The 113387-nt window shown below is 62.2% G+C and carries 98 protein-coding genes, 2 pseudogenes and 1 riboswitch (2 of these 101 cut by a window edge); of the genes and pseudogenes, 41 read left to right on the top strand and 59 right to left on the bottom strand.

Annotated elements, in window-relative coordinates:
• The 3 genes from ACZ2HM_RS02980 to ACZ2HM_RS02990 all read right to left on the bottom strand — a co-directional run.
• Positions 1–322, bottom strand: the start of a protein-coding gene (locus ACZ2HM_RS02980) for a Y-family DNA polymerase (protein WP_470426193.1). Its footprint begins 1232 nt before the window's first position; only the first 322 of its 1554 coding nucleotides appear in the window; the start codon lies at positions 320–322; the stop codon falls past the left edge of the window.
• Positions 243–974, bottom strand: coding sequence for an ImuA family protein (locus ACZ2HM_RS02985; protein ID WP_470426194.1), 732 nt, complete (start codon positions 972–974; stop codon positions 243–245). The genes ACZ2HM_RS02980 and ACZ2HM_RS02985 overlap by 80 nt, the downstream gene beginning before the upstream one ends.
• Positions 975–1673: 699 nt before the next feature.
• A complete protein-coding gene (locus ACZ2HM_RS02990) occupies positions 1674–2063 on the bottom strand; it encodes a hypothetical protein (RefSeq protein WP_470426195.1) in 390 nt (129 codons plus the stop codon).
• Positions 2064–2246: 183 nt separating this feature from the next.
• Here ACZ2HM_RS02990 and ACZ2HM_RS02995 point away from each other — a divergent pair, with 183 nt between their 5' ends.
• Both ACZ2HM_RS02995 and xth read left to right on the top strand, forming a co-directional pair.
• Entirely contained in the window at positions 2247–2543 is a 297-nt protein-coding gene (locus ACZ2HM_RS02995; protein WP_470426196.1) for a GNAT family N-acetyltransferase, read from the top strand.
• A gap of 76 nt (positions 2544–2619) precedes the next feature.
• Positions 2620–3441, top strand: coding sequence for an exodeoxyribonuclease III (xth, locus tag ACZ2HM_RS03000; protein ID WP_470426197.1), 822 nt, complete (start codon positions 2620–2622; stop codon positions 3439–3441).
• Here the strand turns inward: xth and ACZ2HM_RS03005 are convergent.
• Both ACZ2HM_RS03005 and trxC read right to left on the bottom strand, forming a co-directional pair.
• Positions 3411–3740: a hypothetical protein gene (locus ACZ2HM_RS03005; protein WP_239019028.1), complete on the bottom strand. Its 330-nt coding sequence runs from the start codon at positions 3738–3740 to the stop codon at positions 3411–3413. The genes xth and ACZ2HM_RS03005 overlap by 31 nt on opposite strands.
• Positions 3737–4192: a thioredoxin TrxC gene (trxC, locus tag ACZ2HM_RS03010; protein WP_470426198.1), complete on the bottom strand. Its 456-nt coding sequence runs from the start codon at positions 4190–4192 to the stop codon at positions 3737–3739. Before trxC ends, ACZ2HM_RS03005 begins: the two co-directional genes overlap by 4 nt.
• Positions 4193–4620: 428 nt before the next feature.
• Between trxC and ACZ2HM_RS03015 the strand changes: the two genes are divergently transcribed.
• From ACZ2HM_RS03015 to ACZ2HM_RS03025, 3 genes are all read left to right on the top strand, one after another.
• Positions 4621–4791, top strand: coding sequence for a hypothetical protein (locus ACZ2HM_RS03015; protein WP_470426199.1), 171 nt, complete (start codon positions 4621–4623; stop codon positions 4789–4791).
• 99 nt (positions 4792–4890) lie between these two features.
• Positions 4891–5541, top strand: coding sequence for an SOS response-associated peptidase (locus tag ACZ2HM_RS03020; protein WP_470426200.1), 651 nt, complete (start codon positions 4891–4893; stop codon positions 5539–5541).
• Positions 5538–5729 carry a DUF6961 family protein gene (locus tag ACZ2HM_RS03025; protein ID WP_470426201.1) on the top strand — a complete coding sequence of 64 codons (192 nt, stop codon included), beginning with the start codon at positions 5538–5540 and terminating at the stop codon, positions 5727–5729. Before ACZ2HM_RS03020 ends, ACZ2HM_RS03025 begins: the two co-directional genes overlap by 4 nt.
• A 10-nt stretch (positions 5730–5739) precedes the next feature.
• Here the strand turns inward: ACZ2HM_RS03025 and ACZ2HM_RS03030 are convergent, their stop codons facing one another.
• The 3 genes from ACZ2HM_RS03030 to ACZ2HM_RS03040 form a co-directional block, all read right to left on the bottom strand.
• Positions 5740–6246, bottom strand: coding sequence for an alpha-ketoglutarate-dependent dioxygenase AlkB (locus tag ACZ2HM_RS03030; protein ID WP_470426202.1), 507 nt, complete (start codon positions 6244–6246; stop codon positions 5740–5742).
• Between the two features lie 271 nt (positions 6247–6517).
• Positions 6518–6967, bottom strand: a complete 450-nt coding sequence (locus ACZ2HM_RS03035) for a DUF488 domain-containing protein (protein ID WP_470426203.1) — start codon at positions 6965–6967, stop codon at positions 6518–6520.
• A 199-nt stretch (positions 6968–7166) separates the two neighbouring features.
• Positions 7167–7373, bottom strand: coding sequence for a hypothetical protein (locus tag ACZ2HM_RS03040; RefSeq protein ID WP_096063764.1), 207 nt, complete (start codon positions 7371–7373; stop codon positions 7167–7169).
• Positions 7374–7572: 199 nt separating this feature from the next.
• Here ACZ2HM_RS03040 and ACZ2HM_RS03045 point away from each other — a divergent pair.
• The 3 genes and pseudogenes from ACZ2HM_RS03045 to ACZ2HM_RS03055 all read left to right on the top strand — a co-directional run bounded on the left by ACZ2HM_RS03045 (position 7573) and on the right by ACZ2HM_RS03055 (position 9074).
• Positions 7573–7820: pseudogene (locus ACZ2HM_RS03045) on the top strand (HU family DNA-binding protein).
• 192 nt (positions 7821–8012) lie between these two features.
• Positions 8013–8396 carry a hypothetical protein gene (locus ACZ2HM_RS03050; protein WP_470426204.1) on the top strand — a complete coding sequence of 128 codons (384 nt, stop codon included), beginning with the start codon at positions 8013–8015 and terminating at the stop codon, positions 8394–8396.
• A gap of 237 nt (positions 8397–8633) precedes the next feature.
• Positions 8634–9074, top strand: coding sequence for a hypothetical protein (locus ACZ2HM_RS03055; protein WP_470426205.1), 441 nt, complete (start codon positions 8634–8636; stop codon positions 9072–9074).
• Here ACZ2HM_RS03055 and ACZ2HM_RS03060 read toward each other — a convergent pair.
• The 20 genes from ACZ2HM_RS03060 to ACZ2HM_RS03155 form a co-directional block, all read right to left on the bottom strand.
• Complete coding sequence (locus tag ACZ2HM_RS03060) at positions 9058–12714, bottom strand: conjugal transfer protein TraG N-terminal domain-containing protein (RefSeq protein ID WP_470426206.1); 3657 nt, start codon at positions 12712–12714, stop codon at positions 9058–9060. The genes ACZ2HM_RS03055 and ACZ2HM_RS03060 overlap by 17 nt on opposite strands.
• Before the next feature lie 106 nt (positions 12715–12820).
• Positions 12821–14290 (bottom strand): conjugal transfer protein TraH, encoded by a 1470-nt coding sequence (locus tag ACZ2HM_RS03065; protein WP_470426207.1) that lies wholly within the window; start codon positions 14288–14290, stop codon positions 12821–12823.
• Between the two features lie 2 nt (positions 14291–14292).
• Entirely contained in the window at positions 14293–14877 is a 585-nt protein-coding gene (locus tag ACZ2HM_RS03070) for a hypothetical protein (RefSeq protein WP_470426208.1), read from the bottom strand.
• 47 nt (positions 14878–14924) lie between these two features.
• Positions 14925–15785: a conjugal transfer protein TraF gene (locus tag ACZ2HM_RS03075; RefSeq protein ID WP_470426209.1), complete on the bottom strand. Its 861-nt coding sequence runs from the start codon at positions 15783–15785 to the stop codon at positions 14925–14927.
• Positions 15785–16384: a S26 family signal peptidase gene (locus ACZ2HM_RS03080; protein WP_470426210.1), complete on the bottom strand. Its 600-nt coding sequence runs from the start codon at positions 16382–16384 to the stop codon at positions 15785–15787. The genes ACZ2HM_RS03075 and ACZ2HM_RS03080 overlap by 1 nt, the downstream gene beginning before the upstream one ends.
• Positions 16356–17273 (bottom strand): type-F conjugative transfer system pilin assembly protein TrbC, encoded by a 918-nt coding sequence (locus ACZ2HM_RS03085; protein ID WP_470426211.1) that lies wholly within the window; start codon positions 17271–17273, stop codon positions 16356–16358. Before ACZ2HM_RS03085 ends, ACZ2HM_RS03080 begins: the two co-directional genes overlap by 29 nt.
• Positions 17239–18348, bottom strand: a complete 1110-nt coding sequence (gene traN, locus ACZ2HM_RS03090) for a conjugal transfer protein TraN (RefSeq protein WP_470426212.1) — start codon at positions 18346–18348, stop codon at positions 17239–17241. Before traN ends, ACZ2HM_RS03085 begins: the two co-directional genes overlap by 35 nt.
• The gene (locus ACZ2HM_RS03095) at positions 18345–20300 is read right to left on the bottom strand and encodes a hypothetical protein (protein ID WP_470426213.1); all 1956 of its coding nucleotides are present in this window, start codon (positions 20298–20300) and stop codon (positions 18345–18347) included. Before ACZ2HM_RS03095 ends, traN begins: the two co-directional genes overlap by 4 nt.
• Positions 20301–20628: 328 nt before the next feature.
• Positions 20629–21615, bottom strand: coding sequence for a TraU family protein (locus ACZ2HM_RS03100; protein WP_470426784.1), 987 nt, complete (start codon positions 21613–21615; stop codon positions 20629–20631).
• Between the two features lie 23 nt (positions 21616–21638).
• Positions 21639–22340, bottom strand: coding sequence for a conjugal transfer protein TraW (locus ACZ2HM_RS03105; protein ID WP_470426214.1), 702 nt, complete (start codon positions 22338–22340; stop codon positions 21639–21641).
• Positions 22337–22666 carry a hypothetical protein gene (locus ACZ2HM_RS03110; protein WP_470426215.1) on the bottom strand — a complete coding sequence of 110 codons (330 nt, stop codon included), beginning with the start codon at positions 22664–22666 and terminating at the stop codon, positions 22337–22339. Before ACZ2HM_RS03110 ends, ACZ2HM_RS03105 begins: the two co-directional genes overlap by 4 nt.
• A complete protein-coding gene (locus tag ACZ2HM_RS03115; RefSeq protein ID WP_470426216.1) occupies positions 22663–25188 on the bottom strand; it encodes a TraC family protein in 2526 nt (841 codons plus the stop codon). The genes ACZ2HM_RS03110 and ACZ2HM_RS03115 overlap by 4 nt, the downstream gene beginning before the upstream one ends.
• Entirely contained in the window at positions 25185–25814 is a 630-nt protein-coding gene (locus ACZ2HM_RS03120; protein WP_470426217.1) for a TraV family lipoprotein, read from the bottom strand. The genes ACZ2HM_RS03115 and ACZ2HM_RS03120 overlap by 4 nt, the downstream gene beginning before the upstream one ends.
• Positions 25815–25840: 26 nt before the next feature.
• Positions 25841–26701 (bottom strand): TraB/VirB10 family protein, encoded by an 861-nt coding sequence (locus ACZ2HM_RS03125; protein ID WP_470426218.1) that lies wholly within the window; start codon positions 26699–26701, stop codon positions 25841–25843.
• Between the two features lie 473 nt (positions 26702–27174).
• The gene (locus ACZ2HM_RS03130; protein ID WP_470426219.1) at positions 27175–27942 is read right to left on the bottom strand and encodes a type-F conjugative transfer system secretin TraK; all 768 of its coding nucleotides are present in this window, start codon (positions 27940–27942) and stop codon (positions 27175–27177) included.
• Complete coding sequence (locus ACZ2HM_RS03135) at positions 27926–28561, bottom strand: TraE/TraK family type IV conjugative transfer system protein (RefSeq protein WP_470426220.1); 636 nt, start codon at positions 28559–28561, stop codon at positions 27926–27928. Before ACZ2HM_RS03135 ends, ACZ2HM_RS03130 begins: the two co-directional genes overlap by 17 nt.
• A 9-nt stretch (positions 28562–28570) precedes the next feature.
• The gene (locus tag ACZ2HM_RS03140; protein WP_470426221.1) at positions 28571–28837 is read right to left on the bottom strand and encodes a hypothetical protein; all 267 of its coding nucleotides are present in this window, start codon (positions 28835–28837) and stop codon (positions 28571–28573) included.
• 114 nt (positions 28838–28951) lie between these two features.
• Positions 28952–29281, bottom strand: a complete 330-nt coding sequence (locus ACZ2HM_RS03145; protein ID WP_470426222.1) for a hypothetical protein — start codon at positions 29279–29281, stop codon at positions 28952–28954.
• A gap of 187 nt (positions 29282–29468) precedes the next feature.
• Entirely contained in the window at positions 29469–30206 is a 738-nt protein-coding gene (locus tag ACZ2HM_RS03150) for a DsbC family protein (protein ID WP_470426785.1), read from the bottom strand.
• Positions 30207–30244: 38 nt separating this feature from the next.
• The gene (locus ACZ2HM_RS03155) at positions 30245–30514 is read right to left on the bottom strand and encodes a hypothetical protein (protein WP_470426223.1); all 270 of its coding nucleotides are present in this window, start codon (positions 30512–30514) and stop codon (positions 30245–30247) included.
• A 605-nt stretch (positions 30515–31119) separates the two neighbouring features.
• Between ACZ2HM_RS03155 and ACZ2HM_RS03160 the strand changes: the two genes are divergently transcribed.
• Positions 31120–31542 (top strand): helix-turn-helix domain-containing protein, encoded by a 423-nt coding sequence (locus tag ACZ2HM_RS03160; protein WP_470426224.1) that lies wholly within the window; start codon positions 31120–31122, stop codon positions 31540–31542.
• A gap of 559 nt (positions 31543–32101) precedes the next feature.
• Here ACZ2HM_RS03160 and ACZ2HM_RS03165 read toward each other — a convergent pair.
• The 4 genes from ACZ2HM_RS03165 to ACZ2HM_RS03180 form a co-directional block, all read right to left on the bottom strand.
• On the bottom strand, positions 32102–32404 hold the full coding sequence (locus ACZ2HM_RS03165; RefSeq protein ID WP_470426225.1) for a MarR family transcriptional regulator: 303 nt from the start codon (positions 32402–32404) through the stop codon (positions 32102–32104).
• A 185-nt stretch (positions 32405–32589) separates the two neighbouring features.
• Positions 32590–32895 carry a hypothetical protein gene (locus ACZ2HM_RS03170; RefSeq protein WP_470426226.1) on the bottom strand — a complete coding sequence of 102 codons (306 nt, stop codon included), beginning with the start codon at positions 32893–32895 and terminating at the stop codon, positions 32590–32592.
• 172 nt (positions 32896–33067) lie between these two features.
• Entirely contained in the window at positions 33068–33415 is a 348-nt protein-coding gene (locus ACZ2HM_RS03175) for a hypothetical protein (RefSeq protein WP_470426227.1), read from the bottom strand.
• A 64-nt stretch (positions 33416–33479) separates the two neighbouring features.
• Positions 33480–34166: a helix-turn-helix transcriptional regulator gene (locus tag ACZ2HM_RS03180; RefSeq protein WP_470426228.1), complete on the bottom strand. Its 687-nt coding sequence runs from the start codon at positions 34164–34166 to the stop codon at positions 33480–33482.
• A gap of 366 nt (positions 34167–34532) precedes the next feature.
• On the opposite strand from ACZ2HM_RS03180, the gene ACZ2HM_RS03185 reads away from it, so the two are divergent.
• Together ACZ2HM_RS03185 and ACZ2HM_RS03190 are read left to right on the top strand one after the other, a co-directional pair.
• Entirely contained in the window at positions 34533–34910 is a 378-nt protein-coding gene (locus ACZ2HM_RS03185) for an RNA polymerase sigma factor (RefSeq protein WP_470426229.1), read from the top strand.
• A 66-nt stretch (positions 34911–34976) separates the two neighbouring features.
• Positions 34977–35900 carry a HEPN domain-containing protein gene (locus ACZ2HM_RS03190; protein WP_470426230.1) on the top strand — a complete coding sequence of 308 codons (924 nt, stop codon included), beginning with the start codon at positions 34977–34979 and terminating at the stop codon, positions 35898–35900.
• Between the two features lie 222 nt (positions 35901–36122).
• Here the strand turns inward: ACZ2HM_RS03190 and ACZ2HM_RS03195 are convergent, their stop codons facing one another.
• From ACZ2HM_RS03195 to ACZ2HM_RS03205, 3 genes are read right to left on the bottom strand one after another with little or no spacing between them, the layout of a single operon-like run.
• Entirely contained in the window at positions 36123–38348 is a 2226-nt protein-coding gene (locus ACZ2HM_RS03195) for a DEAD/DEAH box helicase (protein ID WP_470426231.1), read from the bottom strand.
• Positions 38329–39612, bottom strand: a complete 1284-nt coding sequence (locus ACZ2HM_RS03200) for an ATP-binding protein (protein WP_470426232.1) — start codon at positions 39610–39612, stop codon at positions 38329–38331. The genes ACZ2HM_RS03195 and ACZ2HM_RS03200 overlap by 20 nt, the downstream gene beginning before the upstream one ends.
• Entirely contained in the window at positions 39609–41618 is a 2010-nt protein-coding gene (locus tag ACZ2HM_RS03205) for a tellurite resistance TerB family protein (RefSeq protein WP_470426233.1), read from the bottom strand. Before ACZ2HM_RS03205 ends, ACZ2HM_RS03200 begins: the two co-directional genes overlap by 4 nt.
• A 573-nt stretch (positions 41619–42191) precedes the next feature.
• Between ACZ2HM_RS03205 and zorA the strand changes: the two genes are divergently transcribed.
• From zorA to ACZ2HM_RS03235, 6 genes are all read left to right on the top strand, one after another.
• Positions 42192–44174 carry an anti-phage ZorAB system protein ZorA gene (zorA, locus tag ACZ2HM_RS03210; protein WP_470426234.1) on the top strand — a complete coding sequence of 661 codons (1983 nt, stop codon included), beginning with the start codon at positions 42192–42194 and terminating at the stop codon, positions 44172–44174.
• A gap of 5 nt (positions 44175–44179) precedes the next feature.
• Positions 44180–44890 (top strand): OmpA/MotB family protein, encoded by a 711-nt coding sequence (locus ACZ2HM_RS03215; RefSeq protein WP_470426235.1) that lies wholly within the window; start codon positions 44180–44182, stop codon positions 44888–44890.
• A gap of 8 nt (positions 44891–44898) precedes the next feature.
• Positions 44899–46560, top strand: a complete 1662-nt coding sequence (locus ACZ2HM_RS03220; protein ID WP_470426236.1) for an EH signature domain-containing protein — start codon at positions 44899–44901, stop codon at positions 46558–46560.
• Positions 46521–49778: a DEAD/DEAH box helicase gene (locus ACZ2HM_RS03225; RefSeq protein ID WP_470426237.1), complete on the top strand. Its 3258-nt coding sequence runs from the start codon at positions 46521–46523 to the stop codon at positions 49776–49778. Before ACZ2HM_RS03220 ends, ACZ2HM_RS03225 begins: the two co-directional genes overlap by 40 nt.
• Positions 49779–49857: 79 nt before the next feature.
• On the top strand, positions 49858–51111 hold the full coding sequence (locus ACZ2HM_RS03230) for a metallophosphoesterase family protein (RefSeq protein WP_470426238.1): 1254 nt from the start codon (positions 49858–49860) through the stop codon (positions 51109–51111).
• Positions 51111–54554, top strand: a complete 3444-nt coding sequence (locus ACZ2HM_RS03235; RefSeq protein ID WP_470426239.1) for an ATP-binding protein — start codon at positions 51111–51113, stop codon at positions 54552–54554. Before ACZ2HM_RS03230 ends, ACZ2HM_RS03235 begins: the two co-directional genes overlap by 1 nt.
• Here ACZ2HM_RS03235 and ACZ2HM_RS03240 read toward each other — a convergent pair.
• The 4 genes from ACZ2HM_RS03240 to treF all read right to left on the bottom strand — a co-directional run bounded on the left by ACZ2HM_RS03240 (position 54551) and on the right by treF (position 61552).
• Positions 54551–57211 (bottom strand): AAA family ATPase, encoded by a 2661-nt coding sequence (locus ACZ2HM_RS03240; protein ID WP_470426240.1) that lies wholly within the window; start codon positions 57209–57211, stop codon positions 54551–54553. The genes ACZ2HM_RS03235 and ACZ2HM_RS03240 overlap by 4 nt on opposite strands.
• 386 nt (positions 57212–57597) lie before the next feature.
• Positions 57598–57873: a hypothetical protein gene (locus tag ACZ2HM_RS03245; RefSeq protein ID WP_470426241.1), complete on the bottom strand. Its 276-nt coding sequence runs from the start codon at positions 57871–57873 to the stop codon at positions 57598–57600.
• Between the two features lie 127 nt (positions 57874–58000).
• On the bottom strand, positions 58001–59608 hold the full coding sequence (locus tag ACZ2HM_RS03250) for a ComEC/Rec2 family competence protein (protein ID WP_470426242.1): 1608 nt from the start codon (positions 59606–59608) through the stop codon (positions 58001–58003).
• A gap of 351 nt (positions 59609–59959) precedes the next feature.
• Positions 59960–61552: an alpha,alpha-trehalase TreF gene (gene treF, locus ACZ2HM_RS03255; protein WP_254908124.1), complete on the bottom strand. Its 1593-nt coding sequence runs from the start codon at positions 61550–61552 to the stop codon at positions 59960–59962.
• A 536-nt stretch (positions 61553–62088) separates the two neighbouring features.
• On the opposite strand from treF, the gene ACZ2HM_RS03260 reads away from it, so the two are divergent.
• From ACZ2HM_RS03260 to ACZ2HM_RS03270, 3 genes are all read left to right on the top strand, one after another.
• Positions 62089–63111: a fatty acid desaturase family protein gene (locus tag ACZ2HM_RS03260; protein WP_086486110.1), complete on the top strand. Its 1023-nt coding sequence runs from the start codon at positions 62089–62091 to the stop codon at positions 63109–63111.
• Positions 63112–63150: 39 nt separating this feature from the next.
• On the top strand, positions 63151–63390 hold the full coding sequence (locus ACZ2HM_RS03265) for a hypothetical protein (RefSeq protein ID WP_470426243.1): 240 nt from the start codon (positions 63151–63153) through the stop codon (positions 63388–63390).
• Positions 63391–63653: 263 nt separating this feature from the next.
• Positions 63654–64160: an adenosylcobinamide amidohydrolase gene (locus tag ACZ2HM_RS03270; protein WP_286864254.1), complete on the top strand. Its 507-nt coding sequence runs from the start codon at positions 63654–63656 to the stop codon at positions 64158–64160.
• A 448-nt stretch (positions 64161–64608) separates the two neighbouring features.
• Here ACZ2HM_RS03270 and ACZ2HM_RS03275 read toward each other — a convergent pair whose 3' ends face one another.
• Positions 64609–66159: a hypothetical protein gene (locus ACZ2HM_RS03275; protein WP_336969607.1), complete on the bottom strand. Its 1551-nt coding sequence runs from the start codon at positions 66157–66159 to the stop codon at positions 64609–64611.
• A gap of 453 nt (positions 66160–66612) precedes the next feature.
• On the opposite strand from ACZ2HM_RS03275, the pseudogene ACZ2HM_RS03280 reads away from it, so the two are divergent.
• Positions 66613–66717, top strand: a pseudogene (locus ACZ2HM_RS03280) (ATP-binding protein); the annotation flags it as partial.
• 101 nt (positions 66718–66818) lie between these two features.
• Entirely contained in the window at positions 66819–67430 is a 612-nt protein-coding gene (locus ACZ2HM_RS03285; protein ID WP_313923974.1) for a plasmid pRiA4b ORF-3 family protein, read from the top strand.
• Positions 67431–67453: 23 nt separating this feature from the next.
• Here the strand turns inward: ACZ2HM_RS03285 and ACZ2HM_RS03290 are convergent, their stop codons facing one another.
• From ACZ2HM_RS03290 to ACZ2HM_RS03340, 11 genes are read right to left on the bottom strand one after another with little or no spacing between them, the layout of a single operon-like run.
• On the bottom strand, positions 67454–67960 hold the full coding sequence (locus ACZ2HM_RS03290) for a nicotinate-nucleotide--dimethylbenzimidazole phosphoribosyltransferase (protein WP_470426244.1): 507 nt from the start codon (positions 67958–67960) through the stop codon (positions 67454–67456).
• 29 nt (positions 67961–67989) lie between these two features.
• The gene (locus ACZ2HM_RS03295) at positions 67990–68172 is read right to left on the bottom strand and encodes a nicotinate-nucleotide--dimethylbenzimidazole phosphoribosyltransferase (RefSeq protein WP_470426245.1); all 183 of its coding nucleotides are present in this window, start codon (positions 68170–68172) and stop codon (positions 67990–67992) included.
• Complete coding sequence (gene bluB / locus ACZ2HM_RS03300; RefSeq protein ID WP_470426246.1) at positions 68172–68810, bottom strand: 5,6-dimethylbenzimidazole synthase; 639 nt, start codon at positions 68808–68810, stop codon at positions 68172–68174. The genes ACZ2HM_RS03295 and bluB overlap by 1 nt, the downstream gene beginning before the upstream one ends.
• Positions 68803–70263, bottom strand: coding sequence for a cobyric acid synthase (locus tag ACZ2HM_RS03305; protein ID WP_470426247.1), 1461 nt, complete (start codon positions 70261–70263; stop codon positions 68803–68805). Before ACZ2HM_RS03305 ends, bluB begins: the two co-directional genes overlap by 8 nt.
• Complete coding sequence (gene cbiB, locus ACZ2HM_RS03310) at positions 70251–71177, bottom strand: adenosylcobinamide-phosphate synthase CbiB (RefSeq protein WP_313923979.1); 927 nt, start codon at positions 71175–71177, stop codon at positions 70251–70253. The genes ACZ2HM_RS03305 and cbiB overlap by 13 nt, the downstream gene beginning before the upstream one ends.
• Before the next feature lie 3 nt (positions 71178–71180).
• The gene (locus ACZ2HM_RS03315; RefSeq protein ID WP_313923980.1) at positions 71181–71957 is read right to left on the bottom strand and encodes an ABC transporter ATP-binding protein; all 777 of its coding nucleotides are present in this window, start codon (positions 71955–71957) and stop codon (positions 71181–71183) included.
• Positions 71954–72925, bottom strand: coding sequence for a FecCD family ABC transporter permease (locus ACZ2HM_RS03320; protein ID WP_313923981.1), 972 nt, complete (start codon positions 72923–72925; stop codon positions 71954–71956). Before ACZ2HM_RS03320 ends, ACZ2HM_RS03315 begins: the two co-directional genes overlap by 4 nt.
• Positions 72922–73782 carry an ABC transporter substrate-binding protein gene (locus ACZ2HM_RS03325; protein ID WP_313923983.1) on the bottom strand — a complete coding sequence of 287 codons (861 nt, stop codon included), beginning with the start codon at positions 73780–73782 and terminating at the stop codon, positions 72922–72924. Before ACZ2HM_RS03325 ends, ACZ2HM_RS03320 begins: the two co-directional genes overlap by 4 nt.
• Complete coding sequence (cobO, locus tag ACZ2HM_RS03330; RefSeq protein ID WP_313924846.1) at positions 73779–74390, bottom strand: cob(I)yrinic acid a,c-diamide adenosyltransferase; 612 nt, start codon at positions 74388–74390, stop codon at positions 73779–73781. Before cobO ends, ACZ2HM_RS03325 begins: the two co-directional genes overlap by 4 nt.
• On the bottom strand, positions 74387–75442 hold the full coding sequence (locus tag ACZ2HM_RS03335) for a threonine-phosphate decarboxylase (protein WP_313923984.1): 1056 nt from the start codon (positions 75440–75442) through the stop codon (positions 74387–74389). The genes cobO and ACZ2HM_RS03335 overlap by 4 nt, the downstream gene beginning before the upstream one ends.
• Positions 75442–77382: a TonB-dependent receptor plug domain-containing protein gene (locus ACZ2HM_RS03340; protein ID WP_313923985.1), complete on the bottom strand. Its 1941-nt coding sequence runs from the start codon at positions 77380–77382 to the stop codon at positions 75442–75444. The genes ACZ2HM_RS03335 and ACZ2HM_RS03340 overlap by 1 nt, the downstream gene beginning before the upstream one ends.
• A gap of 144 nt (positions 77383–77526) precedes the next feature.
• Positions 77527–77732, bottom strand: a riboswitch (cobalamin riboswitch).
• On the opposite strand from ACZ2HM_RS03340, the gene ACZ2HM_RS03345 reads away from it, so the two are divergent.
• Entirely contained in the window at positions 77732–78616 is an 885-nt protein-coding gene (locus ACZ2HM_RS03345; RefSeq protein ID WP_470426248.1) for a fatty acid desaturase, read from the top strand. Its footprint overlaps the riboswitch before it by 1 nt.
• 212 nt (positions 78617–78828) lie before the next feature.
• Positions 78829–79521 (top strand): adenosylcobinamide amidohydrolase, encoded by a 693-nt coding sequence (locus tag ACZ2HM_RS03350; protein ID WP_313923987.1) that lies wholly within the window; start codon positions 78829–78831, stop codon positions 79519–79521.
• 320 nt (positions 79522–79841) lie between these two features.
• Here ACZ2HM_RS03350 and ACZ2HM_RS03355 read toward each other — a convergent pair whose 3' ends face one another.
• From ACZ2HM_RS03355 to ACZ2HM_RS03365, 3 genes are all read right to left on the bottom strand, one after another.
• Entirely contained in the window at positions 79842–82985 is a 3144-nt protein-coding gene (locus tag ACZ2HM_RS03355) for an efflux RND transporter permease subunit (protein ID WP_470426249.1), read from the bottom strand.
• A complete protein-coding gene (locus tag ACZ2HM_RS03360; protein ID WP_313923989.1) occupies positions 82982–84073 on the bottom strand; it encodes an efflux RND transporter periplasmic adaptor subunit in 1092 nt (363 codons plus the stop codon). Before ACZ2HM_RS03360 ends, ACZ2HM_RS03355 begins: the two co-directional genes overlap by 4 nt.
• 85 nt (positions 84074–84158) lie before the next feature.
• On the bottom strand, positions 84159–84776 hold the full coding sequence (locus tag ACZ2HM_RS03365; RefSeq protein WP_313923990.1) for a TetR/AcrR family transcriptional regulator: 618 nt from the start codon (positions 84774–84776) through the stop codon (positions 84159–84161).
• A gap of 92 nt (positions 84777–84868) precedes the next feature.
• Between ACZ2HM_RS03365 and ACZ2HM_RS03370 the strand changes: the two genes are divergently transcribed.
• Positions 84869–86320 carry an efflux transporter outer membrane subunit gene (locus ACZ2HM_RS03370; RefSeq protein ID WP_313923991.1) on the top strand — a complete coding sequence of 484 codons (1452 nt, stop codon included), beginning with the start codon at positions 84869–84871 and terminating at the stop codon, positions 86318–86320.
• A 190-nt stretch (positions 86321–86510) separates the two neighbouring features.
• On the opposite strand, the gene ACZ2HM_RS03375 is transcribed toward ACZ2HM_RS03370, so the two are convergent.
• Entirely contained in the window at positions 86511–86786 is a 276-nt protein-coding gene (locus ACZ2HM_RS03375) for an HU family DNA-binding protein (protein WP_169574595.1), read from the bottom strand.
• Between the two features lie 1051 nt (positions 86787–87837).
• Here ACZ2HM_RS03375 and ACZ2HM_RS03380 point away from each other — a divergent pair.
• The 5 genes from ACZ2HM_RS03380 to ACZ2HM_RS03400 all read left to right on the top strand — a co-directional run bounded on the left by ACZ2HM_RS03380 (position 87838) and on the right by ACZ2HM_RS03400 (position 95319).
• Entirely contained in the window at positions 87838–88821 is a 984-nt protein-coding gene (locus tag ACZ2HM_RS03380) for an ATP-binding cassette domain-containing protein (RefSeq protein WP_470426786.1), read from the top strand.
• A 238-nt stretch (positions 88822–89059) separates the two neighbouring features.
• The gene (locus tag ACZ2HM_RS03385; RefSeq protein ID WP_470426250.1) at positions 89060–89608 is read left to right on the top strand and encodes an RNA polymerase sigma factor; all 549 of its coding nucleotides are present in this window, start codon (positions 89060–89062) and stop codon (positions 89606–89608) included.
• Complete coding sequence (locus ACZ2HM_RS03390; RefSeq protein WP_470426251.1) at positions 89605–90645, top strand: FecR family protein; 1041 nt, start codon at positions 89605–89607, stop codon at positions 90643–90645. Before ACZ2HM_RS03385 ends, ACZ2HM_RS03390 begins: the two co-directional genes overlap by 4 nt.
• 379 nt (positions 90646–91024) lie before the next feature.
• Positions 91025–93292, top strand: coding sequence for a TonB-dependent receptor plug domain-containing protein (locus ACZ2HM_RS03395; protein WP_470426787.1), 2268 nt, complete (start codon positions 91025–91027; stop codon positions 93290–93292).
• A 2-nt stretch (positions 93293–93294) separates the two neighbouring features.
• Positions 93295–95319: an Atxe2 family lasso peptide isopeptidase gene (locus ACZ2HM_RS03400; RefSeq protein WP_470426252.1), complete on the top strand. Its 2025-nt coding sequence runs from the start codon at positions 93295–93297 to the stop codon at positions 95317–95319.
• Between the two features lie 8 nt (positions 95320–95327).
• On the opposite strand, the gene ACZ2HM_RS03405 is transcribed toward ACZ2HM_RS03400, so the two are convergent.
• From ACZ2HM_RS03405 to ACZ2HM_RS03415, 3 genes are read right to left on the bottom strand one after another with little or no spacing between them, the layout of a single operon-like run.
• Positions 95328–97166 (bottom strand): asparagine synthase-related protein, encoded by a 1839-nt coding sequence (locus ACZ2HM_RS03405; RefSeq protein ID WP_470426253.1) that lies wholly within the window; start codon positions 97164–97166, stop codon positions 95328–95330.
• A complete protein-coding gene (locus ACZ2HM_RS03410) occupies positions 97054–97713 on the bottom strand; it encodes a lasso peptide biosynthesis B2 protein (RefSeq protein ID WP_470426254.1) in 660 nt (219 codons plus the stop codon). The genes ACZ2HM_RS03405 and ACZ2HM_RS03410 overlap by 113 nt, the downstream gene beginning before the upstream one ends.
• A gap of 49 nt (positions 97714–97762) precedes the next feature.
• Positions 97763–97903, bottom strand: a complete 141-nt coding sequence (locus ACZ2HM_RS03415) for a hypothetical protein (RefSeq protein WP_470426255.1) — start codon at positions 97901–97903, stop codon at positions 97763–97765.
• A 222-nt stretch (positions 97904–98125) separates the two neighbouring features.
• Between ACZ2HM_RS03415 and ACZ2HM_RS03420 the strand changes: the two genes are divergently transcribed.
• The 11 genes from ACZ2HM_RS03420 (at position 98126) to ACZ2HM_RS03470 (ending at position 110040) form a co-directional block, all read left to right on the top strand.
• Positions 98126–99025, top strand: coding sequence for a DUF7146 domain-containing protein (locus tag ACZ2HM_RS03420; protein ID WP_313924002.1), 900 nt, complete (start codon positions 98126–98128; stop codon positions 99023–99025).
• Positions 99026–99059: 34 nt separating this feature from the next.
• Positions 99060–101138, top strand: a complete 2079-nt coding sequence (locus ACZ2HM_RS03425; RefSeq protein WP_470426256.1) for a ParB/RepB/Spo0J family partition protein — start codon at positions 99060–99062, stop codon at positions 101136–101138.
• A gap of 155 nt (positions 101139–101293) precedes the next feature.
• Positions 101294–103393 carry a strawberry notch-like NTP hydrolase domain-containing protein gene (locus ACZ2HM_RS03430; RefSeq protein WP_470426257.1) on the top strand — a complete coding sequence of 700 codons (2100 nt, stop codon included), beginning with the start codon at positions 101294–101296 and terminating at the stop codon, positions 103391–103393.
• Between the two features lie 143 nt (positions 103394–103536).
• The gene (locus ACZ2HM_RS03435; protein ID WP_470426258.1) at positions 103537–105603 is read left to right on the top strand and encodes a strawberry notch C-terminal domain-containing protein; all 2067 of its coding nucleotides are present in this window, start codon (positions 103537–103539) and stop codon (positions 105601–105603) included.
• 84 nt (positions 105604–105687) lie between these two features.
• Complete coding sequence (locus ACZ2HM_RS03440; RefSeq protein ID WP_470426259.1) at positions 105688–106158, top strand: hypothetical protein; 471 nt, start codon at positions 105688–105690, stop codon at positions 106156–106158.
• A gap of 104 nt (positions 106159–106262) precedes the next feature.
• Complete coding sequence (locus ACZ2HM_RS03445) at positions 106263–106844, top strand: hypothetical protein (RefSeq protein WP_313924006.1); 582 nt, start codon at positions 106263–106265, stop codon at positions 106842–106844.
• A gap of 2 nt (positions 106845–106846) precedes the next feature.
• Positions 106847–107434, top strand: coding sequence for an RES family NAD+ phosphorylase (locus tag ACZ2HM_RS03450; RefSeq protein WP_470426260.1), 588 nt, complete (start codon positions 106847–106849; stop codon positions 107432–107434).
• Between the two features lie 86 nt (positions 107435–107520).
• The gene (locus ACZ2HM_RS03455; RefSeq protein WP_470426261.1) at positions 107521–108711 is read left to right on the top strand and encodes a DUF932 domain-containing protein; all 1191 of its coding nucleotides are present in this window, start codon (positions 107521–107523) and stop codon (positions 108709–108711) included.
• A gap of 71 nt (positions 108712–108782) precedes the next feature.
• Positions 108783–109112: a hypothetical protein gene (locus ACZ2HM_RS03460; RefSeq protein ID WP_470426262.1), complete on the top strand. Its 330-nt coding sequence runs from the start codon at positions 108783–108785 to the stop codon at positions 109110–109112.
• Positions 109113–109444: 332 nt separating this feature from the next.
• Positions 109445–109792: a DUF2958 domain-containing protein gene (locus ACZ2HM_RS03465; RefSeq protein ID WP_408021794.1), complete on the top strand. Its 348-nt coding sequence runs from the start codon at positions 109445–109447 to the stop codon at positions 109790–109792.
• On the top strand, positions 109789–110040 hold the full coding sequence (locus ACZ2HM_RS03470; protein ID WP_470426263.1) for a hypothetical protein: 252 nt from the start codon (positions 109789–109791) through the stop codon (positions 110038–110040). Before ACZ2HM_RS03465 ends, ACZ2HM_RS03470 begins: the two co-directional genes overlap by 4 nt.
• 14 nt (positions 110041–110054) lie before the next feature.
• On the opposite strand, the gene ACZ2HM_RS03475 is transcribed toward ACZ2HM_RS03470, so the two are convergent.
• A protein-coding gene (locus ACZ2HM_RS03475) for a PIN domain-containing protein (RefSeq protein ID WP_470426264.1) crosses the window boundary here: on the bottom strand, positions 110055–113387 show its 3' portion. The gene runs 615 nt beyond the window's last position; only the last 3333 of its 3948 coding nucleotides appear in the window; the start codon falls outside the window, past its right edge; it ends in the stop codon at positions 110055–110057.

The following is a 113387-nucleotide window of genomic DNA, read 5'->3' on the forward strand; positions in this document are numbered from 1 at the left end:
CCGCGACGAAGGGGGCGTAGCGCTGCCCTGCCCATAGAGCTAGCCGCTCAAGCCCTTGCGCGTCGGCCGCTTCGTCTGCATCGAGCACGTCAAGATCGGGCACGATGGTCCTTGCCTTGGTGACGCTCATGCCGGGCATGATGCCAAGGCTGCGGCCAAGCACGTCCACCGCCGCGATCAGCTTGCGACCGTGCGATTCTATGGCCGTGACAAGCGGCGGCCGGGATGGCGCTGCGTTCGCCTCAGACGGCGATACGCCACGCTTCCTGCTGATCCGGTCTGTCGACCAGTATGGCAGGTAGAGCGAGACGACCCTGCGCATCGCAGGCCTCCACTATCCAGCTTTTAGGTTCTGCGCCGCGGACGCGCTCGAGCGCGACCGACCAGCGCGGGCGGGCAAGGGCAGGAATGCCCAGATCTGTGCTCGGTGACGCCGTAACGCGCCATCGTGTCTGCGCTGCTGAGCCCTCGATCAGTGCGTCCGCCTTGGCGGCGCGACGCAGGATGAACGCAGTCACCCCGGACCCTTCGGCAGCAAGCTGAAGCCGTTTCGACGCGGTCGTCGAGAGCTTTGAAACCTCGCCCACAACGCCGGCGATGCCAGCCACGCGCAGGCAATCTTCCATCGCAATGAGCGCGCCCTTGTCATCGCCAGGCTCGACGATGGTCAGGCGGTCAGGATGAAGGCCTGCAAGGTCGAGGGCAGGGGTGAACAAATCGCGCCAGCGCAGACACCAGAAAACCGGGCCTTCCATGCGCGCCAATATGCCTGCGATGAATATCGTTGCGGCTGCGTCGTCGCAAATGTCGGGAGAGCCCAGAACCTCATGCAGTGCGCCGGTTGCAAGACCATTTCCGGGCAGATGATCGTCGATGTCGTCAAGGCCGAAAGGATGGACGCCATGACGGTGCCCATCGCCCGTCACATGGGCGATCGACGAACGCAAATCCTCGAGGATGGCATTGCGGGGCATTCCTTGGTCTCATCGGTCTAATAGAGTGTTCTCTTTCTGTTCTCCATGACTCCCCCGACTGTCAAGTTAGTCGAGCGCCTGTGTCGGGGTGAACGAGGTCCTGCTTGGGGCATCCGACGGATCCAACGTCATGGATTCCCTGGATCGTTTCGCGACGCGATCGTGCGTTCACAAAATATTGAGCGCGAGAGAGCATCGAGGGGCGATGCCCGGATCGATATCGCCAAATCATTCGGTCGCTGTTCGCCGTGTCCGCATTCCGAATCGGGGACGATCAAAGAGATGCAGATGTCTGTTTCCCAGCACTTGAAACAGGAGAGATCAGGCTGGTGACGAGTTCATCCGGCGTTCAAAAGCTAGGAACCAGGCGGGTTCACCCGGCAGTTTCGAAAATCGATATCGTTATCGAGTACCAAAGCGACCATCTCGCCATCTATGATCAGGGCAGCGCCTGTTGCTTCAAACCGTCGCCCAAGCGATGAGTCCCTTGGCCTGAGCGCGACCGTCCGTCTCCCGATCGTTACGAGCGCGCCATCCGGGCTGATCTTGGCAAGGAAGGTTCGACCGCCGTCGCAATATATGGTCAGCTGTTCGCTGTCCGATGCGCAGGCTGCGGTCGGAACAGCGGCGACAAGCAGGGCGGGAAGGAGAAGGCGTCCCATCGAAACAGATGCTCCATGGGAGGGTCCCACGCGAAGCTTAACCTTCCGGCTCCAGCGGCGTTCCGTGCGACAGCGCATCGACGATCATGGCGGCGAGTGTTTCTTCGGCCCGTCCACGGGCGTTGAGGTCCTTTGACGACAGGTCGTGGCGAAGCCATTGCGGCGCGCGCGCGATGACACGCATGATGAGCTCGGAAGTCTCTTGGTCCATTTGGACCCTCTGGGTGGTCGCGTGCAGACAAGCAATCATCAAGGTGACACCCAAAAGGCGATCGTGATGAAAGCAGGGGACGCATAAAAAAAGCCCCGCCAGAGCAAGGCTCGCGGCGGGACCGAAGTTCAGGGAGGTGCCGCTCCAAAGGGGGGAAGAAGCGACAGAAAATGAAATAGCATGTTGCGATGAATGACGGGTGAAGCTGCTGTTCATGAGCGCTGCAGCTCGGCTTTTCCAGCAAGGCTTGTGGCTGCCACGGCATCGGAACGCAAAGGCCAGGCCGCATTCGTCAGCAGACAGCTCTAGCGGAACCTCACCATTGTCCAGCTGTTCGATCTATCGACCGGCTCTGCGAAAATCGCCGATGCATAGACCTGAAAGAAAGAGGAACCGAGCATGGCTGAGACGCAGGACGTCCGCGATAATGAAGGCGAGAGCCGCTATGAACTCAAGGTCGATGGTGGCACGGCTATTGCGGCCTATGAACGGCGCGATGGCGCATTGGTCTTCACGCATACGCAGGTTCCTGAGGCGCTTGAAGGGCAAGGCATTGCCAGCAAGCTGATCGCCGGCGCGTTGGCGGACGTGCGGGAGAAGGGATTGAAGGTCGTGCCGCTATGCGAATTCGTCGCCGGCTATTTTGAACGCCATCCAGAGGAGCAGGATTTGTTGGCGCTCGACGCGCCAGGCTGATCGCAGGGATGTGTGGATCATCCATGACTTATAACCATTCCCATGCCTCTCCCGCGCCAGCTAGGTCAACGCAACGATGAAGATCGCGACCTATAATGTGAACGGGATTAACGGGCGCCTGCCTGTCCTGCTAAGATGGCTGGGCGAAGCCGAGCCCGACATCGTCTGTCTGCAGGAATTGAAGGCGCCACAGGATAAATTTCCTGAAACCGCGATCCGCGACGCAGGATATGACGCGGTCTGGCACGGGCAAAGCCAGTGGAACGGCGTTGCGATCCTGAGCCGTGTCGGTGAAATTCACGAGACGCGCCGCGGGCTGCCCGGCGATCCGGACGATACGCAAAGCCGCTACATCGAAGCGGCGGTTGCCGGGGTTCTGGTGGCTGGTCTTTATCTGCCCAACGGCAATCCACGCCCTGGACCCAAGTTCGACTTCAAATTGCGCTGGTTCGAGCGACTTCACGACCATCTCGCCTCGCTCGTCGCTATAGATGCGCCGGTGGTCATCGCCGGTGATTTCAACGTCATGCCAACCGATCTGGATGTTTATGCGCCCGAGCGGTGGCGTGATGATGCGCTCTTCGCGCCGGAGGTGAGGGAAGCTTACCGCCATGTGCTGGAGCAGGGATGGAGCGATGCTCTGCGCGAATTGCATCCTGATGAGACCATCTACACCTTCTGGAAATATTGGCGCGGGGCGTTCGAGCGCAACGCGGGCCTTCGGATCGACCATATTCTGCTCAACGCAAAGGCACGCAGCAGGCTTGAATGGGCGCAGGTCGATACAGCGCCGCGCGGATGGGAAAAGACCAGTGATCATGCCCCGGTCTGGATCAAGCTCAACGACAAGCCGGTACGCAAAGCCCGTCAGTCAAGAGCGGCAAACCAGTCAGCATAGGGCGTATTGCGCGCCATATGGCGGTTATAGTCAGGTGTGCCGTCGGCCCACCAGACAGGGCCACGCTCGCCAAGTCCGCGTTTGGCAATGTCCACCGCCGCATGGGCTTCACGCTCGGCCGATACATCGCCGTTTTTACGGGCGTCGCGCACGGCTCTACGCGCCTGCATCAGATCCGATACCAGGGCAGCGCGAACGTCTTCATCCAACGCGGGATTGGCCAGCCGCCACAGGCGGCCGCGCACGACAAAATAACGGCCATCGGGCGTTGCCGGGTGGGTGGCGGGCTCCCGGCTCACGCCGGTCGTGCCGCCTCGCGCGCCCATGCAACGATGGCCTGTTGCGGCATAGCGCCCGATTGCCGCGCAATCTCGCGGCCACCCCGAAACAGGATCATCGTGGGAATGGACCGGATGGCATAGCGACCCGCGATCGCCTGATGCGCCTCGGTATCGAGTTTCCCAAGGCGCATATAGGGTTCGAGTTGTCCGGCTGCAGCGCTGAAGGCGGGGGCCATCTGACGACAGGGACCACACCAGCTCGCCCAGAAATCGACGAGCAGGGGAATATCGGACCGCGCGGCATGCGCGTCGAAATTATCTGCTGTCAGTATGACCGGCTCCCCGGAGAATAGGGGGCGCTTGCATCGGCCGCAGGTTCCGCCCTTGGCCAGCCTATCGCGGGGCAACCGGTTCGCCGTTGCGCAAGCCGGACATAGGACAATCAGGGCATCATTGGGCGCCGTAGCCATTCTGGTCTCCATCATACATCGTCTTGGATGGCATAGATGACATAGATGGGATCAGGCAGCCCGAATGTCAGGCCCCTCGAAGGCGAGCACGTCCTGGCTGGACGTTGGCTTGCGCGTTCGAAAGTCGAGGACGTCGATTGTTGCGGTGGATGGGGTGGCGCTTCCCACGCCTGACCCGCGACATACGCGGCCATGGCTATCATCTTCAGCGACAGGGGTTGGTCGCCGATCTCACCAATCCCATGTGAGAGATATGGTCGTGGACCCACGCTATCGCTGCCTCATTGTCCTTACCGACTTCGCCAATCCTGACGGCATGCCCGGCCACAAGACGAGAACCTGGTTCTCGGTCAAACATGCGCCCGTCATGGCCTGGGCCGGCTTTTGCCGGAACTGCCCGACTACGGACCGGTCTATGCCGGATGACCATGGCCGCCAACGCCGCGGTCATGCCGACCAACGCCAGGATGCCGGTCCTTCTCGATTCCCATGAATATGACGCCTGGCTGCACGGCGGCATCAGGGACCTCACCGGATTCCAGCATCGCGCGCCCTTTGCTGCTGAGCGCATGGTCGTCGAGCAGACAGAAGATCTCTGACGCAGCGGAAAATTGCGGGCAAAGGCGCAGCCGCAGCTTGCCTTGCTCTGAGCGTTGCGCAATAATCGCAGTCGGGCGGCGCAACAGGCAGATGCGACGATGTGCAACCTCTATACTGAGCGACTAAGCGCAGCCGAGGTGGCGGCGCATTTCGGCGTCGAGCCGCCTGATATCGCTGCCATGAACGTGCCGGACGAAGTCTATCCCGGCTATCCTGGCATGGTGGTGCGCGAGGCAGAAGGAAAGCGGATCCTTCAATCCATGGTCTGGGGGTTTCCGCTGGTCCTGCGCGGCATGAAGCCTGTATCCAAGCCCAAGCCTGTCAATAACATCGCTGACCTGCGCAAACCCATGTGGGTCGGCCTCGCGCAAAAGCCGCACTGGCGTTGCCTCATTCCGCTGACCTCCTTCGCAGAAGCGGAGGGCGAGAAGGGGAGCAAGACCCGCACCTGGTTCAATCTGAAGGATCGCCCCGTCTTCGCCTGGGCCGGGCTTTGGCGGGAAAGTCAGGAATGGGGCGCGGTCTATTCAGGCGTCATGACCGACTGTAATGAAGCGATCCGTCCCGTGCGTGATCGCATGCCTGTGCTTGTCCATGAGGATGAATATGACCAATGGCTCGGCGGATCGTTCGACGAGGCGATCGCTTTCCAGGATCGCTGCTTCCCCGACGATCTGATCGAGATGACGCGCACCAGCGATCCCTGGAACAAGCCGCGGGCAGCAGCATCTGCGCCGTCGCTGCTGTGAGGGCCGATCTTGAACGTTGGGCTGAAGCGCTGGCGGTCGAGCAGGAACATGGCGCGAATGCAGGCGACTATATTGCAGAAAGGGTAGGAACGCTGGCGCTGGCGGGCGATCAGGCCGGTGTTGCGCGTTGGCTCGCCATTGCGACGCGCCTGGACCAGCTTCTCGATGCGGGCGCCATGGCGCATTGACGGTGGGCAGCTATCTGATCATGTTCCGGCCCGCGAGTTTCTCAGCGAGCGTACGGAAGGTGATCGACCAGCGGGTCTCTTCCATTTCGCCTATGCTATGTTCCCATTGGTACCGCGCTTCGCCATGAAGATGATAGATCGAACGCGGTGCCAGCGGGACGGTGACGCGATCGAACCCGCCGGCCTTGCGTCGCCGAAAACGTAACGGGGCAGATACGCCCAGTGAAATGCCAACGACATGGTCGAAGACCGGGCGATCGCGGTGCCAGCCAATGCCTGCGCCGGGATCATATCGGATCAAAAGTGCCTGGGCGAGGCTGGCGGGCTCGAGGCCAGCAAAGGCGGCGGCTTTGTCGCGTATAGGCAGCAGCCAATCAGGCATGGGATCCGTCGGCCCGAAGCGGGCATCGTCGAAATCATAGCGCCAGCCAAAGGAACTGGTCAGGCGTTTGCCAAGCCAGCCTTGAAAGCGGAATGGCTCGAGTGCGGTAGCATTGATCCCGGCTATCAGGGTCAATTCCTCCTCTCGCGAGAGGAGGTCTTCACGATAGGAAAGGCCCGGGATTGCCGGGGTCGCAAACAGATCGGGAAACAGGCTAACCATCCACACCTAGATGGGAGACTTCGGGCTCAAGGCAACCCGACGAAAAGATGCGTCCCGTGATGGGCATCAATGCGATCTGCTAGACCGAAATGTGCGGGCGTGTATCGCGCAGTTAACAGCGTCATCACTCTGAGTCGTGGCGGTCGTTCTTTGGACAATCGTCCAGACACAATCGACTTCGCGTTTAAACGGATGGCGTAGTTGCGGGGAAAAGATCGATCCGTTCGGCACCTGGCATTATGGCGTCGATCAGAAGAGAGCGGTGGCAGCCGCCCGGCTCGCGCTCAAAACAAAGGAGGGCGGTAGGCTTATCTTGCGCCATTTCGATCAATTGGGCACCCTGGACGATAGCTTCGGGCAGGTAGAGCTGCCCGGCGTAGATCGCAGCGAGGCGGGCATGATTGCCTTTGCGCGCTGCCTCGCGACCCTCGGGCGGCGTGCCCAGCGCCTTGAGACCGACATAGTCGATACCTGCCTCCTTGAGACCTGCGGCAAGGATATTCTTGGAGAAGCCGGGCCTGCGCGAGAGCGGAACGGCACGCACGTCTGCCAGCAGGGTCACGCCGACCGCTTTCAACGCCGTGATGAGTTCGGCCTGGGTCGCGCCTTCATATCCGATGGTGAATATTTGCATGGCATCGCAGATAGGGTCACCACCGGCGAATTGCACGATCCGGCGCGGCCGATTTAGGTAATTAGGGAATTAGGGGGCGGTACAGCCCTTCTTGGGAACCGTGCGTTGTCCAATCATTGCGATAGAATATCTAAACTGATGCGTCGGTTGCGCGTGGCCGTCCTTGCCGCCGAAAGGCTGTGGATCATCTGCGCTCATCCTAGCCGCCGTTTTTAGGCGTCACCCAAACTTCGACCGGCGCTACAAACTTGCCAGGTGCGGGCTTTCCCACATGGACGCGATCGGCGGTCACCAGTTCGCCGCTCTCCAGGTTGAAGCTGGCCCAGGGTTTGGGCATCCGCCCGAAGGTCATTTTCTGGATGGGCTGGCCGGTGGCCGAATTCATGATGGTTGCGACGATAGTCATGGCGGCGCGATAGCTGCCGTAGACAGCGCCTGTCCAGAGCCATGAAAATTGGTCATCGTGGCTGTGACGATGCCGCCGCTTGCGCAAGATCGCAGGCAGTGGCTAGAGGTGCAGCGCTCATTTCTAGAAAGGTGGCTGGCGCGGCCAACCCGGTGGTGGTCTAGGCATGCCATGAAATAATGGCGATCTCGCCGATGCGATTGCGAGCGAACTGGGTTTTAGAAGGCCGACGCCCGCAAAGCTGTCGACACGCTGTTTTTGGCCATTGCCGATGCCGGCGCCAAGGGCGATGAAATCTCCCTAAACGGCTTTGGCAAGCTCAAAGTGAAGGGAAGTGACGCGCGCGAAGGCCGCAATCCCTCAACTGGCCCCACAATCCAGATCGCTGCGGCGAAAAAGCTTGGGTTCACGTCGGCAAAAGCGCTGAAGGACAAGCTGAATGGCTGACCTTCACAATGCGCCGCCAGTTCGGGGCGTAGAATTGGCAAGCCAGACGGTGGGTCTTAAAGAGCCCAGGCTGCTGGTGCCTGTATTTGAGTATAAGAGGGTGGCGACCGTTTCGGGAGGCCCTCCCGGCGCGATGATGGAACGCCCGCACTTTGCGACCGCAAAGCCTGGCTTAGCAATTGGAGGACATCGATGTCTGACGAGATGACCGACGAAGAGAAGATCTTCTTCACCCTCGCGCTAGTAGAACAATGTTTCCGCAACACGCAGCTAGAGGATCTCCATGCTGGCGCGGCCGTGCACAGCGAAGCGGGGGACTATAGCGACGTCAAGGTCGTGACACCTTATGGTGACATCTCCTGGACCCGGGTGTCGCGCATTTCCCAAGAGGAAATGAAAGCCTTGATGATCGAGGTGACGAACAAGGTCTTTACGTTTTTGACCCACGCCGATGATTTGATGGTGGTCGGCGCTGCTCAGCGCTGGAACAAGCCGGAGCTTGATCCTGGGATGGTACGATATGCACGGCGCCGGGCCGCCGCGCGGTCAGGCAATCCTCTCGAAGACCTCGACTAGAATTTCGAGGACGGAGTTGGATAAGCGAAGGAGCTTGACAGTGGGGAGGGCGGCAGTGGCGAAAAGATGCGCTGTTCATCCAGATTTATTTTCAGGTGTGCGTTTGTTCGCTGTGGAAAATTCTCATCTTTCCCACGCCATGTACTTTGAAAGTGGAGGGAGAGAGGGTAGATTTGGCCGGGAAATCGCGTTGGAAAGCCTAGATCGAAGGGCTGATTGACGTTCGGAGAAGCCGTCATGATGATCGATCTCAAGGAAGGCGCTGCCTCAGGCGCTCCCGAATTTAGGCAGAGCCGAATACGCGATTGGGCCTGGTCGCCGCGCTATGCCAAAATATGGTGGGCGCTAGCCGTGGTCTTTTGGGCTGCAAAGGTGGCATCTTACAGTGTGGCCGACCTCGACTGGCTGAACGAGCCAGGCGTCGCTGGCTATCTTACGGTAGCGTTCTTTCCCCCGATGATGCTTCTGATTCTCGGGTTTGGGCGGGTGAAAGGAGGGCTATGCAATCCCTCTCTGCACGCAGCCTGCGTGGATACGAACGGCGATCATCAGTCTCGAAGGAAGGGGCCTTCCGGTCTGCCTAGCGAGATTGATCCCCTTGATGCGCGCTCAGGCTTTTATTGGGTCTCGGGTTCTATGAACCCTTATAACGTGACGCGCCTCAATCGCGAGCCTTGAAAGCCTCATCGCCGTCGGAAATTCCTTTTGCAGGATCCGTAGATAAGCGCCCTTTGGATAACACGGAAGATTGTTCGAGCGAGGTCACTGGGGCGTTGATGTCGAAAGTGCCACGACCACTGTCTGCCTCGCGCAGATAGCGGTTGCGCAGCCCCCCTTTGCCAAGAATCTGCTTAGAAAGTTCAACGGAAAATGCGCTGCCGGGTGAGATCGAACTTGCCGCGGCCTGTTCGGCATTTGCTATGGCTTGTCGAACGTCATAGTTGACGATGTTGAGTTCGGATGTCGCAATTTCGCTAGTTGCCCCGCTCTCGAGACTTGAAATACCAAGAGAACCTGTCGTTTTTCCACTTGCATTACTTGTTCTGCGGCCCCTTCCTCCGTTGATGCTCTCCACTGAGCCCGACACGTCGCCTTGTGCAGTAATGGTGAAGCTATTCTGATCCTGTGCATTTCTTGCGATGCCGCGTTGCCACCCCGTCTGAACCATGATTGCTTGAACATCACGCTGTAGCGTATCGGCGACCTGGGGTTTGAGACGCCACTGGCCCTTTCGGTCCATCTCGAAGCCGCCACGCAGCCAGTTCGCCATTGAGGCTTGGCCCTCGGCACCGCCGCCCATGAAATGCTCGATTGTGTCTGGCCCAGCCTGCTTTCCAGCTTCAAAGCGTGTGCTCGTGTCATTGCGCGCAGACTTCTCAAAGCCTGTGCTGCTCGAGACCAACAGGTCGTTGTGCGCGAGGCTGAAGCGCGCATGGCCGCCATTGGCCACGGCGCCGAGCTGACTTTCGTTGAGAAGACCTGCCTTCCACATCTGAGCCGCCGTCTGTGGGGTCAGATTGAGTCCAAAGTCGCCATTCTGGTCCATCGCGATCTGCCGCTTTGTAAGGTCGATGCCGTTAGCGCGCAGCAGTCCCTGCATCCGGGAAAGACGCTCCTTCTCAACGATCGAGGTCATCCGCGCATTGCCCGCGCGATCAGCGACGCCCTTTGCTCCACCCTCAGCCATTTCGACCTGGTTCCCCGACGTGTCGGCGAGCGTCCGGATGAAACTATCGAGGCGGGCTGCCTCGCGCGTCGAGACCCCCGCAGCTGCGGCGCCTTGCGCAAAGCCGAAATTCTCCGACTGCCGTCGTTGCTCGCCGATCCGCGCAGCGCTGCGCGTTCCGTCAAGACCGACCTCGCGCTGGGCGTCGAGCTTCCCAGCCCGTTCGGCAAAATCATAGCCAGCACTCTCGCGCGCCCTGCCATAGACGCTTATTCCTTCCCTGGCCGCTTCAGAGGTTGCGCCGTCGGCCGTACCCAGCTGGGTTGCGGCCGAATAGGTGGCCAAAGCCCTTTCGACCTGCGCTTCATTCCTCCCGGTGGCCCGGGCGAGCTGCGTGATGGACGACGAGCGCGCCTCTCCTGAAAGAGTATTGATGAAGGCGATCCGGCGACTGGTTTCCTGCAGCGGCAGGCCGAGCATGGCAGAGGCATCGCGCTGCCCCTGGTTCGAGCCGGTGCGGTGCGCCTGTTCGGTCGAGACGTTGACCCGCTCGATCCCGGCGACGCTATCGCCGGCGAAGTCGCGGCGTCCTTCCATCGCGCCCACCTGGACCTGGGCACCGGTGAGGTCGTTTCTGAGCATTTGTTCCTGATCCCAGGCATTTGCGATGAGTTTGGCAAAGGTCGGATCGGCCGACGCCTCCCCAATAACGCTCGCCGCCTTGAGGTCAGCATCCCTGGCATTGTAGCCCCCGCGCTCGAAATGGCGCGTCGCCGCCTGTTTCATCATCGCATAGGCATTCTGGTCGCCGAAAGCCTTCCACTGCGCCATTGTCTGGGCGAATGCCGCAAGGGCCTGCTCGCCTTGCTGGCCCTCGCCGAAATAGCGGGTCCCCAGCGATCTGAGAGCGTCTTTTTCTGCAAACTGGTGAATGGCCGCAGTGGCCGCATTCGCCCGGACGGCCTGAGCTGCGGCAGGACTTGTCAGGTCGCCTTTTGCAAGGGCCGGCGCAAGGCTGCCCAGTTCGCGCTGCGCATCGATGCCGCCAAGGGCAAGGGCGGTCTTTCCCGGCGCCCCGCCAGCGCCTTCGCCGATGATCGAGCCTGCCTCTCCAAATGAACGGGAGGAGGAGAAGGAGGCACGCTCGCCAAAATCGCCAAAACTGGAAGAGGCCGCCCTGCGATGACCTGTCCCGATCGCCGCGCCTTGTGCCTCAAGGGCGGACGCATAGCCCTCGCTGGTGGCCATCGGCGCGCCTGCGCCAGCGGCGCTGGCCTGGATACTGGCCGAACCGCCGGTCAGGGAGCTGAAAATATTCCCGGAGAAGCGAAAGACGGTGAACACGAATGCGCCGGCAAGACCCGCTGCCGCCGTCCGAAAGGTCCCAAAGATCGCCAGTGCCTTCATGGCCGACGAAGGGGCAAGCATCCAGGCATTGGCCGCCACATGATTGGCGCGCATCTCGGCGAGTACGTCCATCGCCCGGCCGAGCGTCAACTGGTAGATGCCCGCGTCGATCACGCCCCACAGTGCGACGAAAATGAACAGACCAAAGGCATAGGAGAGCACGCGCAGGTTGATCGGCGTCAACAGGAAGAGCAGGGCAACCGGCACCATGAAGAGCATGATCGCAAATATGGTGGAGCGGATCGTGGGCATCCATTCATTGACGGCCGACATGGTCGAAAGCCCATTTGATATGACTGCGCGATTGGCCATCACTCTTGCCGCGGTCGCGGGCGAATCCTCGAAAAGGACATCGCCTACCGCGTTGCCAAGCATGACGTCGGTCATGAAGGCCTGAAGGGAAAGGGGTGTGCCCATCATCATCTGGCCCATTTCCCCCAGCTGGCTTTTGCAGCGGGCAAGCTGGTTGGCATCTGCGACATTGAATCCGGTCCGCGTGCAGGTCTGGCGCGCATAGGCTTCGAAAAGCGCAGGATCAGCAACCTGCCCGGAGATATGCGCCCACGCATCCGCGCAGCTTACCGTCTCGCCTCCCTTGTTTTGGGAGCTATAGACCGTCGAGAAGGTGGCGGGGCCAGCCATGGCTGCAAAGGCGGCGGGAAGATCGGTCGATGTCCGAAAGAGCATGTCGTCGTCCACGCCGTAAGCGGGTGACACTCTTGCCACCGGATAACATTGGCGCACATAATCCTTGAGGGTAGCATCAAGGAAGGTGTCGGTCATGGGGCCCCGAGGCGAGGCGGCGTTGAAGAACAGGTCGAAGGCGTGGCCGCCCGCGCCGAATTCAAGCTTGGCGCCAGGATCGAGGCTATTGTCGTCTATGGTCTCGGCAAGAGCGCGCTCGATGAGGTTGGTCGTGCCTGCCACCAGAACAAGAAGATTGGGCACATCTCCTACGGCCTGATAGGCGTTTCGGACCCGGTCGTAGACATGGATCGTGCCGGTGGTCGCCACGAAGCCGACGAAGAGCCCGACGCCCATCAGCATCTGAAAGCCGAAGGCGACGAGCCCCATGCCCTGGCCCCTGATGCTGGCGAGAACCGCGCCCAAGGCCACACCCGCGACCGCCATGATCAGCACGAGCGTCTCGTAACGCGGGTCGGCAAATATCATAGAGACTAGGCGGAAGGCATCGACCGTTTCCTCAAAACCGTCATAGCTGTGATAGCTTGCTTCCAGCGCCATTGCGGTGTCCGGGACCGCTACTGCAGCTGCAGCTGCAGCTGCTACGCAGAAAAGGTGGCGGATCGAAAAAGGTCCAGGGGATATCCTCATCGAAGGTCTTTCCCCCCTAGCGATTGGCCGAAGCCGCAACACCTGCGGCATTGCGTGCATCGAGGTCGCGCTGGCGAAGGAGGCCCGCATAATTGGCCGAGAGGTTGGCCTGGTTCAGCGCCGCCATGTAGGATTGTCGCATCTGCGCGCGCTGGCGCAGCACCTCTTCACGCAGATCGCGCAATTGTTCGAGGCCTTTGGTGAGAATCCGCGTTTGGCAGATATTGGCGCTCGCGCCATCGGCGGCACCCGCAGCGTTTGTGCCGCGCTCGGCGTTGGTCAGGGCGAAATCGATGGTACGGGTGAGATCGTTGAGCATCTGATAGGCGAGCGTGAGCGCGACCAGTTCGTCGGTGTCGCCGATCACGGAGTCGACCACGCCCTGGCGCACACCCCATTCCAGCATGCGATAGACGGGAAGCGTTCGAACATTGGCAACGAATTGCCTCTCCTCAGAGGAAAGGGCAGATTTCGTGCGGATCTTACCAGCAATCGCGCCCAAGCGCTCACGCGCCAGTACGAGCGCGCCTTTTTCTCCGTCGCGCGAGCAATCCTGTGCGGTCGCCGGTATGTTGAGCGCTCGTTTCTGGACCTTGCCGGTCAGAAAGTCGTCAGGTCCTTCGCTATCCTGCGCCGGGCAGGCCGGTATCGCGGAGAATAGCGGAACCTTGTCGGCTTCATTCCACCGCATGTAGACGTCGCCGACCCGTGCGCGCATCACGCCCGCCCAATTGCCCGCGCCCACGCGTTGGGCGGCATGGGCGAGCAGCGAGCCGGTCCTGAAGATGTCGGTAACCTCGGTCGGGCAGTTGGCGAGCGCGCCCTTGAGATCCTCGGTCGGACTGTTGCCGTTGGACTGAATTTTCTCGCGGCTTTGCTGGTAGCTTTTGGCAAATCCCTCTTTCACCGATTTGTAGCCGGTCATCTCCTCGATGATGCCCGACATAGTATCGTCTCCTCGAGCAATCTGGACCGTGCGGTTGGCCAGGCGACAGTCGTTGACCTGGATCGAATTGAGGAAATTGGTGGCGGCCTCCATCTTCGAGATGATGTTCCCCATTTTCTCGTCGAGCGTCTCAAGCAGATATTGGAACGCCACTGCCGGGGCCGCCTGGAGGATGCTCTCGAGCTTCTGGACCAGATAGTCCGGGTCAAGGAAGGACATGCCCCCAAGGAACATGTCGATACCACCGCAACCAGCTTTCACCTTGGGAAGCGTGAGCGACATCAGATAGTCGTTATGAACATCGACCCGGCCCGACATTCCGCCCGCCGTGACATAGCCGCGCGTCTGGTCCTCGAAACTCCCGGGGCTGGTGTAAGTGACATTGTCGAACCAGCTTTCCGCCCAGCTCTGGGCATTCGCTGGATTGCCATAGAGAGCCAGACCGCCCGCGCAGCAAAAGGTCAGAAGATGACGACGGGTCAAGGCAGGCATGGCGGGTTCCTTGTGCTTGAAAGAGGGGAAGAGGCTGAGATCCGCCATGGTCAGTCCTTCCTGATCGATTGTGTGCGGATGGCCGTGGGCGCGACGATGCCGGTAAACTTCGCCATGGCGCGCAAGCCAATGCCTGGGCGCACGCCGCTGAGCATCTTGGTCGCGAGATAGATGTTGCGTGCGAGATTGACCTCATGGTCGGTGCCGATCGCGACCGGGATCGTCCTGTTTGGATCTGCAGTTGGTCGTACCCAGAGGACCGGATGCCCGATCCAGGGAAGGCCCAGGCGGCCGGATCGCTCAAGCGCCTGGCGCGCGTCGATCGTTTGTATCGTCCAGCCGTAGCGCGTGCGCAGTCGGTGAAGGCTCTTCCACATATCCCCGCAGGGCAGGCAGCCAGGCGCTGTACTCATTTCGACCGAGATGAGCGGCGCATGTCCGCGCAGCGTTTCGGCAAAATCAGGCGGGAAGTTCCGGGTAAGCGGAACGCGGGCGAGCCAAGCGTGCATCTGGGTGGCTGAACCGACCGGATGGACAGCGGCGCGTTCAGCCTCCCTGACCGCAGCGCTTCGCGCACCTTCGCTCATGCCGCTCGCCAGGCCAATCGCCACAGCGGCCAAGATAAGAGGCTTCATCACCCTCGTAGCGCCTGCAGCGGCGATGGGATTGTGGATTCCAGCGCTCATGGCAATGGCGCCTTGCCCGGAAGCTCGACCGCAACCGACGCTGGAGAAACAGGGCCGTTGGCAAGCGCGTCGAAAAAGCCATCCTCCTCGCCAGCGCCGGTCAGAAACTGTTCTGGGCGGATGTCGCCACGCAGCAGGCGGATGGCCTGATAGGCTGTCTGGGCAAGATTGGGGAAGCTTTCCACACCGGTGGCGATGACCATCCGCTGGGCGCTGCCTCGACGGATGACCATGGTTGTCGGCGTTGCCTCGATACCGAAGCGCTCGCCCATGCCGGGATGGCCGTCGAGGTCCTGTCGCGTCACCTGCCAGCCATATTCGTCCTGGAAGCGTTGGAGGATCGGCCACTGGACACGGCAATAGCCGCAGCTTTCCCGCGAGAACATGACGAGCGCGAACTGCTGCGCGTGCGCGCGCAGATAATTGCGGCGCACAGACTCTTTTTGCGCACCCAATATGGCGCGCGCATCGCCCACCATCGGATTGGCGGACTTGGCGTTGAGTTCGGGATGCGCGAGCATGGCCAGTTGGGTGACGCCGGCGAAAGCACGGGCTTTGCGGCGCGCAAAATCCTGCAGCCGCCAGAAGTCCGATACGGCCTCGATGCTGAGCACGGTCGCGGCATAATCGCGCTGCGCCTCAATGAGCTTGGCGATGCGTGGCGGCGTCCAGCGCGCAAGCTCCTTCATGGGTGGAATGACGGGCTTATCGAGGACGGGCTCGTCTGCCTCGGACTTGGTCTTGGGAGGTGCCTGATACCACCAATAGCCCCGGGCCTGGTCAACGGATGTCTGGGCGTGACCGGATATGGGCGCGAGCGCGTACACTATCGAGACGGCGAGGCGAAGGCGGGCCATCACAGCACCCGCTCCATACGTGTGAGACGCTCGATCGCGATCAGACCATAATAGCGGCTGTCGAATCCGTCGTCATGATCAGACCCAAGATAGACCTGTCCCGGCGGGATAGGGTGATCGCCCCAAGGATAGGGCGCGAGGGCTTGTCCGTTGCGCCCGAATGCCCGTGATACGCCAACCAACCTGCCGTCGCACAAATAGGCAGAACGCGCATTGCGATGTCTGGCGTCGATCGAAAGCGCGATCTGGCGCAGCTTCTCTCCGCCCACGCACATGACCCGCTTCGTCACGCGCACCGGCACCGGGCCTGCAAGCGAATGAACGAGGTCGAACGAGACAAGGTCGCCCTTTGCGATCAAGCCCGGCGCGGGTCGCACAACCCACGCGTTGACCGATGGGCTCATCACCAGAACATAGTGATGAAGGGCGAACCAGACCAGCCAGGCGAGCGGAAGGATGACGGCATTGGCGATCCACAGACGGCGAGGGCTTGGCGGTTGATCGGCAACCGCCCCGCCAAGGGCGATCGCCGCTTCGCGCGGAAGCGCTGCAAGACGGATCGACCCAGCCTTACCGAGATGAAAGGCGAGCTTGAGCATCGCGAACCTCCCTTCCGCCGCCAATCCGGCCATATTCTTCAAGAAGCCCCGACAGCGCCGCGTCGCCAAGGACAAGATGGTTGGCGCGCGCGGGCAGATCATCCTCGCGCTCGCAATAGGGTCTGGTCGGGTCGCCTGCGATCATGGCGAGAGCGGGCACGCGCGCAATGCCTTGCTGTCGGAAGAGGAGCGGGTCGACGATGAGCTCGACGTCGCGCATCGCACAGGCCGGACCTTCGCAGCCTGGATCGCGCCGCAAAATCCGCGCGGATAGCCTCGCCATAGGTTCGATCCGGGCAAGGCCACCTGGCACGCCGCGAAAGGCAAGCACGCCGCGAGCGCGCTCGAGCTGACCGGCATAGGTCCGCAACGTTTCAATTGGCATGGACGAGGATACAAACAGAACCGGCACCCATGTGGCGGATGTCGAGCGCGCACCTGCTCTGCCATCCTGCGCAGATCTCGTTGCTGGCGAAGGCTCGGGCGGCGCAAGGCCAAGCGCCTGATGGAGGCGCGCGGTCATGGCCTCGCGCTGCGTTTCGAGCTGCGTGGCGGCCCTGTCCCTTGCCGAACGGGCCCGGCTCTCGAGATCGGGCGATGCGCTGCGTGCTTTGAGGCGCTCAAATGTTCGGGAGCGTTCCTCATGCGGGATGTCGGGGATGGAAGCGGGCCCTTTCGTGGAGGCGGGCCTTCGCGCATCCATGGCAGCCTTCAGCCGATCGGATGCATTGGGCTCGTTGGTCAAAGTCCGATGCGCGCCCGTTTCCTGCGGTCCGGGGTGACTGATTTCCAGCGCACAGACAGGCGCGGCTGGCGCAGCCAGGATAAGGCAAGCCAACAGACGCTTGAGGGCGTCAGGGATTGATGACGCGCATATAGGCATCGACATTATCCTTCATGTAGTTCTGGATGAGTTCGGCCGGGCGGGCCTCGATCTCGCTATAATATTCGGAGAGATCCATGCGGCTGAAGTCGAGCGCCTGAAACTCCTGGGGCGTAAAGCCCCGGCAGTTTGGCGATTTGACCTCGCCCCAACCGCTGGCGAACGACTTTAACTGAGGACGTCCCTGCTCCTGGATGATGCGGCCGAGCTTGGAATTGAAGCAGCACTGGCTTCTGGCCTTCTGAACGCATGTCCCCAGGATCTTCGATGAACAGTAGGTGCCGACCTCATGGCACATGCCAGAACCGCGCAGCATGCCTGCTTCCATATCCTGTTGGTCGCAGCCCTGCAGCAGCACCTCCATCATGAAGTTGATGGCAAGGCTGATCGCAATCGATGTAGGATCAATGCCGACGATCAGCGCGTTGGCGCCCGCACTTGCGGCCTGCCCCGCCGTCGCCCCAGCGCGAAATGCCGTGTAGGCCGCCTTGACGCCCGTGAAGACGCCCTTGGCGACGGCGATCTTGGTACCGATAGAACTGATGGACGAGCCCATGCCGTCCTTGACTATTTTGCCCTTGTCCTTGCAGCAGTTCTGGAAGGTGACGCTCAGACCCGGCGGACGGCATCTGAGTTTGCGGCCACCGAATATCTCGATCGTGCCGAGACAATTGCCATCAGCATCAACCGCGCCATCGGCCAGCGTGCCTGGATCGTCGACGGGAACATCTGTTTCCACAGGATTAATGCGCGTATCGATGCAGGCATGAGGCGAACAGCTGGGCGGTGACACGCCGTCTGGCGACAGGCACGCGAACTGGCTTCCCAAGGGGCAGCTATATCGATGGTCGATCCCAAGCAGGCAGGCGGTCCGGCCGATGGGACAGGCATGCCCGCCGCCAGCAACAGTGGCACAGCTGGCGACCTCGCCTTCATCCGCGGCATCGTCATTGCCGTTGCGATCTACGGCGCAGAGCCACTTGTAGCTATCGTGCGTTTGCGCGAACGAAACCTGCGTATGACCGCAGGTAGCAAGCAGCAGTAGCCCTGCGCCGGCGAAGAGTGTTGCAAGCTGCTTCATCGGCGGCTGGCCGTGCAGACAAGGTCGGCGCCAGCGAGGCGGACCGTCTGCATCATGGCGACGGCTTCGGGGAAATCGTCGAGGCAGCCGCAGGCCGACACCAGTTCCTCGCCGTCACCTGCCGGACAAAGGGAATCCGCCGTGCAACTATGGTAGAAGACGTCCCACCCTTGCGGGTCGTTCTGAAGCGACCCCACCACGCCTTCTGGCGCTACATCACTGTTCACCCGGGGTTTGCGCGTCTTGCAGATGGGCTCGCAGGCCGCAACCGCGCCCCGGTCGGGCATCATGAAGGGGCGGCGGCTCTCCTGGTAACTGCCCTTGGCGCTGCGCGCCCGGTCGGCCAGAAGGGTCTCGGTCGAGCGATCGATAATGTAGGCGCCGCGCGTCAGGTCAGGCGGGGGCAGGCTTGCGGTATCTACTGCGCACGCATAGCGGCGATCGCGCCGGAAGAAGTCGCGGGTGATCTGGACCTGGCAAGCGGGCGTCCCGAGCGTGCGGGTCTGGGGCAGCGGGGCAAGGCCGGTCCCTGCGCCAATCCGGAACGTGACGACGTCATCGACTGTTTCATCGCGCAGGCGGCATTGCTGCTGGCCTGCGATGCCCGCACACAGATCGACGATCCGTTCGGTCGCCCGGCAGCCAAGATCAAGGTCAGCCACGATCCTTGCTTGTGCTTCACCTTCGTTCGCCACGGCAACGCGCATCCATATCTCATGGGTGCCCTTCGTCATGGCGGAGCTGATGTCCAGCTCAGGCGCTGCATGAAAGCTACTGCGCTTTTCGCATTTGCCTGGAGGTGGCCCCATGCCGGTCCAGGCTGTGGGGCCCGATGCGACGAGCGTCCCGTCCACCCGTATTTGCGCCCAGTCATCGGCAAAATAGCTCGCAATCCTGACCGCTCGCAGGCGATCGGCTTCGCCGACATCGAGCGTCATGCGAAAATCGAAGATACTGCATGCCCCGCCCTTGAGAGAATCGTCGGTAGGCGAGCCGATAAGGAAGGCCAGTTGCGCAGGTCCCGACTGGACGGTCGCATAGCCGCCAGCCGAGCGCTTGATGATCGCCTCGGTGTCTGGCTGGCTGATGGTGATGTCCCGCATGACCGTGCAGGCCGATATTTGTTCGGCTTTGCCTGTCCCGGCCGGGGAGGCTTTGACCGCCTGGAAGATGGAACTGGAGGCAGCAACGCTCTGTGCATCGCTTGCCAGTGCAGTCGGGGACGCCCTATATCGGGTCTGATCGATCGTCGGGTTTGCCGAGCAGGCCGTGGTCTGAGCGCCGGTATAGCGGATGACCGGTCCCCCCACCTGCGCCTGGGCAACGCCGATCCGCGGATCTGCGCTCGTCAGGGCACCGATGACACCGCCGCCCAAATCCTTGAGCAGGCCGGTCATATTTCCCCAGGCAAGGTTCGACCCGCAGCTATTGTTGAGGCAGTAGCAACCCGACAACTGCGTCATGTCAGTCTGCGCAAGGCCGATGTTCAGGCTGGCATCAACGTTCCACCTGTAGGATCGGCACCCTTCCCAGGTGCCTGGCATACAGGCGATTACGCCATTGGCGCAGACGCCTGATACTAGGATCGGCAGCAACGTCTGGCTGTCGAAGGCGCCATCGAAGTCGCGATCATGCGAAATGCGGACCTGGGTTAAGTCTCCGGTCGAGCCAGGCTGAACCATGAGTTCCAGCAGGGTCGCCGTTTTCTGGCAACTGAGCGACGGCGTGAAGCGCGTCTTATTGTCCACGGTCGTGAGCGATTGCCCGGCAAGACCCGGCGTCACATAGTTGGACTGCAGCGCGTCGCTGTCGCTTGACCTGGCGCGCGAGGCTGCTGCTGCGGCACGGGCACGATCCTCGGGACTGCGCGCGCCCTCCTGCGCCAGGGCACAGGGCCCTAGCAACAGGGCCCCGACGGCGAGGAAAGGCAGCAGATGGTCGGCACCGCACATCACCGTGTCTCCTCAATATGCTGCGCGGCCACGGCGAGAGTCTGGGCGCATGGCGCGTGCTCCTCGCTCCTATGGTTCTCCAGCGGACGGCGCGGTGTCCGCCGCATTGAAAGGATCAGCGCGGCCGTCGGACAAGCACGGCCAGAAGGGGCTGGCCGTTGCTGCCCAGAGGATGGGACGGCCGCGCTGATCAAGGTTGGAGCGACGCCGTCTGGGGGCGTCGGCGCCGCTCCTGCATCATGCGCATCCGCTTTGCCGTTCGGCCTGCGGCGGGCAGACCTTGGGATGTGCTCTTGGTCGCGCACGATGCATCTGGTGGACGATCTGCTCATGGCGTCGAGATTCCGGCGCAGCAGATCACCTTTTCGAAGAGCATGAACTGGGCATTGTCTTTGCCCGGCGCATGCTTGGCCGACGACCAGAGCGCGCCGGGCCGACCGATATTGACGCATTTTCCGCCTTTGACCGGCTCCATGATCTGGAGCTTGTATCGGCTCTTGGTCCAGATGGGCTGCGGCTTAAACGAACAGCCATCGGCTGATGAAATGGTAAGGGCACCCAGACGACCCATCATGAAGGTCCCGCGCGCAGCGAGCCCGGCCCAGGCTTCCACGCTGTCACCAAAATGAATGTCGCCCGCGATCGGGTAGGTCGCGCCCCAGCTGCCCATGCACCAGAAGAGCGGATCGATGACCTTGCCTGCAGCAGCGGCAGCGCTGTCGGCCATGCAGGCAAGCCCGGCGGCGGGATTGCCGAACAATATGCCTTCCGGCTGGATGATGGCGCCAAGCGTGCCTGACTGCCAGGTTGGCAGGACCTCGGTGATCATCGCGACGTCGAACCCGTCATCCTCGATGCAGGGCAGGTCGGTGAACATGTCGAGCATCTTCCAGACCGGGGCGATATAATAGTGCATCTGGGCGAACATCTTCTGGCTGTTCGTGCCGTCGGCGATAGAGCTTTGACTGCCCTGAAGGCGTCCGCCCGTCGGCAGCAGATCAGCGCCCAGCGCCATCATACAGCCAGGCTCCGTCACAACATCGATCATGCGATTGGGCGACCAGAAGCTGACCTTGACGCCGAACCAGAAGGTCGCGCCCTTGCGGCAGGCGCAAAGTGGCTTCGACGCAGACTGCGCGTCCAGTTCCTTGTCGAGCTTGTCGAAGCTCCCGACCTTCACCCCGCCGATCGTTATCGGGAATATGCAGTTCCAGCGGACCTTCGTGATCGGGTTGAAGATGGTGCCAGCCTCGCATTTGGAGGCATAGGCCGGCGTCGCCAAGCAGAATGCAGCGGCAGCCAGGAAGGGCGTCAGGCACGCAAGGGTGAAGCGCTTGGTCACAGCCCTTTGCCCAACCGACGGTCGTTGCTCAGATCATATTCGCGCAGGACAAGCGCCTTGCCCTCCTGAGCGACGATGACCGGTGCGACTGTAAGGCCGAGCCTTGCTTTGACCCGTTCCTCGAGGATGAAAAGCGGTCGTCCGGTCCGCTCGGAAAGTTCGAGCGCATCGCCCGCCGTCAGCAGGATGAAATCGGTGAGACGCGCCGTCTTCAAAGCCCAACGCAGATTGCGGGGATGGACGATGACGAGCCGTTGGGGCAGCGCGACATAATCGAGCGGATTGAAGGTGAAGCCCCTGGGATAGAGTATCTTCCCATCTGGAAGCGCAATATCCTGCTCCAGCGTATAGAAGGGCACCACCTTGCGCATGCGGGTTTCCGCAGCGTTGCCAAGCGTTGCCGCGCGCATCGCCGACCAAGAGGCGCGCGGCCCCAGCTGTGAGGCAAGGCCGGGGGCGCGCGCCGCGCGCCCTTCGATCTCCATCATCGCGTCAGGCTCGGCAATCGGCCAGGTTCGGCCGATGGTCGATGTCGCCGCGCTGGCGGTTCCCGCACTCAGTGCGGCCACAAGCGCGCCAACCAGGGCATGGCGCGCCAGGGCATGCAGCCGTCTTGGATCGGCGTCATCGCCATCGCCAGTCAGGCGAGCAACAGGACGACGCGGCCGATCCGCTGGCATCGTTGCGAGACACGTCATGGCCGCCGCCCCAGGAGCTTGAGGCGTTTCCATGCGGAGTTGGTCGCATTGCTCAGGCCAATCAGCAGCATGCCGCTGGCAAGGCACCCTGCAGCGATAATGATCGCGGCACGCAGCACCAGTTTGACCGGCTCGCCGATAATCAGCCCAGCGATAAGAACGAGCGTTCCCAAAAGCAGCGTCTCGATGCAGACGAGACGGATACGCCAGTAAAGCGCGTCGGCATGCGCTTTCTCCGCCGAGCGCGCCTCAACCAGCTCTTCGATCTGCTTTGACGTATAAGCAAATGTCTGCCGCTGTCGGTCCGAAGGAGGCGCGCCGTTCATAGCTTCCCTCCCTGCTGCTGGACGGGCAGGCCCAATATCTCCTGCGCCTCGACGCCCGAGAGGTCGCAAATCGCTTCGAGCGGTGAGCGCCCCATCTTGAGGCGAGCCTCGAATGCCGCGACTTCCTGAGGTGCCGAGGTGTTGATCCAATAGGAAAAGGGATCGACCACGAGGCGGGCGATGCCGAGACCAAGCGGAGAATCGATGAAAACTTCCGAGTAGAAAGGCTTGTTATTCCTAACAGATTTCAGCAAATCCAGAACGAAGCCGGAATAGTCGAGGATCTTGTTCTCGACGGCTCGATCGTAAGTGGATCCCTGAAGGAGAAAGCGGGTCGCGGCATTTTCGAGGATCACCTGCCCCGTGCCTCCAAATAGCAGCAGGTCGTTCATCGACTGGAGCACGACGCCGAAGCTTCCCTGATATTTGCGCGCGCGCCGATAGCCCTGGCCGAACACTTCGGCGAGGCGCGAGAGGTCCTGACCCTCGGTTCGCGTCATGAACTGCGCTGCCTCGTCGCACAGGACGAAGCGTGGCCTGTCGCGCGCGGACAGATAGAGTTCCTGCGTCACCGCATTCACCACGACCATGACGATGACGTTGAAAAGGTCGGGGATGGATTTGAGGCGTTCGAGCTCGAGCACGACGAATTCATCTGCCGAGATGTCGAAGGTGGAAGGCCCGTTGAAATACTGGCCATAGACCCCGTCACTTGCAAAATCGCGCAGGTTGAAGGCGATCTCACGTGCCATCGGCACAAGATGATCGACCTTATCGAGGTCGCTTGCGGCGTCGGCGGGATAGTTGCCGAGCCAGTCCCGTACTGCGTCGATGCCGCGGATCGAACGGCCGCTGTCGATCGTCCATTGGACGGCGGACTTGATGAGATTCCACTGCGAAGTGGAGACGCCGCTCCTGGTGGCAGCGTTCGCCATCTCGGCGACGATCGCGACTGCGACGCCGATGGCGGACTGCCTGTCGTCACCGTCGAGCGCGAGGCCCATATCGAAGGGATTGAGGACGAGTTGCTCCTCGCCGATATCAATATAGCGCCCAGAGCAGAGGGTGCAAAGCTTGCGGTAGCTGCCGCCGATATCGATGATCCGCACCAGCGCGCCCTGGGCATAATATTGCTGGCACAGGTTATTGAGGAGGAAGCTCTTGCCAGCACCGGACTCTGCAGAGACGATGAAATTATAATTGTTGATGCGCGGATCGAACAGATCGAGCGTCACCAGCTGTCCCTTGCGGCCGGCATAGAGAAGGGCGGGGCGGCCGCCGCCTCGAAAGTCGGTCTGGACAGGTGCAAGCAGGGCGGCCGCCTTCACCGGCATCGGCAGGTGACGCTCGAGCATGCGCATGGTCGGCCGGTCGGGATAGAGTCCAAAGGGCAGGCTCATCGGCAGGAGAATGGGATTGAGATAGCTCTCCTCCTGCATCATCCAGGGCAGGGGTTCGCTTTCCCATAGGCGCTTGGCGCGCGCCGCCATGTCGCGCGCATGGGCGCTATCGCGACCAAAGACCCAGACCGTGGGAATGACCGAGACGAAGCGAGCATTGCCGGCCTCATCGAGGATCCAGCTGATCTCCTCGATTTGCTTGCCCACCTCGATCGCGAAGCTTCCCGCCGCCTTTTGCGCGGAGAGGATCTGGGCGCGCTTGTGCATCTCGAAGATGCTGTGATCAAAGAGGATGGCAAGGCTGTAGAGGAACGGGCCGCCGATCTGATCGCTGTCCTCTGCGCTTCCCCGCATGCCGCCCATCAACCGGTTGCAGCGCTCGGCCGTGACGCGGCGCGCAGGGGATTTGGGCGTGAGGCAGCGCGCCACCTGATTGCCCAGATGCAATTCTGGTCCATCGAAGAAAAGATCAGGCCCTGCGTCGATGATCTGCTTGCGAACGGGACGGGCCGCGATCTCACCTTCCTGCATGGCGAATATGCCCGGCGCGTCGGCGAAGACGCCATTGAATATCCGGCGATAGAAGGTGACCAGGGCCTCAGGTGCCAACCGTTCGATACCTAGCCTGGCCAATTGCTCTTCGATCTGGCGGCGCAGGTCCGCCCCAAGAGGCCGACGGGTTTTGACCGACAGCAGCAGCCGGAAATTCCGCATCGGAATACCGTGCAGGGCCGCAAGGCCCGCGGTACCCTCGCGCAGATAATCGCGCGTCCTGCGCGCCGAGGCCTGGATCAGGGGATCTGGCCTCGTTTTCAGATCCAGAAAGGCGTCGAGTGCCCCATCGATCAGCGGATCGGCAAAGCAATGAATCTGCACCACGGTACCCGGTTCGAAATGGATGTTGAGGAGACCGATCAGCGCCTGATGGACGTGCGCGAAGAGATAGGGCGAGGGCACCAGCTCCCAGGCCTGCCCCCAGCCATCGTCGATGCACAGAAAAGCTTCCTCCTCTGGCACCCAGGAAACCATCGGCAGAAAGTCGGAATAGGCATCGCGCGAGACGGCACGCCGCAACCTGCCAAGCGTCATCCCGCCGCCATGTCTGGTGCCCGCCACGCTCATGGCTCCACCGCCCGGGCTAGTCCGGCAGGCTCGCCATAGGCTCCGCCCGGCTTTTCCTTGCTCTGTTCAAGAACAGGAACGCGCGCGGCGGATTCGATGGGATTGACGAGATAGTCGGCAATGACCCAGCGGGGCGTCTCGACCATCGAGTAGATGTAGCGTGGCATGTAGAGCCGGTCGGGCCGTTCCCGGTCGGCATAGGGAAGGATGAGCGTGCGGACGCTGCGTCCCTCACGCAGCATTGGTGTCACCGGCGCGTCGAGTAGTCCCTGAAGCTCGCGATAGACGCTGTCGCGATATCCAAGAAACGGCAGCTGGGCGGGCGAAGCCGTCTGCCCGCCGCGCGATGGGACGGGCAAGGGGCCCTTGCTGCCGGGCTCGCGCAACATGGCCTTGTCGAGCGTGACTGCGGGGTCGGACCGGGAAGGGCGACCGGCCTTGGCATCGGCATACGCCTTGTCGGGATGGATGCACTGCCCATGGTCGCTGTTCTTGCAGCTGAACTTTTCGGGATAAGGTGAGAGGGCAGAGCCGATCGCCGTGCAGGCGGGCAGGGCAGCTAGCAGCGCGAGCAGCGGCGCGACCCTGGCCTGACGCGTATATCGAGACGAAATTTGGGATGACATGGTTTTGATCTCCAAAAAAGGGGACATCAGAATTGGGTCGTCGCGGCAGGCTTGATCTCGAGCGTCACGCCCTCCTGGATCACCACGACGACATCCTTTGCGGCGCCGACCTCGACGACGGGGCCGGCCTGGCGCGCGAGGTCGAGATAGAAGTCGGTCAGCTTCTCCGAGGATTTCGAAAGCCCGCCCGCAATCCCGGATCTGGCGGCATCGGCGGGATCGAAGGACCGTACAGAACCCAGAGCCGACGTCGAGGTCTCGCCAAACGTCGTCTCCACGCTTTGCGACATGCCGCTGATGGTTCCGGCGATGAAGCTGCGTGCCAGCGCCGCGCCGGCTCTTGTCACGACCTTACCTGAAAGACCCTTCTTGCCGTCTGTGTCGACGAAGAAGCCCTTGATCGGCTGATCCACGACTGAACGTTCATTGAAGTCGACGCAGGATAGGGAGACCAGCTGGACTTCGACCCGTTCCTTGGCGAGGCTGCCGGTCGCGTTTCCGATGACGAAGCATCCAGAAAGGTTCGCCTTGACGTCATTGGGAAGGACGGCAGGAGCCTGGACCCTGGCGATCAGCGGCTCGGGATTACTGGTTGCGTCCCTGCTTGCCAGCGCGTCGATGCCGGTCAGCAGCCGCGCCTTCATGAAACCAGGCGGCAAATAGATCGTCCTCGACTTTTTTTTAGAGCCATTTGCTCCATCGGGGGCACCGTTCTCCGCTGGCGCAATCGACGCCGTCGCGGTGCCGATGGCGCCGACCTGTCGCTCAACGGGAGGAGCGGGCGGCGCTGCGGGCGCTGTAGGCGGCGGGGGCGGGAGGCTCCCGTCGGCGTTGGCAATATCCTGCGGTAATGGCGGCTCGGGAAAGGCAGGCATCGCGCCGGTCATGGCGGGCGGGAGAGCGCCCTCTTCGAGCGTTTCGTCCTGATTTGCTCCTGCGCCTGGCGAGAGGCGTCCCTCTTCGATGGCGGTGATGCGATCGCCAAGCAGGCTCTGCCCATCAAGGACTTTTTGAAGGTCGCCCCGCACCTTGATCTCGAGATTGTCGCCGCGAAGCCCGGCGCCCATATCCATTTGGGACACGTTCGGGGCAGGAGCCTCCTCCTCGTCGGAACTATGGGATGCGGCATAGATGGCATAACCAAGAACCGCTATCACAAGCGCGATCGCCGCCTGCTTCGCGCGAAGCTGCCGCCTGGGATCAAGCGCGAGCCAATGCGACCTGAGATCGAGAAGGGCGGGCCCTCGAGGGCGAATATCGCTCGAGGCGATGGGCCGGCGGCTTGTCCGACTGCGCCTCCCCTGCGGCCTTTCCTCGCCTTGCGGTCCTTCGCCCTTTGTGGGCTCATGTGGCGCGATGCTCACAGCATGTCCTCCCGGCGGATCACGATAACGCGCGCGGTCTCGCCCTCGCGCAGATCGAGCCTGTCGATGGTGACGCTAAAGATGCGCTCGCCAAGCGCACGATCGAGGAACAACCGTTCATCGAGCGTCACCGGCCTCTCTGTCCTGACAAGATATTCCGAGGCGGATAGCGAGGCACCCTCAATGATGATCGCACGACGTTCGACGATGCTGAGGGCAGGATCTGCCTTGAACGCGATCGGCCCTGCTCGCGGCGCGCGCTCGGCGAAGCTTGCAGGCACCTGGTCCTGCAGCAGCGCGAGCGTCACGGATACGGCGCGCTCTTCCTCCACCAGCGGAGCAAGAAGTTCCTCGTTAGCGCGCGCGCGCTGGCTCGCGCCTGCCGCAAGTCGAACCGTCTGGGCCGGCATTTCGGTGGGCTCGGCGTAGAGCGGATAGACTGCGCCATTGCACGTCACGAAGAATTCCGAGGGGGTGGTCGCATAGCTGCGCGTCACAGCCCCGCCATCGTCTGTTTCCCGCACAGTAAACTTGATCCAGGCGTCAGCGCCGGCGCGCTCCACGGCGATGCCTTTCTCGGTGGAGAAGCGCACATCCTCAATCTCGCCATGCTCGCACACGAGATGATTGATGTCCCTGTTGGAGAGGCGGATCATGTTGGTATGTTCGGGCAGCGCGATGATCATCTGCGCAGCGGCACCTTGATGCCATGCAAGGCAGGCTGCCAGGATAAGGGCACCATGAGGCCTATTGAGCTTCGCCATCGAAATTCTCCTCGGTGAGCTGGGTGAGCCAGAAGCGGCCGGCATCGACGGCGTAGCCGATGCGCAGATTGCCCCTGAATTTGCGGATGACGCCGCCTATGACGCGGACTTTCTCCACCGGCACGATGATCTGCCGATCAGTCCAGCTGACAGGCTGGTCCTGGCGAATATAGGTCGCAATCGAGAGCGTCGGGCTTTGCTCGAGCTCGTCGAGGATGCGGTTGAGGCTGTCGCGCACCCCATTATAGGCGGACGGGTGGACGATGCTGAGCAGTTCCTGGAACTGGCGATCGGCAGAGAAAGGCGAATAGGTTCCAGAGAGCGCGACGACATGACGCGTCATGGTGCGAAGATAGGTCTCCGAGGGCTTGCTTCCGGTCACATAGAGGTCGCCGCCCGATCCGAACGGAATTACCACCGTTCGCTGGTTCTGCGCCGTCGAATAAATGACCACGCCAAGCACGCAGGTGATGCCGAAAAGGCCGGTAATCGCGAACTTGAGCAGCCGGTTTTCTTCGAACAGATTGGAAGATCCCTGCAGATAGCGGTGGATGCCAAAGCTGGCGGGCTTATCCAGCAGAGGGTCGATCGGGGCTGAGGAGGCGCTTTTGCGGAACATGGTGCAATCTCACTCGTAAAAGCGGATCTGGGTGGGCCCCGGGTAATGGGGCAGGCGCAGCAGGCCCCAGCGCCACGCAAGATGCGGCATGAAGCCGCGCGGTTTGGTGCGCTTCCAGGGGATGAAGAGGAGAAGGGCGCCGACCAGGCACCAGCCCGCATAGCCACCCAGGATGACGGCGACGAAAACGGTCGATACCACGACGATGAACTCCTGCGCGTCGAACCAGAGGATCTGGACCGGCTTGTGCAGGAATTGCGGAAGTCTCTCGTCCACGTCCTTCTCCCTTGCTTCATCACGCGATCAAGCGTGATTTCCAAAGGGCGCCATTGCCCTCCGGCCGACCCGGCCCGACGATGAAAAGGGCTCGGGTTTTCGTGTTCGGATCGCTCAGATGAGCATCCCGAAGGTGCGCAGGATCGAGTCCGCCTTGATGAGACAGACCGCCGCCACGATGGTGGGAATGCCGATCATGATGTTGGAAAAGAGGCGCGACACGCCAAAGAGAAAGGCTGCGACCCCGCCGACAAAGCCGAGGGGACCCTTGACGCCCTTGTTCACGACGATGTCGTAAATGTCGTAGCCAAGGTCGGTCGTGGTGGGTGCCTTGAAGGCATGGGCTGCGCTGGCAAGCAGCGTGCCCAGAAGCAAGGCGAGAAGCGCGTCGCCGATCGCGAAGCGATAGGCAAAGAGGCGGTCGATCAGATAATATTTGCGCATGGGGTTACTCCGGTGAAATGGGACCCGTCCGAACGAGAGGGTGCCGGCATCGACTTTGAGGATCGCTGTCGGCTAACGACCTGACCGGACGGCTCCAGGCGAGCCAGGACGTCGGCATTTGGAACCCGGCCCGGCGCACGGGGCGCTTGCTGCCAGGAGGCCCGCCAAAGGAAGGGCGGCAGATCGGTCAGGGGGAAGCCTGGGATCTGCGTTTCTCGTCGAGAAAGGCCTCGATTTCGGCCTGTTGGAAGCCCGAGAGCATCTTGCCCTCGAGGAACAGGGTGGGCGTGCCTGATATGCCCAGGGCCTTGACAGCTTCGGCGTCGGCGGCGACCTTGTCGGCGCCCGCCTTGCATTGCAGCAGCACGTCTGGTGTTTGCCCGGCATAGAGGGCGCGTTGCGCTGCCTCCGGGTCCGGCGAGCAGAGGATATGTTCGGCTTTGGCGGCTGCCTGCGGGTGGATGCCGCTCACGAAATAGAGGAGCCGCCGAACCCGCTTTCCTTCCGTCGCCTTTGTCTGCCAGAACCGATCGAGGGCCCGGCAATAGGGGCAATCGGGGTCGGTGAATTCTATAACCACTGGCGCATCGGTTGGTCCGATCGCGAGCGCCTTGGCCGGATCGATGGCGGCAAGGCGGCGGCGTGCCAGCTCCTCTTGCGCAAGCGCGGTCATATTGACGCCGGCACGATCGTAGACCGTTGCGAACAGGATATGTTCGCTTTCCGGCGCATAATAGAGGATCCGGCCTCCAGCGTTGGCCTGATAGATTGGCCCCTTGATGGGGGACGGCCTGAAGTCCTCGAAGCTCAGATTAGTGAAATTCTGCCTCAGGCTTTCTTCGGCCTGGCGCGCGGCCTGGGTGAGCAGCGCAGTGTCGTTCTGTTCTGCGGCAAGCGCGGCTGCCCCTGTGAGATTGATGGCCATGCCGATGGCAAACGCGCGCAGGGATAGCGATACATGTCTCACGGGCGGCCTCCAATGGTGGGCAGGGGATGCAGGGTGCCGGGCAAGCGGTCGAGGAAGACGCCGATGCCGAGCGGGACGAGATTACCCCGCAGGCTCTGAGGTTCTGGCGCGCGCGTCACGATGATGAAGCCGGCGGCTTGGGTCTGGCGCACGACCGCTAGGGGGGCAGGCGATGTCACGATGCTGGGGACCATTATTTGGGCAGAAGGCGTCGCGCTCAGCCCGGCCGCGTTTAACAGGGCCACCGGCCCCAGGATCATGCTCATGGTCTAGCTCCCTATGGTTCATGCGGCACATGTGCGTGCCTGGATCGGCGGCGGTGGAGGCGCTGGGACCGGTCATCATGCCGGTTCCATTTCGTTGCCTTCCGCCTGGCGTCTGAGCCTTGGGTGCTGCCTGACGCGTGCCTTCGCAACGGGTGGGGAAGTGAAGTGCCGGAAGGAGGAAGCGGAGTTCCGGAAACCGGCATTCCAGTTCCTCAAACCGGCAGTGAAGTGCCGGTTTGGCAGGGACGCTGGCGCGCGGCGCGCGCTGGATCACGAACCATAGTATCGAGAATCGGTGAAGGAGCGGATCGAGAGCCTATCCTTATGGGCGCTGGCAGCCGCAAGATGGACATCTTGAGGATGATTGGGACGGCTGTGTCCGTCCTCGCACCAGGCCGTATATCATGTCTCGATCCGGCAGTCCTGGGATGGCGGTGCGGAAGGATATCAGCCTGTCATGATAAGCAACTGGACCTCAGTTTTGCGTCAAATAGTCTCGATTTCGAGAGTGAATGGGTTTGACCTGCAGCTGCAATGACAGCAAATTTTCCTGATCGGGGTTATGCATTTGAATTTCTTTGAGCCAGTGTCAGGGAGACCTGCACATGCCGCCTCAAAGCTCATCGGCGCTCGACGACGCCGAGACCTTCGCGTTGATCAAGATGCTGTCGGGCAGGCGCATCGAGCAGCGCCGTCGGCGCGAAGGGATTTCGCAGCCGCAGCTGGCTTCCGCTATCGGCCGCAGCGAACGCTGGATCCGCGAAATGGAGGCTGGGATACCCACCGCCACGATTGAAGATCACATCCGATGCGCGCATTGGCTTGGTCTGTCGACCACGCATATTTTCATACCGCTACTGTGCCTCGAACATGGGATCGCCGTCCCGCGCGAATTGCTGGCCAATGACGACCTGTGGGGCATAGAGGAGCCCTGCCTCGACATCATAGTGCGTGAACAAGCAAGTGCGCAACGGCGCCGGGCCGCGCGATCGATCCGGGGCAGGGGGAAGGGCGCGTCCGACCAGTAAAGATATGCAGGAGATGCTTTGAGATGCGCCAGGGCCATTGCAGGCCGTCGTTCGGTGTGCAGAAGGATATGCGCTTCCCCACCCGATGCACCCCAACTTCTAAAGACTGGTCATCTCGTCCATGAGTCCGTCGAGTGCCTGTCGCGCTTTCATGGTGAGACTGACCGTCTTGCGGCGGTGATCGCGAGGGTCGACGATACAGACCGCAACGCCGTGCCGAACCAGAAGCGCTGCATGTCTATGAGCGCTGGCCCGAGAGGCATCGCTCTCGATGCTGGACTGGCATAGCGCACGGCCTTCGAGCTCAGCGGCATACAAAACCAACAACATATCGAGGAGCGGGGGGCCGCGAAGCGCCTCACCCAGGATCCTGATAGCCCCGCGCCGAAGCCGGATCAGCGCGCGACAACGATTAAGACGCGTCAGCCTCTCTGATGACGCGGGGCCGGCCGCAATCATAGAGCCCGTAGCTGTGCAAGTCGGCCGGCTGGTACCGGGAATCGCGCACCGATGCGGGCCTGTGAGCGCGCTGTCCACAAGATGACGCTCAGACCGCCGCTCAGCTGTCGAGATCCGTCGCATCGCTACCGCGAAGGTAAAGCATGATACTAAGCAAGAGAGCGTTGATCCGCCGATGGAGATTGTCTTCAATCGAAAGGAAGAAACGCCGACCATCGGCCGGGTCTGCTGTGCGCATGATGATGCCCTTCCTTGTCAATTCGGCCGCGATGCCCAGCGCCGTGCTGCGGGGGATCCCTTCGATCAATCCGATGTCGGTGACGGCGGTTTTGCGCCCCTCCTCGATCGCAACGAAGAGCTCGAGCAGTATCTGCCATTCTCCCGGTGAGAAATGTTCCTCCAACAGACGGTGCCGCAACTGTTCTGCCCGGATCAGTTGTCGAGCAAAGGCAACCGTCGCTGGCGCTGCGATGGGCCCAGCGTCCACTCAGCTTCTCCATGGCGCTGGGAGGCGAGGCGCCTGGCGCACATCGGGGCGCATTGCCGGCGAAGTTTCATCGTGCGTCCTTGCGCATCTCGCCGGCCGGCTCAGCCCGCTGTCGTCGAAGCCTTTGCAATTGGATAGCGCTGCCACGTAACATAGGCGAGCTGGGCGAGGATGAACCACGACCAGAGCTGCTCGCTCACGGCGAAGGGGACCGCGATATGGGCATTGCGCAATAGTGGTCCGATATGCGCGAGGACGGACAGGAGCTGCGCTGCGGTTGTCCAGATCGGCCAGAAGCGATCGCTTTTGATCATGACCGCCACAAAGATCGCCAGCATGATGACATCGATCACAAAGACGCCCGGTTCGCTGCCCTGCCAGAGTTCGGATGTCTGATCGATCAGCATAGCAGACAATAGTGATCCAAAGATCACGGTTGTCGCAACGACCTTGGCCGATGGATCGCCGCGAAGAAGCGCGTAGCCACAGGCCCCGGCCATGAGCAATGCAAACAATAGCGCCATGACGTGACTTGTTTACCGGCAGGGGCCTGTGGTCAAGCAAGGGATGAGGCCTTTCTTAGGCTGCGTGATTGGTCACCACATGCAACTCGGCATGGGTCGGGCAGCCGGTCAGGCTGCCAAAGCCCTTTTCCGTGATCCGAAGGTCATCCCGGGTCGCTGCGAAAGCGGCATGAGCCGCGAGAATTTCACCGCGGGCCTGGGCGATCGAGTTCAAGGAGGCGAGCACCCGCATCATTGCGTCATGTCCAGTGGAGACGGGCAGTCGAGCGGCGGTCCTAGCTTCGGGCAGGAACGCAAGCAGCCTTGCGGTCTTGGCAAAGCTGTCGTCGATCGCCGCTTCGATCGGCGCGATACGGTCCGCCACTCCATGGGCGGCGGCGTGCAGGGCATGTGCGTTGAGCATAAGGGTCTCCGTGCGCAAAATCGGGGCGCATTATTTGTGAGCCAGAAATGTTGGTGAGGTGCGGTCAGGAACCGCTGATGAAGAGATGCTGGAGGCTGACCAGGACGTCCTGGAAGCCGATGCAAAGCAGCGCCAGCATCATCGCAGCTGCGAGCAGACAGGCGGCCACCGGCAAGACCAGCGCAATCCTCGCCCAGGTCGAGAGACGATTGTCGGGCGCCGCGCGCGTCTTGAACGGCCATGGGGTGAGCCGATCAGACGGTTCGACCGTGACCGGCAATGCCGGTTCGGGGCTGTCCACCCTGTTGTCGTCCCCTGCGCCATCGTCCGTTCCCGTCACGGTTGCGGCTCCAGTTGAGGGGGTAGCGGGCTGGAAGGGAATAGTAGAAAGTTGATATGAAGAAAGACTATATAGGCCAATCTGCTCTTCATAGCGCACGAGCCACTTGGCGGCTGCGCGGCTGTTGAGCGTGCCCAGGATCCTGCGGCACTGCGTGAGGCGCTGATTGACAGTCGACTCGGCTATGCCAAGTTCCTGCGCGATCTCCTTGATCTGGAGATGCAGATACAGACGCAAAGTGTCGCGCTGGGCCTCGGTCAGCCGCCCATATTTTTCCAAGCTCATGGGCAGTGAGTATGCCGACGCTGCATATGCGAAGAAATAAGAAATATGACAAATTTGCGACAACGTGCTGCGTGGGACGATATTTTCGCAATGGTCGAAAGGGTTTGGACGGCTTGCAGCCGACATGCGCGCGTCGCCAATAGCGCCCGGAATGCGCTTTGCGCCATATGCTTGGTTGCGCGATCGTTCGCCGTCGCAGCACCTTTGTCTCCCGACTTCGTGATCTGATCCGGCTTCAACGTAGCAAAGTGCGTTCACCCTAAATCCTGCACGAGAAAGATATGCCGAGCTGGCACCAGGGCTCGATCGGCAAGGGGAGGGGGAAAGGAAAAATGGGGGTTGCAGGCAAACGCCCCCCTCAATCTTTCCCTCTGGAGTCTTGTTCCAATGTCGCAGTCATCAGCACTGGCGCTTCTGTGCGCCGCGCGAAATCTCATCGCACGCTTTCCCCTCTGGCGTCTGACAGCATCGGATCGGGCAGGGGTTAGGGACATGGTTGCCCGAATCGACGAGTTGCTCAAAGCAGCGGAAATCGTGGATGTTTCGGTTGAACGCGCGGTTGGGCTGCCATCCCACTGGCAGGAGACGCCCGACGTTCGGCTAGACGATGGACCGATGGTCCGCGCCAATTCCCAAGGATTTTGGATAAGCGCGTGGCTTCTGGTAGGTCCTGCTCGCGAAAGCCCGACGACGGAGCAGGTCGAGGATGCCTTGGCCTTACTGCCGGTCATGGCTCGCGAGGTCTACATGTTGCATCGCGTCGAAGGCTTGGCGCTCAAAAACGTGGCACGGCGGCTAGGCTTGCGCTTGGAGGAGGTCGAACTGCAGCTGAGCGAGGCGCTGCGATGCCTCCACCGCTTGCTGTACTAAGAATGCGAGGCCGCTCGATCCGTTCTTGAACGGCCGCGCGCGCGGCGTCATAGATGACGGGGACTTATGAAGACAGATCTCTCCCATCTCCCGCAGGCAAAGCAGCGCGAACTTGCGCGAATCGTCCGGTTTATCTTCGAGGAATTTGCGGATACGATCGTCATGGCGGAGGGAAAGCGCAAAGCGGGTCGGATCCTCAAGGTCATCCTTTTTGGGTCGCATGCGCGGGGCGACTGGGTCGATGAGCCGCATACGGCCAAAGGCTATGTATCGGATTATGATCTGCTTATCATCGTGAACCAGCAGGGCCTGACCGATCTTGATCTATGGCACAATGCCGAGGAGCGATTGATCCGGGAGACCCAGATCACCAAGGTATTGCGGACGCCGGCCAATTTCATAGTGCACAGCCTCAAAGAGGTGAACGATGCGTTGGCTCAGGGGCGTTTTTTCTTCATGGATATCGCCCGCGACGGGATTGCGCTCTATCAGTCGAGTGAAACGGAACTACATCGGCCCAAACCGAAGGAGCCGGGCGATGCGCTGGATATGGCGCAGGAATATTTTGATGAGTGGTTTCCGACGGCGGCTCAGTTCTTTCGCCAATATCAGCATGCCCACGCCGATGGCGCGCCTAAAATCGCGGTTTTCGATCTGCACCAAGCAGCGGAGCGGATGTATCACTGCGTTCTTTTAGTGCTGACCTATTACACCCCCCACCGCCATAACATCGCTTTTCTAAGGTCGATTGCTGATACGCTGGATGCAAGGCTTGTTGATGTGTGGCCTCGGAATGATCGTCGGTCACGGGCACTGTTCACGAAACTGCGCGATGCTTATGTGAAAGCGCGGTACTCCAAGCATTATGCGGTCACCACGGAGGAACTGGAATGGCTCGCTGAGCGCGTCCAAGAGCTCAGCAAAGTCGTGAATCAGATATGCTCTGAACGGATTTCAGAGCTTCAGCGCACGGCAGGTGTGGTTAGGTAAGCGATTTTCTCAAACTGACGTGACGTGACGGATGTGTGGCAAGGCCGCAGCGTCCAAAAGTGGGACATTCGCGACAGTCCGGTTTCGGATAGCGATCCGAGGAATGCGGACGTTCATGATGGAGGTGATGATGACCTCTGCCGCCGATATTGCGGGCGCCAAACATCTTTTCGGTATTCCCTATGCCGGCTAAAAGCCGCTTGTTGCAGGCAGGGTCAGCATTCAGTGTTCGAGACGAGTTGTCGCTGATCTGAGATTCTTCAGAACATGGGTGACGTCATCACGATATCTTGCGTTCCGGGTCGCCCATAGCCGCCGCAGGAGCGCTTCATCGACGAAGTCGTCGAGCTTCGCTGTTCGGAGGCCCGCGACGAAGTCCGATAGATCCTCCATAGGTGGGCAATCGCCCGCTTGACGTAGAACTGAAGCCAGTTGCTCAGGTGTGACGTCCACTGCGGTCACGCCGACGTCGTGGACAGCGACCTCGATGCCTGCGCTCATGAGAACGATCGACAGCACCGAATTTACAGCCGTACCGCGCCAGGTGATGACATGGGTGTCGCGCGCCGCTGGAAGGAGTGCGCGCCGATCAAGGCCGAGTTCGCGGAATGCAACCCGCCCCTGCAGAAGGAACTCCTTTCCGGTCGCGTCGAGGTATGCCGGGACCTCGTGCTCGGACAGCACCTCCAACATCGTCGCAGTGACGCGGTCATGCAGCTGCTCGTTCGCGGGTCGGTCGAAACGGGGCAGCTTGCCGGATCGATGGGGAACGACGTCGAGCACCTTGGCGCGGTCGTCGACCACTTCCACCCGCCACCTCCGCCCTGCGAAGCCGACCAGCGATCCTATTCCGAGGACATTGGTGAGCGGAACGGTTCCGAGTGTCCGACCGCTTGAAATTAGGCGCCATTCCTCGTCAGTTTTGAAGACCGCATAGAAGTCTCGCGCTTGGACCAATTCCTCTCCGGTCTTCCCAAGCATAAGGATCCCGTCTGGCGATTGCTCGAGAAGGTCGGAGCCCTGGGGGCCGGCTCCTCGCAGGAGGTCGGCGTAATCCGCAGGCGCGAAAGCTAGGTAGCTGTCCTGGCCGAACAGGAGCTTGTGCGCAGCGGCTGCTCGGACCCCGCCCTGCGATGCAATGAGTGACAGGGTCTGATGCAGCGCCACCGTAGCGAGCGAGGAGTCCTCAGTTGATGGCTCGACCCAGTTTGCCTGCAGGAGCCGGACGCAGGCGACAGCCCTCACCGTTTCCAGCCGCAACTTGTCCAGAGGATCAGAATCCGGATCGAGATGATCCTCGCGGACATAGATCCGAAGCACTGCCGGGGTTCCGCGGCGACCGCTCCGGCCAAGACGCTGCTTCAGACTTGAAAGCGATCTGGGCGCCCCCACCTGTGCGACCGACTGGACACTGCCAAGATCTATGCCGAGCTCGAGCGTCGTCGTCGCTACGGCGGTGGTTGGCTGGTCGCCGGCCTTGAGGCGCGTCTCAAGCGTCTCGCGCAGCTCTTTTGAAAGACTGCCGTGATGGGGAAAAAACTCCTTCGGCACGTTGTCGCGCTCCGACCGCTCGCGCAGACGGTCGGCAAGGGCCTCGACCGTGCGGCGTGATGCAGCGAACGCGAGATTGTTCGATCCGCGCAGGTTTGAGAAGATATGGTCGGCAATCTGGCTGAGCGCATCGCTCGCACCATTATCTGCGATCTCATCGATCGCTGTTCCCTCGGGCGGCTCCTCATAGCCGCGAATCTGCAGCCTGACACCCGGACCGGTTTGCGGCGCGCGAAGCACATCGACGCTCAGTGGGTTTGCCGCGTTCATCCATCGACAGGCGGCGTCGGCATCGCCAAGCGTGGCGGAGAGCCCTACTCGTCGCGGGCGGCCGGACGCTATCCTGTCGAGGCGACGGAGAAGGGACGCCAGGTGCAGCCCGCGCGGTCCTTGCAGAAATGCATGGAGCTCATCGACGACGATCCCATGCACGCCACGAAACAGCTTCCCGGCATCAGCGGGGCGACGGAGGAGAAGCGCCTCGATAGATTCAGGCGTAATCAGGGCTACGCCGGCTGGCGTTTTGAGCAGCCGCGTCTTCGGTCCCTGCGGCGCGTCCCCATGCCAACGGGTAATCGGCAGGCCCAGACGATCGCACAGCGGTTCCAAGCGCCGAAACTGGTCGTTGATGAGAGCCTTGAGGGGACTGATGTAAAGGAGGCGAAGGCCATCCCCCGTCATCTCGGCTGCTTCGGTTAGCAGCGGCAGGAACGCGGCCTCGGTTTTGCCCGACGCCGTGCCCGCCATGATGATCACGTCGCTATCTGACCCCAGGATCGAGCGGATCGCGGTGTCCTGTATCTCACGCAGGCCGGTCCATCCCTCGTCGCGAACCCAGCGGCGGATTTGAGGATGGAGCCGATCATAAGAAGGGAGGTCAGATGCGGAGATCGACAAGTTCGTCGTCCGCCTCTGGCTCCTCGGGCTCCTCCCTGTCAGGCGATACCGCGCCGATCAGTTCGTGCCAGTGCGTGTCGGGGTTCTGCTCAAGGACCGATAGGAACTGGACGAACGCCTTGATCGTGTTTCGGGGTGTGCGGAAGTAGGCTTCGCCGATCCGCTTGTTGCAATGCTCCATGAACGCGGTCTTAGCCTCGTCGGGCACGATAAAGGCCGACGCGTCTCCGAGTGCGAAAACCGACCTGATGTTCCCTAGAAGCACGAGGAGATCTTCGGGCGAGAGGCTCTGCAGCCGTATCACTGGGCCGCTGAGGTCGATCCGCCCCTCGGTTGCGAAGCTGTTCTCCTCCAGACGCGACTGGAGCGCCTTGTAGCTGTAGAGGCCGCGTCGGCTGTCGAGCAGAAATTCTGGCGTTCCCCCGAACACGAAGCCGAGCCCTTCGACATTGCCCTGCAGGACGTCGTTGAGCATCCTGAGAAGCTGCTCGTAGTTCTGGTTTCGCGCCTGGGAGCTCTGGAGCTTGTAGAGGTTGACCATCTCGTCGAACACCACGAGCAGTCCAGAATACCCGGCTACACGGACGAATGCGGAGAGCAGTTTGAAGGTGTCGTAGACGTCAGCGTCGTCGATGATGCTGCGGACGGGAAGGGCCTGCCGCGCTTCTGTCTTGGTCGGGTATTCCGCTCTGAGCCAGCGAATCGAGGCCGCCTTCAGGCTGTCGTCCCCATCCTCGTGAGCGCGCCAGTAGGTCTTGAGCACTGTCGAAAAGTCGTGCCCGCCGAGCATTTCCAGCAGAGGTGTGAGGCGCCGGTCGATGACGCGCTCGACAGGCGATCCGCCGTCCTCGGCTTCGCGGACGCATTCCGTCACAAAGCGTTCAACGATGCTGGGAAGCGCGCCGCCCTCCGGCTTGGTGCGCGTGGCCATGTTTCGGACGGCCTCGGCGTAGAGGCCGCGAGCCTGCCCTCCGGTAGCGTGCAGCCTGCGATCCGGAGCCAAGTCAGCATGGATCGTCACGCATTTTCGTTCGAGCGCGATGAGGCGCACGAGGTTAAGGAAGAAGGTCTTGCCAGCCCCGTAATCGCCGATGACGAAGCGCACCGCCGATCCGGCGTCCGCGATACGGTCGATGTCGCGCACGAGCGCGCCGACCTCCTGTGAGCGTCCCACTTGGATGTGCTGGAGGCCTATCCGCGGCACAACGCCGGCGGAGAGAGCCTGAATGATGAGGTCCCGATCCTTGCGTCGGATTGTGCTCAAGCGGCAACTCCCATTGGTTCAATTTGATCAATGACTTCGGAGGAGACGCGCACGTCGTCGTCGTCCTCGACTATGGGCTCGCCGAGGGTGTCGAAGCCCCATTCGTTGAGAGTCTCGATGGCTCCGTCCGGCATCAGGCGCAGCTCAGTCGCGAGCGCGTCGAAGTCGATTCTAGCCATGGGTCCGGAAAGGAGACGAACGAGAAGGTCGGAATGCGGGCCATCCAAGCCATCGAAGGTGGATGCGGTGGCCTTTTCCTTGGGCGGCGGAGCGGGGGCCGGTTCGGGTTCGTCCTCGACGAAGATGGACGCGAGCATGGCGGACACCTGCGTCGTCTCGCCCCTGATCCTCTCGAGCCGCGCGATGTCGATGGACAGGCCAGATCGCTTCGGTTCATCTGGCAGTGGCACTGTTCGCTCGTCGATGGCCGATACCACTTCGACCGGTCCGACATCCTCGCCGCTACGATGCAGCGCCGAATAGAGCGCGCTTGCGGGAAGTCCGAGGGCGGCGTGGAGGGCCTCGAGAAATCTTACCTCGTCCGGCAGGACACGACCGTCCGCCAGCACCGCCTCGACCGCCGAGGCTGCAAGCGCCGCCCGGCTCTCCGGCGCGACGTCCGCCAGCTTCTTCAGCGCTGCGCGGACCTTTGGCGGATCCGCCGCAAGCGCGCGCCCGCAAGCGAGGAGCCGGGTGATCTCATCGTCCGTGAGTTCGGGTGTCGAGCGGAGCCGGCGCTCGATTGCGTCCATCTCCGATGAGGTGACTGTCCCGTCGGATATTGCGGCCAGCATGGCGACCTCGACCATTCCGCGGGCAGCTGCATACGGTCCACGGTCGGGATCGACCGCCCCGCCAAGACTTGCTGGGAACAGAGCGATGCGCCCGTCTGTCCTCAGAGCGGCAGCCGGACCGTAGCGACGATCCGGCTCGAACCCGAGATCGAGTGCATCGAGGGCGACGCCGATTTGTCGGACGGTTGCCGCCGGGAGCTTCTCGGCGCCGGTTTCCAGCTCTAGACCAAGCACGCGAGCCACATCGACAACTGCCGCGAGACCACTGACTGTGGAAAGGTCGAGAGCGCTCCGACATTCGGCGAAGGACAACCGCCCCCGCCGCAGTTCAAGCGGTAGCAGGAGGTCGCCGCGCAGCGTTCCACGCGACGTCGGATCGCGACCCAGGAGTCGGCTGTAGGTCGAGAGATCCTCGATGCAGCCGTCAAGTATCGTGCGGAGGCCTGCAAGCGGTGCCTGCGTCCCAGAAATGTCAGGAAGGTCCATTGCGACCGGGGTGGAGAAGGTGCTGCTGGCCGAATTATACTGGGACCGGATCTTGGCCTTGGGCCGCCGGACCCGAAGGCCTTCCGTGTTGCGGACGGCGAACCGCACGCGCCAGAGTTCGAGGAGCTCGGCGAAGCACCGTTGTCCCGGCGTGCGGAGATATACGTCAGGGAGCGAGAGCACCCAAAGCAGGCAGTCGTCCGCGTCGAAGGGCTCATTGCGTTCGATGCGGGTGCCCAGCCGCACGCGCACGTTGAGTGGCAGCTCCATTTCGTAGTTGTGTGGCGGAGCGGAAGTGATCGGATCGTCGCTTACCTCGCCGTAAAGGCAGGAGAGTGCCAACAGCTTCGAGGCATAGGCGGCGAACGAGTAGTCCTCTCCATGTATCGCGAGGAGACGCCGGACTTCCTCGAAGATCGCATGGGCCTCCTCCTTGGCTTCATCTACCAGCAGGCGCTGCTCCAGGCCGTAGAAGAATACGAAGACGTAGCCGATTGGAACGGTGGGATCCGTTCGGCCAGCTTCCAGCCAGTCGAGGTAGGTCCAGCGCGCACGCGGGTCGAGCCGGTCGTAGCTCTGCCAGTATGTGAGGGTGTCGCCCGAGCGATCTCCTCGGGGATCGATCGGAAGCGTGGGATCGATCCGGCTCTTGTCACGGGCGGGGTCATGCCGGCCAGGAGTGCCATAGTAGACCATGTCGACGGCGACGTTCCGCGTCCCCACCATGACTGATGTCGCCTTGTCGACCCAGCAGGCGGGAGCGCGTTGTCCCTTAGATGTCAAAGGGGCTGGCTGTGAAGGTCGAGCGGGAGCAATGGCAACCGTCGGCGCTGCCGGCTTGGTCATCCGTTTGGCGTAGTCGGATGCCTGCTCGAGCGTCGAGAACGAATATCCACCGAATAGGTATCGGCCGTTGGCGCTCAGGCTGATGCCTGGTGGCGCCCTATCGAAATTCGTCGGCGGGGTGGGCGCAGCCGCTAGGGTGAGGGCGGTCGCTCGTGGATGCGGAGTCGAAGTCGGCGCATCGGTGTCAGAGGCCGGGACGCCAGACATCATCTCGCCGAATCGGCGCCCGACTCTAGAGAGCCAACCTTCTGACTGGGCCATCACTCTTCCCCCCAATCCAGGTATACTGTCGCAAAGTCGTGCGGATTGCCAGAGGCTTACGCTTCCCAAAAAGTGGCAAGCTGATCTGAATCAGTCGATGTTAGCCGTAGAATAATAAATGCAGATATAGCAGCATGACGCGTCGAGCCGCCCGTGCGTGGGAATCATGGGAGTTTCTCGGCGGTTGGGGGAATGAGCGAAATGACGTTGTTCGGAATTCCGGTGATACCGGTGCTTGTGTCTGTGATTCTCGTTGCTCTGGCGATCGCATTTTTCCGGTATTTCTTCATTCCCGCGAATCGGCTCGACGCCAACCTCAAGCTGATCATCGCGAACGTGGAGGCTGCGCGAGCAAAGGGCCTGAACGACCTTTCCAAGTGCTTCGAGCCAGACCGTGCGATCGCGGCCATCTTCAACGAGTATCGCGAGACGCTCCATGTCCAGAAGGATCTGGACGTCCAGACTGGCGAGATGGTTGTGCGCGCCATCCGCTCGACGGTGCCCGCGGAGATGTTCCTCTCGCCACACGCCGTCGTGGACAACCGCGTCCACGCTGAGTTCTTCAAGCATCTTCCCGGCATTTTCACCGGCATCGGCATCATCGGGACCTTCACCGGTCTACTAACCGGCTTGAGCTCCTTTCAGATCTCGGATGACTCCGGTGTGGTCCGGAACAGCCTGACCGCCCTGCTGCATGGAGTCAGCGAGGCCTTCATCGTCTCGGCCTTCGCGATCATCCTCGCGATGTTCACTACCGGCCTCGAGAAGTTCCGGCTGAATAGCCTCTACCGCAAGGTGACGCAGCTCGCCCACGAGATTGATGCGACCTACGAGGCAGGCGCGGGCGAGGAGTATCTTGCCCGGCTGGTCAACTCCTCGGAGGACGCGGCCAGTCAGACCAAGATCCTGAAAGACGCACTTGTTGCCGACCTAAGAGAAATCCTCACCGAACTCGCGGACCGACAGATCAACGCGACCGTCCAGCGTTCCAACGAGCTCGGGACCACCATCGCGGGTGCCCTGACCGAGGCACTCAAGGGGCCATTGGACCAGATCGCCGGCGCGGTCGGCCAAGTCAGCCAGGATCAGTCCTCCGCAGTGACGAAGCTCCTGACCGACGTGCTCGCCAGCTTTAGCGACCGCCTCGAGAACATGTTCGGCACCCAGCTGTCCGGCATCGGCGACATGCAGCAGCGCACTATCGAAGCGATGCAGACGGCGGTCTCTAAGCTGCAGGACCTGACCGACAACGTGGAAGCGGCCGGAACGCGGGCTTCCGACGCGATGTCGACAAAGCTCCTTGAGGTCGTCCAGGCGGTGGAGGCAAAGCAGGCAGCGATGTCGGAGGAGCTCCGCACCGTGATCGAAGAGATCCGATCGTCGACGGGCGAGATGCAGGAAGCTACCCAGACCCGCGTTCAGGGCATGCTGACTGCCCTTGGCGAAGGCATGGCACAGGCGATCTCGGCGATCGAGAGGCAGGCTGCGGACCGCTCGAGGCTGCAGGCGGAAGAGGACGGCAGGCGTGCCGAGGCGGCGGCTGGCCATGTCGGGCAGATGCGTGAATCCGTCGGCACGATCTCGTCCAATGTGGATAGCCTTGTGGAGGCGATCCGGGAGATGACGGTGGGCGTCCAGACCGCGACGCGAGATGCATTCGTCCGGCTCAACGGCGGGGCCGACACGCTTCTTGCCGCCGCGAACAAGCTCGAGAACTCGGGTCGCGAAGTCGTTGGGGGCTTCGACCGGATTGCGAACGTCACAACGGGCCTTTCCGAAGCGGCTGGCAGCGTTGCCGGAGCAGCGAGGGGGCTCGATTCTGTTGTGGCAGATTACCGCTCGGCGCGGGACGCCGTTGCCACCATGGTTCAGGATCTGCGCGCAACTGTCGAGAATGCGTCCCGTGAGGCAAGCCTCACGGCGGATGTCCTCGGTCGAATCGAGGGCGCCACGCAGAAGCTCGTCGCAGCGCAAACCGAGGCGGACGGCTTCCTCGACGAGGTTGCCGATGTCATCGGCCAGTCGCACGAGAAATTCTCGGAGGGCATGCGCGGTGTCGTCGTCGAGGCGAACCGCGAGTTTCACACCCAGCTTTCGCGTGCCACTGGCATGCTCAAGGAGGCGATCCAGGAGCTGGAGGCGTCTCTTCCATCCTCCGGCCGGCAGGCGGCGTGATCTGAATGTTCCAGCGTGTGACCATGGGGCATCGGGGTCGCGAGGAGGGCGAGAAGCCCTTCTGGATCTCGTTTGCCGATCTCATGACCGCCCTGATGGTGCTCTTTCTGCTCGTGATGAGCGTAGCGCTCCTAGCGGTCACCCGCACCATCTCGGAGCGCGAGCAGCTTGAAGCCGAGAGGCAGGCGGAGATCGTCAAGCTGCTGGACCGCATCGACCAGGCTGCGAAGAAGCAGGGTATCCGTGTCGATCGGAACCGCGCCGTCATCGACTTCGGCGACCGCGCCCGCTTTGACTCGGCAAGCAACGCGCTCAGTCCGGAACAGGAGCAGCTCCTTCGGTCCTTCGTTCCCGAGGTGCTTGCTATCGCCCGGGACAAGGGTGGGCAACGATGGCTGAAGCGGATCGTTGTCGAAGGGTTCACGGATCGCAGGGGTAGCTATCTCTACAACCTGAACCTCAGCCTCCAGCGCAGCCAGCGGGTTCTTTGCGCCCTAATGTCCCGGCCGCAGGCAGGGGAGCGGCCCATGGATCGGCGTGAGCTGGAGGAGATACGCAGGCTCTTTCTCGTCGGCGGCTATTCCTCGAACTCTGCGAAGGCATCGCTGGATGCTAGTCGGCGCATCGAGCTCCGCCTCGAATTCTTCGGAGTTGATGAGCCTGTGGCCGCGCCAGCTAATGCGTTTGAAGGCGAGTTTGGCACATGCGCCCTCTGAGCCCGAGGATGACGAAGCTGCAGCAGCGGCTGACCGACGTCGGCGCTGCGGTGTTACGAGATATGCCGGAACCGGATCTCCGGGTTCTGAGGGGGCATGTGCAGTCGCTCCAGGCGATGCTCAGCGGAACGGGGGCGGGTGCCGGTGCTTCGAACGATCGCATCCAGACGGAGCTTGTGAGGTTCCGCGAGACGGGGAAGCTCCATGATGTTCGGTCTGCACGTCTTGTGAGCTGGGGCACCCGTCTACGATCGGTGGGCCAGCCTGCCCTAATCGAGGACGGTGAACGGTTCGATCCGCTCCTCAGCGAGATCGACTCCTTCCGAACGATGCCTCGGCCCTACAGGCGATGCTGGCGCGGACTCTTGGATGGCTACGTGAATTACGACCCCGGTAGCGCTCGTGGCGCTGGTGACCGAAATTGGCGGGTCCTTAGGGAGTATCTGAACGACAACCTGCCGCAGCTCGAGCGCTCCGGGCAGGCACCGGATTGGCTCGCCGCGATCGACGACCACGCCAATCTGCTGACCGAAGACCCCTGCACCCGATATGGCGCCGAACTGCTGACCGGGGAGGGTGATCCTCTCGAGGTCCTTCGCCGCGATCTTTCCGCCGGCGATACGTCATGGATCGGACAGCGAATATTCGAGGCGCAGATCGAAGCCGCGGTGAGGTTCGATGACCGGAAGTTTCGTGATGTTCTCCCGCGCGTCATCGGATTGATTGAGGAGCATGATGTGCTTGCTGATCAGGGGCTCTCCCGGGTGCTTGACCGCTATTCCGAATGCGCGTCGATCAACGTTGATCTGGCGCTCTGCGAGACGTCTGTCAGCCGGTGGGGCAATCCGTGGCTTGAGCGGAGCGATACGCTCTGGACGTTGGTCCGTCCGAATACGAGGAGAATGGTGTCCTCCTGGCACAAGCTCCGGCTGATCGAGGACTTTTTCAACCTGCTCTCTGCCGACGGGATCAACGACCAGCGGCGCATCAACTTCTGGAAGCGCTACGTCGATCAGATCAGCGACATGCACTTCGCGCTTGGCGACGCCGCCGATCGCGATCCGCGCCCGAGCTTCAAGGCACTCCGGCAGATGATGAAGGGGCGCAAGCTGACCCTTGCGAGCGGGGGCGCATCAAGCAACAACGCCTTTATCATGCGCATCGCGGGCCACGTCTATGTGGAGTTTGGAGAGGAGGGCAATGCGATGTTCGCCTTCGACGCGGCGAAGCTGCCATTCGACCTGTCGAAGTTGCAGGTGGCCGGCAACAAGACGGCGCTGAAGCACCCGAGCAATGTCGCGCGCATCATCCACAAGGATGGAGCCGGTGAGCGGTGGGAGCGTAAGGCCGACCGTCTCATCGCTTCCCTCTCATCCGCAAGAGGTGGCCCACAGGCTGGTCACGTTTCGCCGTCTTACGGCGCACGTCCTTCCGCCCCTCCACAGCCCAGTGCAATGTCTTCTAGATTATCATCGACAGCTTCAAGCGTCGGCAGCGATGCTGAGCTCTTCGCCTTCCTCGTCAAGCACGGCATCAGGACTGCCGATTCACGCGAAAAGGGAGGTTCGCTCTGGGCCTACGCACCGCGTTCGGGTCCCGCGGCAAGCGAACTCACCCGTAGGAACTTCGCGTGGGCAGAGCGCCGTGGCGCCTGGTATCTTCGCTCATGATCTGGGGCAGGAAGAAGGCCAAGCCGAAAGTCGCTCAGGTGGCCGCGCCATCGCCCGTCGTCGAGGACGGGGGCATACTCCTGCCCATTGGCGGTGAGCTGACGCCGGAGTCGAAGGCCGCAGCTGCACTCCTCGACCAGTTGGCCGACGAGGGGCTCGCAGAGCGGGTCGATGGTGGTCATCGCTTACAGTGGGCGCAGCTATTCGTGCTCCTTGAAGACGAGGAAGCCGCAGGCGAGCTTGAGATACTGCATCTTCCACCGCCCACCAGAGCGGTTCCGAAGATCGTGAGCCAAAACTCGCTGACGGACCGCGACTTCTCGGTCGCAGTGGATGGCTGGTTCGATGTTGACCGCCGACCGATATCCGGCGCCAAGCTGAAGGGCGGTGCGCTCGAAGCAGACGGCGGCCTTCAGCTTGTTTCTCCTAGAGTGTGGAGTTTGCTGAAACACATTCGGTGGTTCGCCCGTCGGCCAGACGAAGAGCGCAACGAAGCCGATCAGCGTCGCGCCTGGGGAGGGATCCGTCAGTTGGCGGTTGCGGCCGGGGCATCGCTTGATGACTTCCTCTACCGGACGGTGGTGCTAACCCCGGACCGATTGCAGATGGCGCTTCGTCGTTCGGAAGGACTGGGGCTGGTAGAGGTCGAGCCGTGGTTCGAGGGCGCGCCTGCCGACTGGCTCGAAGCGTTCGACAGGTCGGGGCAGGTGCGTGATCGATACGACCTGCCTACGCCGGACGGAATAATTCAGGTGATGATCTCGCCCGAGGTCGGGACTGTTCTGCGCGAGGTCAAGCGCATGCCTGGTCGTCGCGTTGCTGGCGAGCGTGCCGAGGCTTTTCTCCTTAACCCGATCGCGGCGCTCGGACCAGACGCGGCCGCAGTCATCGACGAGCATCAGTTCGAGGAGGCCAAGCAGAAGGCGGGCATCATGTTCGAGCGGTTTGCCGCCGTGACGCCGGAGACCCATGGTGAGGGTGCCTTGGGTCTGCTCGTCACGAGTGGGGCAGACAAGGCGATCGAGACGCGCGAGGTTATGCTCGAGGAAGGCGACGTGATCGAGTTCGTCGAAGGCGTCGAGCGAAACCTTGATCGCGGCCTTCAGCTATTCGCCTGGGACGAATATGAGTTCGAGCTCGACGGCGACAGCAGGCTGCATTGCGAAGCCCTTCGTCGGGCGCTCGGCCGTCGTGAAGACGGCGTCATCACGCATGGGCAGGTCTACGACCTCTCAGGCTACTCGGAGCGTGTCGAGGGCATCGGCCAGGAGAAGTCCTTCTACTCCCCACACATCGCCAAGCGCGACGACGGGGAGGGCTGGTTCCCCGAGAACCTGGTTCCGATGATCGGATGGACCGATCCGGAAACCGACCAACCCTGCATCCTACCGCTGACAGACGAACTGTCGGCAGAGATGCGTGAGGGGCTGGAGAGCGCAAAGGCAACCGGAGCATCGTCGGTTCCTTTGACAGGGTGCCCGACGCCCATCCCGGTCCGTGAGGCCGAGGCCATTGTATCCACCTTCGGACAGGTGAAGAACCAGGCTGCGAAGGGGACATTCAAGCCGGAAGCTCCTACGCGCCGCAGCAAGAGACCTACGCTGATCCTCAAGAGCAACATAGGACAGGTTGATTACAGGGAGGAGCGGATTGCCGCGCTCGCAGAGAAGCCCGCTCCAGCCAGGCTTCCATCCAGTCTCCGTCCCGGCGTCGCGCTGAAGAACCACCAGCTTGAAGGGCTGGCTTGGATGCAGCACCTTCTGGCGCTGGCACCCGACAAGTGTAGGGGCGCCCTGCTGGCCGATGACATGGGTCTTGGGAAGACGCTTCAGATACTCAGCCTGGTAGCCCGGGCTAGAGAAGAAGACCCCGAAACCCCACCGGCACTTGTGGTGGCGCCTCTCTCTCTTCTCGAGAATTGGAAGGAGGAGGCGGAGAAATTCCTGGAGCGCGGGACACTGAAGATCCTGACGGCCTATGGCGAGGGCCTCGATGGTCTGCGCGTCGATCGGGCCTCGGTCGATGAGCAGCTCCGCCGAGAGGGCCTGGTGCGGTTCCTTCGCCCGGACTGGCGCGGCGATGCCGACCTCGTCCTCACGACCTATGAGACGCTCCGCGATCTCGAGTTCTCGTTCGCGCGCGAGAAGTGGTCGGTGATGGTCTGCGACGAGGCGCAGAAGATGAAGAACCCGAACGCGGCGATGACCCGGGCTGCCAAGAAGCAGCAGGCAAAGTTCCGTATCGCCTGCACCGGGACGCCGGTCGAGAACAGTCTGGTCGATCTGTGGTGCCTGTTCGACTTCGTGCAACCTGGCCTGCTCGGCGCGCTGAGCGAGTTCGGTGCGACATACCGTCGGCCGATTGAAGCGAAGAGCGAGGACGACAGGGCCAAGGTCGAGGAGCTTCGGGGCGTCATCACGCCCCAGCTGCTCCGACGCATGAAGGCAGATATTGCGACCGACCTGAAGGCGAAGGTCGTGGACGAGTCCAGCCGAAATCTCGATATGAGCCCGTTTCAGCGCGGCCTCTACGTTGGCGCCATTGAGGTGTTCAGGCGGGCGGGGGCGGCGCCGGGGAGCCATCTGGCACTCCTCCACAAGCTAAGGCTATTGTGTTCGGACCCGGATGAGAGCGCCGGCAGCACCTATGATCCGGTCGACAAGTATCGGGCACGATCGCCGAAGCTCGATTGGCTGATCGAGATTCTTGAGGGGATCCGCGATCGAGAAGAGAAGGCGATCATCTTCTGCGAATTCAAGGCGATCCAGCGCCTGATCAAACATTACGTACAGGAGACGTTCGGCGTCCCCGTCAAGATCATCAACGGCGACACGACAGCTCTGGCGAGCGCCGTCGACAACCGGCAGAAGATGATACGGTCCTTCCAGGAGCAGCCGGGTTTCAGTGTCATCGTGCTGTCACCTGTAGCCGTGGGCTTCGGCGTTAACATGCAGGCGGCCAACCACGTTATCCATTTTACCCGGACCTGGAATCCCGCGAAGGAGGATCAGGCGACCGACCGGGCATACCGCATGGGCCAGACAAAGGATGTGTTCGTCTACTATCCCACCGTGTCTGCAGGAGACTTCAAGACGTTCGACGTGAAGCTGGACGAGCTTCTCGAACGGAAACGCTCGTTGGCGAGCGACATGCTTAATGGTAGCGGTGAGATCGGCCTCCGCGAATTCGACGTCGACGAGATACGCCCAGTTGAATAGGCGGCAGGCTTGGCTGGTAGATTGGTCGAAAAAGACCGTGGCGTTCGTTCGTCAGAGAAATGACGAACTTGGGGGATAAATGGGCAGCTTCCGATTTCTGCATGCGGCGGACGTGCACTTGGATAGTCCGCTTCACGGCCTCGCGCGCTACGAGGGCATTCCGCTTGAAGACGTCCGCGGCGCAACCCGTGCGGCCTTCGACAACCTGATCGACCTGGCGGTCCGGGAGCATGTCGACTTCCTGTTGATCGCCGGAGACCTATACGATGGCGACTGGAAGCACATGGGGACGGGGCTCTACTTCGCCCACGCCATGGGCCGACTGGACCGAGAAGGTATCCCAGTCTTTCTGCTCGCGGGCAATCACGACGCGGCCTCGGTGATAACCCGCCAGATACCGTGGCCCGCCAACGTGCGGCTTTTCAGCAGCCGCCAGCCTCAGACCCACCTGCTGGAAGATCTCGGCGTGGCGGTGCATGGCCAGAGTTTCGCCACGCCTGCGGTCACGGACAACCTCGTGGCGAAATACCCCGATGCCATCCCGCACGCCTTCAACGTCGGCGTGCTCCACACCGCTCTTTCCGGAGCTCCTGGGCACGCGCCCTACGCACCCTGCGACGTTCCCGACCTGAGGGCGAAGGGCTACGACTATTGGGCCCTGGGACACGTCCACGCCCAGCAGATCGTCGCCACCGAACCGCACGTCGTCTACCCTGGCAACCTTCAGGGGCGAAACATCCGCGAGACTGGTCCGAAGGGCGCGGTGCTCGTGGAGGTGGCCGACAGGCAGGTGACCTCCGTTGTGCCCGTTGAGCTGGACGTGCTTCGCTGGAGCAAGATCGAGGTGGACTGCACGGATGCCCGGATTAACTCTGTTACCGACCTGATCCGTTCCGCTCTGGGGTCCGCCTTGCCAACCGAAGGCGCAGGCCGACCGCTGATCGTCCGTGTGGCGCTTCACGGTTCTTCGGAGATCGCGGGCACGCTGAAGGACCGCGCGGCAGAACTCCGCGACGAGGTTTGCGCGATCGCGACATCCATCTCGCCCGATCTCTGGATCGAGAAGGTTGTCAGCGAGGTAACCTCGCCGCATGCCGCCCAAGAGCCGGAAGCTGGTCTCGACTTCGCCGAGATCATCGAAGAGGCGCATTCGGATCCCGAACTCATGGCGGAGCTGAGGATGGAGCTCGAGCCGTTCCTCGTCTCGGCCAGGTCCTCTCTTGGAGCGCCCGAGGAGGACGAACTGCGTGCGCTTGCCGAAGCTGGCAGCTGGGACCGCATTCTCGAAGCGAGCGCGACCGCACTGCGGACTCGTTTGGTGGGGGACGCCTGATGCGGTTCGCCAAGCTCAGTTTGGAGAAGTATGGCCACTTCGAGGATCGCGTCCTCGAGTTTCGATCGGGCGCCTCCGACCTCCATCTCATCTACGGCGCGAACGAGGCCGGCAAGAGCACGTCGATGGCCGCAGTCACGGATCTTCTGTTCGGCATTCCCATGCGGTCGCCCTACAACTTCCGCTTCGACTATCCCCTGCTTCGAATTGGCGCCCTGTTGGAGGAGGATGATCGACAGATCGCCGCCCGCAGACGGAAGGGCGGCAGCGGGACGCTGGTCGATGCCGACGACAAGCCGATGGACGAGGCGCCACTCCTTGGCATGCTGCGCGGTCAGACAAGGGAGACGTTCGGCCGGTCCTTCAGCCTTGATCAGGCCGCACTGCGCGAAGGGGGCGAAGCGATGGTGAGGGCGAAGGACGACGCCGGGCAGGCGCTCTTCGCCGCGGGATCGAACCTGACGGCGGTCGCCTCGGTGCTGGACAAGCTCGAGGACGATGCTGACGGCATCTGGGGCAAGCGTGCCAAGGCCAGCCGCACCTACACCGCCGCCGAGCGCAACCTAGAGGCCAGCCTCCGCACGGTTCGAGACGCCAGCCTAAAGCCGAAGGCGTGGTCGGATGCGCGCGCAGCCTCAGATGAAGCAAACGCGGCACTGAAGAAGCTTGAGGGTGAGCGGCTGGCACTGAAGAAGGAGCTGCGCTCCCTCGATCGCCTCCGAGGCGTTGCCAGTCTGGTCGAAGCCCGCGCCCGGACGCTGCAGGAGCTTGGCGAACTCGCGGACGTCATCGTTGTCGGCGAGCAGATCGAGGCCCAAGCACGGGAGTGCCTTGACGCACTCGAACGGGCGGAACGCGATCGCACAACGGCGAAGCGGCTCCTGTCGGAGGCCGAAGAGAGAATAGGCAGCGTCGATCTTGACGATGCGGTGCTCGACGCCTCGGAACAGATCGAACGGCTTCTGGAACGGCGCGGAGCCGAGACCAAGGCTGCCGAAGATCTGCCGAGGCTCGCCGCGAAGCGTGAGCAGCTCGAAATTCAGGTGAGAAACCTTCACAAAGAATTCGGATCCGCGATTGCGGTCGTGCCAACACGCACTCAGGTAACCGAGCTCCGGCAGGTCTTCAATGGCATCGCGTCCGCGCGCGCAGCTGCCGATCAGGCGGAATCGGAGCTTGGGGACGTCCGCTCCAGGCTCGCGCGCCTGGAGCAAAAGCTCATCGAACTGCCCGCGGACGCGACCCTGACCACGCTCGTCTCCGCGGTCGATGCGGCCCGGCAGCTTGGCGCCGATTTTGACGAGCGCTGCGACGCGGCAACCGAAACCTTGAACCGGACCGCTGCCCGGCGGAATGCGTTGCTCGCCCAACTGAAGCCTTGGAGCGGTTTGGCCGTCGAGCTGCTCGGGCTACCTTCGCTGTCGGAAGCGGAACTGCAGCAGGCGCGGGATCGCCTCGCAGAACTGGAGGCCGACCTTAAAAAGGCATCCACCACTGCCACACGGCTTCGGAACGACGCCGAGACCCTATCGCATCAGATCGAGCGCGGAAGCGCTTCGGATGGAGCGGTGACGATGGAGGCGCTCGCAGCTGCCAGGCAGGTCCGGGACGCGGATTGGGATTTCATCCGGGAGGGACTGACGGCCGGAACGGTCATTGAGGACGGTCAACGGCGAGCAGCCGCATACGACGATCTCGTCGAGAAAGCGGACACGCTCGCCGATAGGCGCTACTCGTCGGCCGAGGCATCCGGCCGCCTCGCGGAGATGGGCGACCTGCGCGATCGGCTTCTCTTAGAGTCAGAACAAGCCGGCCGCGCCGTGACAGTGGCTGAGGCAGCTCTGAGCGACTTCAGGCGCGGGTGGGACGACCGTCTCGCGCGCGCGGGACTTCCGCTTCTCGCGCCGCTCGCGATGGCTGCGTGGCAAGCGGCTCGTACCGAAGCGATCGAGGCATTCGAAGCCGTAGCCGGTGCCGAAGGCGAACTTGCACGTGCTCAATCTCGCCGGCGGGACGCGTTGGCGGCTCTGTGTCGGGCTCTGGACATCGAAGCTCCGACGAATTCGATGATCTTGCCGATCCTCACAGCAGCGGAAGCCGCGCGGACGACACGCGAGGAACAGGCGCTCGCGAGGAGGGAACTCGAACAGGAGATCGCGAGGCTCGTCGACGAGGCAGACGCCCTGACCAAATCGATGACCTCCCGCAAGGGGGAGGAGCAGAGGGGCCGTAGGGCCTGGAAGGCCGTGTCGGAGCGCGCCGGGGTCGATCTGCCTGTTGAAGGCGCCGACCTGCGCTTCGAGATCATCGACGAGCTTCGCAGCGCCTCCGAGGAACTGGCCACCCTTCGAACCCGCGTCGCCGGGATCGAGCGCGACGCGAACGGCTTCAAGTCCGCCGTGGCGGAACTTTCGGCCAAGCTCGACTGCGCCCCAGGCGGCAGCGACCCGCTCGGCGTCCTAAAAAGTCGTCTTGCGAAGGCCCGGGCATCCGAGGCTCAGGCCCGGGAACTCGAGGGCGAGGTGTCGCGTCGATCGGCCGAAGAGGGCGAGGCCGACGCAAAGTCACAAGCGGCCAGAAGCGGCCTCGGGGAAGTCGTGAAACAACTCGCGATCGAGGACACCGACCTCCTCCCGGATCGCCTCGACGCATCATCGCAGGTGCGCGCTTTGCGTGCCAAGGTTCGAGAACTCGAGACGGAGATCGTCGCCAAGGGTGACGGATACGGGCTTGAACAGCTGATCGAAGCGCTCGCCGAGACCACGCCCGACGAGATCGCGTCGCGCAGGGAACAGGCCAGCAGCGAGGCCGACGCGCTCGACGACACGATCTCCGATGCAGCCAGAACCTACGGCGACACGCGCCGCAGGTTCGAGGACCTCGACGTCGACGGCCACTCAGCCGCAGACGCGCAGGCGGACGCCGAGGCGGCGCGTGCCGAGATGGCGGTGCAGGCCGAGGCCTATCTGATGAAGCGCACCCAGGCCGTCATGCTGCGGTGGGCGATCGAAAAGTATCGCAAGAGGCACCAGGACCCGCTGCTCGCCCGTGCGAGCACGATCTTCGAGACGCTGACGCTGGGCCGCTACAAGGGTCTGGATGCCGACATGCAGGACTCGACACCCAGACTGATCGGCCTCTGCGAAGACGGCAAGACGGTCGTGGAAGTTGGACAGATGAGCGAAGGAACGACTGATCAGCTGTTCCTGGCGCTGCGCATCGCGGCGCTTGAACAGTCTGTGGACGCCGGCGTGCGGCTCCCCTTCCTCGCCGACGACCTCTTCGTCAACTTCGACGACGATCGCTCTCGCGCCGGATTTCGCGTGCTAGCGGACTTGTCGCGATCAACGCAGGTCCTGTTCTTCACGCACCACGAGCACTTGGCGGCAATCGCCAAGGAGGTGCTTGGCAAGGAGGGATATTCGGAAATCAGGCTCGCCTAGAGGAGCGTCGCGCCGACCGGATTCTCGAGGGCGGAACGCGCCGCGGACGTCGCCTTCCGCCGTTTGCCGAGCTCTATCCTAAAGTCGTCGAGCACCTTCAGGTCGGCTTCCATCTCGTCAGGGGACGGCTGCGGGATGTCCCGGCCGGCCGACATGTCGTGGCCTGAGCGTTCAGAGGCTCGCTTCATTGCGAAGAAGATTGTCCGATAATCGTCATCGGTGACGCTGACCTCCTTGAGCCTGCCCGTCATGACATCCGGCACGAACCTTACGACCGTCTTCGCGAAGACGACCTCCTCGACCGCACGTTCCCAGGATTCGCGCAGGTCCGAGTAGAAGTCCTTCGCCTGTCGCCGATATTGGTCCGTGTCAAAGTCGGTTACGCCCTTAAGCTCCTTCGCGCGCGTCCGCAGCGTCTCGATCCGCGCGTTGAGGTCGGCGACCCAGGGCTCGCAATTCTCGCGGATCACGCCGAAGCCCTCAGACTGCGTCTTGGCGACGAGTGACTTGATCAGCGGCGCGGCGTCTCCTGCCCTGGCGGCCTCCGATACAACTTCGTTGAAGAATACAAGGTTGTGCGTGAAGATGATCACCTGCCGCCCTTTCTTCGCCTCGGCGACAAGACGGTGCGCGACCTTGCGGATGCGCAGGTGGTCAAGCGAGGATACGGGGTCGTCGACGATGATTCCGTAGCGTGCGTCATCGCCTCCGATCTCGGCGAGGAAGCATGCAAGCGCGAGCGCCCGCTGCTCGCCCTCCGAGAGCACCTGGTTGTTCTTCACAGCGCCAGCGCCGTGCAGGCCGACCGAGAACAGGCTCTTGCCGCCTGAGCTGGAGTCGCTGACCTTGAACGGAAGATGGGTGAGGTCGAGCGCGCCGATCTCCTCCGTGATCCTCCGTTCAAGCTCCTCGGTGACGAGCTGCTTGCGCAGAGCGGTGATCTGCGTCGAGATCGACCGTGTGGCCACCTGGGCCTGGCATCCCGTCAGCGACCGTTGCTCCGTAACGTCCCGCAGGCGCTGCACGACCGTCTCCAGGTCATTGGCGAGCTTGGCCCGGTCCTTGAGTTCGGCAAGCCGCGTCCTCTTGGCGTCCAGCGCCTCGGTGTGCGAGGCGCTTAGCTGAAGCGAAGCCGCCTCGTCCTCGAGGCGCGTGAGTTCAGCCGCGACCGTCTCCGCGAGCGCAATCACGTCCGGCGTCGGTGCAGGCGTCGCTGTTTCGTCCAGCAGTGCGGCGCGCATCGCCTCGAACCCGGCCAGCGCCTTGAGGATGTCGGCCACGGTCATGGCCCGGGTCACATCGAGCTGTCCGTATCCGGCCAAGGTCTCCTCGACCAAGGATGCTTCCGGCACCTTGAACTGCTCGACCTGCGTCAGGAGCGCCTTGAGGGCGTCGCGCGCGCCGTCGGCGCGCTTCGTGGCCTCGCCACTGACGAAGTCGTTGAACCGCGCCAGCCGGGCGGAGCCCGTCGGGGTGAGCGGCTCGAGGCAAAGGACGCACAGGTCGCCGGTTGCCTCAGGCAGACGCGCGGGCGGGGGTTCCACTCCGGCGGCGACGAAGCGACGCGCCGCCTCGAACAGGATCCGCCAGGCCTCGCCGCCGATGTTCGCGACGGGCTCGCCGGCGAAACTGGCGGTGGCCGCGATCCTCTCCGCCTCCACCGCCTGGGCCAGCTCGCGCCGCGCCGACGCGATCGTCTCACCGACCCTGTCCGAGAGTCCGTCTCGGAGGGTGGCCAGCACCTCGCCCACGCGCTTCAACACGGTGATGGCGCGGCGGCGGGTAGCCGCAAGCGCGACCGGATCCGCGGCGAGCTCGGCTTCGAGCCGGGCGAGTTCGGCGAGTTCCGGTTCGCTCAGCTCGGACAGCCTGCGGATTTCGTCCTCGGTAGGTAGCAAGGGGGCCTTGGGATCCAGCTTAGCAAGGGTCAGCGCGACCGTGCAACCTGGGGTGTATCCGGCCGGCAGCGCCACCCGCAGCCGCGGCGCGAGCGTCTTCTCGTCCGCCGAGAACCTCGTAGCCATCCGTTGGCACAACTCGCCGTGGTGCTCGAGGATCGCGAGCTCGCGAGGCAGGTAGGCGATCCGGTTACCGCTATCGACGTAGAGCCGGGCGTTGTGGCTGTCGAACACCGAGATCTGACGGAGCTGCGAGGGAGGTGGCGTTGCGGGATCCCAATCGATCTCGGTCACCGCGTCGTCGCCGACCTGGTAGCGCACCTGCACCCGCATCGGCCCGCCGCCGGCGTCGAACACGTTCCCCCGCAGCTGGTCCGAGGTCAGGCTTCGGCAAAGTCGCTTGGCGATGCGGGTGTATCCGCTCTTCCCGCTCCCGTTTTCTCCGTAAACCAACGTGATGCCCACACCGGCCAGGCGCAGCTTCTGGCCACCGGCGAGGCGGTCGATGTTCTGCACGGGACCGAGCTGAGCGAGCACGGTTCGCCGCGCATCGCCTGAGCCGCCACCAAGATACGAAGCGTCGATCGCGGTTATGGGGTGAGGTGAAGAGCCGGCACCGGCCGCGGCACGCACGTTGTCGAGGATGCAGTCGGCGTCCTCCGGCTTGAGGGAGTGATCCGGTGCGACGGCGATCCGCCGCAGGCTGTCCTTCACCCAGTTAGGCTGCTCGGAAGCCCAATCCATTAGATTCTTGGCCATTTCCCATCCCCCGTCGGTCCAGAATGATTAACTCTCGTGACGGACGCAAGCGGGTTTTCGCCCGTTGCGCCGGAAAGCGCTCTCGCGTTCAGCGAAGCGCGGCCGGTCTATTGAACGGCAGCTCGCGGAAGCGCTTCGCGTCCTCTGGAGCGGCCGCTTTGGGTCGTTCACGGCGAGCTACCGATTTGCGCCGCTTGGATGACTTACGCCAATCATCTCAACACGGAGCGCGCGCTATAGGTGTGACGTCAGCTGTGTCCGATGTGTTGGAGTTTCGCGGCTAGATTTTGGGCCCGGGGCCTTGCTCATTGAACTCGGAGCGTTCTCGCTGCGAGGATTCCTTTCGATGACATAGTGGACATCGCCGGAATTTGCGACAAAACCCCTTAAAAGACAATCGCACCTGAGCGGTACAATTCGAGCACCCGCCGCTGATCGATAAATCTCGGGTTTTCCAAAACAACCTGCTCCGGAAACGTTTCGAAGAATGAGTGCTGTTCCACACCGAGGATCGGCCGGCGACCAGAGAATTGATGTGCGGTCAGATCATAAAGAAGGCCGTAGCATCTAACCCAGAAGTGATGCTCATTCTTGCGCGGCTTCGTGCCCTTGATGACCTCCGCAGTAAGGCCGTACTTCTCAGCTATGAGGTAACTGAACATCCGAGAGGCTCCTTCGCAGCAGTTGTGCGGGTAGGAGTATGCAAACGGAAACCGGATCCGCCGCGTCGACCGATTGACTTCGAGAAAGCCAATCAGCGCCGCGGCCGACGCTGCGAGCTCTTCTGGCCTATGCATTTGAACGAAACCTATAGGCGCCGCGGATCGACCAGCCATGGAAGGCATCGACCTGTTTGGGATTGTGAGGGGCAAAATCCATCAGCACAGGCTCATCAGGATGCCCAAGTTTGCCCGCTGGATCGGAACAGAAAATGCTCGCCCACGGCAAAAGCTTGGCCGCGATGCCGCTATGCCAGTTGGCACGCGATCCATGATGCATCACCTGGAAAAACCCGGCGCGCTGCAGACGGCCATGAGGTCTGTAAAAGCCCTCGAAGCCTTGCCACTGTTTAGCTGTCTTGAGGTAGCCGTCGCCGGTGAAGATCTGCCCGAACCGATCTGACGTGAGCCATTCTGCAGGAACGGAGCTGCGCACGGGATCGAGCCGGTGACGCAGGGTATACTGCGCCGCCCATTCCAGTTCGACGTCGCCAATCGGCCCGCTGTAAAGGAAAAGCGATATCTTGTTGCGCCGTTCAGCGGAGATCTTCTTCGATCTTGGCGTCTTGAATTGGGCATCGTAGATTGTCGTCAGCCCATCCAGCGCCGCCTTGCGGCCGGCATCGGTTTTTGCAGCGAGAAGCTGCCCCGCCAGGTCCTGCGCGTCGGACTTGAATTTGATCGTAGCGAGACCTGCAAGGCTGGCATCGTTATAGGGCACAAACTCCCAGGCACGATCAACCGTGATCACCTGGCCAGGGCGCAGAACCTCGACATTACCGTAGGATGGCTGCAACTCTCCTGCGAGACTATCATCGATCGCATTGGGATCTTCGTATTCTTTGAGCGGGTCGGCTTTCCACACGACCTCTGAGAAACCAGATGACGAGCCGTCCGGATCAGTGTCTTCGGAAGGTGGGAGCGGTTCCGCTGCAGGCCCCTCTCCTGTGGGTGGAACCATGAGTATCCGCTCGATCTCCACGCCCTCAATGCCCCTGAGGAAACCAGAAGGATCAAGCAGGAACCCGAGCAGATCACTCCCCGCGCCCGCGCCCTCTTCCAGCGCGACGACGATGCTGTCCCAGCGGGACAGATAGGGAAGCAGGAATGTGTCGACGGAAAATGTTCTCAACAAGTCGACCATCCCGCTGAGATGATCCTCGTCGAAGTGGGACAGCGCAACAAGATCCAGACGTGGTCGGGTTCCAGAGGACCCGGGACTGGCTTGCTCTGATGCCAGGGCCATGATTTCACGGCGTACCCTGTCCCCGTTTTTCGTACTCGACTTGCCGCGTTCGGTACCGCAGTCGAAGACCCAGCGGTATGGATCCTTCCCCTTGCGCGTAATGAACCCTGAACAGAAGATGCCCTGCCCAACCGGATGGTAGGAATAGCGGAAGCGTAGGTAGGGATCATCAAGCCAGGACCAGATGGATTTGTCGATCCAATCCAGGCGCTTTTCCCAACCACCACAGAACATGAATTCAAGCAACTCTGGTACCTTGGTCACAGGATACTTGGCCTCGTCACCATATCGCACACCACGGGCGATGTCGGAGATCAAGTTGTGATGGATGGTGCGCGACGGATGCGAAAATGCCGCGATGACTTCCTGCTGGCTACAACCAAGGCTCAATAGACCCTTTATCAGCCCGATCTCACTACGGCTTAGCGACAACCTGTCCCCCTATCGACGCCTCAACCATCGCGAGTTGAATGATCCGTGCAGAGATGTCACTGACCATCTGCCTGTAATAGTGAAAAAATCCTCCTTTATTTTAGTAGTTACGCCTTGCGACCGAGAACAAATCGTCACGCGCCGGACCGGCAATTCCGGTCCGTCGCCAGTCATCCGTCCTGCTTTGCAGTACCTTGAAGTCGAAGCCATGGCGCAGACCAGAGGTGCCAGAAAAGCGGAAGGTCTGCATCTGGCGAGCAGAAGTTGGCGGCTGAATGACTGACTAGGGTCGATTAAACGAGTTGCGTGCTTCGCCTCAGCAAAGGGTTGCGTGAGGAGGCAGCTTGCAGCCTAGTTTGCGGTTGCCTCCTTCGAAGGTTCGGCCTGAAAACCGGCCAGGATGTCGGGATAGCGGTCCAGAATCGCGCTGGCGACCCCGTTGGTCCAACCGAATCCATCCTGCAGCGGATATTCGCCGCCGCCGCCCGGCCGCCGCTCCTCTACATCATATTTTTCCAGCATCTTGCCGGTTTGGGCATAGGCTGCCGCAACCGTGCCCATCCAGCGGCCAGCGATATCGCGTGCGAGCGCTGTTTCGCCATTGCGGGCCAGGCCATCGATCGCCACCCATTGCAGCGGCGCCCAGCCATTGGGGCTGTCCCACTGCTGACCGGTACGGATGGGCGTGGTGCGAAGACCTCCGCTGGCGAGCAGCGTCGTGCGGACGGTGGCCGAAATGGCCTTCACCTGGTCCGGCGAGGCCGCCCCTACGAACAGCGGATAGAGGGTGGCGGCCGAAACGATGGCGGTCGGCTTTCTGGCTATGCGGTCCCAGTCCGCATAGCGACCCTCATGCCCGACCCAGAGATAGCGGTTGATCGCTGCCTTTCGGCGCTTGGCCATCGCGGCATAATTCCCCGCGCAAACGGTGTCATTCGCTGCGCGGCAACGCGCCTCGATCCGCTGTTCCATTGCCAGCATCAGGCTGTTGAGGTCGACTGGCACGATGCTGGTGGTGTGGATGGTCGAAATCTTCTGCGGGTTGGCGAACCAGCGTGCGCTGAAGTCCCAGCCGCTCTCGGCGCCGGCACGCAGATGGCGATAGGTGACGGCCTTGGGCGCATGCGCCTGCGCAGCGGTGGCGACATCTTCTGCCCAACTTTCATCGCGCGGCGTATCGAGATCGTCCCAATAACGATTGAGCAGGCTGCCGTCGGGCATCTTCACCACGCGGGCGCAGGCGCGATCCGCATCAAGGCAGGATGCGCCCTTCATCCAGAAATCATGTTCCTTGCGCAGCGCGGCCAAGCGACGGGCGGCCAGCGCGGGACTGTCGTCTTTCGACAGATCGAGCATCAGCGCATAGAAAGGCGGTTGAGAGCGACTGAGATAATAGGTCCGCATACCGTTTGGGATATGGCCCTGCGTTTCGATGGTCGCGGTGAAATCCACCAGCATCGATTCGATCAGCGGCTGCTGACCGTCCACCGCCAGGCCCAGCATGGTGAAATAGCTGTCCCAGTAATACATCTCGCGGAAGCGGCCGCCTGGAACGACGAAGGGCGCGGGCATCGGCAGCGCCGAACTGCCGACCTTGGGCTCGACCGGCTGGCGGACAAGCGTGGGCCAGAGATTGCGGACATGGTCGCGCAGACCCGCCGCATCATGATCATTGATGCCTGGAACGACGAAATGCGCGAGTATGAAGGCGCGGAGCGCTTCCTTATCGCGTGGCTGCTGCTGGCGATAGGCGGCCATGATCGTATCCGGATCGGAACGGGGCGTCGCATCCACGAAGGTCTTGCCGTCGGAGAACAGCTTTTCCATCTGTACCCGCTCGAACAGCGGTCCATAGACCTCAGCCGGGGAAGGTTGCGCCTGCGCTACGCACACCAGCATCAGACATGCGGCGGAGGCCGAAACGAACGAATGGATTTTCATCATCTACCACCTCTCTTGCCCTGTATCGGACGCCCTGCCGTGATGGGGGCATCGTATTATAGGGTTGCAAGCTCAACCTCATCTACGACACCGTACACGCTTTGTAAGCAGCGCCGCTTCAGCGCCAGCCAACGGTTTTATGGAAAGGGGTGACGGACGTTGCTGCATATATTCGCGTCGTTGCGAGGCTGCTTCCCGGCATTTGGTAACGAATTGTCTCATTGTCAGCGCGGCGTGACAGCTAATTTTGCGGGTCATCCGGTTACGGCGAGACGGAGCGCTGAATGCTAAGATGAACAAGCGGCAGATGCCGGTAACGCGAATTTTGCTCCGGAACGACCGCCACGAGCCGAAACCCACCCACTGCTTATCGGTTCACCGTGCGAAATGAGCTGGCCATGCCCCTGAGGAGGCGAGACCGCGCCACTTTTAGGCCGTTCTGCCACACATTCCACGCGCGCCCGGGCTTATGCTTGACGCCGGTTTACGCGGTTTCTAGCATCCGCCACAGGCTGGTGGTACATTTGGAGGCTGCGCCGATGGACGACATTGCCAAGGAGCGCCCGCCTGGTTATCGCTATTCGCGCCGGGGCACCTTGCCGCTTATCAGGCAATTGTCCGTCATCAACAACCGCCGCAATGCGCTGCTGCTTGCATTCCAATGGGTGATCATTGTCGCGGCCATGGCCGTCGCGATCCAGATCGACAGCGTACCGGTCTATCTGGTGGCAGGTTTCATCATAGGAACCCGCATTCAGTGTCTGGCGGTGATGATGCATGATGCCTGTCACAGCCTGCTGTTCAGCAATCGCCGCATGAACGATCTGGTGGGGGATATTTTTGTCGCCTATCCACTGATGCTCAGCCTCGACCTGTATCGTGCCAACCATTTGCAGCATCACCGCCACACCAACACCCACCATGATTATGACCATCGCATCCAGCGACGCGACCCGGACCAGCATTTTCCCAAATCCCCGCGCGCAATGTTCTGGCTGCTGGTGCGTAGCATGACCGGTCTCAACTATTATCGGGTGGCGCGCGCTGGACGCATCTGGGCACCCATCGCCAATTTCCACAATCCCAAACGCTTCGGGTTCGATTACCGCCTGCCCCTGCGACTACGCTATGTCGCGTGGGCCTTGCTGGTCTATGGCGCGATATTGTGGTCGCCTTTCCGCTGGCAGATATTGGGCCTCATTCTCATCCCGCAATTTTTCTGGGTCAATGTCTTCAATCGCATCCGCGCCATGGCCGAACATAACGGCCTTCCCGACGACCACGAACTCAACGGCACCCGCACCGTTATCCCGACCCTGCTCGACCGGCTCCTCATCGGGCCTTTCAACGTCAGCTATCATCTGGAGCATCACCTATTCCCGTCAGTCCCCTGGCACAATCTGCGCCGCCTGCACGTCCATCTGATGACCGACCCGACCTATGCGGCGGACGCGCATGTTACGCGCGGATATTGGGGCATGATCAGGGAACTCATGCCGACGCGTGGCGTGAGCGGGAGTGACGGGGGCGTGTGTGACGCGGCTGCCCAAACATCTCGCTGACGCGACTGCGCCATCCTTTTGCCGGTGGATAGAGCAAACATGATTGCCACACGCAGACGTTTCCACGATCGCGAAGGCGGCATCAATGGTATGTTTGTAAACATCAAAAAACTCTCAAACATTCTTTGCCGCATATTCCAACAAAGCGCCGATATTTGTTGCCTATTTTCCAGAGTCTATGGATATGATTGGGCAGGCGAAGTCTGGTACAACAAGCCCAGATTAAGGGATTTTTGGTTTTGGAAAAGCAATTTTACCTGGAGCAGTTGGTGGCCTTGAGGCGCGCATACCTACCTACTCACAGAGGGGGCATAGTTAGTGTTGCAAGCGCAGTACGGCCGTGTGAGAGCCCAGCTTGATGGGTCCGTTTTCCGTTCACTGTACCAGCCTTTCCTTGTTGCCTCGTTCCCTCAACCACATGCCGTTTTGAGTTGGTCGCTGACGCGGCCAGGTTTCGCCGTAGTCAGCAGTGTCGCATGGCTATATGTCCGGGATGATGATCTGAGCATGGATGTCGATCCAGCCTTGCTGCTTGAAAAAGCATGCAGTCGGCGGGATTGACGGATGCGGTCCACCTCATGACATCTCGAGATATCACCAAGCATCACAAGTCTCAGGCGTCCTTCGGGCGGGCTACGGCCACCTGCCTTGCGACCGTCGGCCTTGGTAATGCGGTGCGCATCGGTTCTGCACCCCTCGCTCATCAAGGTGTCGGGACGATCAACCTCCTCGTTCATGTCGATCGCCCTTTGTCACAAGCGGCGCTCGTGGAGACCATTTCAATTGTTGCCCAGGCGCGCACGGTTGCAATGATCGACCTTCCCTGGAAACCATCTGGAGTGGCCGTGACGGGCACTGGGACCGACTGCATCGTCGTCGCAACTCCTGTGCATACAGACATGGAAGGGTTTGCTGGCCTGCACACCGACATAGGCGCAGCTGTCGGTCGGGCCGTCTATGACGCAGTCTGGTCGGGTGGAAATGTCTGGATCGCCGAACAGCAGCGGCCCGAATTGCGATCTACATGCGCATTGGCGCCCGCTGATTGACTTTGACAAGAAAGACTTGGCCAAACGAAAAAACTGCCCCGCGCGGCATCAGTTTTCCCGGCGTGCCGTTACGGCATTTTCGATTGAACTGCTTAGGGACAGCGCTGCGACGCCATTGCAAAGCGCCGAACTGCAAGTGGCGCAGGCACGCAGGGGGCGAAGCTTACATATAGGGTGTATTGCGCGGCGTGCGCCGGGCGCCATCAAAACCGACAACGTATCATTCTGGTCGGCGCGCTCATAAGCGCCCCTTCGCAACCGGCCGGTCTTGCGCCGTCGATGAGGGAAAGCCGACAGGCCGCAGCTGAGGATGAGAAGTCAAAGGCTGAACGTCGCATAAGGGTCGACGGCGGGACGTCAGCTACGCGCCCTATCCGGTTGTCGAGCTGGTTGTAAGTGATTCCCAATCGCCGACCGGCAGGTTCCGCATGGCGCATCTAGCGCCGAGTTAATTCGCTGATGATGCCCGGGCAGCTTCCGCCGTTTGCACGGCGATGAAGCGCGCTAGTGGAATCTGGCTCAGAGGTCGTTCCGAAGCCATCTCCCGAGCGACGAGCGCCATGCAGATCCAGTCCGAATCATTTCCATCACTGCGCTGTGCAAATGCACTCCAAGCGACGACGCTGGCCCAATAGGTCCGCTTCGGTTCCAGCACCGTCTCGATAATCGCGACAATTCGGTCTTCGATCTTGCGCTTGCCTTTGATCGCTACGGCGACGTCATCGCCATTCTCAAACCAGGAATTGAGCTGAGGGTTGGTCGCCAGCCACCGGCCCGAGGCGCGCACTGCCCTTTCTACCGCCTTGGCATCGGTTACCGCAGCTTCGGCTTCCGAGAGCATCAAGGCAACGAGATCATCCACCGATACAAACTTGGACGCGACATCCGAGAGCCCGATAAGCGTGATAGCCTGAATGAGGCCGAACGGGGGTGGCGAGCTAGCCGGGCCGTCCGCCAGGGCGCTGCTCAGGATCAAGGCCGCGTCCTCGGCTGTCGTTTCATGGACCGACATCTCGGACGCAATATGGTCAAGCATGTCTTCGATCTCGGGCCTGCTTAGTGAGCCCGCTACCCAGGCGTCCCGCACACCATGGCCCTGCTTGATCAGAATCGATACCAACGCGTTCTTTCTGCCCTGCTTGATCGATGCGAATATGCTTTGCGCTCCCGCCCCATCGCGCTCGGATATAAGAAGTTCCCTGACCTGAATTACGGGACGCTTCTCTTGCACCGACCCGACAGCGCGCGCGGCTCTGATGATCGCGTCGATCGCACGGCGACGATCTTCCGATACCCAGTTACGGATCAGCATGAGGTTCGTGACCGACATTGCGGATACAAGCCCTTGTCTGGCCGTCTCTTCGATCATGGAGGCTAACGGCGTAGCGATCGCAGATTCTGCAAGAAGCCAACCGATAGCGGCCTCGCGCAGACTGGAATCGTCGGCGAGGACGAGTCCTTCCAGCAGACTGAGTTGCAGCGCGGCAGGAAGGGCTGCCGTCATTTCGGCGAACTGGCTCTGGATCAGGAACGGGTCACCCTCACAGGCTTTCACCAAGTCCTGCAACATCTCGTCGACATCGGGCGTCGGGAGAGTCTGCTGGCCAGCTCCGGTCTGGATCATCGCCTGATCCATTGCGCTGCGTATCTCCTCCCCCACCTCGATCCCGGCCCGTGAAAATGCCGAGACAAGGGCCATCGCTGCGGTCGGCACGAGCTTGCCAATACGCATCTGCTGAGCGATCGCGGTTCTGACATTCTTTATGGCCATGGTCGCATGGCCGTTGCCGGCTTCGCTTCGCTGACGTAGCTGCTCGAGAGTCTGGTCAAGCATGAACGAATATGCGTGATGCATCATTGCGTCAGGGCGCTTCTTGCGACCTTCGGCTCCGGTGAGATCGACGATCAGCAGTAAGGCTTCGGGTTGCGCCGCTAACATATCTCCGACGCTGTGGGCTCCAGGCGACAGTTCACCCGAGCGGATATCGTCCCGAACCATGCGTGCAATCTGCTGGATGGCGGCACGTGGCGTCACGATTGATGTTCCTTTCTCGCACGGCGTTTGCGTGACCGGTACAACTAGCGGCGGCGCGACGACAACCCCACAGTATCCGATGGGATATCATACTACTCGATCCACAGGCCACCTCGTCAACAGCCGATTGCCAGTCAGCAGCCCGGATGAACCTTCCCCAAGATCCGCAGGTGATGACTGCTTCCTTCGTTGGAGCGCCCGGATGCTCCCGTCCGCTAGCTGCCATCTTGCGCCAGCGGGATGGAAAAGCGGCCTGTCTGAACTTGATGAGAGGAAATCGGCGGCTGAACGTCTTGGAAGAGTCGGCTGCCGCCGGAATGCCAAGAGGTCCACACCTCGACGGCGAAAATTGGTCGCTGAGTGATCATTAGGGTCGCTTTGGGCTCAAACGGGCGCTGAAACGTTAACCGAATGGGGCGGATTTTTCCAAACGCCGCCATGACGATCGCCGCCGTCGACCGCCTCGTCCATCATGCCACCATCCTTGAGTTCAACGCCGGGAGCTATCGCCGCCGGACCGCCGCCAAAAACGCCGAGCTCATGCCGTAATTGTCGCGGATTATGTCGCAGGGTAATTGTCGTCGACAGTTGCCGTCGCGCCAGCATCGCGTCATGCTATTCTCATGTTCGAACCCAACGACATCATCATCCAAGCCGATATCCATATAGTCGATATCCAGCCTGTCATCAGCCGCCGGTTCGAGCTCCCTGGCACCCTCAACCTGGCTCAACTCCATGAGGTAATACAGGCCTCATTCGAATGGACAGACAGCCACCTTCATCAGTTTGATATCGGTGGCCTGACCTACGGTGCACCCGAGTTCGATGAAGGTGATTGGTCCGATCGGCGTACCTTTGAAGCGAGCGATGTACGTCTGTGCGATTTCGCCGCTTATGGCCCCGCGCCGATAATCATCTTCTACGAATATGATTTCGGAGACAGCTGGGTGCACGCCGTCGAACTAACCCGCAAAACCAAGGAACCAGGCGTCAAATACCCGCGCTGTGTCGCTGGATCCCGCCGCGCTCCGCCCGAAGACGTTGGAGGGCCTTCGGGCTATTTCGACTTCCTCGAAGCCTGGCACGATTCGCGCCATGACGAACATAAAGATATGCGCCGATGGGCCGGACGGTCGTTCCACCCTGAACGCTTCGACCTCGACGCCAACAACAAGGCCATCACCAAGGCAATCCGACGCTCAAAAGGTAGCTATCGCTTCCGCTTCGAACCCTGAATTTCCGGGCATCTCATTTGTGGTCAACCGGCTATCGAATTGGTCGTTGCACAGACAATCGCGCACCCGGCGATTGCAGTCAGCTTGGCCTTGTCGTTTCGACCGCCGAGCCGGTCAACGGCAGCGGTAACGATGTCGCGCTTTATGCCGCGCATCGCCGCATCCGCGCCGGCGCCGCTGGCTGTCGCGGTATCCGCGTCGATGCCCGCCAGAAGGTGCGTCACGCAGGCGGCGGCGGCGGTGTTGCCAATGCCCGTCTCGCCTGCGATCAGCAGCCGATGGCCAGCATCAATGGCGACCTGCGCTTCTGCCGCGCCTAGCGCCCGGGCCATGTCGAACTGCTCTACGGTCATCGCCGGAGCCTGTCTGAGGTCCGCCGTCCCGGGGGCAACGGGTTGCGCAACGAAATGACCGGGCCAGGGCTTGCGCGGGGACTGGATCGTTCCCGCATCGACCATCCGCACATCGACGTCGTGCGCGTTGGCCAGCGCGGTACTGCTCGCCTTGCCACTCAGGATCAGCTCGACCATCGCCGTTGGCACCGACGAGGGCCGGGGCGTCACCCCTTGAGCAATGTTCCGTGGTCGGTAGCAAACAGGATAACGCGGCGTGGCCGGGTGGCCGGGGTAAGCGACTGGCCTGCCACCGCCAGTTCCACCGCCCGCGCTTCCAATTGCCCGAGGCTTCCCATCGGCTTGGCCAAGGCATCGAGCTTAGCCTGAACGTCACAGCGAGTGATCATCAGCGTTCCAGCCGTGTTGTTGCCGGAGGTAACCGGTCCTGCCAGCCATGCCGAACCAGTTCCGGCGTGTCGGTCTCGCGCTCTGGATAGCCCAAGCACAGCAGCGCGATAAAGCGCCAGTGTTCGGGCACATCCAGGAGTGCGTTGATGCTGTGCGGATCGACGATCGACACCCACCCCAGGCCAATTCCGTTCGCGCGGGCAGCCAGCCATACGGTGTGCACCGCCGTCACCACCGACCAGCACAAAGTCTCGGGCATCGTAACGCGGCCAAGCCCCTGGCCAGCTTCGCCCTGCTGATCGCAGAACACCGCGACGATTTCGGGCGCTTCGCGCAGGCCGTGGAGTTTCAGGCCCTCGTACAGCGCCTTGCGCTCCCCCGAATACTGCTCGCCTGCAGCGCGTTTGTGCGCATCGACCTGAACGGCCAGCGCCTCGCGCCGCCCGGGCGAGAGGATGCGCACAAATCGCCAGGGCTGGGCATTGCCCACCGACGGGCCGCGGCATGCGGCTTCGATCAGCGTGTCGAGCGATCCTTCAGGCAAGGCGCGTGTCTGAAAGTGCCGCACATCCCGCCGCCATGCCAGCAGGTTGTCCAGTTGGTCGCGGAAGGCGGGCCCGAAAGTCGGCTCAGTCATGGCTATGCCGCGCAATGGCAAGCAAGCGGTCAATATCGACATAGTCTTCGAGCGAGGCGGCCAGCGCATCGAGCGCCTGATCGACGCGATGGTCCTGCGCGACGCCATCGCCCTGCGCGCCTAGCCGAGCGAGCCACGCACCGCGCTGGGCAGGGTGATCGAACAGCCGGTGGATATAGCATCCAGCGATCCGGCCGTCGGGGCTGACCGCGCCATCATGTTCTCCGCTGTCCAACCGCAGCAACGGCTGAACCTGAGGGAGCGCGCGGGTCTGGCCGACATGGATTTCATAGCCTGTAAACGGCTGATCATCGCGCAGGCTGGTGCCGGTCACATCGACCACGCGCTTGTCCGCGGTCAGCCGGGTGGCGACGGGCAGATAGCCCAATCCCGCCACGGTTTCCGGCGCGCCTTCCACGCCATCGGGGTCTTCGATCGCCTGCCCCAGCATCTGGTATCCGCCGCAGATGCCCAGCAGCGCACCTCCGCGCCGGACATGTGCGGCGATATCGATATCCCAGCCCTGCGCGCGCAGGAATGCAAGGTCGGCGATCGTCGCCTTGGTCCCCGGCAAAATGATCAGCGCCGCATCGCCGGGCAGGGGCTGGCCCGGCGGCACCATCGTCAGCCGCACGCCCGGTTCGTGCGCTAGCGGATCGAAATCGTCGAAATTGGCTATCCGTGACAGCATCGGTACTGCAATGGTGATCGCGCCATCGGTGGCGGCTGCCGCATCCAGTACCACCGCGTCTTCGGCCGGCAGCTGCCGGGCGGCCGCGAGCCATGGGATAACGCCAAGTCCTGACCAGCCGGTGAGCTGTTCGATCTGCGCATAACCATCATCGAACAGCCGCACATCACCGCGAAACTTGTTGATCACGAACCCGTGGATCATCGCGGCGTCGGCCTCGTCGATCACCGCCTTGGTGCCGACGATTGATGCGATCACGCCGCCCCGGTCGATATCGCCGACCAGCACCACCGGAACCACTGCCGCGCGGGCAAAGCCCATATTGGCGATGTCGCCAGCGCGCAGGTTGATTTCCGCCGGGCTGCCTGCACCTTCGACGATGACCATATCCGCTCCAGCGCGCAGCCGGTCCCAGGATTGCATCACCGCCGACAGCAGCTCGCCCTTGCGGTGCTGATAATCCGCTGCGCCCAGTGTGCCAATGACCATACCGTGCACCACCACCTGCGCGCCGGTGTCTGACTGCGGCTTGATCAGCACCGGGTTCATGTCGATGCTGGGTACGGCGCGGCACGCCATGGCTTGTAAGGCCTGCGCCCGGCCGATCTCGCCGCAGTGCGCCACCGCCGCGTTGTTCGACATATTCTGCGGCTTGAACGGAACGACCTTCAGCCCGCGATTGGTGAGCAACCGGCACAGGCCCGCGACCAGCACCGATTTGCCGACGTCCGAGCCTGTTCCCTGCAACATCACAGCAGCCATGCAAGCGCTCCTAAACTGGCCCACATCAAAAGGCACGCCCGGCGATAGACCCACAACGCGCGCTGCAGATCGGCAGCATGAGGCGCAGAACCATCGCCCAGCCAGGCGCGGGGAGCCGGTTCGCCGTCATAGCACACTGGCCCACCCAGTTTGCGCCGTAAAACGCCCGCCATCGCCGCCTCCGGCCAGCCGCCATTGGGTGAAGCATGAAACGGGGCATCGCGCAGCATGATGCGCCAACCGCCCCATCCTGCAAGGCAAATGAGCAGCCCGGATATCCGCGCTGGAATGAAGTTCACGACGTCATCGGTGCGCGCAGCTGCCCAGCCGAAATGGAGATAATGCGTATCGCGGTGCCCGATCATCGAATCAGCGGTGTTCACGGCCTTGCAGATCATCAGGCCCGGTAGCCCGGCGACAAGAAACCAGAATGCGGGCGCGACCACGCCATCGCAAAAGCTTTCCGCCAGACTCTCAGTGGCGGCAACCGCGATGTCGCTTTCATCCAGCCCGCGGGTATCGCGGCCCACGATCCGGGCGACCGCGATGCGCGCCGCCCCCACGTCTCCCTGCATCAGGGGCCGGGAGACGGCACGGACATGATCGTCGAGGCTGCGCTGCGCCATGCCCGTGGTTGCGACCGCGATAATAAGCACCAGCGCGATACTGCCTGACGCCCAATATTCGATCAGCCAAGCGGCCGTGCCGACACCGCCTGCGACCACCATCAGCAGCGTCAACCCCATCGCCCGGCGGCGCAGCACGCTACCCGCGTTCCATCGCTGTTCCAGCTTAGCGATAGCGGCACCGATCCACATCACCGGATGGCCGATCACCGCCAACATAACAGCGGGGTAACCGATCGCAGCCTCCCCGATCAGGGCCAGCAGCAATTGATCGGGCCGCGCGAGCATATCCTAACGTGCCATCGGAGTGGTCACGATGAACCGCAGGCCGTCCGGGGTCGTGCCGATATGCGAGGATACTCCATAGGTCGTTGCGATACTCTGCGGAGTCAGCACGTCTTCGAGCGCACCCTGCGCGACGATGCGGCCATCGCACATCAGCAGCACCTCGTCTGCCACCCGGATCGCGTGGTTGAGGTCGTGCAGCACGACGATCACCCCCGCGCCGCTGCGAGCGACATCGCGCAGGCACTCAAGTGTATCGAGCTGGTGCGCAGGATCGAGATTGGCCAGCGGTTCATCGGCCAGCAGCCATTGCGGTTCGCCCGCCAGCACGCGCGCCAGCAATACGCGGGCGCGCTCGCCCCCCGACAGGGCGGTCATCGGACGGGCAGCAAACTGTGCGACATCGGTCGCGGCCATGGCGCTTGCCACAGCGATGCGATCCGCCTGGGTCTCGCCCCATCGAGTTCGGTGCGGATAGCGTCCCAGCGCCACAAGTGTTGCGACATCCACATCCCAATGGACATCGGCTCCCTGCGGCAGCAGGCCGATCTGCCTGGCCAGATCGCGCAGACCCAGCGTGGCGCGCGGACGACCACCGACCATTACATGGCCCTCATCGGGCGTGTGCAGACCGGCAAGGCACGAAAGCAAAGTGGATTTGCCCGCACCATTCGGCCCCAGCACCGCCGTCACCTGTCCGGGCGTAAACGTAGCGCTGACTGCATCGAGCACGGTGCGCCCGCTCAGCCTGAGCGAAATACCTTCGGCTTTCAGCACGCTCATGCCAGCCCTCGGCGCATGCGCAGCAGAAGGAACAGGAAGAACGGCCCGCCCAGCATCGACATCGCAATCCCCAACCGCAATTCGCTGACCGTCGGCATAGCGCGTACCAAACAGTCTGCCACCAGCAACAGCAAGGCGCCCGCCAGTGCGGACGGCAGCAGCACCGCCGAGGGCCGGTTGCCTACAAAGGGCCGGACGAGATGCGGCACGATCAGGCCGATAAAGCCGATGATGCCTGCCGTCGCCACAGATGCGCCGACACACAGGGCCACGCCGATGACGATCAGCAACTGCAACCGCAGCGGGTCGACGCCCATCGACCGGGCAGCGGATTCGCCCAGCGTCAGTGCGTCAAGCGTGCGTCCCGTGAAGGCCAGCAGCACGCACCCCAGCGCCAGCAGCGGCAGCGCCAGCGTCACATCGTCCCAGCTGCGGTCGGTAAGCGCGCCCATCAGCCAGGTAACGATTTGCGATGTCGCAAACGGCGTGGGTGCGAGGCTGATCGCCAGCGCGGTCATCGATCCCGCCACACTGGAAAGGATGACGCCTGCGAGCGTGAACAGGATGACGCTGCCCGACCGGCCCACCAGCAGTGCCAGGATGGTCATGGTCACCGCCGCTCCGGTCAACGCAAAAGCAGGCAGCAGCCAGGGTGCGGCAGCATAACCGAAATACAACGAGATCACCGCGCCCAGCGCCGCGCCCGACGACACGCCGAACAATCCGGGATCGGCCAACGGATTGCGCAGATAGCCCTGCATCGCCGCACCCGAAAGGCCAAGCGCCGCACCGACCATCGCCGCCAGCACCGTGCGCGGCAGACGAAGCTCGGCAATGATCGGCCAGCGCGGATCGCCCACAGACCAGGCATCCAGCGGGATCCACACCTTGCCTGCCAGCAGTGACAGCACAAAGGCGGCAGCGATGCCCGCAAGCAACGCAAGATTGAGGTTCAGCGCGCGGTTCACAGTGTCCCCCTTATGCTGGCCAGATGTGCGACCGCATCGATGATCGTAGGCCCGCCGCAATGCAGCAGCCGCTCAGGGTAACGGCGCACCGCGATCTTCCGGGTCAGCCCCGCCAGCACCGGATGGCCGAGCATCCGGTCGCTGCGGTCCTGTGCGCCAACCGACAGAAGTACGCGCGGCGGACGCGCAACGAGATGCTCAAGCGGCAGCACATCCCAGCGTTTCAGGCCATAATTCGCGCTCATGTTGCGATAGCCAGTCACGCGGAGCAACTCGCTGGCGAGCGTGCCTTCGCCGGGCACCAGTCCGCTCCCTTGCCAGATCAGCGCGCCGGGGGCTGTGCTGCGGGCCGCGTCGCTTGCGGGCGTTGCCGCGCGCACTGCGTTGTCGATCCGGGACACGAGCGCCTCGCCGCGTGCGGGCTGGTTGATGGCGGCTGCAATCGTGCGAACCTGTGCGATGCTTTCGGCAACGCTCTCGGGCACACTGATCTGGACCAGCGGAATACGCATGCGGTGCAATGCGGATATCGTCGAAGGGGCGACATGGGCACCGGCGATCACGAGGTCAGGCGCCAGCGCGACGACCTCCTCGGCTGTTCCAGATGTCGCTGCAAAGCGCCGCGCCTGATCGAGGGGGATCGAGGTCGCGCGCTCGTCCTGCGAATAATGGCTGATCGCTGCAATCTGCTGCGGTTGGGCAATCTGCATCAGCACCGCATCGACGCACGGGTTGATCGATGCAACGCGGGGCAGGGCCGATGGCTCGGACGACGGGCGCTCCACCAATCGGTCAGCGGCCTGCGATGAGCAGCCCGCGACCAAAAGGCCAAGGGCAAAGGCGGCAGCGCGGATCAATACTCGACGCCCTTCTGCGCCTTGAACCCGGCCTTGAATGGATGCTTCACTTCTTCGAACTCGGTAACCAGATCGGCTATCTCGATCAGCTCTGGCTTGGCGTTCCGTCCGGTGATGCAGATGTGCTTGGTCAGCGGGCGGTCCTTCAGAAAGGCAACGATCTCGTCGATCGGCAGAATATCCTGCCGCAGGGCGATGTTGAGTTCATCCAGGATGATGAAATCATAGGCAGGGTCAAGAATGAGCGCCTTCGACCGCTCCCACGCAGCACGCGCTGCTTCGATGTCACGGGCTCGGTCTTGCGTGTCCCAGGTAAAGCCTTCACCCATCACCTCAAATGTCAGCAAATCGGGATTGGCATGAAAGAAGTTCTTCTCGCCCGTCTCCCACGCACCTTTGACATACTGGACGATACCGACCTTCATTCCCCAGCCCAGCGAGCGGATGGCCATGCCGAAGGCGGAAGACGATTTGCCCTTGCCGCTGCCGGTGTGGACGATCAGCAATCCGCGCTCGAGCGTGCGGCGTGCCTGCATCCGCTCGCGTGCGACCTGTACCCGCTTCATGCGGGCGTTGTGGCGGGCAAAGTCTTCTGGCGTCTCGGTCATTGCGTGCTCCCTGTGGTCTTCCAAGCGGCATTCCATGTGGCCAGCGCATCATCCAGCCTGGTCCAGTCGCTGTCTTCGCGCGGCAATCCGATCCGCAGCCAGCCCGGCGCATAATCAAACGGGCGAGTCAGAATGCCAGCCAGCGCCAGATGCACGAACAGCGCGTCGCGGCGCTCCGCTGAAATCAGAATGAAGAAGGCGGTGCGGCCGACGATCTCGATGCCATGGTCGCAAAGCATCTGCGCGAGACGCTGCGATGCTTCGTGCAGTCGCGCCCGTTGTTCCCTATGCCAAGCCGTATCGCTGCAGGCGGCAAGGCCCGTCGCCAGAGCCGGGCCGGATATCGGCCAGTAGCCGATCAGTGTGCGCAGCCGTTCGCCAATTTGCGGCGGTGCGATAACAAAGCCCAATCGCAATCCGGCCAGCCCGAAGAACTTGCCGAAAGATCGCAGCACGATCAGTCCCGGCCAATCGCAGCTGGCCAGGCTGTCGTGCGGGTCGGCATCAGCAAACGCCTCATCGACGATCAGATATCCGCCACGCTCCGCCAACAGCGCCGCCGCTGAGTGCATCTGCGTGGAATCGGCAACCAGTCCATCGGGATTGTTGGGCCGGGCGAGCACTAGCGCATCGTGCGTCTTCGCCATTGCCAGCAGCGCATCGGCGGTGCACTCGGTGGCAGCGCTTTCGCCCCACATTGTCAGATGACCGGAATAGCCGGGGCGCACCACAGCGGCTGACCTGTTGCCCAGATGTCCGCCCAGCATCGCGCCCAGCAACCGCAGCGCCAGATCGCTACCCGGCACCGCCACCAAGCGCGTCGCATCGACACCGAAGAATGCGGCAGCGGCAGTTTCCAACGCAGATAAGTCAAGCGGATCGGGCAGGCGCTCTGCGGCGCCCGCAACATGTCCAACCGGATAGGGCCAGGGCGCAATGCCGGTGGACAGATCGGTCCACCGGGCAACCTGCGGAAACGCAGCGCGCGCAATATCGATACGTCCGCCGTGTCGGGCGAAATCATTGATCAAGGCGCGCGCTGCGGCCTTCATCAGTAGCGCATCCGCACACCGGCATAGCCCGCCCGGTCCGGCGAGCCATAACGGAACACCGTCTCGTAACGTTCGTCGAAGAGGTTTTCGACCCGGGCATAGATGTCGATCCGGTCGGTCAGCGGGAACGAGGCGCGCAGGTCCGCCAGCACATAGCCTTCAACCTTGCGGCTGTTGTTGGCATTGTCGAAGTTCGACCCGACATGCGTGAGCGTGACGCCGGTCTCCAACCCGAAACCCCAGCGATAGTCGATCAGCGCGGTGACGCTGTGCTGCGGCCGCCGTACCAGTTGCCGCCCGAAGTTGACATTGCCAGGCGACCGGTTGGTGGCATCTGTATAGGTATAGTTCGCCTGCAGCCGCAGCGCATCGACCGGCTGCATCGTCAGGCCGATTTCAACGCCTTTAGCCCGCGCCTTCGAGACGTTGTCATACGTGCCCGAAGGCCGTCCAGCGCAGATGCCTGTGCGTGGCAGCGGGCAGGATATGAAGATGATGAGATCGTCTGAGTCGCGCCGGAAGAAGGTGGCACTGGCCTGCAACCGCCCGTTGACGAGATTCTGGGTGACCCCGGCGTCCCAGCCCTTCGAGCTTTCCGGCTGGAGCAGCTGATTGCCGAAGTCGCTTTGCAGCTGGAACAGCGACGGTGCCTTGAACCCCTCGGCATAGCTGGCGCGCACTGTCGTGCCGGTCTGGCTCACCGTGTAAACGCCGCTCGCCCCAAAGGTGGTGGCTCCGCCAAAGCGGTTGTGGTCATCATGCCGAACGCCGCCGGTCAGGGTCAGGCCCGTCACCGGTGTCGCCACGATCTGCCCGTAAACGCTGTCGATCCGGGCCCGTCCGATGGAAGGACGCGCACCAAAACTGCTGCTGGAAAAGCGCGATGTCTCGCGTTCCAGTCCACCCGTCAGCTGCCAGCCTTCTGCGATATCGAACATGCCCTGATATTCGATACGTTCGTTGCGGCCATTGCCGACAAAGGTCTCGGCAGGCAGGCCGACAAGGCTGAAGTTGCGGCGACGGGTGTCGGTGTACGCATAGCCCAGCCGGTTACGGAAGCGACCGTCGAACAGCGTGGCGTTAACTCCGGTATAGCCGACGATTTCGCGGGTGCGCGATTCCTCGTTCACATCACCAAAGGCAAAGGTTGGTGGAGGGAAGCCATCGATATTCACCCGGCCTTCCGAATACCAGCCGCGCGCATCGAGCGACAACCAGTCGCTCAGCGCCAGATTGAAACTACCGTTGGCACCGTAATTTTCATAGCCATCCTTTTCGATGCCGCCGCGCGCTTCGCTGAATGAGGAGATGCCATCGGTGCGGAAGTATCCTGCGCCCACGCTGGCCGAAAACGGACCGGCTTTTCCGGCAATGTTGCCAACCAGCTGTCCAGTATCGCGATAGCCATATTCGCCGCGTACGTTGACTGTCAGGGCGTCCGTCGGCTGGCGAGTGATCATGTTGATAACCCCGCCGATCGCTTGGCTGCCCCAAAGCACCGACGATGGTCCGCGCAAAACCTCAATTCGCTCGATGTTGCCGATCAGCAGATTGCCGAAGTTGAAGCCGCCCCCCGGCGACGAAGGGTCGTTGAGCTTGATGCCATCGACCAGCGCCACGGTCTGATCGCTCTCTGCACCGCGAATGAACACCGATGTGGATGTCCCGACGCCGCCGTTGCGCGTGATGCTGACACCCGGCACGGTTCGCAGGATATCGGCGACGGTTTGGGTCTGCCGCCGCTCGATTTCGGCCGAATCGATCACCGTGATGGATTGGCCGACCCTTTCGACGGGCTGGGCGCTGCGGTTGGCGGTGACGACGATGACCGGTTCGTGCGGCGACATGGTGCGGACATCATCCTGCGCGTGCGCAATGAAGGTGCCGCAAAGCCCGAGAGCTGCGGTGGAAACGGTCACTTTTAAGAACAGATTTTGCATGTGTATCCCCTGTCAAACAACAAGGGGTTGCTCGCACCAATGGCACGACAGAGCGTTCGCTGGCTTGTCACCCGCGCGCGCCACCCCAATCGATGTCGTCACGCGAGGATTGACCTCGATCACGCTGAACACCCCGTCCGCGCAAAGGACCGACTACAACAGGCAGGTCTCCTGGCTCCCGGGTCAACACGCTCGCCCCGCCTTCCCAAGTGCAAATGCACCCAGTGGCATGAAGGGGCGACCGCTCTCCGGTCACAGTTGCGGGGACAGCCACGGATTACAGGGGTAGATACCTGCTTCCGCGTTCCCTATTAATCCCATCTCTGGGAACCTGTTGCGGCGTCGCAATATGGCGAGCAAAACCGCATTGCAAGGAAAATGCTGTGCTGACCTTCATTACTGGCGGGTCCCGCTCGGGCAAAAGCGCGCCCGCCACACCAACACCATCCATGATTGTGACCAACGTATCCAGCGGCGCGACCCGGACCAGCATTTTCCCAAATCTCCGCGCGCAATGTTCTGGCTGCTGGTCCGCAGCATCACCGGTCTCAACTATTATCGGGTGGCGCGCGCTGGACGCATCTGGGCACCCATCGCCAATTTCCACAATCCCAAACGCTTCGGTTTCGATTACCGCCTGTCGCTGCGCCTACGCTATGTCGCATGGGCCGTGCTGGTCTATGGCGCGATATTGTGGTCGCCCTTTCGCTGGCAGATACTGGGCCTGATCCTCATCCCGCAATTTTTCTGGGTCAATGTCTTCAACCGCATCCGCGCCATGGCCGAGCATAACGGCCTCCCCGATAATCACGAACTCAACGGCACCCGCACCGTCATCCCGACCTTGCTCGACAGGCTCCTCATCGGGCCGCTCAACATCAGCTATCATCTGGAACATCACCTCTTCCGGTCCGTCCCCTGGCATAATCTGCGCCGCCTGCACCTCCATCTGATGGCCAACCCAACCTGTGCGGCGAACGCGCATGTGTCGCGCGGATATTGGGGCATGATCCGGGAGCTCATGCCGACGCGTGGCGTGAGCGGGAGTGACGGGGGATTGGGTGAGGCGGCAGCCCAAAGATCTCCCGGACGCTATTGCGCCATCCTTTTGCAGGTGGATGGAGCAGACATGATTGCCACACGCAGACGTCTCCACGATTGCGAAGGCTGCATCAACGGTATGTTTGCAAAAATCGAAAAACCGTCGAGCATTCTTTGTCGTATACTCGAATAAAGCACCAATATTTCTTACCAATTTTCCAGAGCTCATGGATATGATCGGGCAGAGATATTCTGGTGCAGCAAAACCAGATTAACGGATGCTTAGTTTTGGGAGAGTATTTTTACTTGTAGCAGTTGTTAGCCTTGAGCCGCGTGTACATACCTACGCACAGAGGCGCATGGTTAGTGTTGCAAGCGCAGTGATATCGTGCGAGGCAGGTCTTGATGAATCCATTTTCCGTTCACTGTGCCAGCCCTTTCCTTGTTGCCTCGTTCCCTCAACCACAAGCTGTTTTGAGTTGGTCGCTGACGCGGCCAGGCTTCGCAGAAGTCAGCAGTGTCGCATGGCTCTATGTCCGGGATGCCGATCTGAGCATGGATGTCGATCCAGCCTTGCTGCTTAGAAAAAGCATGCAGTCGGCGGGATTGACGGATGCGGTCCACCTCATGACATCTCGAGATATCACCAAGCATCACATGTCTCAGGCGTCCTTCGGGCGGGCTACGGCCAGCTGCCTGGCGACCGTCGGTCTTGGTAATGCGGTGCGCGTCGGTTCTGCACCCGTTGCTCATCAGGATGTCGGGACGATCAACCTCCTCGTGCATGTCGATCGCCCTCTGTCACAAGCGGCGCTCGTGGAGACCATTTCAATTGTTGCCCAGGCGCGTACGGTTGCAATGATCGACCTTCCCTGGAAGCCATCTGGATTGGCCGTGACGGGAACTGGGACCGACTGCATCGTCGTCGCAACTCCTATCCATCCAGACATGGAACAGTTTGCTGGCCTGCATACCGACATAGGCGCAGCTGTCGGTCGGGCCGTCTATGACGCAGTCTGGTCGGGTGGACATGTCTGGATCGCCGAACAGCAGCGTACTGAAGCGCGATCTACATGCGCGTTGGCGCCCCCTGACTGACTTTGACAGGAAGGACCGCGCCAGACGAAAAAAAACTCCCCGCGCGGCATCATGTTGCTCCGGCGCGCCGTTACGGCATTTTCGTTTGAACTGCTTAGCGGACAGCGCTGCGACGCCTTGGCAAAGCGACGAAGTGCAAGGAGCGCGCCGGGGGCCATCAAAACCGTCAACGTTTCGTTCGGGTCGGCGCAGTCATAAGGGCCCTTTCGCAACCGGCCAGTGTTACGCAGCCGATGAAGGAAAGCCGACGGGCAGCAGCTGAGGATGAGACAATCGAAGGCTTAACGTCGCATAAGGCGCGACGGCAGATGGCCTCCCTCCTAGGCCGCCACCGGGTTTGCGCCAGGCAGCGGACTGGGATGCTCCTCACGGGATTGCGGCTTGATCTTGAACCACAGGGCATACAGCGCGGGCAGGAACACCAAGGTCAGGATCGTGCCGCCGAGCGTCCCACCGATCAGGGTCACCGCCATCGATCCCCAAAAGACTGAACTGATGAGAGGCACAAATGCGAGCACCGCCGCCAGAGCGGTAAGAATTACCGGTCTGGACCGTTGCACAGTCGCCTCGACCACGGCGTGGTAGGGATGCATCCCTTCCTTCTCATGGTCATGGATTTGGCCGATCAGGATGAGCGTATTGCGCATTAGGATGCCGGCGAGGGCGATCAGGCCCAAAATAGCGTTGAAGCCGAACGGTTGGCCGCTGATCAGCAACGTAGGAACGACTCCGATCAGCCCCAGAGGCGCGGTCAGCAGCACGATCGCCATGGCCGACAGGCTGCGCACCTGGAGAATGATGACGATCATCATCAGAACGATCATGATCGGGAAGATCGGCGCGAGTGCCGAATTGGCTTTCGCGGCCTCCTCGATCGAACCAGCCATATCGATATGATAGCCCGATGGCAGATCCTTGATGATGGGGTGAAGCTTTTTGAGCATCGCGGTCGAGACGTCGGGCGGTTGCAGTCCCTCAGCGATGTCGCCACGAACGGTGATCGTCGGCAACCGATCGCGACGCTGAAGGATCGGGTCCTCCATCCGCACTTCCAGTTTGCCGATCTGGCTCACCGGCACGCGCTCGCCATTAGCGCCAGTCAGCATATAGTCGCCGATCCGCGCCGGATCGAGCCGGTCACTGCCGCTTGAGCGCGCGATGACATCGACGGTGCGGATATCCTCACGCGCCTGGCTGACGGTAACCCCGGTCAGCAAAAACTGAAGCTGCTGCGCAACGTCGCTGGATGTCAGGCCGAGCGCGCGCAGTCGATCCTGATCGAGCACGAAATGCAACGCGGGGGCACGGTCGCCCCAATCGGCGTTCACGGTTCGCATCATCGGATCGTCCTGCATGATCTTCTGCGCTTTGGCTGCGACGGTGCGGACCGTCGCCACATCAGGGCCGCTGACCCGGAAAGCGACCGGGAAGGGCGAATAGGGACCAAAAACAAGCTGGGTCGCGCGCACCCGTGCCTGCGGCGCGAGGCCGTCGGCCGCGGCCTGGCGTAGCTTAACCTTCAGGGCATCACGTGCTTCTTCGTCTGCGGTGAGTACGATGATCTTTGCAAAGGAAGGGTCGGGTAGTTCGGGCGACAGAGACATGAAGAAGCGCGGGGCGCCCTGGCCGACATAAGCGGTCACGATTCTGGCTTCGGGCTGTTTACGCAGCCAGGCCTCGACTTGCTTTGCGGCCTCGCTGGTGCGGGCGATCGCTGTTCCCTTGGGCATCTGCACCTCGACCAACACTTCGGGCCGATCGGACGCGGGGAAGAATTGTTTGTTGACGAACGGCATGCTGGCGCCCGCAATCAGGAACGCGCCGAGTGTCGCGAGCGCGACAAGTTTCTTGCGCCGCACTGCCCAGGCGATGACGCTGCGCACTTTCTCATAGCGTGGCGTCTGGTAGATTGCGGCATGCCCCCCTTCCACCGGCTTGATGTGCGGCAGCATCTTCACGCCCATATATGGCGTGAAGATCACCGCGACGAACCAGGAGGCGATCAGGGCGAAGCCAACGACCCAGAAGATGTTGCCGGCATATTCGCCGGCGGTCGATTGCGCGAACCCTACCGGCATTAACCCGATCACCGTCACCAGCGTTCCGGCCAGCATCGGCGAGGCGGTATGGCTCCAGGCGTAGGCGGACGCGCGGATGCGGTCGTAGCCCTCCTCCATCTTCACGACCATCATTTCGATCGCGATGATCGCATCATCAACCAGCAGGCCGAGCGCCAGGATCAGTGCGCCGAGCGTGATCCGGTCAAGAACGCGGCCGGTGGCCCACATGATGACGAGCACGATAGCGAGCGTCAGCGGCACCGCCGCCGCCACGACGATGCCGACCCGCCAGCCCAGGCTCACAAGACTGACGATCATCACGATTGCCAGCGCTTCCAGGAAAGTGTGCATGAACTGGTTGACCGCCTCGGAGATATTGACCGACTGATCGGTGACCGGGGTCAGGCTCATGCCGAGGGGTAGTTCGTCTGTGATCTTCTCAATTTCCGTCTTCAGCGATTTGCCCAGGTCAAGGCCGTTCCATCCCTCGCGCATGACGACGCCGAGCAGCAATGCAGGCTCGCCCTGGCTGCGGATCAGGAAGGCGGCGGGGTCTTCGTAACCACGCTTGACCGTGGCGATTTCGGACAGGCGCAGCGTGACACCGTTTGCGACGATGGGCAGGTCACGGATCTTCGACAGGTCGTCGAATGCACCGTCGAGGCGCACGATCACCTGCTGTGCCTTGGTTTCGATCGAGCCTGCGGGCGTGATCATATTCTGCGCCGCCAGCGCAGCGAAGATGTCGCGTGGCGAGACGCCAAGCGTCGCCAGCCGCTCCTGGGCGAATTCGACATAGATGCGCTCAGGGCGCTCGCCCACGATATTAATTTTGTTGACGCCAGGAACATGCAGTAGGCGCTGGCGCAAGGTCTCGGCTTCACGTGCGAGCAACCGCTGCGGCTCGCCCTTAGCCTTGAGGGCATAAAGGGCGAAGGTGACTTCGCCATATTCGTCGTTCACGAATGGCCCGACCGCTCCGCGCGGCAGGTTAGGCGCTTCGTCCGACATCTTCTTGCGCGCTTGATAAAATTGGTCCGGCACGTCCTTGGGCGGCGTCGTGTCCCGCAAGGTCAATGTGGTGAAGGCCAGACCGGGCCGTGTGAAGGTTTCGCTGCGATCATACCAGCGCAGTTCCTGCAAACGCTTTTCCAGTCGCTCGGCGACCTGATCCTGCATCTCCTGAGCTGTCGCGCCGGGCCAGGCGGTGACGACCGTCATCACCTTGATGGTGAAGCCCGGATCCTCCGCCCGTCCCAACTTCAGGAACGCGACGGTGCCCGCCAGAATGATCGCGATCAGGAAGAACAAAGTGACTGATCGCTCGCGGACAGCCAGCGCGGATAGATTGAACCGGCTCGGCTTACCGGGCTCATTTCCGGGCAGATCGTGCTGCCCGCTCATCGGGCTGCACCTGCGGCTTGCGCAGCGATTCTAACCTGCTGACCCTGATGCAACATATGGGCGCCCATCGCGACGAAGCGGTCGCCAGACTTAAGTCCCGATGTCACATTTGCAGTCTCTTCACCAAGAGCAGAGACGCGAACCGGCCGCCACGCGACCGTTGGCTTGGTACCCCCGCTGACAATCCAGACGCCTGGACCTCGCCCGGTGTCGTGCAGTGCGCCAAGCGGCACTTGGGTCGTAACCTCTTCGCCTGGCGTAGCAAGGGTCACAGTGACAGTGGATCCGAGCGGCGCTCGAGCGACCGCGCCTGCAAGGACATAGCGGGCTTCGAACGTGCGCGAGGCTGGATTGGCGGAGTCAGCGAGCTGGCGCAGGGTGGCGCTGCCGGTCGCACCGTCGTAGGTGCGGGCCCGGGCGACAGAGTTCAGTGAGGGCCGCACCGTTTCGGGCAATTGCACCAGGGCTTCGCGCGGTCCTGACCGTGCTAATCGTATCACGGTCTGTCCGGCCGCAACCACCTGTCCAGGTTCTGCCAGCGTCTCGACGACTGTGCCGTCGGCATCGGCGAGCAGGACACCATAGTTGGTTTCGTTACGCGCCACATTGGCCTGCGCCTGTGCTGCGGTGAGCTGAGCGCGCGCCGAATCGGCAGCTGCCTTGGCCTGGTCGTAAGCCGAGGCCGATACGGCGCCCGCGCCCACCAGATCGCGGTAACGCCTCTCATCGGCTGCAGTCTGCAATGCGCGCGCGCGGGCGGCTTCGACGGTGCCTTGTGACGCGCGGCTCGCGAGCGCGAGGTCGGCAAGGTCGATCCGCATCAGCGGCTGTCCGCGGCGAACGACCTGTCCGGCGTCAACCAGACGCTCGATCACCTTTCCGCCGACCCGAAAGCCCAGATCGCTCTGCACGCGTGCCGCAACGATGCCGGTAAACTCGCGTGTCGCAGCATTGGCCAGGCTCGAGGTGGTTACCCTGACGAGTGGTGGCTGTGTCCGTGGATCGGATTGGGTGCGGTCGCACCCGGCCAGTGCGATCGAAAGCAGGATGGGCAGGCCAAGGGCAAAATGACGATAGCGATGGGACACGCACGATTCCTCCGAAGTATGGAGGATCGATAAGTGTCTAGTGACCATATTGTCAATAGGTCACATAAATCTGATCTGGCCGGGTTTAGGGTGCTAGGCTGCGCAGGATGAGGCCCATAACCTCGCTTTGTGCGTCGGGAAGCAGGTCCAGATTCCGCTCGAGATGAAGTGGATCGATAAAGGGGGTCATCGCGTAGAATATCGATCGGCAGATTTCGTCGATCGGTGTCTTGCGTTCGAACTCCCCATTTTCGCGGCCATCCCGGATGATCTCCTCCAGCATCGCTTTGAGGGCATCGGCATAGACTTGCGTCGATGACCAGCGCTCCTTCGCCGATAGCGCCGCAATCTCAAAGATCTTTCGATCATCGAAAAACAGGGCGACGCTGAGCGCAGTAACGCTTTTGAACATACGACGGAGCCGGTCGGTCGCGCTGCCGCCTTCATCGATGGCGGCACGCGCCTCGCTGAGGATTTGCACGAGGCGGGCGCTACAGATGGCTTCGCCGATCGCCTGTTTCGATTCAAAGAAGCGATAGATATAGGCTTTCGAGAAGCCGATCTCGCGCGCCAGGTCAGAGACCGCGGTTTTGCCATAGCCGTAGCGCGCAAAACATTCATTCGCGGCTTCGACGATCTGATCACGTACGCTGTGTTCGGCCGGCCCGCGGGTCGAGGCCGTTGGAGTGGATGGTTTCATCATGCTCGCTCCTTAAACGCTCCAGCCAGCATTGACAAATCGTGACCATAAGGAACATTAGTCATATATTGAACTCAATCTCTCGAGGCTTGAACATGCGACACCGTCGATCCGCATTCCTGTTGTCAGCTACGGCCGCGCTTCTGGGCGGCTGTGCTGTCGGGCCTCGCTACGTCGCGCCGGTTTCCTCGGCGCCGACTGCTTTTGTCGGCGCTCCCGCCGTCGATTCGCGAACTGCGGCAACGCAGATGGCGGACCTGGTCAATTGGTGGCGGGCGTTCCAAGACCCGCTGCTGACCAGTCTCGTCGAGCGCGCGCTCGCCCAGAATCTGGATCTGCAGCGGGCGAGCGCGCGCGTCGTTCAGGCGCGCGCCGCGCTGAAGAATGCCAACGCCGCGCTCCTGCCATCCGGGCAGATGAGCGGTCAGGGTGGCGAAACCTATCAGTCGCTGGAAACTCCGATCGGACGGATTGGCAGCGCATTCCCGCAATTCGAGCGTTCAACCGAAACCTATGAGTTTAATCTTGGCGCCAGTTGGGAAATTGACCTGTTCGGTGGCCGTGACGCCGCTCGCGACGCGGCCCGCGCGGATTGGCAGGCATCGGCGGCGGCAGCAGTCGCCGCACGCCTTGCAGTGGCTGCGCAGACTGCGGATACCTATATCGCCATCCGGACCTTGCAGGCGCGCCTCGACGTGGCGCGCGCGCAAACCGACACCCAGCAGAAACTCGTCGATCTGATCACCCTTCAATATCGCAAAGGCGTCGCGGCCGAGCTACAGGTTCGCCAGGCCGAAGGCGCGCTGGCGCAGGTGCGCGCCTCGATCCCGGCTTTACAGAACGAACTCGACATGGCGATGAATGCCCTCGATGTGCTGATCGGCGTTCAGCCCGGCACAACGCGATCTGAACTGGCGACGCTCTCCCCGATACCGCTGTCCCCTGCTGTATCGACGGCGGGCGGGCCGGCAGCGCTTTTGCGGCGTCGGCCCGATATCATTGCGGCGGAACGGACGCTTGCCGCTTCCAACGCCCGGATCGGGGTCGCCGTCTCTGAATATTATCCCAAAATCTCGCTAAGCGGTCTGCTTGGCACGGCGACGACGGCGGCAGGTGGTCTGTTCACTGGCAATGCGACGCAAGCCAACGGCGTGTTGGGCTTGCGCTGGCGCCTGTTCGATTTTGGTCGTGTCGATGCGGAGATCAAGGCTGCCAAGGGCCGTAATGCCGAGGCGCTGGCTGCGTATCGCCTGACCGTCCTGCGTGCGTCGCAGGATGTCGAGGATGCCTTCTCGACATTGGTCCAGCAGGAGGCGCGTGCGGCAGCTTTGTCACAAGGTGAAATAGCATTGACGCGCGCGCGGACATCCTCGTTTGCCGCTTACAAGGGTGGGGCGGTCAGCTTGATCGAAGTGCTCGATGCTGACCGTAGGCTGCTCGAAACCCGAGATGGTGCGATCCAGGCTCGCGCCGCCGCAAGCCGCGGCGCGGTCGCCTCGTTCCGCGCGCTGGGTGGGGGCTGGGATCCGGTTCCGGCGACGAACTGAAAGACTGGCAAGATGATGCGATTCTGGGGGTGCACTGTTGCAGTATATCATGGTCCCCCGCTCGCCAAAGCCAGGGACGTGATCTAACATAGGTCACTTCTAAGTGAAAATTACGGGCCTCCCCGGGTCACTTCTCTGCGCAAATCAATAGTTAGGCCCTTCTCACGAGAAGAGAAGGGCTCATGGCGGATCAGCCGTTCAGCTTATCTTTTAGTGCCTTGGCTGGCGTGAAGCCCAGCTTCTTCGACGCAGCAATGCTGATCGTTTCGCCGGTTGCTGGGTTGCGGCCATCGCGCGCAGCACTGTGCTTGACCTTGAACTTGCCAAAGCCTGGAACCGAGACCTCCTCATCCTTACCGGCCGCATCCGCAATTTTTGCGAACAGCCCGTCGATGACCTTCTTCACATCGGACTTGGCAAGCCCTTCATCGGTAGCGATCGAAGCGATGATATCGGTCACGGTCATAGGTCATAGTCCAGCTGTGATAAGGAGGGGCTTGAATGCCCAATCCGTCGGCTTCTGTCGAGAGGGGGAGCCAGGGAGAATTTACGACAAACAAGCGTTCGCGCGGCCGAGCGTCGAAGAAAATATGTTTCACCGAGCATGATCCCTCCGCAATCCCGGTTCGCAAGATGATCGTGCGGAACGAATGCGAGGCTTTGTCCGATTTTCGGACTTGTTCCGATGGCTTCGCGCGCCCGAGGCTGCGATCCGTGAGGCAGGCCAAGCGACCCTTTGCCGGGAGGCTGTACATCTCACGGAGGAAGCAATGTCTGCGCTGGCCCTCATGTTTCGCCTCACGCAAATGATGGTCGACAAGCGCTTGGGCGTCCGCGACGCAGTCTTTATCGGGATGGCAGGCGAGGGGGTCGGTATCCTCCTCCTTGTTGCGGGCCCTCTGCTGCTCAAGCTTCTTGTCGATCGCCTCTCCCAGCCACATGCGCCTTCGGCGCCGATGGTTGTCGCCGTGATCCTCTTTGCACTTACGGCCGCTGCCGCCGGCTTGATCGCTGCTTTGCGTCATCACAGCACGACCCGCATCGTCGAGGCGATTGCCGGCGACCTGGCGGTGCAGCTTCTTGCCGCTCGCCTTCCCATCATGGCGAGGAACCCTGACGCCATGGGGGGGAGGCTGCTCGGGCAGATCGAACGACTGCCGTTCAGCCTCCATCTCTTGATCGACGGCTTTTTATGGCAGGCCGTTCCCCTCATGGTTCAGATGGCGGTGGCTTTCTGCGTGATCCTGGCGGTCGTTCCCTGGATCTATGCGGTACTGATCGGCTTGACACTCGCAGGCTATTGCTTCGTCACCATGGTGGGGGCCGAGCGCTACCAGCATCAGGCTGTGACAGCGAATGAGCGGTCTGCAAGCCTGACGGCATGTGTCGCCGATCTTCTGCGCAATGCTCCGCGCGTCATATTCAATGGCAATATGGACGCCGAGCTTGCGCGCGCAGCCCTGGTCGCCGGCGAGCGAGCAAAGGAGGCTGGCCGCGGCACCCGGTCCCTTGTCTTGATGGCGGCCGTGCAATGCAGCGCCGTAACGCTGGGTCTCGTCCTCCTTCTTGGTCTCGCAGTCCGTGACGTGCTGGCTTTCCGGCTGACAGTAGGGGACCTCATTTTGTTGCAGGCTTACGCGTTACGCCTTGTCCTGCCGCTTGGCGGCTTTGGCTTCCTGCTGAGGCAGGCGGGACGGGCCGTCGCGCAGATCCGCGAAACATTGGCCTTGATCGATGGTCATGCGCGATCGCCTTCATGTCCAGGCCCACTGCCCGATGGTCCGGCGCGGGTCCAGCTCGCCGACATCAGCTTCGCTTTTGACGGTATCAGGCACGTTGTTCGTGATGTCAGCGCCACCATCGAAGCTGGAAGCCTCACTGTCCTGGTTGGCGCTAACGGTTCGGGCAAATCGACTCTTGCTCGTCTCATCGCGGGATTGCTGGATCCTTTGGCAGGCAATGTGGATGTCAACGGCATCATCCTTGCAGATGTGCCGCGCGAGCACCGGCACCGGCATATCCTCTATGTCCCGCAGCATATTGGGCTGTTTGCGCGTTCGCTTGGCGAAAATGGCCTCTATCCCCCGGCAGCATCACAAGCGCAGTGCCTGCAGCGACGGCTACAGGCGCTTCGCTTCTACCCAGATGACCGTATGCCCGAACTCGACATGCCGGTCGGAGAAGGCGGTCACGGACTGTCTGGCGGCCAGATTCAAAAGCTCGAACTCGCGCGGCTGGCGAGCGCGGCGGTGCCGGTCCTCATCCTCGACGAGGCGACCTCAGCGCTCGATCTGCAGAGTGAGACTGCTGCGATCGAGACATTGCGGCGCGAGCGTGCCCAGAGCACGATCATTCTTGTGACCCATCGTCGGCATATTGCCCGTATGGCCGACCAAGTTCTCTTCCTCGTTGATGGCGCGCTACGTTGTGCAGGGACAGATGAGGCCTTGGCGCAGCGAGCCGATTATCGGAATTTCTGGCATCGAGCCAAAGGTGCCTGAGCTCTCTTCGGGGATGATTGACAGGGGAATGCGAAAAGGCAAAGAATTAGGCCATGCACCATGGCTGTCCATCGGACGGCCCGCTTGCTCCGCGAGACGGCTTCGTCTCCAGGCACGGCACCGATCAATGCAATGGAACCGGCACGTCCCGGATTCCATATTTGTGTCCGGGCCTATTTTCGTATGTCGTTTTCACAGCATCGCCGCGCAGTCTGCCGCGCGCCTGGCAGTTCACCATATGCCACGCAGTGATGGCGGGAAGGCCAGCGCCGAGGGAGCGCAGCAAACACGCAGACGCATTCTCGAGCGGCTTTTCCGGTCCGAGGCACCTGGTCTTGCGCGTTTCGTTCGAAGTCGGATCGGGCGGACCGAAGATGTCCACGACCTTGTACAGGAGGCCTTCGTCAGTCTGGCTGCCGCGCGCCCGCAGATCCTGCTCGAGCGGCCGGAAGCCTATCTGCAACGGGTCACACGCAATCTCGTGTTCGAGCGTTTCCGCCGCGGCGCGCGGCCAGGACGACTGGTGCAAGCAGATCTGGACGAGGCGCTAGGCGTGGCCGTTCCCCCCGAACAGGAATGGGCTCTGGAGGCCGATGACGCGACCAGTCGCTATGTAGCCGTGCTTGATACGCTTGGCCCCCAAACCCGCGAGATATTCCTCCTCCACAGGGTGGACGGACTGACCTACGGCGAAATTGCCGATCGGGTGAACCTCTCGATCAAGTCGGTCGAATATCATATGGGTCGCGCCTTGGCGCGGCTCCATCAGGCATTTTACGGGTCATGAGCAAAAAATCCACAGCGCAGCGGGGAGAGCCGACACCCAACCCATTGCTTGACGAGGCGATCAGCTGGTGCCTGCGCATGCACGGCGAGGATGCCGACCAGCACAGGGCTGCCTTCGAAGCTTGGCTCTCCCTCGGGGGCGTGCACCGTCAGGTCTATAGCGAGGTGAGCGAACTCTATGGTTTTGGCGAGAAGCTGCGCGGGGTCGATCTTGACCGGACCGCTGACCAAACGCAGGAACCCAGGCATGCATTTCACGCGTCCCGATGGAAGGGGCCTGCTCTGACGGCGGCACTCGCCATCTTCATGGGCATTGGTGTTTTCTACTTTGAGGGAAAGCGGGAGGCAGCTCCCGACCGACTGGCAAGACGTGCGCTTGGCGCGCCAGGGCAACTGCAGACAGCGCTGGGCGAGATTCGAACGATCCGGCTCGATGACGGGTCGATGGTGACGCTTGACACGGACAGCCTGGTCACCTTCGAGCCGGGGCGCTCGAACAGGCGGCTGCGCCTCGAGCGCGGCCGTATCCGCCTGGCCGTTGCAACAGCTTCCAGACCGTTCGTGGTCGCAGCTGGCGCGGGGACGATCACCACGCTTGGCTCCTTGGTCGACATTGGCTTGTCGCGCTATCAGGAGGTTGACATGTCATTCTTGCGGGGCACGGCTGAGCTTCGGACCGCAGGCAAATGGTCGGCTTTGAGACCCTCTAATGCTACCCGGGTCGCCAAAGGCTATCGCGCTAGCTACGGCCCGGATGGGCGAACGGCTATTGCGAAGATGGCGAGTGACGAGCTTGCGGCCACCAACTGGCCAAGCGGGCTCATGTCTTTTGACGGCGTGCCGCTGGCGCAGGTGTTGGGCCATGCCAACCGCTATGGCGTGGTGAAGATCATCCTCGCCGATCCCGCGCTTGGCCAGCGGCGTTTCTACGGCACGGTGCGCCTCAACGACACCCGTCGGCTCGCGGCCGTCATTGCGCACGCCTTATCCCTGCAGCTGCTCGAAGAGGGCGGGACGATCCGTTTGTCCCCGACATAAAAATCTTTCGTCCGGTTTAGGGTAGGGCCGGACTTTCACAATGTCCCCGTCAGAGCCCGCCAACACCGGGCCTGCCACAACTGGGGGACATTCCATGCATAACGCCCGTCATTGGGTGGCAAGCAGCCTGCTTGCCATCGCGGTCGCTCATACCCTTCCAAAGGCATCCGCGCGCGACGAGGTCAGCGCCCCTGTCATGATCGATTTGCCAGCGCAGCCGCTTACCAAGACATTGCTGGCGATCGGGACACTGACAGGAAGGCAGATCATTTTCCCAGGAGATGCGATGGCTGGCCTCTCCGCGCCTGGGATTGAGGGGCGTCTCACAGCACCGCAGGCATTGGCTCGTGCCCTGATGGGGACGGGTTTTAAGGTCGAAATGGGTTCCGACGCCATTTACATTCGCCTTCCCTCCGGGGCTGCCGGGGGACAGGGAGCCGAGCAAAGGGGCGAAGCCATTGTCGTGACAGGATCGCGCATAAGGGGCGTGGCATCAGCTTCGCAGGTCTACAGCTATGAGACCGCACAGGCGCGAGACCAGGGGATCACAGACATGCGCGGTCTCGCAGCCGCAATCCCGCAGAATTTCACCGGTGGTCAAAGCCCAGGGGTCGGCAACGGCGCCGAGGCATCGGGAAGCAGAAACACGGATTCCTCAACCGCGCTCAACCTGCGCGGGCTTGGACCCGGCTCCACATTGACGCTGCTCAACGGTCACCGGCTCGCCTATAATCTCAGCAATCAGTCGGTGGATTTCTCCAGCATCCCTTTCGCGGCGGTAGAACGGGTCGAAATCATGCCTGATGGTGCGTCCGCGCTCTATGGTTCCGATGCGATCGGCGGCGTTGCGAACATCGTGCTCAAAAAGGATCTTCGCGGCGTAACGGCCAACGCCGTGCTGGGTGCGGCGACGGACGGAGGCTATTCCACCCAGAATTACAATGTCGCCGCCGGCACGCTCTGGCGATCCGGCGGCGTGCTGCTGACGGGCAATTATGACCGCAACACGGAGATTCTGGCGGGGGACCGCAGCTTCGCTTCCGGCGTGAACGAACATCTCACCCTGTATCCCAAGATCGAAAGCTACGCCGTCGTCGGCAGTGGCCATCAGGATGTTGGCGAAAATCTGGTCCTCGCGCTCGATGCCCTCTATGCACACCGGGACGCCGTGCGCTCCAGCCCCTACACCAATAACGCGCCGGTCGAGGTGTCGGGGATCGTCTTTTCGACGTCTAGCTGGAATTTGAGTGTCGCGCCCTCAGCGACGCTTCGCATGAGCGATTGGCAATTCTCGTTAGTCGGCATCTATGGGCGTAGTCATCTCAGGAGCCGCTCGCACATTTTCCCCAGCTATTTCAGCAGCGCGGTACTGGAAAATGAGACGATCGGAAGCGAAATCGCGGGCGATGGGCCACTGGTCGCCATTCCTGGCGGCGACATCCGCCTCGCTTTTGGAGGCGGCTATCGGCGGGACGCCTTCATCTCGCGTGCGGCGAGCAATCCGATTGATGCACATCAGGAGAATATATTCGGCTATGCCGAACTCAGCATCCCACTGTCTTCGCCAGACCAGGAGATCCCTGGCTTCTATCGCACCTCGCTTTCAGCGGCCGTTCGTTATGAGGACTATCCCGGCATCGGAAGGCTCGCGACGCCAAAGCTGGGTTTCGTCTGGTCACCCAATGCGGATGTCGACTTCAAACTGAGCTGGGGCCGCTCTTTCAAGTCGCCGACCCTCTATCAGCGGCTCAATCCCGTTACCGTCTATCTGTTTCCCGGAAACCTCTACGGCGAGCGGCCGGGCGCTCCAGCGGGTCAGACGATATTGGCCGTCTATGGCGGCAATAGCGAACTGAAACCCGAAAAGGCGGACAACCTTTCCGCGAGCCTCGTCTTCCATCCAAGTCGGATACCTGGTCTCGATCTCTCGCTCAGCTATTTCAGGGTCAACTACCGGAATAGAATCGTCGACCCGATCTCGTCGCTGAACCGCGTGCTGATCGATCCGGTGTTTGGAAACCTTGTCCAATTCTCACCCACGCCCCAAGAGATAGCCGCGACGATCGCCATGGCACCGCTGGGCCTTGAAAATCAGACCGGATCCGGTGCTCCGTTCGACCCTGCAAGCGTCTACGCCACTATCGATGGTCGTTCGCAGAATGTAGCGAAGGACCAGATTTCAGGCGTCGATCTTAGCTTGAGCTATCGCTTCGATGCCGGAAGCCTGGGAACGCTCTCCCTCTTTAGCAACGCAACTTATCTGCGCTCCAGCCGCATCCTCATCGCGGGGATGCCGAAGATCGACCTTGCAGGCACCATTTTCAATCCTCCCCATTTCAAGCTGCGCGGCGGTGTGGGCTGGTCGCGCGACAGCCTGCTCGTGAATGCCGTGATCAACTATATCGGAGGCGTGAACGATAATCGGCGCGTTGACACCGTCGAACTCAAGGGCATGGCCAGCGTCGATCTGTCGGTCAAATATCATGTTGATGTCGCAGGTGGCGTCGATGTGCAGGTGAGCGCTCTCAACATCCTCAATGCCAAGCCTGATATCATCCGGAACTCGGGCAATTATATGCCAGTCGACAGCACCAACTACCCTACCATCGGCCGCTACATGAGCCTCTCGCTCACCAAGAGCTTCTGACGGTGCTGGCTCTTATGGCTGTCGCCGCGCTCGCCCTGTCCCAAGCGGCACCGCCGCCGCAGGCAGATCGATGCACAGAACGTCTGCACTGGCGTTCGGCTGCAGGCTCGACGCGACCTTCCGATATCGATGTCCTAGTGGAACTGCGCGATATCGGCGGACAGGCGGATGTCGAAGCGCCCTTCACCGTCTCGCCCGATGGAAGGAAGATCGCTCTGACTCTACGACGCGCAGACGCAGGACGGAATGACTTTTGCCAGGGCATTGTGATCCTCGATATCCGGTCCGGGGAGGTTAGTGCGCCCATCCTCATAGGAGGCGGCGTTGCGCTTAATCGTTACGATCTTCCCGAAATTCCCGATTTTTCAGGCGGGGTCATAGCTGCCGTCATACCGCGCTGGTCACCTGATGGAAAATGGCTGGCCTATACCGAGCGGCACGATGGCATCGTTCAGATCATGCGGGTGGCAGTGGCCGGTGGAGAGCCTCTGCAGGTGACGCACTCGCCGGTGGACGTTCGGGATTTTTCCTGGAGCAAGGACGGCAAGGAGATCGAATATGCCACGCGGCCGGATGACCCATCCGCCGCTCAGGCTGTGATTGAAGAAGGAAAGGACGGCTATCGCTTTGACGAGCGTTGGATGCCCGAATGGCGCTTCTCGCCTTTCCCCAGGCCAACGGCGACCAGGCGCTTTGCCGTAGCGCTATCTTCAGGGGCCATAAGGGCGGCCGATGCTGCCACTGCGGGAAGCGTCGGACCAGGAAGCGCGATCAATGCGTCAGGCTTCGAGGCGCGCATCGCTTTTCGGACCACGGGTCTTATCAACGGGCCGAAATTTATCACGGCGTCCAGGAAGGGTGGCGAACGAGTTGAATGCCGTGACGCCACTTGCGCCAAGGCGCGCCAGCTCTGGTGGCGCGATGAGCGCAGACTGCTGTTCTCCAGCGAAACCGGACCTGCCGACAGCCTGACCGAGATTGTAAGTTGGGACCTCACCACGAACAAGAGGCGCCGCCTGCTCCTGACATCTGATCGCGTGGATGGCTGTCGGCCCTCCGCGGAAGGTCTGGTTTGCGCTGTAGAAAGCTCGACGGTTCCGCGTCGGTTGATGGCTATCGACTATGACACGGGCGCCGAGCGAGAGCTGCTCGACCCAAATCCCGAGTGGCGGGCGATCGCGCTGGGCGAGGTTCGTCGTCTCCACTGGAAAAACGATATCGGCCTCGAAAGCTTTGGCGATCTTGTCCTTCCACCGGGCGTGACCAAGGCGGCTGGCTTGCCGCTCGTCGTCGTGGGCTATCAGTCGCGCGGCTTTCTGCGCGGAGGCACGGGCGACCTATTCCCCATATTCCCTTTGGCCGCCAGAGGGTTTGCCGTGCTCGTCTACACGCGCCCTGCGTTTTTTGGCTATTTGAAGCCAGTGGAGACTCAAGCCGAGGCCGATCGCCGAGGCTTTGACGGATGGGCGGACAAGAAGAGCGGCGCCTCCTCGATCCTGGCCGCAATTGCGATGCTGGAGAAGGAGGGTGTCGTTGATCCGAACCGCATCGGTCTTACCGGCTTTAGCGACGGCGTCGACAAGGCGACCTATCTGCTCATCCATCATAATGTCTTTCGCGCAGTCGCCATGGCCGGCTGCTGCAGCGATCCTTTAATGGTAAACGCCTCAATTGGCCCCTATCTCGCGAAAGTCGCCACGGCGGCAGGCTTTCCCGCCTATAAGGACCGCAACAGCGAGCGCGTTCGGGAATATTCCCTTGCGGCCAATGCTGCCCATGTCGACACGCCGATCCTGATCCAGTCGGCCGACCGCGAATATATGCATTCACTCGAGGTCGAGGCCGCATTTCGGCAGGAGGGCAAGCCGCTCAGCCTATATGTTTTTCCAGACGAATATCATATATTCTGGCAACCCGCGCATCGCAGGGCTGCCTATGCCCGCAATATCGATTGGTTCGAATATCATCTGCTTGCAGACGGCAAAGGTCCGCTGCCGCGCTCGCTTGCTCCGCTGGTGCAGCCGTAACAGGCGAGCTATCCGCGCTGATAGCGGCACCAGATTTCGGCATCGACAAGCTCTAACAGGCGCAGATAGTCCAGGTCTCGAACGGGAGGTTCGCGCTCGCAATAGCGTCTAACGGCGTCTGCATCGAGAATCTGTTTTTCGACGAGCATACCCTCGATGAGGAACGCCTTCAGGTCGTGGCGGTAGGTCTCGAAATAGCGGGCATGCATCTCGAGCGGCGACCCCTTGCTCCGTCGTTCTGCGATTTCGGGCGGGAGGGTGGACGCGGCCTGGCGGGCGATGGACCTGTCGATGCCGCCGTCACACCACATCCAGCTGGGGATGCTCAGACACGCCTCAACGATCGGTGCCAGGAGAAGGGGAGACAGGCCGACCGTCGATGCTGATCGCGGAAAGCGCTCGAGATAATTATGCGCCCTGATGATCACGGCGATATGGGCTGTCGATCCGCGAAGCGCATCGCAAGGCGCATCTAGCCAGGGATGGAGCTTTTGGGGAGCGGTCCGCTCCGCGACCGCGGCGGTGAGAAAGACCGGCTCGCGCGGCCAGGCATAGGCGTTCACTGGTTGAAACCGCGTGCGCAGCGTTCTTGCGACATGGCGTGCAAGATCCATATAGGAGGCCGATGTGATCCGTCTGAGGTCGGCAAGCATCTGCCAGACGCCAGCCAGAGAGGGACGAGCCTGGAGCAGATCGCCAAGCGCATAGGGCGGTGCCATGCCGCAAAAACTATTGTCTCCCCCAAATCCGCCCAAGACGGCGCCATGCCCGCCTAGATAGCTCTGATCGAGCAGCCTTGCGTTGATCAGCCCAGCGATCGTTCGATAGGTCGGCCGCGGCAGAAACATGTCAGACCGGCAACTGGTCGGAAAATCTGGCGCTCGATAAGGGACCGCTGTCAACGGTGCTTCGCATGTCCTGGCGACGATCGCGGCGAAGGCGCGTTCATCTCCATATGGATCGCCGTCGGTGTAGAATGTAAGAAGCCGCGCGTCCTTCGTGAACTGCGCTATCTGTGTGGCAACGATGGAGGAATCGAGGCCGCCCGAGACCGTGATGAGGGGGTGTGAATATCTGGCCGCAAGCGCCTGATGCACAAGGGTGAATGCGCTTTCGAGACGGTCGACCGCTTCCTCCACCGTCTCCACCGGTGACATTGCAGGATCCCAAGGAGTCCATGCGGCTTTTGTCTCGATCCCCTGCGCTGTGACGGTCATTTCTTCACCAGCGAGCAGTTCGTAGACCCCGGTCAGCCCCGTTCGGGCCGTGAAATGGTTGATGAACAGAAGCTCTTCGGCAACTTCCGTCCAGTCGATGTCCAGGGGACGTCGATCATAGAGGCGCAGCAGATCGACATCGGAGGCGACTATCCAGCCACCCTCATGTCGTCGATAATAGCAGGGCAGTTGTCCGGATGGATCGCGAACAAGGCTGACCTGTCCAGGCTCTGTGGCGTTGATGGCGACAAAAGCACCCCAGTGTCGGGCCAGAAGAGCTTTGGCCGGGTCATTCGTGTCGCACTCATTCGCCGTCATCTCTCTTGGGAAGGCAAGGCCGAGGATGACATAGTCTCCTTCCGCTGGCTTTGGCACCTCGATCGGTCCGCTCACATGCAGGGAAAGTCCTTGTGCTTCAAGGACAGGGCGGAAGCCCGAAGGCGCCTTTTGGGGGATCGTTCCGACAGATCCTGTGTCCATCGCCATATCGATAAAGCAGATATAACGGCCGCCCATATCAGACCGCCAGTATCGGCGAGAAGCTGCGCGCAGTCTCGAGATTGTCATTGACCAGCAGCCCGTCGAGCTGGACCCAGCAATGGGCCGAGAATGGGGCCGTTCGCACGCCAATGACCAGCGTTGCGGGAATGTCCCGGTCGAGCATGGCCATCATGAGGGCTGTTGAAATCGAGAGGCAGCGATCGTCAGTCGGGAAAAAGGGGCCAGTGCGTGCGAATGCCTGCGCCACCAGTCCCGCTTTGACCTGATCAATGCGCGATTTTTGGAGGTTCCGTTTTCTTGCTTCCAGGCGGCCGATCACCCGATCGAGAGGCGCGATGCGGAGCCAGGCAATGGCATAGGCGCGCAGAAGAAGGGCGCGCGCAAAAAGCGCCCCCCCGGCTGACTGTTGTTGGCATGGGAGTTTGCCCTCCACCGCCTGGAGCCTGTCGGTCCTGGAATCGGCTTGAGGCGAACCCGGCTGCAGGCCAGCAGGGCCGAGCAGGTCGGCAAGTGCGGCCAGGTCAGCGGCATTCTGCTCCCCAGCCGCCACGACACGCAGGAAGCTTCCATGCAAGACCCGTGGGACAGCAAAATAGCGGTCCTGTTCGAGGTCGAGAAGGATGATATCATCCTGGCAGATGGCGTGAACCAGGCCGGGCCGTAATTGCATGGACATGGAGAGCCTCCCCCTAGCCGGACGCGCGCGGACGCGCGTCCGGTGCCGATCACTCGGCGTTGAGGCCCATCTGGAAAATGCGCTGGGACGAGGGATCGTCCTGCGGTCCATTATTGTTGAGGCCCTTGGTCACGATCGTCGCCGCGCCGAGGTCGATGAGCCGGTGGCTGTCCTGATCCTTCTTCGTCATGTCATGCTCCTTGGTTGTACCGCCGAATCGCGGTTTCCAGAGCATCGCGCCAGAAGCGATTTTGATAAAATGGAGATGGTCCGAAAGTCGGACAATGTTCCGCGAATATTTCGCAAATATCATCTGGTATCAGTAGTTTTTGGAACATGGCTAATATTTGATGGAAGCCGTTTGAGGGGAAGGGTGAGCGGCTTGCATATAGATTTTTGCAGGCGCTTTCCCATGACTATCAGTTCTCTTGGCCTCGCAGCGGCGAGGCTCGTCCATCGGCTTGGCGGCAAGTGGCAGACGCACGGCGCGATGTGTCACTGCCCCGCGCATGACGACAGGATCCCAAGCCTCTCGATCCGTGTCGGCCACAGCAGCCTCCTGTTCAAATGCTTTGCAGGATGCGACACGCTCGATGTCCTGCGGGCGATCAGGCGCCTTGACTTGCGCGTGCCCGTGGAAAGGTCCGCGGCCTTTGACATGGCGCGCGCGATCGCGCCAAGGACGGGCGAGCTTGCCCGGTCGCTCTGGAACTGCGGCCACGGACTCGCCGACACGCCGGGCGACATCTATCTGCGCGCGCGGGGTATCGATGCCTGCTCGCAGGCGCTGCGCTGGCATCCACGAACGCCATTGGGCCGCGGCAGGGATGTGCAGTTTCGGCCAGCGCTCCTGGCGGGGATCGAGGCGCAAGAGAGGATCGTTGCGGTGCAACGGCTCTTCCTGGAGCGCGATGGCCGCGCGCTCGCACATGATCTCAGCCGACCAAAACGGACCCTGGGCCGTCCCCTCTGCGGCGCTGTCCGCCTGTGCGAAGCAGGGCCGCGCCTCGGACTTGCCGAGGGTATAGAGAGCGCCCAGTCCGCGTCGATCCTTCTTGGGCTCCCCGTTTGGGCCGTCCTCGGCGCAGAGCGGCTTCACCAGATTCGCGTGCCCCCGGCGGTGGAGGAGATACTGCTTCTCCCCGACTATGATGCTGCAGGCCAGAGAGCCGAACGCCTGGCTCGTGCAACCTATCTTTCCCAGGGCTTCGCAGTCGAGACCCTATGGCCCTGGCGCGGCCATAACGACTGGAACGACGTGCTGCGGGAAGGGGGGAGGGAGAAAGTGAGCCGGGCGCGGATAGCGGTCTGACAGGCAGGCGGCTGCGCGTTCACGGAGAAACAGGATGACGACACCCTCCATCGCTTATGTGCTCGCGCGCGACTGCTTCAAATCGCCCGACAATGTGCGCACGCACAGCGACCCCTCGGCCGATGCCGAGCTCAAAGCCAATATCGCTGCCAGCGGCTTCCTGCTGGAAAATCTGATCGGCGTGCGTGTGAGCCGCGGCGCGCGCAAGGGGCAGGTCGAAATCTATGGCGGCGGCCGCCGACTCGATGCGACCCGCGCCAATATCGACGAGGGCGCGCTCCATCCCGACTTCATGGTCCCCGTCCTTATCGCGAAAAATGCGAGGGACGCGATCGAGATGAGCCTTGCTGAAAATTTCTACCAGCTGCCGATGAATCCGGCGGACGAGTGCTGCGCCTTCCGGATGATCATCGAGCGCGAGAAGAAGTCGCCCGCCGAGGTCGCAAAGCGCTTTGGCAAGACTGAAACCTTCGTGCTTGGGCGCCTGCGCCTCGCTAACCTGGCCGATCCCGTCTTTGCCGCCCTGCGCGCGCTCGAGATCACGATCGACGTCGCCAAGGCCTATGGGAGCACGGCGGACAAGGAACGGCAGGCCCGGGTCTTCGAGCAGGTGCAGGCGAGCTATCATCGCAACAATCCAAACGAGATTCGTCGGCTACTCGCCACAGGTTCATTCTGCGGTGCCGATCCCAAGGCGATGCTGGTCGGGCGCGACGCCTATATCGCGGCCGGCGGACGGATCGAGGAGGATCTGTTCACCGACGCCGGCAGCGAAATCTGGCGCGACGGCGAGATCGTCGAGAGACTAGCGCAAGAGGCGCTTGAGACAGCCGCGCAGGCGATCCGGGCGCGCGAAGGCTTTGCCGAGGTGCGCGTCGTTCCAGCGACCATGATCCCCTACAGCATGACCTATCAATTGCCGTGTGCGATCGAACCCGAGCCCGGTCCGCTCAGCCCCGATGCCGCCGAGCGACAGGTCGAGATCGAGGCCGAACTGGCGACGATTGAGGAAGCAGCGCAAGGCGCTGATGACTATTCGCCAGAGCAAGTCGAGCGCATCGAGGCGCTCCATGCCGAGCTCGACGCCATGATGCCACAGGAGGCCGCCCTGACGCCTGCCCAAAAGGCCGGTGCCATCGCCTTTGTGATGATCGATGCGGACGGTAAGCCCCGGCTACACGACAGTTTCTATGCGCTCGAGGACCTGTCCGCCGAAGACGACGGTCTCGATGATGACGATATGACGGACGAGGCCGGTGAGGATGACGCTGGCGGGCGCGATCCCGGCGCGGGGGACGAGGAAGGCGAGGCCGACGGGGCCATCGCCTATAGCGGACGGCTTCGCGATGAGCTTGCGATGATGAAGACCGAACTGCTTGCGCTGCACGTCGCCAACGATCCCCAATTCGCGCTCAACCTCGCCATCTTCATCATGGTCGACAAGGCGCTCGGTACCGGCTGGACGGGCATGCCAAGCGAACTTTCCGCCCGGGCCGCGACAGCGCGGGTCCATGGCTATGAAAGCGACACCGCGGCCGCCAGGGGTTGGACGCAATTCGAGCAGGGGCTTGAACGGGCATGGCATGATCATGACACGCTCGAGGCGCGCTACGACGCCTTCTGCGCGCTCGATGATGCGGCGCGCGCTGCCTGGCTCGGCTGGGCGGTCGCCCGCACGATCAATGCGGTTCCCGACGGCCACAGCGGCAGCAGCTTCCTCACCCATCTGGGTGCCAAGCTTGGTATCGACGCGGTGCGCTGGTGGCGGCCGACCGCGCGCAACTTTTTCGATCGGCTGACCAAGCCGATGATCCTTGGCCTATTCGAGTTGATCGGCGGCCTTGCCCTCAAGAGCCGCTATGCCAGCTCGCGCAAGTTCGATCTCGCCGTCTCGGCCGAGAAGCTCTTCGCAGGAGACGTCATCGCGGACGCCGACGTCAAGGCGCGTGCCTTGTCCTGGCTTCCAGACGAGATGCGGTTCGGACCCGACGCGGGGCCGCCCAGCGACGATGCACTGACAGGTGGGTTCGATGACGAGGGTGCCCGGGAGCCTGAAGCGGCGGCGCAATCGGGCGATGACGCCGCTTCGCCAGCAATACCGCAGGCGGCCTGAGCATCGAGACGAACCAGGGACCGCGCGCCATCACGGTCCCTGGCGCTTTATAGCCCTCAGCAGCGGTGACGTCCGCTCAACCCATCGCCGGGAGGAAGGGGGGAGAGCGTCAGGCGAGGGCGCCTGCGTCCTCTGTCCCCAATTCGGAGAAGATCATGACCCTGCCTCTATCCGCTGCGCCCATTGACGTGCCTTGTTCCGATCCCATGGCCCCGGCGCTTTTTGCGGCCGCCCGAATCCTCGCCGAGCGGCTCGGCCAGGGCGGTGCGATCAGCCGCAAGGCCCTATCCAGCCTGATGCGTGCGCATGTCGGCGGTTCGGACGCCTGCGGCGACTGGTCGATGCGCGACGCCTATGATGCGCTCGAGATCGCGCAGGTCCTGCGCGTGCTCGACGTGGGGAGCAGCCTTGTCGCGTGGGACGACCCGGCAAGCGCGTTCGCCGCTCGTGCGGCGCTTGGCCATCAGCTTCCGACCCAGCGCTATCGGTCCGAGCGACAGATCGACCTCCAGCAATTCTCGACCCCGCTTGGCCTCGCCTGGCTCGTCGCCTGCGCCGCAGGGATCGAGCCCACCGATCTTGTGCTTGAACCCTCGGCCGGAACGGGCATGCTCGTGGTCCATGCCAAGGCTTGCGGTGCACGGATGCTCCTCAACGAGCGGGACCCGCGCCGCGCAGCCCTGCTTTCGCTCGCCTTTGGGCAGCCCGTCACGCAGCATGACGGCGAGCATATCGATGCGCTGCTTGGCCAAGGCGAGCGTCCGAACCTCATCCTCATCAACCCGCCCTTCGCGCGGTCGCAAAGCCGGGGCCAAGACCCCCATGCCGGCGCGCGTCATCTTCACGCGGCCCTCGAGTGCCTAGCGCCCGGTGGGCGCTGCGTCGCGATCATGCCGCCCGGCTTTGCAAGGAACGGGTCGGGCGCCAAAGACTATGGAACCGTTGCAGAGCGCGTGCCACCCAGATGGGAATGCACGATCGACGGCCAGACCTTTGCCGCCCACGGAACCTCGATTTCGGTACGGATCATTCTCTTCGACAAGGGTTGGCACGGCAGTGCCCTGCGGCACCATGTAGACAGCCTTGGCGAGGCCGAGGCGCTGCTCGCGACAATCCCTTCGCGACTGAGTGGTCCTGGAGCGACGGTATCGCCGCCGTTGCCGAGGCCCGGCGTGCCGGCCCTGCCACGCGGCTCGGGCGGCGTTTTTGCAGGGCTTAGCGCCACGCGGCCGATCGCACCTACCGCAGCGGTTGATGACGGCGGCGAGCCTGTGCTTCTATCCTACGACATCACCGAAGAGGCGCCCGCGGCGCAGGAACCGATCGGCATCTATGTCCCCTGGCAAATGAAGCGCATGCGCATTCCTGGCGCTGCGCCGCATCCCGATCGCCTTGTCGAGTCGATGGCGATGTCGTCGATACTGCCGCCCGTTCCAAGCTACCGGCCGATGCTTCCGCCGCGCGCGGTCGGGACCCTGTCGGACGCGCAGCTCGAGACCGTCATCTATGCAGGCCAGGCCTTCGAGCGCGATTTGCCCGGGCGCTTTGCGCCCAATGAAGCTGGCACGCTGCTACACGCCCATGCCGAGGGCGCGACCTACCGCGCGGGGTTCATGGTCGGCGACGGGACCGGCGTCGGCAAGGGACGGCAGATTGCAGCCTGTATCATGGACCAGTGGTGCAGGGGTCGGCGGCGCGCGGTCTGGATCTCGAAGAGTGCGAGCCTCCTTGAAGATGCGCGGCGCGACTGGACCGCGCTTGGCGGCCTCGCGATCGACATCCAGCCGCTTGATGCCACACCGGTCGGGGATCGTCTTAAAATGGAGAGCGGCATCCTCTTTCTCACCTATGCGACGCTGCGATCGCAGCGCGACGATCGTCAGTCGCGGCTCCAGCAGATCCTCGCTTGGCTGGGAACCGATTTCGAAGGCGTCATCGCCTTCGACGAGGCCCATGAGATGGCGAACGCGGCGGGGACGCAGACGATATTCGGGGGGCAGAAGGGCTCCGAACAGGGGCTTGCGGGCGTGCGCCTCCAGAACCTCCAGCCGCGCGCGCGGATCCTCTACAACAGCGCGACCGGCGCCACCGATCCGGCCAATCTCTGCTACGCCGCACGGCTTGGTCTCTGGGGCAATGCTGCGTTCCCAACGCGCGAGGCGTTCATGGCTGCGATCAGCGACGGCGGGATCGCGGCGATGGAGATTGTCGCGCGCGATCTCAAAGCCATGGCTTCTATACAGCGCGTGCGCTGACCTTCGAGGGCGTCGAATATGATCCGCTCGAGCATCGCCTGACGAGCGAGCAGATCGAGATCTATGACGCCTATGCGGACGCCTGGGCGCTCATCCACCGCAATCTCGATGAGGCGCTCAAGGCCACCGCGATCACCGACCGCATGACCGGCAAGTCTCTGAACGCGCAGGCCAAGGGCGCTGCGCTGTCACGCTTTGAAAGCGCGAAACAGCGTTTCTTCGCCCAGCTCCTCATCGCGATGAAGCTGCCGACGCTAATCGAAGCGGTCGAGTCCGATATGGCAAGCGGCCGACAGGCGGTGATGCAGCTGGTGACCACCGCCCAGGCCATGCTCGACCGGCATCTGGCCAGCCTGTCGGCACAGGAGCGCGCCCATCTCGATATCGAGCTCAGCCCGCGCGAGCTCATGGTTCACTATGTGCAGGCCGCCTTTCCGACCCGGCAGATGAAGATATTCAAGGATCCGGACGGGGAGGCCCGCTCCGAGCCGATGACGGATGCGGCCGGCAATGCGGTTCATTCCCCCACTGCGCTGCGGGCCCGCGACGATCTTGTCGAGCAGCTGTGCGCCATGCCCGCCATTCCCGGCGCGCTCGATGCCCTTATCGCGCATTTTGGTCCCGACCAGATCGCCGAGGTCACCGGTCGGTCCCGCCGGATCCTGCGCGATGGTAAGGGCCGACAAAGGCTCGATCGCCGCACACCAGCCAGCAATATCTCTGAAACCAACGCCTTCATGGCAGGCCTAAAGCCCGGCCTCATCTTCTCCGATGCAGGCGGGACGGGCCGAAGCTATCATGCCGACCGCAGCTGCGGCTCGGCGCACAAGCGGCGGGTCCATTACCTCCTCGAGCCGGGCTGGCGCGCCGCTGCTGCGATCCAGGGACTTGGACGCACGAACCGGACCAACCAGGTGACGGCGCCCATCTTCCGGCCAGTGACGACCGACTGCAGGGGCGAGCGACGCTTTATCAGTACGATCGCCCGCCGGCTCGACAGTCTGGGGGCGCTCACGCGCGGACAGCGACAGACCGGGGGCCAGAATCTTTTCGATCCGATGGATAATCTGGAAAGCGACTATGCCCGCGAAGCGCTCCTGCAATGGTATTCGCTGCTGTATCGCGGCAAGCTCAAGAGCACGACCCTCGAGCGCTTCGTCGAAATGACGGGATTGAAGCTGCTGTCCGACGAGGGTGGCGGCCTGCTTGACGACCTGCCGCCAATCCAGCGCTGGCTCAACCGCCTGCTGGCGCTGCGGATCGGGACCCAGAACGCCATCTTCGAGGAATATATGGCGCTCATCCAGGCGCGCATCGATGCGGCGCGCGAGCGCGGCACCCTCGATGTCGGCGTCGAGACCATCATCGTCGAGAAGATCGTGGCGGTCGAGCAGCTGCTCCTGCGCCGCGATCCTGGTACCGGGGCTGAGACCTGGCTTTCCCGCCTCGAACTCCATCGTCGGCGCCGGCCGACCGTGCTGGCCGATGTCCAGGCACGCTGGGAGACGTCGCAGCGTGTGGCGTATCTTCGCAATGCGCGGTCCGGGCGGGTGGCGCTGCGGGTCCCATCTTGGTCGATCCTCGACAATGAGGGCGAGGAGATATGCGTCTGGGAGCTGGTGCGACCCGGGGGTGCCGAACGCGTGCGCGACGACCGGCTTGCCGAGACCGCATGGGAACCGGTCGGGCGGAGTGAGTTTGCAGCCGCCTGGGCCGTTGAAGTCTCAGAACTGGGCAGCCGCATCGACGTCGAATCAATCAATATCGCTACCGGTCTTCTTCTCCCGGTCTGGAACCGGCTGCCCGACGATGATCTAAGGGTCTGGCGGATCGCGGATGCTGAAGGCAAGTCGGTTCTGGGCCGCATCATCTCGCCAGCGGGCCTTGCCAAGCTGGCCTCGGCCTTTGGCATCGACATGGCCCTCGCTTTGTCGCCTGGCGAACTGATCGCGGGTGCGCGAGGGGTGCATGGTGTTCCCATCCCCTGGCTCTCGGGCGCGCGTCTGGCACGGGTGCATGTGAATGATGCGATCCGCCTCGAGATCAAGGACTATCCGACCGCGCAGCTCTCCGCGCTCAAGGCGCTCGGCTGCTTTACCGAGATCATTCAATATCGCACCCGTCTGTTCGTGCCAGCGAACCGCGCTGCAGAGGTGCTGGGCAGCATGCAGGCAGCGCTGGACGAAGGACCAGCCAGCGCGGCAGCCTGACCGCCCAATCGTTGCGGGCTGCCCGCACTGATCGTCGCACGACCATGCAGGCAAAGGCCTCATCGCCAATCGCAGGAGAGCTGTATGAACGACCCCAGCATCGAGCAGTGGCGCGCGCTGCTCCTCTTTCGCCAGCGCCATGGCCGGACCTGGAAATCGGCGCTTAGCCTGCACTGGATGAACGGGACCGACGAAAATGAGCCCTTGGGCGCTGCGTTGCGCATGGTGCGCAACCAGTTCGGGCCGAGCTGGCTCCACGCGCTGCGGCCCAAGGCGTTTGCAGAGGCCGAGCAGCGTATCGCCTTGCTCGACCGGTTGCCGGTGATGTGCGCGACCTATCATGGAGAGACGGGCGATCCCATCATCCTCAAACGCGGCGAGAGCGGTCACTGGCGGATGCCGGGCGATATGACAGTGGAGCAATTCAACGCGACCTTCTTGCCTACACCCGGCCAGATTGCCGCTATGGAAGCCGGATCGGTCTTGGGGTGGGACATGCCTGCCGCGGATCCGGCGAATTACGACGCTGCCGGGCGACTGAAGTGCAATTCCTGAAAAGCTGCGCCGCCTGTGCAACGCAATGCCGCCGTCTGCTTGGGCATTGTTGAATTTGTTCATCAAGCCTGTTATAGAAAACAAGTTCAACGAGGAGGATCGGGATGACCCGCGCTGTTGCCAAATCGGGTGTCGATATCGATCAGATCCTGCGCGATCGGATTTTGGCAAGCACCGACCGAATCATCAAGATGATGCCGCTCGCAGCCAAGACGGCTGCGGCAAGCAGCGTCGATATCGCCTCGCTCGTCTTCAATATTGCAAGGAGCATCCCGGCGGTCGAAGCCGGTGATCCGGGTGAGGCTGAGGATATCACCAATGCCATCGCCTTCAAGCGGCGGATGATCGAGGGGGCCGGCGGCGCGTTCGATGCCGAGGCTGTCCGCAGGCTCCTTGGCCACAAGACCGTGCAGGCGGTCTACAAGGCGGCGCGCGAGCATCGGCTCCTTATGGTCGATGACAATGGATCCAAGCTCTTTCCGGCCTGCCAGTTCGACGGCAATGCGGTTCGCCCAGCCATAGGGCGCATTCTCGCCGCGTCCGCCGATCTTGGCGGCTGGGCGGTGCTCCAGTTCCTGGTCTGTGGTGACGAGGCCCTGGGCGATGCGCGGCCGCTCGACCTCCTGGCCGGAAGCGAGGCCGATATCGCGCGGCTTGTGCGCGCGGCGCAGGCGCGCGCGGACTGACGATGGCCGGCTCGACCATGCCGCCGGTTTCGCGCATCGCGGCAGGCCAGCGTCTCTTCCGCGTCCATGCTCTTTCCCGCGGCGCGCACTGGTATGGGCGCAAGGATGCGCAATGGCGCTGGGACGATCCGGACCGGCGCTATGGTGTGCTCTATCTCGGCAAAAGCCTTGTCGGACCCTTTGCCGAGACGATCCTGCGCACGCCAGCCGAGCGCGACATTCTCTGGGATGTCATAGCGAGCAAGCGCTTTTCCACGTTCATGACCACGCGCGCGCTTCGGCTGGCACGCGTCCATGGTCCAGGTCTCGCCTGGTTCCGGACCACATCTGCCACCGTCTCCGCAGACTTTGATCCGGCCTTGCCGGGAACGCCCTATGAGGCGACCCAGCGTATCTCGGCGATGGCCCATGCCCTTGGCGGGCTCGACGGCATTCAATATCGCTCGCGCCTGGATTCCGACGCGCTTTGCGTCGCGCTGTTCGACCGCGCCGATGATGCGATCAGGCTCGAGACGGAAGGGTGCAGGCTCGAGAAAGACTGGGTGCGCGCGATCCTCCGACCGCGCGGCTATCGTCTGATCGAGTGCTAAGAGGCGGTATCGGGGCAGGGAGGAAGGGGGAGTGCTGACGTTGGGCTCGCAAGGAAGCGGGTCCAATCTGTCAGCAGGAGACCTCCATGACCGCACTTTCCTCGCTCGACCGGCCCGCCACCGGGGGCTTCAAGGTTGATATCAGCCGCGGCCACAATATCGGCCGCGTCTCGTCCGAATGGTTCAACCGTCCCGACGACGAGCGTTTCCTCTCGCTCGAGACGCTCTACAATCGCGTCCGTGCCCGCGCGGACGTCGCCTCGACACGCATCGTCGAGAGCCGCGCCATCCGTGTCCAGGCGCAGAGCGACAACTCCGAGCGTCTGGCGCTTGTCTCGCCAGGCTCGTCGGCCCCGGTTGCGCCGACCCACTGGTCCTTCGGCCAGCTCTGCAGCCTGGTCGGCGCGCCGGCAGGCTATCTGCGCGACCTTCCCGCCGCCCTTGCCGGCATCAATCTCCAGCATGGCCTCATTGCCCATAGGGGTGAGCATGTGAAGCTGCTCGAGACCAGCGATGGCAGGACGGAACTGCGCGCCGTCACCGGTCCCGACTATGGCCGCATCTGGGACCATGAGCTGGTCGAGGCCGTCATGCGTTTTGCCGGAAACGGCACGGGCGACACGCGCTGGAAGGTGCCCGGCGTCCTCGACTGGGGCAGCATGGTCTACAACCCCCATGTCGATATCAGCGCCGAGACGACGACCCTTTATGCCTCGGACCGCGACGTCTTCCTCTTCCTCGTCGACGACACCCACCCGATCGAGGCGGGCAAGCTGCCCAATGGCGATCCCGATCTCTATTTTCGGGGCTTTTACTGCTGGAACAGCGAGGTCGGTGCCAAGTCGCTGGGGATCGCGACCTTCTATCTCCGGGCTGTTTGCATGAACCGCAATCTTTGGGGCGTCGAGAGTTTCGAGGAGATCAGCATCCGCCATTCGAAATTCGCCGCGAACCGGTTCGCCGCTCAGGCAGCGCCCGCTCTCACGCAGTTCGCAGACTCTTCGCCCGGCGATTTCATCCAGGGCATCCGCGCCGCTCGGGACCGGATCGTCGCGCGCAAGGACGAGGACCGCGAGAGCTTCCTGCGGACCCAGGGGTTTTCGAAGGGCGACACGGCAAGGATCATCGCCCAGGTCCTGGACGAAGAAGGCCACCCGCCCGCCAGCGTCTATGATTTCGTGCAGGGGATCACCGCGCTCGCCCGCACGCGCGCCAACCAGGATTCCCGTCTCGAACTGGAAGGCAAGGCGAAGCGGCTCCTCCAGAAGGTCAACTGAACCAGCGGTACCCGAACCCGTTGTCCGGGCGCCAGCGCATCTCAGACAACCCTAACATCAGGAGAATGGCGATGACCCATCAGCTGCACCAGCATCCGTGCACCTATATCGTATCGGTCCGGTTCGAGACCGACGGCATTAATTTCGCGCAGGAGCGTTACCGGATCGAGGCATCCGACCCTTGTGAGGCCGCGCGCCTAGGCCGGGCCCGGGCGCGCGACAGCGTCTATCATGATGAGCGCATTCCTGGCCTTCGCCTTGTCGCGCAGGTTGAGGAAGGGGGCCGCACGAGCCGGATGACGATCCCGATCATGATCCAGGCGGGACGCCTGCGGCGCCGGCTTCAGGTGCCCCGGGGCGTAGCGGAAGACGGCGATCTTCGCGGGCCTTGTGCAGGATGAGCGGGATGCCCAGATTTACCTATTCGCGCTGGCGCCATGGCGGCTGATATGTCCACGGCATCCTCTATCCTGGCGGCGCTATCGGCTGCGTGTCGCGCAACTATGCCGATCGACGCTGGCGCATCGTCTGTGACCCGCGTCCGTTCAAACTGCGCCCGACCTTCAGGAGAAGGGGCGATGCGGCGCTTGCCGAATGGCGTCTGGCGGCTGCCGAACGCCAGTCCGGCGCCGGGTTCTGCACGGACTGAGGTGGCGCGACCTTGGTAAAGGGGAGGGGGCGATAGTGGGGCGCCGCAGGCTATGGCGCCTTTCGGTTGCCTGGGAGATTGTCCATGGAACTTGTCACCCCTGAAATTACGCAAATGCTGCTGGAGAATGGCGCGCGGCTCGTGCGCGAGCCGGATTTCGATCCCTGTCCTGTCGTGAAGTTCTTTACGCCGGACGCGGCATGTACCTGGCTCATCGCCTGGGCCGAGGCTGACGGGCAAGATCTCATGCTTTGGGGGCTTTGCGATCTGGGCCTTGGCTATCCCGAACTCGGGCCTGTCCTCCTCTCCGAGCTGCTGGCAGTGCGCGGACATATTGGACTGGGCGTCGAGCGCGACCCCAGTTTTTGCGCGCGCAAGCCGCTCAGCGACTATTGCGCGCAGGCGATCATCGCCGGGGCGATCCGCACATGAGGCGGGAAGCTGCCAATGACGAGGGCGCGCCGGACCTCTTGTGCAACGCTGCGCATAGTGCGCCCTTCGCGCATGCGGCCCGGGCCCGGCTCGCCTCCTTCCCTCACGCCTATGCGGTTGCGGTCCGTTTGCGCGAGAGCAGCGGCGACAGGCAATATGTGATCCGCACCGCCTGTCCCCTGCAGCCGGTGCGGGTGAGCGTCTCGCCGCCAGCTATGCATGAAGTGCTGATTGCGCTTGTGGTCTGAGCGATGGGGTTGGCTTAATCGCCGGTTTTCAGCCCTGCAGCCTCGAGCGCGTCCCAAAATCGCGTGACAAATTTCTCTGCCCTTCGCGCCGACATCACCGCCAGAGCGTCTATGGGCGTGAGGTGGGTCGTTTGCATGAGCCGCGGCGGCAACAGCCTGCGGTTGAATGCACGGGTCTGAATATGTTGGGCGGCGGCCCTGGCAGCGCCCATGAATGCGCGCAGATGTTCCGCGCGACCAAGCTCGCCGGCGACCTCGAACACCAGATTGGGGAAGATGACAGCCCGGGCGATGCCGGCGATCTGGCTGGAATTGAGCAACAGCTCGGCCATGACCATCGCGGCATGGGTCTGGTCGAGCGTCTCGCTCGTCAGCAGGCGGGCATAGTCGCGCAGGCGGTCATTGGCCGTCCACGCGCTGTCCTGCAGTTCACCTATGACATCGGCGGCGTTGAACTGGACGAAGGCATGATTGGCATCGAAGAGGGCATCTATGATCTGCCGATATTCTGGATGGGTGATCGCCTGCAAACTCAGCGCCACCTGGGCCAGCGGCTGCGTCCAGCAGACCTGTGCGCCGGCCGCCTGCGCGATCACCCGCAAGCCCAGATCATCGGTCAGGAGCGCGCGTCTGGGCGCCAGGGCCGCGATCAGGCTGTCATGATAGGCTGGGTCGAGGTCGGCAATCAGTTCGGCGACACCCTCAGGCAGGGCCTGATCGGATTCGGCGGCCACGAGCGGAAGGCTTCGGGCGAGATCGAGCGCGGACCTGGCGTCGGCGAGCTGCTGCGCAGCGGCCTCCGGCGTCATCTCGATAAAGAAATATCGCTCGCCATCATAACCGAACGTGCCCGTTTTGCGGCCGCGACGGCCTTCGCGTTCCTCGACCAGCTGCCGCAGCGAATCGATGGTGGACTGAACGATGGCGAGGCGATTGGAGAGCTTGGCGATCACCGCGCCAAGACCCATGCGCGCCCAGGCATAGACGCAGAGTGGGGCCACCACCGCGATGCCAGCCTGTGCTCCCGCCCGTCCGGTCGCGAACTCGTCTTCCACGCCCATCGCGACTTTGAGACCAAGGCTGTTCTTCTGCCTGAAATTCTCCCAAATTTCGAAAATATCCGCCCCGCTCAGCCGCGCGAACATGGGGATCGGGATCACGCCGTCGCGATAAAGGGTCTCGAGCTGCTGCCCCTTCGCGGCCCGGTTGCGGGCCATGGCGAACATCTCCTCGAACCGGTCATCGCCCTTGCTCTCGTCGATCGTGAACGAGCCGAACGCAGGATTGTCGGGGAAGAGGGTCGGAAACTGCCGCATGGTTCGGCGAAACGCGAACAGGGAGGGGGTCTGGACCTCGGCCACCCGATAGCTTTGCGGTCCGACGCCCAGCTTTGTAAACGCGATGCTGTCGCCCACTCGCAGTCCCAGCAGCCTTTTTGCAAATAGCTCGTCGGGGGAGAGCTCGTCCCGTTCCACAGCCGGGGCCGGCCCCGTCTCGATGATCCTGTGCAGTTCCTCACCCGTCGCGTCATTGATGAGGACGACGCCCGCGCCGGCTTGGATCACCTGGGGCGCCGCCATCGTCACGCTGCTGGCGCGGCCGCCGACGATCAGGCCCAGGGCGTAAGCAAGGTGGATCCTTGGATGCCCATAGCCGGTTCGCAAGGCACGATAGCCCAGCGACAGCGCCTTGGTTGCATTACTCAGATAGCGGTCGACCAGCTGGGCGAGGGCGATGAGCTCGATCGGCGCACCCTCGATATCTTCAGATACCCGGTCCAGCCAGTCGCGCATCTCGTCGGAGCGGCCGAGGCGAACGAGAAGCTGGATCCAGATGAGCCTGTTGCGCAGCACGTCATGCTGCTGGAGCGCGCTCTCCAAAAGCTTAAGCGCCGGCTTCAAAAGCCCGGCGCTTTCGTAAATGGCGACGCCGACAGGAAGATAGCCATCCGAGGCGCGCTGCGCAGGTGGGAGCGTTTCGAACAGCCTGCGTGCCTCTGCCCGCCGGTCCGCAAGGTTGAGCGCCTGGAGCCGGCGTCGCAGCGCGTAATTATCCTGCCCTCCGTGCACGGCCGCATAAAGATCCGCGGCCATGCCATAATGGCCCTGCGCATAAAGGGTCTCGGCCGCGTGCATGCGCTCGCGCAGGCTCAGGTCACCCTGCGCAAGACTGCTGATTTCGCTCGCCAGCTTTGCGCGCAGAGGATCCTCCGCCTCAAGGGCATCGTACAGCACGGATCGCACGACGATCGATCCTGGTCGTTTCGCAATGGCGTCGGTAATGAGCGCAGCAGCATCGGCGCTGCCCAGCATAGCGGCATGGACCTGCATCGCCTCGACGAGTTCGGCCCGTTCGGCCATCGCGGGCTGCCCGACATCGGCCGATTGCATCCGCCCGGCCCAGAGGACAGCGCCGGCGCCATCCTTCAACTGGAGCGCGGCGTGGGTCCTCAACAAGAAAGCGTCGAAGGTCAGCGCGTCCTGCGGCAGCGCATCGAGCGTGGCCGCGACTGCGCGCCAGTCGTCATTGGCTGCAGATCGGCGAGCCGCGAATATAGCGAGCGGCTCATAATGGGGAAAAGCGCCAAGCGCTTCATCGAGAGTCTGATCAGCCTCCGCCTCGCGCCCGACGATGCCGAGCAGGCTGATAAGGTTCGCCGAAACATGCCGCCCCTGAAAGCTGGAATCCTGGTCTAGAAGCTTCCTCCATGCTGTCTTGAGGAGCCCGATCGCGCGTTCCACGTCTGCGTGGAGATGCGCAGGCACATCATGGGTGATCCCCAGCCCGTCGAGCGCGGAGAGCGGCTGGACCAGCGCTTCTCCCAGCGTCGCCAGGGCGCGCCAGTCCTCCGGCGCGATCGCAAGAGCCGCCTGCGCATGGGCAAGGTGGCGATCGGCATCGCCAATTTCACCCGACCGCAGCGCCAGACGAAGCTGGATGTCGAGCGTCTCGACAAGCGCGGGCGGGAGCGCGGTTTCGATCTGCGCTATGGGCCGCTCGAGCGGCATCGTGTCGATCCAGATGCCTGCATTGCCGACAGACGTCCGGTCGTCCTCGAAAGCGGCGCTGGCGATCGGCTCGGCCTCCTCGCGCTTGCCCTCCAGGAGAAGCGCCATCGCCCTGGTTGCCCTGGCGTTGGAGAAATCCGGATGTGCCTCGAAGGCTGCATGGAACAGTGCGATCGCATGGTCTTCCTCGCCCAGCGCATAATGGGCATTGCCGAGGCTTGCGAGGAGGCGATAGCGCGCGAGCGGGCTGGCGGTTGCGTCATGGTCTGCCTGTATCCGCTCAAGCGCCCGGATGGCGGCGCGCGGCGACCCGTCGCTGATGAGCTTGCCGATCTCCAT

It is taken from the genome of Sphingobium sp. KKT206, assembly GCF_055640555.1.

What these genes read in the sequence shown, in the direction of transcription:
- cobO (WP_313924846.1), bottom strand. Translation starts at nt 74,390, where the DNA reads ATGACCGAGACGCCAGAAGACTTTGCCCGCCACAACGCCCGCATGAAG.
- ACZ2HM_RS03220 (WP_470426236.1), top strand. Translation starts at nt 44,899, where the DNA reads ATGACGAAGCTGCAGCAGCGGCTGACCGACGTCGGCGCTGCGGTGTTA.
- ACZ2HM_RS03450 (WP_470426260.1), top strand. Translation starts at nt 106,847, where the DNA reads ATGGCCGGCTCGACCATGCCGCCGGTTTCGCGCATCGCGGCAGGCCAG.
- xth (WP_470426197.1), top strand. Translation starts at nt 2,620, where the DNA reads ATGAAGATCGCGACCTATAATGTGAACGGGATTAACGGGCGCCTGCCT.
- ACZ2HM_RS03170 (WP_470426226.1), bottom strand. Translation starts at nt 32,895, where the DNA reads ATGCTGATCGATCAGACATCCGAACTCTGGCAGGGCAGCGAACCGGGC.
- ACZ2HM_RS03340 (WP_313923985.1), bottom strand. Translation starts at nt 77,382, where the DNA reads ATGCAAAATCTGTTCTTAAAAGTGACCGTTTCCACCGCAGCTCTCGGG.
- ACZ2HM_RS03085 (WP_470426211.1), bottom strand. Translation starts at nt 17,273, where the DNA reads ATGTCGATGCCTATATGCGCGTCATCAATCCCTGACGCCCTCAAGCGT.
- ACZ2HM_RS03430 (WP_470426257.1), top strand. Translation starts at nt 101,294, where the DNA reads ATGACCCTGCCTCTATCCGCTGCGCCCATTGACGTGCCTTGTTCCGAT.
- cbiB (WP_313923979.1), bottom strand. Translation starts at nt 71,177, where the DNA reads ATGCTCGCGCGGCCCGATCAATTGCTGCTGGCCCTGATCGGGGAGGCT.
- ACZ2HM_RS03270 (WP_286864254.1), top strand. Translation starts at nt 63,654, where the DNA reads ATGCAGTCGGCGGGATTGACGGATGCGGTCCACCTCATGACATCTCGA.
- ACZ2HM_RS02990 (WP_470426195.1), bottom strand. Translation starts at nt 2,063, where the DNA reads ATGAACAGCAGCTTCACCCGTCATTCATCGCAACATGCTATTTCATTT.
- ACZ2HM_RS03040 (WP_096063764.1), bottom strand. Translation starts at nt 7,373, where the DNA reads ATGACTATCGTCGCAACCATCATGAATTCGGCCACCGGCCAGCCCATC.
- ACZ2HM_RS03455 (WP_470426261.1), top strand. Translation starts at nt 107,521, where the DNA reads ATGACCGCACTTTCCTCGCTCGACCGGCCCGCCACCGGGGGCTTCAAG.
- ACZ2HM_RS03260 (WP_086486110.1), top strand. Translation starts at nt 62,089, where the DNA reads ATGGACGACATTGCCAAGGAGCGCCCGCCTGGTTATCGCTATTCGCGC.
- ACZ2HM_RS03295 (WP_470426245.1), bottom strand. Translation starts at nt 68,172, where the DNA reads ATGATCACTCGCTGTGACGTTCAGGCTAAGCTCGATGCCTTGGCCAAG.
- ACZ2HM_RS03095 (WP_470426213.1), bottom strand. Translation starts at nt 20,300, where the DNA reads ATGTGCGGTGCCGACCATCTGCTGCCTTTCCTCGCCGTCGGGGCCCTG.
- ACZ2HM_RS03465 (WP_408021794.1), top strand. Translation starts at nt 109,445, where the DNA reads ATGGAACTTGTCACCCCTGAAATTACGCAAATGCTGCTGGAGAATGGC.
- ACZ2HM_RS03185 (WP_470426229.1), top strand. Translation starts at nt 34,533, where the DNA reads ATGGTTGCCCGAATCGACGAGTTGCTCAAAGCAGCGGAAATCGTGGAT.
- ACZ2HM_RS03110 (WP_470426215.1), bottom strand. Translation starts at nt 22,666, where the DNA reads ATGAACGGCGCGCCTCCTTCGGACCGACAGCGGCAGACATTTGCTTAT.
- ACZ2HM_RS03135 (WP_470426220.1), bottom strand. Translation starts at nt 28,561, where the DNA reads ATGTTCCGCAAAAGCGCCTCCTCAGCCCCGATCGACCCTCTGCTGGAT.
- ACZ2HM_RS03375 (WP_169574595.1), bottom strand. Translation starts at nt 86,786, where the DNA reads ATGACCGTGACCGATATCATCGCTTCGATCGCTACCGATGAAGGGCTT.
- ACZ2HM_RS03125 (WP_470426218.1), bottom strand. Translation starts at nt 26,701, where the DNA reads ATGACCGGCGCGATGCCTGCCTTTCCCGAGCCGCCATTACCGCAGGAT.
- ACZ2HM_RS03440 (WP_470426259.1), top strand. Translation starts at nt 105,688, where the DNA reads ATGAACGACCCCAGCATCGAGCAGTGGCGCGCGCTGCTCCTCTTTCGC.
- ACZ2HM_RS03365 (WP_313923990.1), bottom strand. Translation starts at nt 84,776, where the DNA reads ATGATGAAACCATCCACTCCAACGGCCTCGACCCGCGGGCCGGCCGAA.
- ACZ2HM_RS03390 (WP_470426251.1), top strand. Translation starts at nt 89,605, where the DNA reads ATGAGCAAAAAATCCACAGCGCAGCGGGGAGAGCCGACACCCAACCCA.
- ACZ2HM_RS03460 (WP_470426262.1), top strand. Translation starts at nt 108,783, where the DNA reads ATGACCCATCAGCTGCACCAGCATCCGTGCACCTATATCGTATCGGTC.
- ACZ2HM_RS03065 (WP_470426207.1), bottom strand. Translation starts at nt 14,290, where the DNA reads ATGGCGGATCTCAGCCTCTTCCCCTCTTTCAAGCACAAGGAACCCGCC.
- ACZ2HM_RS03190 (WP_470426230.1), top strand. Translation starts at nt 34,977, where the DNA reads ATGAAGACAGATCTCTCCCATCTCCCGCAGGCAAAGCAGCGCGAACTT.
- treF (WP_254908124.1), bottom strand. Translation starts at nt 61,552, where the DNA reads ATGATGAAAATCCATTCGTTCGTTTCGGCCTCCGCCGCATGTCTGATG.
- ACZ2HM_RS03350 (WP_313923987.1), top strand. Translation starts at nt 78,829, where the DNA reads ATGAATCCATTTTCCGTTCACTGTGCCAGCCCTTTCCTTGTTGCCTCG.
- bluB (WP_470426246.1), bottom strand. Translation starts at nt 68,810, where the DNA reads ATGACTGAGCCGACTTTCGGGCCCGCCTTCCGCGACCAACTGGACAAC.
- ACZ2HM_RS03015 (WP_470426199.1), top strand. Translation starts at nt 4,621, where the DNA reads ATGGCCGCCAACGCCGCGGTCATGCCGACCAACGCCAGGATGCCGGTC.
- ACZ2HM_RS03380 (WP_470426786.1), top strand. Translation starts at nt 87,838, where the DNA reads ATGGCGGCCGTGCAATGCAGCGCCGTAACGCTGGGTCTCGTCCTCCTT.
- ACZ2HM_RS03355 (WP_470426249.1), bottom strand. Translation starts at nt 82,985, where the DNA reads ATGAGCGGGCAGCACGATCTGCCCGGAAATGAGCCCGGTAAGCCGAGC.
- ACZ2HM_RS03345 (WP_470426248.1), top strand. Translation starts at nt 77,732, where the DNA reads ATGGCGAGCAAAACCGCATTGCAAGGAAAATGCTGTGCTGACCTTCAT.
- ACZ2HM_RS03385 (WP_470426250.1), top strand. Translation starts at nt 89,060, where the DNA reads ATGCCACGCAGTGATGGCGGGAAGGCCAGCGCCGAGGGAGCGCAGCAA.
- ACZ2HM_RS03230 (WP_470426238.1), top strand. Translation starts at nt 49,858, where the DNA reads ATGGGCAGCTTCCGATTTCTGCATGCGGCGGACGTGCACTTGGATAGT.
- ACZ2HM_RS03215 (WP_470426235.1), top strand. Translation starts at nt 44,180, where the DNA reads ATGTTCCAGCGTGTGACCATGGGGCATCGGGGTCGCGAGGAGGGCGAG.
- ACZ2HM_RS03115 (WP_470426216.1), bottom strand. Translation starts at nt 25,188, where the DNA reads ATGAGCGTGGCGGGCACCAGACATGGCGGCGGGATGACGCTTGGCAGG.
- ACZ2HM_RS03055 (WP_470426205.1), top strand. Translation starts at nt 8,634, where the DNA reads ATGATGATCGATCTCAAGGAAGGCGCTGCCTCAGGCGCTCCCGAATTT.
- ACZ2HM_RS03240 (WP_470426240.1), bottom strand. Translation starts at nt 57,211, where the DNA reads ATGGCCAAGAATCTAATGGATTGGGCTTCCGAGCAGCCTAACTGGGTG.
- ACZ2HM_RS03175 (WP_470426227.1), bottom strand. Translation starts at nt 33,415, where the DNA reads ATGCTCAACGCACATGCCCTGCACGCCGCCGCCCATGGAGTGGCGGAC.
- ACZ2HM_RS03410 (WP_470426254.1), bottom strand. Translation starts at nt 97,713, where the DNA reads ATGTCCATGCAATTACGGCCCGGCCTGGTTCACGCCATCTGCCAGGAT.
- ACZ2HM_RS03265 (WP_470426243.1), top strand. Translation starts at nt 63,151, where the DNA reads ATGATTGCCACACGCAGACGTTTCCACGATCGCGAAGGCGGCATCAAT.
- ACZ2HM_RS03420 (WP_313924002.1), top strand. Translation starts at nt 98,126, where the DNA reads ATGACTATCAGTTCTCTTGGCCTCGCAGCGGCGAGGCTCGTCCATCGG.
- ACZ2HM_RS03070 (WP_470426208.1), bottom strand. Translation starts at nt 14,877, where the DNA reads ATGAAGCCTCTTATCTTGGCCGCTGTGGCGATTGGCCTGGCGAGCGGC.
- ACZ2HM_RS03275 (WP_336969607.1), bottom strand. Translation starts at nt 66,159, where the DNA reads ATGGTTCGGGACGATATCCGCTCGGGTGAACTGTCGCCTGGAGCCCAC.
- ACZ2HM_RS03290 (WP_470426244.1), bottom strand. Translation starts at nt 67,960, where the DNA reads ATGGTCGAGCTGATCCTGAGTGGCAAGGCGAGCAGTACCGCGCTGGCC.
- ACZ2HM_RS03235 (WP_470426239.1), top strand. Translation starts at nt 51,111, where the DNA reads ATGCGGTTCGCCAAGCTCAGTTTGGAGAAGTATGGCCACTTCGAGGAT.
- ACZ2HM_RS03180 (WP_470426228.1), bottom strand. Translation starts at nt 34,166, where the DNA reads ATGTCGGCTGCAAGCCGTCCAAACCCTTTCGACCATTGCGAAAATATC.
- ACZ2HM_RS03435 (WP_470426258.1), top strand. Translation starts at nt 103,537, where the DNA reads ATGACCGGCAAGTCTCTGAACGCGCAGGCCAAGGGCGCTGCGCTGTCA.
- ACZ2HM_RS03130 (WP_470426219.1), bottom strand. Translation starts at nt 27,942, where the DNA reads ATGGCGAAGCTCAATAGGCCTCATGGTGCCCTTATCCTGGCAGCCTGC.
- ACZ2HM_RS02995 (WP_470426196.1), top strand. Translation starts at nt 2,247, where the DNA reads ATGGCTGAGACGCAGGACGTCCGCGATAATGAAGGCGAGAGCCGCTAT.
- ACZ2HM_RS03035 (WP_470426203.1), bottom strand. Translation starts at nt 6,967, where the DNA reads ATGCAAATATTCACCATCGGATATGAAGGCGCGACCCAGGCCGAACTC.
- ACZ2HM_RS03050 (WP_470426204.1), top strand. Translation starts at nt 8,013, where the DNA reads ATGTCTGACGAGATGACCGACGAAGAGAAGATCTTCTTCACCCTCGCG.
- ACZ2HM_RS03305 (WP_470426247.1), bottom strand. Translation starts at nt 70,263, where the DNA reads ATGGCTGCTGTGATGTTGCAGGGAACAGGCTCGGACGTCGGCAAATCG.
- ACZ2HM_RS03415 (WP_470426255.1), bottom strand. Translation starts at nt 97,903, where the DNA reads ATGACGAAGAAGGATCAGGACAGCCACCGGCTCATCGACCTCGGCGCG.
- ACZ2HM_RS03155 (WP_470426223.1), bottom strand. Translation starts at nt 30,514, where the DNA reads ATGAGCATGATCCTGGGGCCGGTGGCCCTGTTAAACGCGGCCGGGCTG.
- ACZ2HM_RS03145 (WP_470426222.1), bottom strand. Translation starts at nt 29,281, where the DNA reads ATGCGCAAATATTATCTGATCGACCGCCTCTTTGCCTATCGCTTCGCG.
- ACZ2HM_RS03160 (WP_470426224.1), top strand. Translation starts at nt 31,120, where the DNA reads ATGCCGCCTCAAAGCTCATCGGCGCTCGACGACGCCGAGACCTTCGCG.
- ACZ2HM_RS03060 (WP_470426206.1), bottom strand. Translation starts at nt 12,714, where the DNA reads ATGGCGCTGGAAGCAAGCTATCACAGCTATGACGGTTTTGAGGAAACG.
- ACZ2HM_RS03395 (WP_470426787.1), top strand. Translation starts at nt 91,025, where the DNA reads ATGGGTTCCGACGCCATTTACATTCGCCTTCCCTCCGGGGCTGCCGGG.
- ACZ2HM_RS03425 (WP_470426256.1), top strand. Translation starts at nt 99,060, where the DNA reads ATGACGACACCCTCCATCGCTTATGTGCTCGCGCGCGACTGCTTCAAA.
- ACZ2HM_RS03150 (WP_470426785.1), bottom strand. Translation starts at nt 30,206, where the DNA reads ATGGCCATCAATCTCACAGGGGCAGCCGCGCTTGCCGCAGAACAGAAC.
- zorA (WP_470426234.1), top strand. Translation starts at nt 42,192, where the DNA reads ATGAGCGAAATGACGTTGTTCGGAATTCCGGTGATACCGGTGCTTGTG.
- ACZ2HM_RS02985 (WP_470426194.1), bottom strand. Translation starts at nt 974, where the DNA reads ATGCCCCGCAATGCCATCCTCGAGGATTTGCGTTCGTCGATCGCCCAT.
- ACZ2HM_RS03205 (WP_470426233.1), bottom strand. Translation starts at nt 41,618, where the DNA reads ATGGTGGGGACGCGGAACGTCGCCGTCGACATGGTCTACTATGGCACT.
- ACZ2HM_RS03470 (WP_470426263.1), top strand. Translation starts at nt 109,789, where the DNA reads ATGAGGCGGGAAGCTGCCAATGACGAGGGCGCGCCGGACCTCTTGTGC.
- traN (WP_470426212.1), bottom strand. Translation starts at nt 18,348, where the DNA reads ATGAAGCAGCTTGCAACACTCTTCGCCGGCGCAGGGCTACTGCTGCTT.
- ACZ2HM_RS03445 (WP_313924006.1), top strand. Translation starts at nt 106,263, where the DNA reads ATGACCCGCGCTGTTGCCAAATCGGGTGTCGATATCGATCAGATCCTG.
- ACZ2HM_RS03335 (WP_313923984.1), bottom strand. Translation starts at nt 75,442, where the DNA reads ATGAAGGCCGCAGCGCGCGCCTTGATCAATGATTTCGCCCGACACGGC.
- trxC (WP_470426198.1), bottom strand. Translation starts at nt 4,192, where the DNA reads ATGGCTACGGCGCCCAATGATGCCCTGATTGTCCTATGTCCGGCTTGC.
- ACZ2HM_RS03245 (WP_470426241.1), bottom strand. Translation starts at nt 57,873, where the DNA reads ATGTTCAGTTACCTCATAGCTGAGAAGTACGGCCTTACTGCGGAGGTC.
- ACZ2HM_RS03120 (WP_470426217.1), bottom strand. Translation starts at nt 25,814, where the DNA reads ATGTCATCCCAAATTTCGTCTCGATATACGCGTCAGGCCAGGGTCGCG.
- ACZ2HM_RS03105 (WP_470426214.1), bottom strand. Translation starts at nt 22,340, where the DNA reads ATGACGTGTCTCGCAACGATGCCAGCGGATCGGCCGCGTCGTCCTGTT.
- ACZ2HM_RS03370 (WP_313923991.1), top strand. Translation starts at nt 84,869, where the DNA reads ATGCGACACCGTCGATCCGCATTCCTGTTGTCAGCTACGGCCGCGCTT.
- ACZ2HM_RS03285 (WP_313923974.1), top strand. Translation starts at nt 66,819, where the DNA reads ATGTTCGAACCCAACGACATCATCATCCAAGCCGATATCCATATAGTC.
- ACZ2HM_RS03080 (WP_470426210.1), bottom strand. Translation starts at nt 16,384, where the DNA reads ATGCTCAAGCTCGCCTTTCATCTCGGTAAGGCTGGGTCGATCCGTCTT.
- ACZ2HM_RS03020 (WP_470426200.1), top strand. Translation starts at nt 4,891, where the DNA reads ATGTGCAACCTCTATACTGAGCGACTAAGCGCAGCCGAGGTGGCGGCG.
- ACZ2HM_RS03075 (WP_470426209.1), bottom strand. Translation starts at nt 15,785, where the DNA reads ATGGCCCGCCTTCGCCTCGCCGTCTCGATAGTGTACGCGCTCGCGCCC.
- ACZ2HM_RS03315 (WP_313923980.1), bottom strand. Translation starts at nt 71,957, where the DNA reads ATGAGCGTGCTGAAAGCCGAAGGTATTTCGCTCAGGCTGAGCGGGCGC.